At 69.6% G+C, this 113,176-nt stretch carries 101 protein-coding genes, 2 tRNA genes and 3 pseudogenes (1 of these 106 only partly in view); 43 read left to right on the top strand and 63 right to left on the bottom strand.

Annotated elements, in window-relative coordinates:
• Window positions 1–1,283, top strand: partial view of a phosphatase PAP2 family protein gene (locus tag DP107_RS05915; protein ID WP_185977188.1) — the 3' portion only. Its footprint begins 514 nt before the window's first position; only the last 1,283 of its 1,797 coding nucleotides appear in the window; its start codon lies beyond the left edge, outside the window; it ends in the stop codon at window positions 1,281–1,283.
• 1,025 nt (window positions 1,284–2,308) lie between these two features.
• On the opposite strand, the gene DP107_RS05910 is transcribed toward DP107_RS05915, so the two are convergent.
• Together DP107_RS05910 and DP107_RS05905 are read right to left on the bottom strand one after the other, a co-directional pair.
• Window positions 2,309–2,956 (bottom strand): vWA domain-containing protein, encoded by a 648-nt coding sequence (locus DP107_RS05910; RefSeq protein ID WP_144261215.1) that lies wholly within the window; start codon window positions 2,954–2,956, stop codon window positions 2,309–2,311.
• Window positions 2,957–3,020: 64 nt separating this feature from the next.
• Entirely contained in the window at window positions 3,021–4,802 is a 1,782-nt protein-coding gene (locus DP107_RS05905) for a HEAT repeat domain-containing protein (protein WP_144261214.1), read from the bottom strand.
• Window positions 4,803–5,222: 420 nt separating this feature from the next.
• Between DP107_RS05905 and DP107_RS05900 the strand changes: the two genes are divergently transcribed.
• The 4 genes from DP107_RS05900 (at window position 5,223) to DP107_RS05885 (ending at window position 12,749) form a co-directional block, all read left to right on the top strand.
• Window positions 5,223–6,785, top strand: a complete 1,563-nt coding sequence (locus DP107_RS05900) for an ATP-binding protein (protein ID WP_144261213.1) — start codon at window positions 5,223–5,225, stop codon at window positions 6,783–6,785.
• A gap of 262 nt (window positions 6,786–7,047) precedes the next feature.
• A complete protein-coding gene (locus tag DP107_RS05895; RefSeq protein ID WP_185977187.1) occupies window positions 7,048–9,927 on the top strand; it encodes a PAS domain S-box protein in 2,880 nt (959 codons plus the stop codon).
• Between the two features lie 654 nt (window positions 9,928–10,581).
• Window positions 10,582–10,857 (top strand): hypothetical protein, encoded by a 276-nt coding sequence (locus tag DP107_RS05890; protein ID WP_144261211.1) that lies wholly within the window; start codon window positions 10,582–10,584, stop codon window positions 10,855–10,857.
• An 824-nt stretch (window positions 10,858–11,681) separates the two neighbouring features.
• Window positions 11,682–12,749: a zinc-dependent alcohol dehydrogenase family protein gene (locus DP107_RS05885; RefSeq protein WP_144261273.1), complete on the top strand. Its 1,068-nt coding sequence runs from the start codon at window positions 11,682–11,684 to the stop codon at window positions 12,747–12,749.
• A gap of 660 nt (window positions 12,750–13,409) precedes the next feature.
• Here DP107_RS05885 and DP107_RS05880 read toward each other — a convergent pair.
• The 3 genes from DP107_RS05880 to DP107_RS05870 form a co-directional block, all read right to left on the bottom strand.
• Window positions 13,410–13,483: transfer RNA gene (locus DP107_RS05880), tRNA-Thr, on the bottom strand.
• A gap of 33 nt (window positions 13,484–13,516) precedes the next feature.
• Window positions 13,517–14,044: a GNAT family N-acetyltransferase gene (locus tag DP107_RS05875; protein WP_144261210.1), complete on the bottom strand. Its 528-nt coding sequence runs from the start codon at window positions 14,042–14,044 to the stop codon at window positions 13,517–13,519.
• On the bottom strand, window positions 14,041–15,240 hold the full coding sequence (locus DP107_RS05870; RefSeq protein WP_144261209.1) for a phosphoglycerate kinase: 1,200 nt from the start codon (window positions 15,238–15,240) through the stop codon (window positions 14,041–14,043). Before DP107_RS05870 ends, DP107_RS05875 begins: the two co-directional genes overlap by 4 nt.
• Before the next feature lie 196 nt (window positions 15,241–15,436).
• On the opposite strand from DP107_RS05870, the gene DP107_RS05865 reads away from it, so the two are divergent.
• From DP107_RS05865 to DP107_RS05850, 4 genes are read left to right on the top strand one after another with little or no spacing between them, the layout of a single operon-like run.
• On the top strand, window positions 15,437–16,555 hold the full coding sequence (locus tag DP107_RS05865) for a branched-chain amino acid ABC transporter permease (protein ID WP_144261208.1): 1,119 nt from the start codon (window positions 15,437–15,439) through the stop codon (window positions 16,553–16,555).
• Window positions 16,552–17,952 carry a branched-chain amino acid ABC transporter permease gene (locus tag DP107_RS05860; RefSeq protein ID WP_144261207.1) on the top strand — a complete coding sequence of 467 codons (1,401 nt, stop codon included), beginning with the start codon at window positions 16,552–16,554 and terminating at the stop codon, window positions 17,950–17,952. The genes DP107_RS05865 and DP107_RS05860 overlap by 4 nt, the downstream gene beginning before the upstream one ends.
• Window positions 17,945–18,829: an ABC transporter ATP-binding protein gene (locus tag DP107_RS05855; RefSeq protein ID WP_144261206.1), complete on the top strand. Its 885-nt coding sequence runs from the start codon at window positions 17,945–17,947 to the stop codon at window positions 18,827–18,829. The genes DP107_RS05860 and DP107_RS05855 overlap by 8 nt, the downstream gene beginning before the upstream one ends.
• Window positions 18,829–19,614, top strand: coding sequence for an ABC transporter ATP-binding protein (locus DP107_RS05850; protein ID WP_144261205.1), 786 nt, complete (start codon window positions 18,829–18,831; stop codon window positions 19,612–19,614). Before DP107_RS05855 ends, DP107_RS05850 begins: the two co-directional genes overlap by 1 nt.
• Window positions 19,615–19,750: 136 nt before the next feature.
• On the opposite strand, the gene DP107_RS05845 is transcribed toward DP107_RS05850, so the two are convergent.
• The 5 genes from DP107_RS05845 to DP107_RS05825 all read right to left on the bottom strand — a co-directional run bounded on the left by DP107_RS05845 (window position 19,751) and on the right by DP107_RS05825 (window position 23,460).
• Window positions 19,751–21,139 carry an ABC transporter substrate-binding protein gene (locus DP107_RS05845; RefSeq protein ID WP_144261204.1) on the bottom strand — a complete coding sequence of 463 codons (1,389 nt, stop codon included), beginning with the start codon at window positions 21,137–21,139 and terminating at the stop codon, window positions 19,751–19,753.
• Between the two features lies 1 nt (window position 21,140).
• A complete protein-coding gene (locus tag DP107_RS05840) occupies window positions 21,141–21,323 on the bottom strand; it encodes a hypothetical protein (RefSeq protein ID WP_144261203.1) in 183 nt (60 codons plus the stop codon).
• A gap of 45 nt (window positions 21,324–21,368) precedes the next feature.
• Window positions 21,369–22,178 (bottom strand): DUF3179 domain-containing (seleno)protein, encoded by an 810-nt coding sequence (locus DP107_RS05835; RefSeq protein ID WP_144261202.1) that lies wholly within the window; start codon window positions 22,176–22,178, stop codon window positions 21,369–21,371.
• A gap of 84 nt (window positions 22,179–22,262) precedes the next feature.
• On the bottom strand, window positions 22,263–23,036 hold the full coding sequence (locus DP107_RS05830; RefSeq protein ID WP_144261201.1) for a GTP cyclohydrolase III: 774 nt from the start codon (window positions 23,034–23,036) through the stop codon (window positions 22,263–22,265).
• Window positions 23,037–23,151: 115 nt separating this feature from the next.
• Window positions 23,152–23,460, bottom strand: coding sequence for a DUF5785 family protein (locus DP107_RS05825; RefSeq protein WP_144261200.1), 309 nt, complete (start codon window positions 23,458–23,460; stop codon window positions 23,152–23,154).
• A gap of 360 nt (window positions 23,461–23,820) precedes the next feature.
• Here DP107_RS05825 and DP107_RS05820 point away from each other — a divergent pair, with 360 nt between their 5' ends.
• Window positions 23,821–24,471, top strand: coding sequence for a helix-turn-helix domain-containing protein (locus DP107_RS05820; RefSeq protein ID WP_144261199.1), 651 nt, complete (start codon window positions 23,821–23,823; stop codon window positions 24,469–24,471).
• Between the two features lie 256 nt (window positions 24,472–24,727).
• On the opposite strand, the gene DP107_RS05815 is transcribed toward DP107_RS05820, so the two are convergent.
• Complete coding sequence (locus DP107_RS05815) at window positions 24,728–26,083, bottom strand: hypothetical protein (protein WP_202877345.1); 1,356 nt, start codon at window positions 26,081–26,083, stop codon at window positions 24,728–24,730.
• Window positions 26,080–27,273: a DNA primase small subunit PriS gene (gene priS / locus DP107_RS05810; protein ID WP_144261198.1), complete on the bottom strand. Its 1,194-nt coding sequence runs from the start codon at window positions 27,271–27,273 to the stop codon at window positions 26,080–26,082. Before priS ends, DP107_RS05815 begins: the two co-directional genes overlap by 4 nt.
• A gap of 239 nt (window positions 27,274–27,512) precedes the next feature.
• Between priS and hisF the strand changes: the two genes are divergently transcribed.
• Window positions 27,513–28,328, top strand: a complete 816-nt coding sequence (gene hisF / locus DP107_RS05805; protein ID WP_144261197.1) for an imidazole glycerol phosphate synthase subunit HisF — start codon at window positions 27,513–27,515, stop codon at window positions 28,326–28,328.
• A 182-nt stretch (window positions 28,329–28,510) separates the two neighbouring features.
• On the opposite strand, the gene DP107_RS05800 is transcribed toward hisF, so the two are convergent.
• Together DP107_RS05800 and DP107_RS05795 are read right to left on the bottom strand one after the other, a co-directional pair.
• Window positions 28,511–28,795 carry a DNA-directed RNA polymerase subunit L gene (locus DP107_RS05800; protein WP_144261196.1) on the bottom strand — a complete coding sequence of 95 codons (285 nt, stop codon included), beginning with the start codon at window positions 28,793–28,795 and terminating at the stop codon, window positions 28,511–28,513.
• Between the two features lie 78 nt (window positions 28,796–28,873).
• Window positions 28,874–29,275 (bottom strand): OsmC family protein, encoded by a 402-nt coding sequence (locus DP107_RS05795; protein WP_144261195.1) that lies wholly within the window; start codon window positions 29,273–29,275, stop codon window positions 28,874–28,876.
• Between the two features lie 99 nt (window positions 29,276–29,374).
• On the opposite strand from DP107_RS05795, the gene DP107_RS05790 reads away from it, so the two are divergent.
• From DP107_RS05790 to DP107_RS05780, 3 genes are all read left to right on the top strand, one after another.
• Window positions 29,375–29,785, top strand: coding sequence for a hypothetical protein (locus tag DP107_RS05790; protein WP_144261194.1), 411 nt, complete (start codon window positions 29,375–29,377; stop codon window positions 29,783–29,785).
• 67 nt (window positions 29,786–29,852) lie between these two features.
• Window positions 29,853–30,653: a translation initiation factor IF-2 subunit alpha gene (locus tag DP107_RS05785; protein WP_144261193.1), complete on the top strand. Its 801-nt coding sequence runs from the start codon at window positions 29,853–29,855 to the stop codon at window positions 30,651–30,653.
• Window positions 30,654–30,719: 66 nt separating this feature from the next.
• Window positions 30,720–30,917 carry an RNA-protein complex protein Nop10 gene (locus tag DP107_RS05780; protein ID WP_144261192.1) on the top strand — a complete coding sequence of 66 codons (198 nt, stop codon included), beginning with the start codon at window positions 30,720–30,722 and terminating at the stop codon, window positions 30,915–30,917.
• A gap of 216 nt (window positions 30,918–31,133) precedes the next feature.
• On the opposite strand, the gene DP107_RS05775 is transcribed toward DP107_RS05780, so the two are convergent.
• The gene (locus tag DP107_RS05775; RefSeq protein WP_144261191.1) at window positions 31,134–32,108 is read right to left on the bottom strand and encodes an HhH-GPD family protein; all 975 of its coding nucleotides are present in this window, start codon (window positions 32,106–32,108) and stop codon (window positions 31,134–31,136) included.
• 265 nt (window positions 32,109–32,373) lie between these two features.
• Between DP107_RS05775 and tenA the strand changes: the two genes are divergently transcribed.
• Genes tenA through DP107_RS05760 form a run of 3 tightly spaced genes read left to right on the top strand, consistent with a single transcriptional unit; the run spans window position 32,374 to window position 34,142 of the window.
• Window positions 32,374–33,039 (top strand): thiaminase II, encoded by a 666-nt coding sequence (gene tenA, locus DP107_RS05770; RefSeq protein ID WP_144261190.1) that lies wholly within the window; start codon window positions 32,374–32,376, stop codon window positions 33,037–33,039.
• On the top strand, window positions 33,036–33,767 hold the full coding sequence (locus tag DP107_RS05765; RefSeq protein WP_144261189.1) for a TenA family protein: 732 nt from the start codon (window positions 33,036–33,038) through the stop codon (window positions 33,765–33,767). The genes tenA and DP107_RS05765 overlap by 4 nt, the downstream gene beginning before the upstream one ends.
• Window positions 33,768–33,818: 51 nt before the next feature.
• Window positions 33,819–34,142 (top strand): hypothetical protein, encoded by a 324-nt coding sequence (locus tag DP107_RS05760; protein WP_144261188.1) that lies wholly within the window; start codon window positions 33,819–33,821, stop codon window positions 34,140–34,142.
• Window positions 34,143–34,169: 27 nt separating this feature from the next.
• Here DP107_RS05760 and tbsP read toward each other — a convergent pair whose 3' ends face one another.
• Both tbsP and DP107_RS05750 read right to left on the bottom strand, forming a co-directional pair.
• A complete protein-coding gene (gene tbsP / locus DP107_RS05755; RefSeq protein ID WP_144261187.1) occupies window positions 34,170–34,982 on the bottom strand; it encodes a transcriptional regulator TbsP in 813 nt (270 codons plus the stop codon).
• A gap of 213 nt (window positions 34,983–35,195) precedes the next feature.
• Window positions 35,196–37,148 carry a hypothetical protein gene (locus DP107_RS05750; RefSeq protein WP_144261186.1) on the bottom strand — a complete coding sequence of 651 codons (1,953 nt, stop codon included), beginning with the start codon at window positions 37,146–37,148 and terminating at the stop codon, window positions 35,196–35,198.
• A gap of 382 nt (window positions 37,149–37,530) precedes the next feature.
• On the opposite strand from DP107_RS05750, the gene glyA reads away from it, so the two are divergent.
• The 3 genes from glyA to DP107_RS05735 all read left to right on the top strand — a co-directional run bounded on the left by glyA (window position 37,531) and on the right by DP107_RS05735 (window position 40,680).
• Window positions 37,531–38,781, top strand: coding sequence for a serine hydroxymethyltransferase (glyA, locus tag DP107_RS05745; RefSeq protein WP_144261185.1), 1,251 nt, complete (start codon window positions 37,531–37,533; stop codon window positions 38,779–38,781).
• A 161-nt stretch (window positions 38,782–38,942) separates the two neighbouring features.
• Entirely contained in the window at window positions 38,943–40,070 is a 1,128-nt protein-coding gene (locus tag DP107_RS05740) for an acyl-CoA dehydrogenase family protein (RefSeq protein WP_144261184.1), read from the top strand.
• A 46-nt stretch (window positions 40,071–40,116) separates the two neighbouring features.
• Window positions 40,117–40,680 (top strand): HAD family hydrolase, encoded by a 564-nt coding sequence (locus tag DP107_RS05735; RefSeq protein WP_144261183.1) that lies wholly within the window; start codon window positions 40,117–40,119, stop codon window positions 40,678–40,680.
• Here DP107_RS05735 and DP107_RS05730 read toward each other — a convergent pair.
• The gene (locus tag DP107_RS05730) at window positions 40,677–40,964 is read right to left on the bottom strand and encodes a DUF5822 domain-containing protein (RefSeq protein WP_144261182.1); all 288 of its coding nucleotides are present in this window, start codon (window positions 40,962–40,964) and stop codon (window positions 40,677–40,679) included. The two genes, DP107_RS05735 and DP107_RS05730, sit on opposite strands and share 4 nt — an antisense overlap.
• A 94-nt stretch (window positions 40,965–41,058) precedes the next feature.
• A complete protein-coding gene (locus DP107_RS05725) occupies window positions 41,059–42,210 on the bottom strand; it encodes a thiolase family protein (protein ID WP_144261181.1) in 1,152 nt (383 codons plus the stop codon).
• A gap of 268 nt (window positions 42,211–42,478) precedes the next feature.
• Here DP107_RS05725 and DP107_RS19880 point away from each other — a divergent pair, with 268 nt between their 5' ends.
• Window positions 42,479–42,649 carry a DUF7838 family putative zinc beta-ribbon protein gene (locus DP107_RS19880; protein ID WP_185977185.1) on the top strand — a complete coding sequence of 57 codons (171 nt, stop codon included), beginning with the start codon at window positions 42,479–42,481 and terminating at the stop codon, window positions 42,647–42,649.
• Window positions 42,650–42,728: 79 nt separating this feature from the next.
• The gene (locus tag DP107_RS05720) at window positions 42,729–43,745 is read left to right on the top strand and encodes an alcohol dehydrogenase (RefSeq protein ID WP_238330783.1); all 1,017 of its coding nucleotides are present in this window, start codon (window positions 42,729–42,731) and stop codon (window positions 43,743–43,745) included.
• A 267-nt stretch (window positions 43,746–44,012) separates the two neighbouring features.
• Here the strand turns inward: DP107_RS05720 and gcvPB are convergent, their stop codons facing one another.
• From gcvPB to gcvT, 4 genes are all read right to left on the bottom strand, one after another.
• On the bottom strand, window positions 44,013–45,467 hold the full coding sequence (gcvPB, locus tag DP107_RS05715; RefSeq protein WP_144261180.1) for an aminomethyl-transferring glycine dehydrogenase subunit GcvPB: 1,455 nt from the start codon (window positions 45,465–45,467) through the stop codon (window positions 44,013–44,015).
• Entirely contained in the window at window positions 45,464–46,801 is a 1,338-nt protein-coding gene (gcvPA, locus tag DP107_RS05710; RefSeq protein ID WP_144261179.1) for an aminomethyl-transferring glycine dehydrogenase subunit GcvPA, read from the bottom strand. The genes gcvPB and gcvPA overlap by 4 nt, the downstream gene beginning before the upstream one ends.
• A 114-nt stretch (window positions 46,802–46,915) precedes the next feature.
• Window positions 46,916–47,293: a glycine cleavage system protein GcvH gene (gcvH, locus tag DP107_RS05705; protein ID WP_144261178.1), complete on the bottom strand. Its 378-nt coding sequence runs from the start codon at window positions 47,291–47,293 to the stop codon at window positions 46,916–46,918.
• A 366-nt stretch (window positions 47,294–47,659) separates the two neighbouring features.
• On the bottom strand, window positions 47,660–48,802 hold the full coding sequence (gene gcvT, locus DP107_RS05700; RefSeq protein ID WP_144261177.1) for a glycine cleavage system aminomethyltransferase GcvT: 1,143 nt from the start codon (window positions 48,800–48,802) through the stop codon (window positions 47,660–47,662).
• Between the two features lie 163 nt (window positions 48,803–48,965).
• On the opposite strand from gcvT, the gene DP107_RS05695 reads away from it, so the two are divergent.
• The 6 genes from DP107_RS05695 (at window position 48,966) to DP107_RS05670 (ending at window position 55,177) form a co-directional block, all read left to right on the top strand.
• The gene (locus tag DP107_RS05695) at window positions 48,966–49,784 is read left to right on the top strand and encodes an SDR family NAD(P)-dependent oxidoreductase (RefSeq protein ID WP_185977184.1); all 819 of its coding nucleotides are present in this window, start codon (window positions 48,966–48,968) and stop codon (window positions 49,782–49,784) included.
• Window positions 49,785–49,838: 54 nt separating this feature from the next.
• Window positions 49,839–50,285 carry an NYN domain-containing protein gene (locus DP107_RS05690; protein ID WP_144261175.1) on the top strand — a complete coding sequence of 149 codons (447 nt, stop codon included), beginning with the start codon at window positions 49,839–49,841 and terminating at the stop codon, window positions 50,283–50,285.
• A 334-nt stretch (window positions 50,286–50,619) separates the two neighbouring features.
• A complete protein-coding gene (locus DP107_RS05685) occupies window positions 50,620–50,976 on the top strand; it encodes an Hsp20/alpha crystallin family protein (RefSeq protein WP_144261174.1) in 357 nt (118 codons plus the stop codon).
• Window positions 50,977–50,983: 7 nt separating this feature from the next.
• On the top strand, window positions 50,984–52,672 hold the full coding sequence (locus DP107_RS05680; protein ID WP_144261270.1) for an ABC1 kinase family protein: 1,689 nt from the start codon (window positions 50,984–50,986) through the stop codon (window positions 52,670–52,672).
• 50 nt (window positions 52,673–52,722) lie between these two features.
• The gene (locus tag DP107_RS05675) at window positions 52,723–53,799 is read left to right on the top strand and encodes an aminotransferase class I/II-fold pyridoxal phosphate-dependent enzyme (RefSeq protein WP_144261173.1); all 1,077 of its coding nucleotides are present in this window, start codon (window positions 52,723–52,725) and stop codon (window positions 53,797–53,799) included.
• 430 nt (window positions 53,800–54,229) lie between these two features.
• Window positions 54,230–55,177 carry a phytoene/squalene synthase family protein gene (locus DP107_RS05670; RefSeq protein WP_144261172.1) on the top strand — a complete coding sequence of 316 codons (948 nt, stop codon included), beginning with the start codon at window positions 54,230–54,232 and terminating at the stop codon, window positions 55,175–55,177.
• 125 nt (window positions 55,178–55,302) lie between these two features.
• Here DP107_RS05670 and cruF read toward each other — a convergent pair whose 3' ends face one another.
• The 3 genes from cruF to DP107_RS05655 all read right to left on the bottom strand — a co-directional run bounded on the left by cruF (window position 55,303) and on the right by DP107_RS05655 (window position 57,687).
• A complete protein-coding gene (gene cruF / locus DP107_RS05665) occupies window positions 55,303–56,157 on the bottom strand; it encodes a bisanhydrobacterioruberin hydratase (protein ID WP_238330782.1) in 855 nt (284 codons plus the stop codon).
• A 201-nt stretch (window positions 56,158–56,358) separates the two neighbouring features.
• Window positions 56,359–57,126 (bottom strand): Nif3-like dinuclear metal center hexameric protein, encoded by a 768-nt coding sequence (locus DP107_RS05660; protein WP_185977196.1) that lies wholly within the window; start codon window positions 57,124–57,126, stop codon window positions 56,359–56,361.
• A 78-nt stretch (window positions 57,127–57,204) separates the two neighbouring features.
• On the bottom strand, window positions 57,205–57,687 hold the full coding sequence (locus DP107_RS05655) for a cupin domain-containing protein (RefSeq protein ID WP_144261170.1): 483 nt from the start codon (window positions 57,685–57,687) through the stop codon (window positions 57,205–57,207).
• Window positions 57,688–57,830: 143 nt separating this feature from the next.
• Here DP107_RS05655 and DP107_RS05650 point away from each other — a divergent pair, with 143 nt between their 5' ends.
• Window positions 57,831–58,514, top strand: a complete 684-nt coding sequence (locus DP107_RS05650; protein ID WP_144261169.1) for a helix-turn-helix domain-containing protein — start codon at window positions 57,831–57,833, stop codon at window positions 58,512–58,514.
• A gap of 2 nt (window positions 58,515–58,516) precedes the next feature.
• Here DP107_RS05650 and DP107_RS05645 read toward each other — a convergent pair whose 3' ends face one another.
• The 6 genes from DP107_RS05645 to DP107_RS05625 all read right to left on the bottom strand — a co-directional run bounded on the left by DP107_RS05645 (window position 58,517) and on the right by DP107_RS05625 (window position 63,693).
• Entirely contained in the window at window positions 58,517–59,617 is a 1,101-nt protein-coding gene (locus DP107_RS05645) for a PGF-CTERM sorting domain-containing protein (protein ID WP_144261168.1), read from the bottom strand.
• A 127-nt stretch (window positions 59,618–59,744) separates the two neighbouring features.
• A complete protein-coding gene (locus DP107_RS05640) occupies window positions 59,745–60,959 on the bottom strand; it encodes an MFS transporter (protein WP_144261268.1) in 1,215 nt (404 codons plus the stop codon).
• Between the two features lie 105 nt (window positions 60,960–61,064).
• The gene (locus tag DP107_RS19875; RefSeq protein WP_185977183.1) at window positions 61,065–61,211 is read right to left on the bottom strand and encodes a hypothetical protein; all 147 of its coding nucleotides are present in this window, start codon (window positions 61,209–61,211) and stop codon (window positions 61,065–61,067) included.
• 68 nt (window positions 61,212–61,279) lie between these two features.
• The gene (locus DP107_RS05635) at window positions 61,280–62,191 is read right to left on the bottom strand and encodes an SDR family NAD(P)-dependent oxidoreductase (RefSeq protein ID WP_144261167.1); all 912 of its coding nucleotides are present in this window, start codon (window positions 62,189–62,191) and stop codon (window positions 61,280–61,282) included.
• A 68-nt stretch (window positions 62,192–62,259) separates the two neighbouring features.
• Window positions 62,260–62,820 (bottom strand): nucleoside-triphosphatase, encoded by a 561-nt coding sequence (locus DP107_RS05630; protein WP_144261166.1) that lies wholly within the window; start codon window positions 62,818–62,820, stop codon window positions 62,260–62,262.
• A gap of 156 nt (window positions 62,821–62,976) precedes the next feature.
• Complete coding sequence (locus tag DP107_RS05625) at window positions 62,977–63,693, bottom strand: NAD(P)-binding oxidoreductase (protein WP_144261165.1); 717 nt, start codon at window positions 63,691–63,693, stop codon at window positions 62,977–62,979.
• Between the two features lie 80 nt (window positions 63,694–63,773).
• On the opposite strand from DP107_RS05625, the gene DP107_RS05620 reads away from it, so the two are divergent.
• A complete protein-coding gene (locus DP107_RS05620) occupies window positions 63,774–64,502 on the top strand; it encodes a YqjF family protein (protein WP_144261164.1) in 729 nt (242 codons plus the stop codon).
• On the opposite strand, the gene DP107_RS05615 is transcribed toward DP107_RS05620, so the two are convergent.
• Window positions 64,499–64,678: a hypothetical protein gene (locus DP107_RS05615; RefSeq protein ID WP_144261163.1), complete on the bottom strand. Its 180-nt coding sequence runs from the start codon at window positions 64,676–64,678 to the stop codon at window positions 64,499–64,501. The two genes, DP107_RS05620 and DP107_RS05615, sit on opposite strands and share 4 nt — an antisense overlap.
• Before the next feature lie 122 nt (window positions 64,679–64,800).
• Here DP107_RS05615 and DP107_RS05610 point away from each other — a divergent pair, with 122 nt between their 5' ends.
• Window positions 64,801–66,516, top strand: coding sequence for a hypothetical protein (locus DP107_RS05610; RefSeq protein WP_144261162.1), 1,716 nt, complete (start codon window positions 64,801–64,803; stop codon window positions 66,514–66,516).
• A 10-nt stretch (window positions 66,517–66,526) separates the two neighbouring features.
• Here DP107_RS05610 and DP107_RS05605 read toward each other — a convergent pair.
• The 10 genes and pseudogenes from DP107_RS05605 to DP107_RS05560 form a co-directional block, all read right to left on the bottom strand.
• Window positions 66,527–67,737 (bottom strand): annotated as a pseudogene (locus DP107_RS05605) (alanyl-tRNA editing protein).
• A 70-nt stretch (window positions 67,738–67,807) separates the two neighbouring features.
• On the bottom strand, window positions 67,808–68,311 hold the full coding sequence (locus DP107_RS05600; protein ID WP_144261161.1) for a redoxin domain-containing protein: 504 nt from the start codon (window positions 68,309–68,311) through the stop codon (window positions 67,808–67,810).
• A gap of 45 nt (window positions 68,312–68,356) precedes the next feature.
• Entirely contained in the window at window positions 68,357–69,091 is a 735-nt protein-coding gene (locus tag DP107_RS05595) for an SDR family NAD(P)-dependent oxidoreductase (protein ID WP_144261160.1), read from the bottom strand.
• 325 nt (window positions 69,092–69,416) lie between these two features.
• Complete coding sequence (locus DP107_RS05590) at window positions 69,417–71,048, bottom strand: potassium channel family protein (RefSeq protein ID WP_144261159.1); 1,632 nt, start codon at window positions 71,046–71,048, stop codon at window positions 69,417–69,419.
• Window positions 71,049–71,169: 121 nt separating this feature from the next.
• Window positions 71,170–72,540, bottom strand: coding sequence for an APC family permease (locus DP107_RS05585; protein ID WP_144261158.1), 1,371 nt, complete (start codon window positions 72,538–72,540; stop codon window positions 71,170–71,172).
• A gap of 85 nt (window positions 72,541–72,625) precedes the next feature.
• The gene (locus DP107_RS05580) at window positions 72,626–73,342 is read right to left on the bottom strand and encodes a universal stress protein (protein WP_144261157.1); all 717 of its coding nucleotides are present in this window, start codon (window positions 73,340–73,342) and stop codon (window positions 72,626–72,628) included.
• A 427-nt stretch (window positions 73,343–73,769) separates the two neighbouring features.
• Window positions 73,770–73,952, bottom strand: a complete 183-nt coding sequence (locus tag DP107_RS05575) for a hypothetical protein (RefSeq protein WP_144261156.1) — start codon at window positions 73,950–73,952, stop codon at window positions 73,770–73,772.
• A 52-nt stretch (window positions 73,953–74,004) separates the two neighbouring features.
• Window positions 74,005–74,078, bottom strand: a tRNA-Thr gene (locus DP107_RS05570).
• 241 nt (window positions 74,079–74,319) lie between these two features.
• Window positions 74,320–75,318, bottom strand: coding sequence for a class I SAM-dependent methyltransferase (locus tag DP107_RS05565; RefSeq protein ID WP_144261155.1), 999 nt, complete (start codon window positions 75,316–75,318; stop codon window positions 74,320–74,322).
• 76 nt (window positions 75,319–75,394) lie between these two features.
• Complete coding sequence (locus tag DP107_RS05560; RefSeq protein WP_144261154.1) at window positions 75,395–76,690, bottom strand: tRNA(Ile)(2)-agmatinylcytidine synthase; 1,296 nt, start codon at window positions 76,688–76,690, stop codon at window positions 75,395–75,397.
• 212 nt (window positions 76,691–76,902) lie between these two features.
• On the opposite strand from DP107_RS05560, the gene DP107_RS05555 reads away from it, so the two are divergent.
• Window positions 76,903–77,877 carry a transcriptional regulator gene (locus DP107_RS05555; RefSeq protein ID WP_144261153.1) on the top strand — a complete coding sequence of 325 codons (975 nt, stop codon included), beginning with the start codon at window positions 76,903–76,905 and terminating at the stop codon, window positions 77,875–77,877.
• A gap of 18 nt (window positions 77,878–77,895) precedes the next feature.
• On the opposite strand, the gene DP107_RS05550 is transcribed toward DP107_RS05555, so the two are convergent.
• Entirely contained in the window at window positions 77,896–78,597 is a 702-nt protein-coding gene (locus DP107_RS05550; RefSeq protein WP_144261152.1) for a 5-formyltetrahydrofolate cyclo-ligase, read from the bottom strand.
• A gap of 139 nt (window positions 78,598–78,736) precedes the next feature.
• Here DP107_RS05550 and rtcA point away from each other — a divergent pair, with 139 nt between their 5' ends.
• Window positions 78,737–79,801 (top strand): RNA 3'-terminal phosphate cyclase, encoded by a 1,065-nt coding sequence (gene rtcA / locus DP107_RS05545; protein WP_144261151.1) that lies wholly within the window; start codon window positions 78,737–78,739, stop codon window positions 79,799–79,801.
• Window positions 79,802–79,807: 6 nt separating this feature from the next.
• On the opposite strand, the gene DP107_RS05540 is transcribed toward rtcA, so the two are convergent.
• A complete protein-coding gene (locus tag DP107_RS05540) occupies window positions 79,808–80,368 on the bottom strand; it encodes a MogA/MoaB family molybdenum cofactor biosynthesis protein (RefSeq protein ID WP_144261150.1) in 561 nt (186 codons plus the stop codon).
• Between the two features lie 419 nt (window positions 80,369–80,787).
• Here DP107_RS05540 and DP107_RS05535 point away from each other — a divergent pair, with 419 nt between their 5' ends.
• On the top strand, window positions 80,788–81,918 hold the full coding sequence (locus DP107_RS05535) for a thiamine pyrophosphate-dependent enzyme (RefSeq protein WP_144261149.1): 1,131 nt from the start codon (window positions 80,788–80,790) through the stop codon (window positions 81,916–81,918).
• A 75-nt stretch (window positions 81,919–81,993) separates the two neighbouring features.
• Window positions 81,994–83,334, top strand: coding sequence for a HEAT repeat domain-containing protein (locus DP107_RS05530; RefSeq protein ID WP_144261148.1), 1,341 nt, complete (start codon window positions 81,994–81,996; stop codon window positions 83,332–83,334).
• 4 nt (window positions 83,335–83,338) lie between these two features.
• On the opposite strand, the gene DP107_RS05525 is transcribed toward DP107_RS05530, so the two are convergent.
• Together DP107_RS05525 and DP107_RS05520 are read right to left on the bottom strand one after the other, a co-directional pair.
• The gene (locus tag DP107_RS05525) at window positions 83,339–84,847 is read right to left on the bottom strand and encodes a winged helix-turn-helix transcriptional regulator (RefSeq protein ID WP_144261147.1); all 1,509 of its coding nucleotides are present in this window, start codon (window positions 84,845–84,847) and stop codon (window positions 83,339–83,341) included.
• Window positions 84,848–85,136: 289 nt separating this feature from the next.
• On the bottom strand, window positions 85,137–85,649 hold the full coding sequence (locus DP107_RS05520; protein ID WP_144261146.1) for a deoxyuridine 5'-triphosphate nucleotidohydrolase: 513 nt from the start codon (window positions 85,647–85,649) through the stop codon (window positions 85,137–85,139).
• 528 nt (window positions 85,650–86,177) lie between these two features.
• Here DP107_RS05520 and DP107_RS05515 point away from each other — a divergent pair.
• Genes DP107_RS05515 through DP107_RS05505 form a run of 3 tightly spaced genes read left to right on the top strand, consistent with a single transcriptional unit; the run spans window position 86,178 to window position 89,558 of the window.
• Window positions 86,178–87,308, top strand: a complete 1,131-nt coding sequence (locus tag DP107_RS05515) for a tRNA (guanine(26)-N(2))-dimethyltransferase (RefSeq protein ID WP_144261145.1) — start codon at window positions 86,178–86,180, stop codon at window positions 87,306–87,308.
• Between the two features lie 58 nt (window positions 87,309–87,366).
• Window positions 87,367–88,650 carry a YihY/virulence factor BrkB family protein gene (locus DP107_RS05510; protein WP_144261144.1) on the top strand — a complete coding sequence of 428 codons (1,284 nt, stop codon included), beginning with the start codon at window positions 87,367–87,369 and terminating at the stop codon, window positions 88,648–88,650.
• Window positions 88,650–89,558 carry a phosphatase PAP2 family protein gene (locus tag DP107_RS05505; RefSeq protein ID WP_144261143.1) on the top strand — a complete coding sequence of 303 codons (909 nt, stop codon included), beginning with the start codon at window positions 88,650–88,652 and terminating at the stop codon, window positions 89,556–89,558. The genes DP107_RS05510 and DP107_RS05505 overlap by 1 nt, the downstream gene beginning before the upstream one ends.
• A 368-nt stretch (window positions 89,559–89,926) precedes the next feature.
• Here DP107_RS05505 and lrp read toward each other — a convergent pair whose 3' ends face one another.
• A complete protein-coding gene (gene lrp / locus DP107_RS05500) occupies window positions 89,927–90,379 on the bottom strand; it encodes an HTH-type transcriptional regulator Lrp (protein WP_144261142.1) in 453 nt (150 codons plus the stop codon).
• A gap of 248 nt (window positions 90,380–90,627) precedes the next feature.
• On the opposite strand from lrp, the gene glnA reads away from it, so the two are divergent.
• Window positions 90,628–91,980 (top strand): type I glutamate--ammonia ligase, encoded by a 1,353-nt coding sequence (glnA, locus tag DP107_RS05495; protein WP_144261141.1) that lies wholly within the window; start codon window positions 90,628–90,630, stop codon window positions 91,978–91,980.
• A 160-nt stretch (window positions 91,981–92,140) separates the two neighbouring features.
• Here glnA and DP107_RS05490 read toward each other — a convergent pair whose 3' ends face one another.
• From DP107_RS05490 to ahaH, 12 genes are all read right to left on the bottom strand, one after another.
• Window positions 92,141–92,551, bottom strand: a complete 411-nt coding sequence (locus tag DP107_RS05490; protein WP_144261140.1) for a DUF6276 family protein — start codon at window positions 92,549–92,551, stop codon at window positions 92,141–92,143.
• A 288-nt stretch (window positions 92,552–92,839) separates the two neighbouring features.
• Entirely contained in the window at window positions 92,840–93,544 is a 705-nt protein-coding gene (locus DP107_RS05485) for a V-type ATP synthase subunit D (RefSeq protein WP_144261139.1), read from the bottom strand.
• 26 nt (window positions 93,545–93,570) lie between these two features.
• Window positions 93,571–94,209, bottom strand: a complete 639-nt coding sequence (locus DP107_RS05480; RefSeq protein WP_144261138.1) for a DUF7504 family protein — start codon at window positions 94,207–94,209, stop codon at window positions 93,571–93,573.
• Between the two features lie 61 nt (window positions 94,210–94,270).
• Window positions 94,271–95,677, bottom strand: coding sequence for a wax ester/triacylglycerol synthase family O-acyltransferase (locus tag DP107_RS05475; protein WP_144261137.1), 1,407 nt, complete (start codon window positions 95,675–95,677; stop codon window positions 94,271–94,273).
• Window positions 95,678–95,885: 208 nt separating this feature from the next.
• Complete coding sequence (locus DP107_RS05470) at window positions 95,886–97,304, bottom strand: ATP synthase subunit B (protein ID WP_144261136.1); 1,419 nt, start codon at window positions 97,302–97,304, stop codon at window positions 95,886–95,888.
• Window positions 97,305–97,306: 2 nt separating this feature from the next.
• Window positions 97,307–99,079: an ATP synthase subunit A gene (locus DP107_RS05465; protein WP_144261135.1), complete on the bottom strand. Its 1,773-nt coding sequence runs from the start codon at window positions 99,077–99,079 to the stop codon at window positions 97,307–97,309.
• 1 nt (window position 99,080) lies between these two features.
• Complete coding sequence (locus DP107_RS05460; RefSeq protein ID WP_144261134.1) at window positions 99,081–99,401, bottom strand: V-type ATP synthase subunit F; 321 nt, start codon at window positions 99,399–99,401, stop codon at window positions 99,081–99,083.
• Window positions 99,398–100,456, bottom strand: coding sequence for a V-type ATP synthase subunit C (locus tag DP107_RS05455; RefSeq protein ID WP_144261133.1), 1,059 nt, complete (start codon window positions 100,454–100,456; stop codon window positions 99,398–99,400). The genes DP107_RS05460 and DP107_RS05455 overlap by 4 nt, the downstream gene beginning before the upstream one ends.
• Window positions 100,453–101,037, bottom strand: coding sequence for a V-type ATP synthase subunit E (locus tag DP107_RS05450; RefSeq protein ID WP_144261132.1), 585 nt, complete (start codon window positions 101,035–101,037; stop codon window positions 100,453–100,455). Before DP107_RS05450 ends, DP107_RS05455 begins: the two co-directional genes overlap by 4 nt.
• Window positions 101,038–101,060: 23 nt before the next feature.
• Window positions 101,061–101,297, bottom strand: coding sequence for a hypothetical protein (locus DP107_RS05445; protein WP_238330791.1), 237 nt, complete (start codon window positions 101,295–101,297; stop codon window positions 101,061–101,063).
• A gap of 389 nt (window positions 101,298–101,686) precedes the next feature.
• Window positions 101,687–104,005 (bottom strand): V-type ATP synthase subunit I, encoded by a 2,319-nt coding sequence (locus DP107_RS05440; RefSeq protein WP_144261130.1) that lies wholly within the window; start codon window positions 104,003–104,005, stop codon window positions 101,687–101,689.
• Window positions 103,992–104,324, bottom strand: coding sequence for an ATP synthase archaeal subunit H (gene ahaH / locus DP107_RS05435; protein WP_144261129.1), 333 nt, complete (start codon window positions 104,322–104,324; stop codon window positions 103,992–103,994). Before ahaH ends, DP107_RS05440 begins: the two co-directional genes overlap by 14 nt.
• 231 nt (window positions 104,325–104,555) lie before the next feature.
• On the opposite strand from ahaH, the gene DP107_RS05430 reads away from it, so the two are divergent.
• Both DP107_RS05430 and DP107_RS05425 read left to right on the top strand, forming a co-directional pair.
• Complete coding sequence (locus DP107_RS05430) at window positions 104,556–106,010, top strand: ATPase domain-containing protein (RefSeq protein ID WP_144261128.1); 1,455 nt, start codon at window positions 104,556–104,558, stop codon at window positions 106,008–106,010.
• Between the two features lie 5 nt (window positions 106,011–106,015).
• A complete protein-coding gene (locus DP107_RS05425; protein WP_144261127.1) occupies window positions 106,016–107,839 on the top strand; it encodes a sensor histidine kinase in 1,824 nt (607 codons plus the stop codon).
• Between the two features lie 232 nt (window positions 107,840–108,071).
• On the opposite strand, the pseudogene uvrA reads toward DP107_RS05425, so the two are convergent.
• Both uvrA and DP107_RS05415 read right to left on the bottom strand, forming a co-directional pair.
• Window positions 108,072–110,993 (bottom strand): annotated as a pseudogene (gene uvrA / locus DP107_RS05420) (excinuclease ABC subunit UvrA); the annotation flags it as partial.
• 66 nt (window positions 110,994–111,059) lie between these two features.
• A complete protein-coding gene (locus DP107_RS05415) occupies window positions 111,060–111,524 on the bottom strand; it encodes a MaoC family dehydratase (protein WP_144261125.1) in 465 nt (154 codons plus the stop codon).
• A 94-nt stretch (window positions 111,525–111,618) separates the two neighbouring features.
• Here DP107_RS05415 and DP107_RS05410 point away from each other — a divergent pair, with 94 nt between their 5' ends.
• Window positions 111,619–112,224 (top strand): LURP-one-related/scramblase family protein, encoded by a 606-nt coding sequence (locus DP107_RS05410; RefSeq protein WP_144261124.1) that lies wholly within the window; start codon window positions 111,619–111,621, stop codon window positions 112,222–112,224.
• Window positions 112,225–112,272: 48 nt separating this feature from the next.
• Here DP107_RS05410 and DP107_RS19870 read toward each other — a convergent pair whose 3' ends face one another.
• On the bottom strand, window positions 112,273–112,419 hold the full coding sequence (locus tag DP107_RS19870; RefSeq protein ID WP_185977182.1) for a hypothetical protein: 147 nt from the start codon (window positions 112,417–112,419) through the stop codon (window positions 112,273–112,275).
• A gap of 365 nt (window positions 112,420–112,784) precedes the next feature.
• On the opposite strand from DP107_RS19870, the pseudogene DP107_RS19865 reads away from it, so the two are divergent.
• Window positions 112,785–113,176 (top strand): annotated as a pseudogene (locus DP107_RS19865) (hypothetical protein); the annotation flags it as partial.

The following is a 113,176-nucleotide window of genomic DNA, read 5'->3' as shown; positions in this document are numbered from 1 at the left end:
GACCCGACGACGGGGACACGACGACCAGTGAGCGGTTCGATGAGGTGCACGGTCCGCTAGCGACCGATCTCGACAGGATCGCTGACGAGGACGGCATCGAAGATGACTGGTGGTACGGCAAGGACCGTCTGTTCGTCGAGGCTGATGTCGGCGCGGCCGGCTGGTGGGGGCCGTACATCTCCCAGTTCCTGCTACACGATGTGGACCTGTGGTCGCTGCCGACCGAGCAGCGCTACCTCCGGTATCAGGAGATCGACTACAACAAGTCCCGGGACCGTTGGCTGGAACTGCTCGAGGGGATCGCCCCGACGGACGACGAGGGGGACCTGATCTCGGCGGAACTGAATCCGAACCCCCCGTCCGGCGGGCGCGGCTACATCGAGACCCCACGGCACTTAGCAACCATCGTCAATGCCGAACCGCCGTACCAGGAGTATCTGATTGCCGCGCTGTACCTGCTGGGCCGAGATTGGCTCGACTACGACGAGGGGCTCGCGTACGTCACCCGCGAGGAGGGGCCGGTGTTCAATTACACCGACAACGGTCCGGTCGGACTGCTGGACCTGCTCGCGCGTGCAGGCCGGGAGGCGTTACTGGCGGCGTTCTATCAGAAGTATTACGCCCACTTCCGGTGTCGGCCGGAGACCTATGCCGGTCGGATTCACGGACAGGAGTTCACCGCCGACTCACCGACTGATTTCGAGATCGACAGTCTGGTCACGGACGCGAAGGTTCTCGAGCGCCAGCGCCAGCTCCGGGCGGGCGGCGATGGGGATCCGGGGCTCCTGTCCACGGTCTACATCGAGGGGTCGCCGGTGCACCCAGCCTATCCCAGCGGCCACTCGGTGATCGCCGGTGCGTGCGGCACGATACTGAAAGCGTGGTTCAAGAACGCCGACTGGAACGATGAGGCGGACTACTATCTGCCGGTTGACCGGGGGGAAGACAGTTACCCGCCGACGATGGACGTCCCCGAGGGGCATCGGGGGATTCATCAGGAGATTGATAAACTGATGTCGAACGTCGGGCTGGCGCGGATGTTCGCCGGCGTCCACTACTACAGCGACCACTACGAGGGGGTGAAACTCGGCGAGCAGGTGGCGGTCGGCCTGCTGACGGACGTATTCGGCCGTGCATTCGACGGCCGGGAGGCGATCGCTCCGACGTTCACCCCGTATATGGAATACGGCGCTGACGCAGAGCTGGCTATCACCGAATACCCACGGACACTTAGAAAACTACGGTACGACGCCGACCGGGACAGGCCCCGGCTCCCCTCATGAACCGGTGTACAGGCCATCACGACGCGAAACGTCCGCCTCCGATACGCAGGAGTTGATGTCGCTTGATCGCAAGCAGTCCCTCGCAGGGGTACGCGACCTGGGTGACGGATACGGTACGCACGGCGATGCAGCCACAGTGCAACCGGCCGCAACACCGGCATCCGTCGGAGGTCGGCCATCGGTTGACGGCCGGGGATATTCCGGTAGACTCCAGGTTACAGGACCGATTCCTCAGGACAGCCGACCGTTCGCGCAACTCCTCGTCCTCGGGGACCACTCCCGTGGGTGTACCCTATCCGTAGCGTCCGTACCCGCGGCCCCAACTCCTCCCCACTGGAACTACCTTCCCAGATGTACCCTCTTCGGCGGGATCTGTTCGATACGCAGCACGACCGATACGGCCCCGTATTCGGCGAGAGTCGGACCACTTCCGCAACAGTTGTCATGCTGGGCGTGCTGAATCCGGTATATCGATACGGGAGATGTGAGGGCGGTAGGCCACCCGGTCCGTCCTGAGCGTACTCAGTACGGCGAACTCCCGTCGGGCAGGTGAGTCGAGACCAGTCCCGCCTCGTCACGAAGGGCCACAAGGCTCCGTTCCAACCGGCGTATGTGCTGTCTAGCGTCATAGAGTTCCTTCCGTAGCTCCCTGGTCTCGTCCTGTTAGGATCGTCTGCGAGCTCCTCGGCCGGCGAGTTCGTTCCGGGGATGAGCGTGCGCTTCCCGGGATACGCTCTCGGATTGGCGGATACACGACTTCAGCCCCTGTCAACCCGGAGTCCTGATCCGGTTCTTCCACCCTATCTGCTGGTAGTATGCACTCGACTGTCACCGGTGGAGGGCTTCGGCAGGGCCGGATCGAATCATCAGCTCGTAGTAGTGCTTCGGGTCCCCGGTTGTGGTGCTGTCAGCTGTCGCATCTCTCTCGGACCCGTCGGCCGGATTCCCTGCTGTGTCAGTTACGGTCTTTCCATCGGGAAGGGGAAACGTGTTCACCGAGCAGCGGCGCAACGGATCGGGCTGGTTCAGGCTCCGTCTGCCTCGTCCTGCCGCTGCCGGTCCTCGTCGGTGTATCCACCAGCAGACCCGGTCTGCCGAGCCTCGCTGATGTTCCGCGAGGTCGACTCGTAGGCCGCTTGGGTCCCTTCACCGCTGTGGGCCATGTCCAGGGATTTCTCGGCTTCGATACCCATTCTCGTCGCGGTCAGCACGGCGTCCTGATTGGCTCCGATGAACAGGAACTCCCAGTCGTGGTCCTGACGGTACTGCTCGACGAGTTCACGGACCCGGTCCCGAGGCGTCTCGGAGGCGTTCTCCTTCCCGTCGGTCAGCACCACCACGACGACCGTATCGGGCTGTACCGCGGCCGGCTGCTTCTCGATGTGGCCGTCCGTCTCGGTGACGGCGGTCGTGATGGCGTCGTGCAGGGCGGTTCGTCCGCCCGGCGTGTACGTCTCTTCGTCCAGGTCCGGGGCGTCGCCCAGCGGTTTACCGTGGTAGACCCGCGAGACGCTATCGCTGAACTCGTATAGCGTCACCGCCGCTCGCCCGGGTTCGTCGCGCTGGTCCGTGAGGAACGTGTTGAAGCCGCCGATGGTGTCCTCGCGGATCTTCGACATCGAACCGGACGAGTCCAGGACGAACGTGATCTGTGTGGTCGTATCGGATGGCATGAGTCGTATGGTTCGAGTATCGCAACCGCATCGGTCGAATGTCGGTGCGTCGTAGCCGGCGGAATCACGCCGGTGGCCCCTCGATCTGCGAGACGGCCCACCGGGCTCGCTTTCGGACCGTCTCATGATCGTCCTCGGTACTGGCTGCTCGAAGCGCACTGAGCGACGCCGCATCTCCCGGGTGACCGAGCGCTTTGCAGACGTTGGCTCGTGCCTGACACTGCTCGTCGGCCAGCAGCGGTCGCACCTGTTCGACGTATTCCGTCACCGCGTCGGGCCGGTCCTTGGCGATTCGGGCCGAGACAGTCGACGCATTCTCCCGCGTCAGGTCATCATCCGCCGACAGCAGTTCTGCGATGGTGCCGACATGGGCCGTGACACGGTCAGCATGGAGCCGAGCAATCTCACACAGCAACCCGGTCGCACTGCTCCGGAGTTCGGGATGCTCCGTCTCCAGGAGGGTCGCCACCTCGTCCACGAGGCCGGTCGCAACTGTCGGGTACTGGGTGGCGACTCGACCGAAGGCGACTGTTGCATTCAGCCGAGTCCCGTCGTTCAACGCTTCATCGGCCAGTGTGTCCGCGAGCACCGGTGTCGCCACCTTCGCCGCTTCCGGGTCCGCCTCGGCAATCAGTGCCAAGTCGTGGGCGGCGTGATGCGCCGCCGCCCGGTCATCGAGTAACGCCGTCAGGCCAGGGACGGTATCGACCGTGTCCGCCTCTGTGAGTTCGGTGATGCACCCTGCTGCCTGTCGCCGTGTGCGCGGGTCAGCGACCGACAGATAGGTCGTAACGACCTCGGCGAGCGGGGCGATATCAGCGGGTGCCACACCACCAACGGACCGGACCACCGACGGCGCGGGTGCTGGCGCGACACGGTCCTCCTCGAGCAGCGACCCGATGGTCGGTAGCGCCGGTGTGCAGGCTGCTGGCCGCGTCGTTGCGACTCGACGGAGTGCACCGAGGGCGGCGGCCCGTGCCGTGTCACTGTCTCGCTCAAGCGGCGCCAGCACCCGCGAGACGTCGACGGCGAACGGACTGTCCGCTGCGAGGTCGGCGAGCGCGGCTGCTCGCTCGGCCGGGCCGTCCGTCGCAGGGAGATACGCCGCCATCGGCGGGTCGGCGACGTGGACCATCTCGATGGCGGCGATTTCGACGTCGAACGGATCCGCTCCCGGGGCCGATGGGAGGCACCGGAAGGTCGGTTCGACGGCCCGGCTCAGCGTCCTTCGGGTGGCCGAGACATCCCGACGGAGTCCGGTCCGATTCGTTCCGTCTACCGTGTGTTCGATCCCGAACCCCGGGGCGTCCCGCCGGTCATCGAGCCACGAACCGAGGTGGTCCGCATCGACCGGCACGATGCCGGCAGCCGCCGGGGAGCCGCCGTCGGGCATCGGGTCGCCATCGGTAGTGGTTGTCTCGTCCACGAACGGGAGATCCGGATGGACGTCGCCCCGCTTGACAGCGGGGACGAACTCCCAGGCGTGGTAGTGGTCCCACCCCTCGACATCGCTCAGGTCGATATCGTCGACAGCGACGTAGCCATCCGCGTTCGGATGGAGGTCCGCGATGAGGGCCAGGCGCTCACGCCGGGTGGGGAACCGCTCGTAGCGGCCATCGGGCCGCTTCCCTCCGAGCCACCGATTCCAGTCGTCCGGGTGCATCCCCACGATGTCCACCACGCCTGGAACGGCCGCCTCCTCGGCGAGGTCCTGATTGCCGATCGCGTAGACCGCGTGTCGGGTTCCGTGCGCGAGCTCTCGCACCCACTCGAGCGGCACCGCTTGCCGACCCGGATGCGGGTTCACGTCGACGGTCCAGTCGCGGTCGAAGGCGAAGACCAGCATCAGGCGACCACCCCCGCACCGGCGATCGGGCGCCGGGTGGTGGTCGCTGCTGACCGTTGCCGAGTCCCCTCCCCACGGAGCGTGTGTGTGCGCATGTGTCCTCGTGTCGGGTTTCCCTACCCCGTGACACCCAACGGGTGGTCACCGCCCACTCCCCCCTCGCGTTAGTCCCGGATCCGACATCGCGAAGTGCCTTCCGGACACCTCGCATACGTTCGTATGCATCTTGTCGTAATAACTCCTTTGAATGTATACTCCACGTTGTCATACTTCTCGACTTAAACTACAATACAGTGTCTTTTCTGCTGCACCCATCGCCGCGGTACCGATATCGTGTCCGTGTTTCATCAAAGGAGCACCGAAGGACAGAATCAGCAGCCAAAACGCCCATTACGGTGCCTATCGTGGCATCAGCAGTACATGCCGTTCGATGCTGGCGGGGACGCGCTCCTCCGCACGCTCGCCGAACACAATCCCTGGTGGGAGGCAGAGACACACGAGTTCGACCTGCCACGCCGGCACAAGAGCGATTTCTATCACCTCGCCCGCCCCGACCGGTCAGATAGTCAGTTCGAGGATCAGCGATTGCTCGGCCTCGTCGGGCGTCGTGGCGTCGGAAAGACCACGCTCATCAAACAGTTCATCACCCACCGCATCGATCGGGGCGCGGCTCCCGAGCGGTTCTGTTACGTCCCGTTCGGTGCAGACCCGCTCTATCAGCTTCGGTCAGACGATGGCCTCCGGCAGGCGATCCGCTACTACGAGAGCCGTGTTCTCGGTCGGGTTGCAGACCCGACGCCACAGTTCGTCTTCCTCGACGATGTCCACCTCATCGAGCATCCAAGCAAGCCGAACGTCGAGGGGTGGGGCAAACCGGTCGCCGACATGCTCGCGGACGCACCGGAGCGTCACGTCGTCGTGACAGCCAATGCCGGCGTCCAGATCGACCGCGAGTGCGACCGCGTCGACCTGCCCAGCGAGAGCTACAGCACCCAACCCATCCTCGCCGAGAAGTTCCGTGACTACCTCTACACGCTCTACCCGGACCTCGAAGAGGGGGACACACGCGTCAGCCCGACGCCGATTCGCGAGGGTGAGGGGAGTCTTCCCGACGCGCTCGCACGCGGCGACCTAGCGGCCTTGGCGGAGACACTTCGCGATCAGTACAGCCGAGTCGCCGACACGACCCGTCAGATCCAGTCACAGGTCGTCCACTATCTCGCGATGGGGGGCATAATCAGCTACGCGCTCGACGGGCCGGTCGAATCTGCCGGTGAACTCAACAGCGAGGCATACACCGATCTCAGGGACGATGTCCGGGACGCGCTCTACCAGGACGTCCCCGGCTTCGAATCCGTCCGGACCATCGCTGATCTCGAGCGGCTCTGTGCACTGGCCGCCCGCAACCGGGGCGCCGAGCCAGTCCGCTACCAGCGGTTGGCCGACCTGTTCGACATCGATCGGCGCACGCTCACGGACAGCTACCTCCCGGCACTCGGGCAACTGTACCTGTTAGACGGAGTCACCGAGTACGACAACAGCCGGCCGCGCTCGGTGCGACTCTATCTTCGGGATACCGGGCTCATCACCGCGCTCACCGACGGCGACGCCGAGCGCGTCCTCTCGGACTTCGACCGTGAGACTGCGCTTGCGCGTGTGGCCGCGTTCGATCACACGATGCGATTCGCCTACGGTATCAACGCCGCACAAGGGGTCGATATCGACCCAGATATCCGGTTCTGGCAGGGCCGCCAGGGCGAGGTCGATTTCGTGTTCCAGGTCGACGGTACGCCTGTTCCGGTGGGATTCGCCTATCGACCACCGGTGGAGGATGCCGTGAGGCCGGTCCGGGAGTTCGTCGACACGTACGATGCCCCGTTCGGGCTGATTCTCACCGGCGATACCGTCCGGAGTTCACAGCCGATCAGTGTCGAACAGGGGTTGATTCAACTACCGTACTGGTTCTATCTGCTGTGTTGCTGACCCCTTTACCGAAGCAGAGAACTGAGAACGTTGACCGGGGTGCTGCCGGTGAATACGGTCGATCGGAAAACGAGGACCTATTGAAGCCCTCAGAACCCGGTAGATTCGCCCGGGCGTGCTGAATACAGAGGGTAAACTCAGCACCGGAGCAGTGCTCAGTTCGAATGCCAACTTCGAACTGATTTCCTGACATTCACAGGATCGAGTTCGGTTCCGACTCCGCTGCAGTACATTTTTACTTATGATTACTCATAGCTCCGTTATGCAGCGCGGCTCTCAAGAGGAGATTCGAATCCTCCACGTCGATGATGACTCCTCCATCACGGACCTGACAGGGACGTTTCTCGAACGTGAGGACGACCGGTTCACCATCGAGACAGCGACCAGCGCCGACGAGGGGCTGGAGAGAATCAACGACCGCCCGCCCGATTGTATCGTCTCGGATTACAATATGCCCGGCACGGATGGGATCGAATTCCTGCAGACCGTCCGGGCAGAGCACCCTGATCTGCCGTTCATTCTGTTTACCGGGAAAGGTAGTGAGGAGGTTGCCAGTGATGCCCTCACAGCAGGTGCAACCGGTTACATTCGAAAGCAGTCCGGATCAGAACAGTACGAGTTGCTCGCTAATCGCATCGGCAACGCTGTCGGGCAGTACCGATCAGAAAGGCGACTCAGCGAAACACGCAGAGAGTACGCAACCATCTTCGAGAACGCACGGAATGCCCTTCTTCTGATAGACGTTGAGGAGGGTGGGTTCCGGTACCAGCGGTGTAATCCGCGGGCGGTCGAGCTCATCGGACGAAATCGGAGTAAAATCGTCGGAGCGCGCCCGCGTGAGGCCCTCGGACCGGAGAACGGCATGAAGGTTGTCGGAGCCTACCGCAAATGCGTCCAACAGCGCGAACCCGTCAGATATACTGTTACACTCGACCTTCCAGTAGGCCAGGTTATCCGGGAGAGTGAAGTTACTCCCGTCTCGTCGGACGGTGAAATCGAGAGGTTAGTCGCCGAGTTCCGGGATGTCACTGAACAGCATCAGCGCCAGCGTGACCTCGAAAAGATCGAAACGCTATTTCAGCACGCGCAGGACTCGCTATTCCTGATTAATGCCTCCAGTGAGTTCATCGTTGAACGGGTGAATCCGGCCTACGAGGACGAGACAGGGGTGTCAGCATCTGAGATGCAAGATCAGACACTAGAACAGTTACTCGGCGAGGAGCAAGCCAGAGCGGTCGAAGCTCAGTATACCGAGTGTGTCGACCGTCGAGAACCGCTTCAGTACACCGAAGAGTTACAGTTCGGGTCGGAGCCGAGCTACTGGGAGACCAGAATCGCACCGGTCGTGCTCGACGGGTCCGTCGAGTACATCGCCGGGGCGACCCGTAACGTAACCGAGCACAAGGAGCGCGAACGGGAACTCAGGGAGGAACGGCGGTTCATCGAACAGGCACTTGATGCACTGGACGGCTTGTTCTACGTGCTTGACACGGACGGCACCCTCCGACGGTGGAACGACCGGGTCCCCGAACTCACCGGCTACACTGACGACGACCTGGCCGGTATGCAGGCGGTCGAACTGTTCCCTGAAGACGAACGTGAGGCCATCGCCGACAGCGTCGCAACGACGCTGGCCGACGGAGAGGCCACAGTCGACGCTGACCTGCGCACTGCCGGCGGCGGGCGTCTCCCCTGTGAATTCACCGGCGCACAGCTGACCGATGAGGAGGGGAACGTGGCCGGTCTGGTCGGAGTCGGTCGGGACCTGACCGAACGTCGACAGCGCGAACGCCGATTTCAGGCGCTCGTTGAGGAGTCCAAAGACAACGTCTCTATCATCGATGCCGATGGTGTTTTTCAGTATCAGAGTCCCGCGATTGAGCGCATTCTCGGGTACGAACCTGAGGAAACCATCGGTGACACAGCGTGGGAGTATGTCCACCCCGACGACCGCGAGCGCCTCAAAAACACTTTTGGGGAGTGGGTGACCACCCCTGAGCCGACGGGGACTGTCGAATACCGCGCTCGCCATGCCGACGGCTCCTGGCGCTGGATGGAAGCCAACGGCAACAACCAACTCGACAACCCGGCGATTGAGGGATATATCGTCAATAGCCGAGATATTACCGAGCGCAAAGAGAATGAACGCAAAGTGAAGAGTATTACCACTCAGTACAAGGCTCTAGTTGAGAACTTCCCCGGTGGCGGAGTTTTCCTACTCGATCAACAGATGCGTTTCGTCCGTGCCGGTGGTAACGGGCTGGAGAGAATGGGCCTCACCAGTGCCGACTTCGAAGGGAACACACCGCACGATCTGTACCCGGGTGACGTTGCCGACGAACAGGTTCGGTATCTCGAAAGGACGTTCGATGGCGAGAACTACACGTACAGACAGGAGTTCCGGGGGAAGCACTACGAACTCCGGACGATGCCAGTTCGAGATGACACGGGCGAGGTCGTCTACGCGATGGCTGTCTCGCGCGACATCACTCAGCAGGTCAAACAGAAGCACGAGGTTCAACGCCAGAACGAGCGCCTGGAGGAGTTTGCCAGTATCGTCAGCCACGATCTGCGGAATCCGCTCCGGGTGGCCGAGGGATGGCTGGAACTGATTCGAGAGGAGTGCAACAGTGATCATATCGACGACGTCGCACAGGCACTCGACCGGATGGACGCGCTCATTGAGGACGTACTGACACTGGCACGGGAAGGCGACCAAGTCGATGAGACCGACCCGATCGTGCTTGCGAACATGGCCACGGACAGTTGGCAAACCGTGAATACGGAGCAGGCAACGCTCGAAACCGGCACAACGCGGACTATCCGGGCGGATCAGGGCCGACTTCAGCAACTGTTCGAGAACCTCTACCGGAACGCCATCGAGCACGGCGGTGACGAGGTGACAGTGTCCGTCGGTGCGATGGACGACGGCTTCTACGTGGCAGATACCGGCTCCGGCATCCCCGAGTCTGGCCGTGAGGAGGTATTCGAGGCAGGATATTCGACGAATGAGGACGGCACCGGGTTCGGCTTGCGGATCGTCAGGCAGGTTGCCGACGCGCACGGGTGGAAGGTCGCCATCGCCGAGAGCGAGGAGGGCGGGGCCCGGTTCGAAATCACCGGTGTCGAGAAACTCGAGTGATCAACACGCGCCCTGTATGCAGCAACTACTGGGCCTTTGTCAGCAGCGGCCTGAGCGATACAGAGGATGGGTTCAGCACGGTGACAGCGTCTGTTCCACTCTCGCTCTACCGAACCAACCGACTGTTCATCATGCGATTCTCATGGGATACCGTTCCTAGCAAGCTCGGATTAGCGGGAAGAACGAATACGGGACGAAGAGGACAGAAACGCCGACAAGATACCGAGCTGCGCTATCATTTCCCGATAGGGGTGCAGCCATTACTGCAGACGGAATCGAGACGATAGCTGACTGAATCCACTTCAGATAGTGTTTTGGAAATTCCGCTGCCGGTATCAGACATACTCCGTAGTCTTGCCGTCACCCCATACGACTTTTGCGAGAGTTGGGCGTCGCCCCTCTCAGTAAGATTTCATCTGGGCGAGTTCTGACCGAATTACGACCCGTGTTCCCGTCCACTTCGGCTGACCGACTCGCGCTATTCGTTTTCGAACTATCATCGGCTGTCAGTACCGGGGTGACCGATTCAGAAGGTGATCTCAGCAACTGAACTGTGTTCAATTCGCCCCTACTCGTCTAGATACGTCGTTAGAACTGCGCTACGTACTCAGCACTCGAGTAACACTAATGACGAGCGAAATCAAGCATGGATGTATGCCCTCCACGAAGGCAGTCGGTATCGCACCGCTGGTGACAGGAATGGTTCTCACGAGTCAATCGCTTGGACAGTTACTCGAATCTGGTCCTTCGCTGTGGACTGGCATTAGTTTAGTCGGCGGGGTAGCTGCGATACTCGTCGGTGCTGGAATCCTCTCACGGTGGAGGGGATTTGAGGCCAAGTCAGAAGGAGCCACTGACTTTTCGGGGACGGTCCTCTCTGTAATCGCACTGGCCAGCTTTGTTATTGGGGCTGTTGTGGCCGTCGTATAGTTAGTTTCCCACCCGATGGATCCTCTGCATCTAACGGTTCCAGTTGTCTTGGTATCGACCACTTCGAATGGCCGATTCACGCTCTGTATCCCGCACGGCGTCAGAGGAGTTCCCCGAAGTTGGCAGTTGCATACCGGCGACGAGAACGCACAGCTTCGGGCTTGAGGCTACACTCAGGCACGGAATGCAGGTCGGTCTCTCGGGTCCCGTGCTCACGTCACGCTCCAGGGAGGGCAGCGTTTCCATCGAGTCAGCACGGCCCCTGTGGAGTCTACTGATTGAACATCTCAACTGACCCAGACAGTCTCCGCGGATCGGGGGGGCAAAGTCGACCACCCGAACCGGAGAAAGCGCCCCGGAGTGGTTCTCGCAGGCGTCGGCGAGAGGATACCTACTCCCGTCACCGTGCTTGAGCGGCCGGGTATCCATCGACTCGCCCCCCGGTCAGGTGGTGCTTCCAGCGCAGTCCCGAGGTGATTGTGAACACGAGTGAATCGCCAACCGTGGAGACGGCGAGCGCGACCTCGGCGCCGATGTTCGCGTCCGTCGAGTGAGGTTCGGAGCGAACGCGAAGCGTGCCCCGCTCGACCATCGCCGGGGGGACCCCACCGGCGTTGATACCGTTCGACTCTCTTACCCCGGAAGCCTGAGCCACCACTTCGGCGCCACGGTCCTCGAGTGCAGTGCCGGAGACGCCTCGGATGTCGGTGGACGCCGTACGCCTCCCGAGGCAGCTGGAGCCGGTTGGAGGAGTTCAGCAGCACCTCTCGGTCGGCCGCCCCGCCGAAAGAGGTAAGTCGTATTGCTCCGTGTTAGCGCGTGCCATGCGAGCAGTGACACTGCAGGAATTCCAGGAACCGCTCGAAGTTACCGACGTGGAAAAGCCCGACGTGACCCCATCGGGGGCAGTCATCGAGATGGACGGTTGTGGGGTTTGCCGGAGCGATTGGCACGCCTGGCAGGGGGACTGGGACTGGTTGGGGCTGAGTCCCACCCCGCCACACGTCCTCGGCCACGAGCCGGTCGGCCACGTCGTTGCTGTCGGCGACGAGGTCGAGAACCTGAACGAAGGTGACCACGTCGGAATCCCATTCAACTTCGCGTGCGGGAAGTGCAGCCAGTGTCGGAACGGGCGGGAGAACATCTGTGAGAATCTCGTCATCCCGGGGTTCGTCGACGAGCACCCGGGTGCACTCGCCGAGGAGCTGCACGTCCCCAACGCCGACATCAACTGTATCCCGCTTCCCGATGGGGTCGACAGCACGGACGTGGCAGGACTGGGCTGTCGGTTCATGACCGCCTACCACGGGCTTGCACACCGCGGTAGAGTTGGTCGCGGTGAGGACGTCGTTATCCACGGGCTCGGGGGCGTCGGCCTCTCCGGGGTCCAGGTAGCCGACGCACTCGGGGCCAACGTCATCGGCGTCGACCTGATGGACGAAAAACTCGAGAAGGCAGAGCAACTCGGCGCCGTCGACACGATCAACGCTCGCGACGTGGACGACCCCGCCGCTGAGGCGCAAGCCATCACGGACGGGGGGGCGGACGTCTCCGTAGACGCCCTCGGCGTCGCGGAAACGTGCCAGAACGCCGTGATGTCCCTCGGCGGTAACGGGCGCCACATCCAGATCGGGCTGACGACACAGGAGGAGGGGGGCATGGTCTCGCTCCCGACTGACCTAATCGTCTCTCAAGAGATCGACTTCCTCGGGTCGTTAGGCCTCCAGCCGTCCCGTTACGGAGAGATTCTCGACATGATGGAGACGGGTAAACTCGACCCAGGTGCGATCGTGAGCGAGGAGATCGGGATCGACGAGGTGCCCGCCAAAATCGAGGACATGTCCGAGTTCGAGACGGTCGGCATCCCAGTGTGTAGCGACTTCACGGGGTAGCTCGACCGAGGACGAGCCACGGGCCATCGAGGACACCCACCGGACGGCCTACCGTCCCGGGGGATAGTATCAGGTTGCGAGATGCAGCGATGACTGTTCACCGGCTCGAGCTGTGGCACGGCTGGGTCGTGGCACAGCTCCGTCAGCGGCTTCCCGCGGCGGTGGTCGTTCGACAGCCGGAGCGCGGTCTCGGCGTCGGGCGAGAGCCCACACGATGGGCAGCCGGACTGGCACAGTGCGCGAGCGGCAGGAGCCATGCGGAAGATGCGGGACAGCACTCCGGACACCGATGCCGGTCTCAGACGTCGTCGCGAATGATGACCGCTGGCGCGAGGGGAGCGCCACACCGGCAGTCGATCATCGGGCATCCGCTCCCTGGAGGAACTGGTCAGCCCGACAGTGGTGACACTCCGTCACGTCGTGCAGGAGGAGACGGCCACACCGCCCGCATTCGAGGGCCTGCCGGAACGTCATCGGACGGCCACCTCCGTGTCGGTCGCGACGCGAGCCGTCGCACCCACAGATGGCCGGGCACGACACTGTCCGCGTGCACCCCTCCGGGCGACCACGCCAGGGGCATCGCTACTCAACTAACTGGCTCGCCAAGAGGTGAACGAGGACAGGGGGGATGTCGTGGCCGGCTTTGAGCGTTCAGATACGAGCCACGGGTGGGATTTGAACCCACGAACTCTCGATTACAAGTCGAGTGCTTGTACCACCCAAGCTCCCGTGGCACGGGTGATGGTACTCCCGGACGCCACGAAACCTTATCGGTCGTCCACGGGCGATTCCAGCTCGACCCGGTGTGGCTCGTACCCGTGTCGGTCGTAGAACCGTCGTGCGGCGTCGTTCGTCGCCATCACCTCGAGCGACACCCTGTCGGCCCCCAGCTCCGCGAGATGCGCCTCCGCGGCGGCGAGGAGCGCCGTGCCGACCCCGCGGCCGCGGGCCGGCGGCCGGACGTAGATGTTCCGGACGACGCCCCGGTCGATGTCCGTCCGGAAGTCACCGCTCGCGGGGCTGGCAGTGACGAAACCGACGAGGTCGCCCGCGCCGAGCGGCGCGTCCGCGACCGCCTCCCCGTCGGCGAGTCGTGCGACGAACAGGCCGCCGGTGACGGCGTGGCGCGCCGCGGCCTCGCGGGCCGGCGGCCGGTTCTCGTCGGCGAGGAGGTGCGAGCCGTGGTCGCGCTGGCCCTCGGCGAGGGCGACCCACATCTCCGCGACCGCGTCCACGTCGCCCGTGTCGCCGGGTTCGACCGTCACGCCGGCCGGTGCGGCGTCGGTGTCGGTCATGCCGAGTGCCGGTTCGCGCGGAGCACCTCGACCGCCGGGAGCGGCTCCCCGGTCAGCATCCGGAGCGCCGCGCCCCCGCCGGTTGAGACGTGGTCGAAGCCCTCGACGCCGAGCCGCCGCAGCGCCGCGGCCGTGTCCCCGCCGCCGACGATGCTGTAGCCCGAGTGGGTCGCGGCCTCGTACAGCTCCCGCGTCCCGGTGGCGAACCGCTCGTCCTCGAACACCCCCGCCGGACCGTTGCAGATGGCCGTCCCGGCCTCGTCCAGGAACTCGCCGTATGCGGCGATGGTCTTCGCGCCGATATCCATCGCGGCGTTCTGCGAGGGGAGCGCCCCCAGGTCCAGTTCGACCCGCTCGCCGTCGCGCTCGACGGCCACATCACGGGGGAGGTGGATGCGGCTGCCGAACTCGTCGAGCAGGTCGCCGGCGCGCTTGACCGCCCTGTCTGACCGCTCGTTGACGACGTGGGCGCTGGCCGCCCCGAGCTGGACGCCGTCGGCCAGGAGGAAGGCGTTGCCCACGATGCCGGAGACGATGACGTGGTCGGCGAAGCCACGTTCGAGCACCGAACGGGCCACGTCCAGCGAGTCGACGATCTTCGCCCCGCCGAGCGCGTAGACGCGGGGCGTCGTCGTCGACTCGATGCTCCCGAGTACCTCTAACTCCTGCTCCATCACACGGCCAGCGTAGCCCGGCACCCGGACGGGAAAGCCGACGAGCGATGGCTGTGAACGGTGGGCAGCGGCGAACGCGTCGTTGACGAAGGCGTCGAGCGCCGGCGCCAGCTCCCGGACGAGGAACGTGTCCGCGGCCGTCTCCGGGTCGAACTCCATGTACTCCTCGGAGTAGAAGCGGGTGTTCTCCAACACGACGCACTCGCCGTTCTCGAGCGCGTCGACCCGCTCGCGAGCGGCCGCGGTGAAAGTGGCGTCGCAGTAGTCGACCGGCGCGTCGAGCAGTTCGTCCAGCCGGGCGGCGTGGGAGGCGAGCGTCGCGAACTCGTCACCCCCCGGTCGGCCCTGGTGTGCGAGTACCGCCACCCGTGCCCCCCGGTCGAGGAGCTCCGAGAGCGTCTCCAGATGGGCACGGACCCGCGAGTCGTCCGCCAGCTCGCCATCCTCGAGGGGGCTGTTGATATCCACACGTACCCCGAGTGTGGTCCCGGCAGCGCTGAGGTCCGCCAGCGTCTGGAACATACCGTAGCGATAGACAGGTCCTCACGAAAGGCTTGCGCAACGACGTTCAGAGGGCACTCGGTGACGATGGCGGTTCTCCATCCGGCACGTTCTCGCCGGCAGAGCGGCCGGTTATCAGCCATAGAACTGCGGGAGTCGGTTATTGAGCCGAAGAGTACATTACGGTGTACTCCGGTTGTACCTGTAGAAGCACACTATGGGCGTAAACGACACGTACAGCCGGGGGCGGGAACTACTTATCGCCGACCCGGTTCGAGCCGCACTCGTACTGGCACTCGTGGTGTTGCTGCTAGATCTCGTTCGACAGTTGGTGTTCGGGCAGGTGCCCGTCTCCCAGTTCGTCGTGCTCCTGAAGGACGGGCTGATGCGGGGCCTGTTCTTCGGGCTGGCGGGCATCGGGCTCTCGATGACATACAGTATCCTGAACTTCGCTAACTTCGCACACGGTGATTTCATCACCAGCGGCGCCTTCTCCGGGATGATCGTCACCTACATCATTGCGGGCGGGTTCGGAGCCGAGGCCGACATCGGTTCGCTCGCGCTCGTCGGTGCTGGCGGCTCGGTGTTCGGCGCCCAGCTCGGTATCGGCGTCGCCTCGACGCCACTCGCCGTGCTCGGGGGCGTCATCGCTGCCGCCCTGTTCACCATACTGCTCTCGCTGTTCATCGACCGGACCGTCTTCGAACCCATCCGGGACCGCTCGGGCATCACCCTGCTCATCACGAGCATCGGCGTGGCGTTCGTCCTCCGGTACCTGATCGCCTTCATCTTCGACCCGAGCCGGCGTGGCGTGACGGACTCGAACGCCGTCCCCAGCACCGATATCCTGGTGTACGACGGGTTCGTCAGCGTGGACCTCCATGAGGTGTCGCTGCTGGTGGTCTCGGTGTTGCTGATGCTCGGGCTCCACCTCCTGCTCCAGCGAACCAAGCTGGGGAAGGCAATGCGCGCGATGTCGGACAACGAGGACCTCGCCCGGATCACCGGCATCCCGACCGAGCGCGTGATTCGGTACACCTGGATCATCGGAGCCGGCCTCACAGGTGTCGCCGGCTACATGTTCGTCATCTGGAACGGCACCCTCCACTGGTTCCAGGGCTGGATCCTGCTGCTGCCGATCTTCGCGGCAGTCATCCTCGGTGGGATCGGCTCGGTCTACGGTGCCATCGTGGGCGGGCTCGTCATCGGCCTGACGATGTCCGTGTCGATCGTCTGGGTCCCGACTGGGCTCGCGCGGGCGTCCGCGTTCCTCGTGATGATCCTCATGTTGCTGGTCCGACCGTCGGGGATCTTCTCCGGGGGGTCGACAGCATGAGCGGGACGAACGACGACGCTGACGGGAAGGACGACCCCGTCGGAGGGGTCCGGGCGGCCGCCGAGCAGCTCTGGGAGGAGGACGCGGTCAAGCTCCTGGGGCTCATACTCGGCATCTTCGCGCTCTACCTCGTCGGGGGCGCGCTACTGGACTTCGGCGCCCGCCAGCAGGTGAACCTGCTGGCCAACCTCTTCTTCTACATCGGCGTGTTCGCGATGCTCGCGCTCGCACTCAACCTCCACTGGGGGTACACCGGCCTCTTCAATATCGGCGTCATCGGGTTCATGGCGATCGGCATCTACACGACCGCCGTCCTCGCCAAGGAACCGGCGCTTACCGAGCCCGCGGCCGGTTCCATCGGTGGCTTCGGGCTCCCGCTCTGGCTGGCCATAATCGGTGGCGTGCTCGCCGCCGCCGCCTTCGGGGGGCTGGTCGCGCTTCCCGCCCTGCGCCTGCGCGCGGACTACTTCGCCATCGTCACTGTTGGCGTCAGCGAGATCGTCCGGTTCACGGTGCTCGAGAGCGACTTCCAGAAGATGCAGATCGCGGGGTACTTCGTCGGACTTGGCGGCGGCTCCGGCCTCATCCTCGATTTCGACCCGACGGACGACCTGCTCGAGGCGCTCGGGCTGCTGGAACCGTACACGGCGTTCACCGAATCCGCCGGAGCGGCGCTCTCGCTCGGATCGAATCCCAAGCCGGTGTTCGATAGCCTGCTCTACGGGTTGATTCTGCTGGTGTTCCTGATCGGCTTCTACGTGCTGCTCAGACGGGTCGGTAACTCACCGTTCGGTCGCGTCCTCAAGGCCATACGCGAGGACGAGGAGGCGACCCAGTCGCTGGGCAAGAACACGCGGCGGTTCAAGATCACGGCGTTCATGTTCGGCTGTGCGCTGATGGGGCTGGGCGGCATCCTCTTCTTCGCGGTCCAGGGCGCTATCACGCCCAGCGCCTTCCGCCCCCGGCTCACCTTCTTCGTTTGGATCGCACTCATCATCGGCGGCGCCGGCTCGACGACCGGCAGCGTCATGGGAGGGGCCATCTTTGCGGCGTTCCTGTTCCGTGGCCCGCTGTTCATCAAGAACGTCGTCCAGCAGAACGTAGATTCGGATGCAGTCGACACGTTCGGACAGGCGGTGTCACCGCTCATCTCCGGGCTCGACCCGTTCCCGATGCTGCTGTTCATCACCGACAACCTACAGCAGCTCCAGCTCGTCATCATGGGGCTCGTGCTGATCTACCTGATGCACAACCGTCCGGAGGGGATGCTGGGCCACCGGAAGGAAGAGGCCTCCACGATCTCGCTGAACCGGCCCGAGCGGTCCACCGACAGTCCGGGGGCAACGCCCGCGACCGACGGTGGCGAACCCGTCGATGGAGGTGATACCGATGAGTGACACGGGCGCGGGGGTCGAGACGAACGCACCCGACGCGGACGTCGAAATCGACGAGGCCGAGGCCCACGACTCCGAAGTCGAGGAGGCCGCCAAACACACGCCGAGGGGCGTCCCGCTCCGGGTCGAGGGACTACGCAAGGAGTTCGGCGGAATCGTCGCCGTCGACGGCGCCGACTTCGCCGTCGAGGAGGGGAGTCTCACGGGCCTCATCGGCCCGAACGGCGCCGGCAAGTCCACGACGTTCAACTGCATCACTGGCGTTCACGAGCCGACCGACGGAGCGGTCCACTTCCGGGGCGAGGAGATCAGCGGGATGTCACCGGACTCGGTCGCCAACCGCGGACTCGTCCGCACGTTCCAGATTGCCCGCGAACTGGAGGAGATGACCGTCCTCGAGAACATGATGCTGGCGCCGAAGGGCCAGACCGGCGAGTCGCTGTGGCGCTCGGTCCTGCCCGGGCTCCGCAGTGGCATCATGGGCGAGGAGCGGAAGATCCTCGAGGACTGCTGGGAGATGCTCGACTTCTTCGAGATTGACCACCTCGCCCACGAGTACGCGGGCAACCTCTCGGGCGGGCAGCGGAAGCTGCTCGAGTTGGCGCGGGCGCTGATGACCGACCCGACGATGCTGTTGCTCGACGAGCCGTTTGCCGGCGTCAACCCGTCGCTGGAGGAGCGGCTGCTGGAACACGTCCACGAACTCCGCGAGGAGGGCTACACGTTTCTGATCGTCGAGCACGATATGGACCTGATCATGGAGAACTGTGAACACGTCATCGTGATGCACCAGGGGAGGATGCTCACCGAGGGGACCCCCGAGGAGGTACAGTCGAACGAACAGGTAATCGAGGCGTACCTGGGGGGCGAGGTCGAGTAATGAGCGAGACGGCCGAACCCGACGAGGCGAGCGGCGCCAGCGAAACCGCCGGTGCCAAGCAGGGCACCCGCCGGTTCGACGACAGCCTGCTGTCGGTCCGGAACCTGGACGCCGGCTACGGCGACCTGCAGATCCTGACCGATATCGACCTCGACGTGCGTGACGGCGAGTACGTCACTATCGTCGGCCCGAACGGGGCCGGCAAGTCGACGGCCATGAAGTCCGTGTTCGGGCTCACGAACCGGATGGCCGGCACCGTCACGTTCGACGGGACCGAAATCACCACCACCGAGCCCGAGGACGTGATCCACCTGGGGCTCGGCTACGTCCCGCAGAACGGCAACATCTTCACCTCGCTGTCGGTCCAGGAGAACCTGGAGATGGGGGCGTACATCCTCGACGACGTCCCCGAGGGCGCACTGGAGGCGGTGTACGACCGGTTCCCGATCCTCCGGGAGCGGATGGAGCAGGAGGCGGGGAAGATGTCCGGCGGCCAGCGGCAGATGCTGGCGATGGGCCGGGCGCTGATGCTGGACCCGGATCTACTGCTGCTCGACGAGCCCTCCGCGGGACTGGCCCCGGACCTCGTCGACGACATGTTCGACCGGATCGACGCCATCAACGACGACGGCACCGCCGTCCTGATGGTCGAGCAGAACGCCAAGGAGGCGCTCCGGCGTTGTGACCGGGGGTACGTCCTCGTCGACGGGCAGAACCGCTACGAGGACGCTGGCGAAGCCCTTCTCAACGACGAGCAGGTCCGCCGGGACTTCCTGGGCGGCTGACCGCCCGGGCCCGAGCGCTCACTCCTCAGCGGCCGTCTCCACCGCCAGTCGCCGGCCTCGTGGAGATACCGGTGCGGACCGCCGGCTGGCGCTCCCAGTGGTGCACGTCGAAAGAATCGAGTGGGTGTCGCCGACCTCAGTTGCCGGCGCTGTTGAGGGCCTCCTGGATGACGGAGGTGTAGGAGTCCTCGTTCTGGTTGTAGGCGACCTGCGCCGAGATCGTGCCGCCGAAGTCCTCCTCGAAGACGCTGCTGAACTGCTCGGAGAGCTGCTGACCGTAGTCGTTGTTGACGTACAGGGTGGCAGCCGTGGACGCGCCGAGACGCTCGGAGGCGACCTGTGCCATCACCCGACCCTGGAGCAGGTCCGAGGGCGCGGTCCGGAAGATGTAGTCGTCGTCCTCGAGGTTCGAGACGGACAGCGCCGTCGAGGACGGCGAGCAGCCGACGACCTGGTTGGGGATGAACTCCTGCTTGGAGACAGGGACGTTGACCCCGGAGGAGGCCGTGCCACAGACGAACGGGACGCCGGCGTTGACCAGCGAGCCGGCGGCCTGGACACCGGTGTTCGGGTTGGTGTTGGTGTCCTCGAGCTGGGTGTTGACCTCGAGGTCGAGGTCCGAGTTGTTGACCTGCTGCGCCGGGATCTCGGCGGCGTTGATCATCCCCTCGCCGACCGACGCGAGGTTGCCGGTTTCCGGCAGGAGGATGCCGACCTCGACCGTGCGACCGAGGCCGCCGGGGATGGAGTCCGCCGAGGGACCGGCGCCGTCGGGGCTGGCCCCCTCGAAGCTCAGCGTCTCCGTCGCGGTCGTGCCGCCCTCGCCGTCGAACTCCCAGACGTCGTACGCCGCGTTGGCCGGGTCGCCGGCCTCGTTGAAGTTCGTGTTGGAGGAGGCGCCCTGGTAGTTGACGTCCTCGCCGTTAGCGGCCGCCTCGACGCCCTCGACGAAGTTGTCCGGCGTGACCTCCATCCCGCCGGGGTTGGCGATGTTCCGCATCTGGTCGCGGACGCCGCTCCCGCTGTTCTCGCCGGCGGCCGCGTTCGCGAGGATGCCGATCGCGACGGAGTCGTACGACTGGGAGGTGAACACGCCCGGCGACTCACCGTACTCGTCCATGTAGAGGGTGCTGAACGCCTCCTGGGACGGGCCACCCGCCGCGGGTGCCGTTCCGATGACGTTGTCCATCGGGTTGCCGACCTGCTGTTGCATCTCCCCGTCGCGGAGGCCGTCCGGGACGATGATGTCCTCGCTCCCGTCACTCAGCCCGTAGTAGTCCCGGAACAGGGTGTTCCCGTCCTCGGGGTAGCCGATGACGTTCAGGAGGTCGACAGTGCCACCGTCCGTGCCGCCATCGCCGCCGTCACCGCCATCGCCGCCGTCACCGCCATCGCCGCCGTCACCGCCATCGCCGCCGTCGCCGCCGCCGTCACCACCGTCGTTGGTACACCCGGCGAGACCAGCGACGATCCCGAGTCCGGCAGTGGTCTTCACAACATCACGACGTCGGTATGTTCGTGTCATGTCAGAAGCTTTGTTCTATTGGGTAGTATATAAAACTGACCAAGGGTGCAAACCAGATTTCACCATACAACGGCGCGTTCGTCCCGCTCCAGTCGGTTCTTTCCAGCAGTTTCCCGCGATTGAGGTCCTGGAAACCGACCAGACGGTCGACCGGGGCGATGGGAATCGCTTCGTTCCCCTGCATACGGGGTCGGTCGCGGCCCGTTCGACGCCGTCGCCCATGGGCTGCTCACCCCGGGCCGTCACCGACCGGTGGGAGCACCTGCTCGGATCGGGGCGGCGGGAGCAGTACCTCGGTCTCCGGGTGCGCGTCCTGCCAGTCGCCGAACCCGGTAATCGTGGCGGGCCGGAGCGACAGCCGGGTTCCACGCTGCGGGCCGCAGATGGCCTGCGAGAGCATCTGCGACCAGTACGACCCCGTCGCCGCGTCGTACATCACCAGGTTCCCGCCGTTCCCGACCCCCTCCGGCCGGTCGGAGAACACCCGGTCGTCGGCCTCGGCGGCGGCGGTGTTGATGCGAGGCGGCTTCCATAGCAGTCCGGAGGCGTCGAACACCGTCGGTTCGCCGTCGACCCGCCGGGTCGCGACCATCCCGCTCCGGCAGATCGGACAGTAGGTCACGATGAGGGGGACCCCGTCAACCGCTGGCGTCCCCCCGTCCCCGCTGGACCCGCCCGGCAGCGTGTCGTTGACGATCTCGTGGACGTTCAGCACCGTCAGCGGGTATGCGCGGGCGATCCCGTCCCCGGCGAGCCCGATGACCGTCGCGTCGTCGGTCAGGGGTCGGTAACCCGCCACGTCGGCGGGGTACTCGTCGGGGGAGCCGAACGCCGGATCACTGATGGCCCGGATCCCCTCTGGCCGGAGGCGCTCCTCGCAGATCGTCGGCGGCACCCCCTGCTGGGCCAGCGGGAGGGTATCGTACTTCGTGTCGCCGGTAGCCGTCCCCGGCGGACCCCGGTCGGTGCCCGTGTAGCCGGTTACACAGCCGGCGGTCCCAGCGCCAGCGAGGACAGTTAGCACCTCACGTCGTCGCACGACTGCCTCGTGTCGCTGAGTAGACTTAACCCTCATTCGGTCGTGCGTCCCAGTCCCCACCGCGTCGGGGCCCCGGATGTCCGGTCAGTAGTGGCTGCCGTCGCCGAATTCGACGGCCGTCCCCTCGTGGCGGCACTCCTCCAGCGCGTGCTTGGCGCGCATACCGGCATCCTGTGCGGTCCGGGCCCGGCCGACCCCGACCTGCAGGTCCACGTCGACCTCGCCGGCGACGTGGTCGATTGCGTCCCGGTAGGCCGCCGGCGTCAGCTCCGGGCAGACCGCGATGACGTTGTCCCCGCCGACGAAGAAGGAGAGCGAGTCGTGGGCCCGCCGCATGTGGCGCATCAACTCGGCGTACCCCTGCTCGATGCGGATGAACGAGTCGAACGCGTTCAGCTTGTCCGTGTACTTCCCCGTGGCGTCGATGACATCGAAATGGGCGATCTGGACGTCCGCGTCGGTCCGGTCGGCCCCGGCCAGGAACCCGCCGCCGAGGATCTGCGTGCGGTCCTCGTCCTGGGCGCTGCCGGCCGCCTGTAGCTGATTCGTGGCATCGCCGAGCGCCGCTGCCGGCGAGGGGTCCGTGGCGACACCGAGGGAGACGGTCACGGGGTAGCGGTTCGCGACCGACTCCTGGATGAGCGCGTGGGCCTCGCGGTCCAGCCCGTTCGTCACCGCGATCATGTTGTCGAAGCGGGTGAAGAAGACGTACCCCTCGCGGTTGCCGAACAGCTGCGAGAGGTCGGCGTACAGCCGGGACTGGAGCGTCTGGAGGTCGACCTCGCGACGCGGCTCGGGCGTCACCGTCCACGGCCCGTAGTTGTCGACCTGGACCAGGGTGACCTGCGTGTTCGTCACTACCGGGTGGTGTGCGGCTCGCAGTAGAGCCGTTACCGTTCACGGTTCCGGGACGGGCGCCATGTCGACCGCTCGGCGGCACAGGGCGTGGTTACCGTGTGGCCTCGACCGTCGTCTACCGACCGATCTCCTCGGGCGTGATCTCCCACATCCCGTTCTCGCGCATCGCCCGGCCGACCGCCTGGTGGAAGTCGATGATCTCCTCGAACGACTCCTCCTCGACCTCGCTCATGACGTCCGCGACGCTGACCACGCGCTCGTGGTTGAGTCGAACCGGATGGTCACCGTACGCCTCGACGAACGTCGACTTCTCCAGCGGGAAGTCCGCCTCGTCGTCGAGCTTCTTCGCGAGGATGGCCTGTCCGTACTTGCGCATCCCCTCGCTCCCCTTCTCGCCGTCAGGGTCGTGCGGCCAGTCGCTCATACCCCGACGGGGGGGCGGCCGGCGCATAGTCGTTGTGCTCTGCATCGCTCGGGGGCCGTCTGCCGGAAACCGGCGGTCGCCCCGACGGTCGCTATCCGTGGGACCGGAACACCCGTCCCGGTTCCGGGTGGCGAGGCTGCCGGTACGGTGGGGTGGAACGACCCCCTCGACCCGGGCGGGGACATCTAAACCCCCGGCCGGTGTTGTCCCGGCTGTTCAAATACCCCCGGAACGCCGCTCGAAGCCCCGAACCGGCCGTAGAGGCCCGTTATCGAACTTTTGGACGCTGTTGTCACTTTCTATTTACACCCGAACTCTCCATGTTGGGGTACACCGGGAGCAACCGGGGCACGTCAACCAATGCAGTATCTCAAACTCACCCTGTCACCGACGCATCGCGCCATCCACCCAGTCGACCGGTTCATCGAGGGGCACCGGAGCGTCACGCGGGAGGAGGTCCTCCACGTCGACGCCCGAGCGGACGGGACGACCGTCCTGCTCTACCGCCTGCTGGGCGACCGCGAGTCGTTCGAGACCGCTCTCTCCCAGCGCGCCAGCGTCCACGACCACGACGTCGTCGAGGTCGAGGAGGACGGGTTCCACGCCTTCGTCCAGGCCGAGTCGCCCGAGGACGGGAGCGCGCTGCTGGAGATCGCCCACGAGAACGCCCTCATCATCGACACGCCGCTGGAGTTCACCGAGGCCGGCCTGAAGGCCACGCTCGTCGGGACGCACGGCAACCTGCGCGATGCGCTGGGCCTGCTGCCCGACGCGCTCGACTTCAGCGTCGAGAACGCGGGACCGTACGTCCCCGGCGGCGAGGACCTGCTCTCGCCGCTGACGGACCGCCAGCTGGAGGTCTTCGAGACCGCCGTCGAGGAGGGCTACTACGACGTGCCCCGTCGCGCGACGCACAAGGACATCGCCGACAACCTCGGCTGTGCCCCCTCGACCGTCGACGAGCACCTCCGCAAGGCCGAGTCACGCGTCGTCTCCGGCCTGGTCCAGTAACGCGGCCGACCCCGGTTGCCGGGGCCGCACGGACGGCCGAACGGAACGGAGCGAGGAACGGGAGCCCCGCGACGCCGTGGTGGGCGGCCGCGGGACGGGAGCCACCTGAGGGTGGTGGGCGTACCGAACGACGCCGGGACACGTGCTCCGCCGTCCGAGCAGCTCGACGCCTCTGCCGACGTCCTCTCGCTGTTGCTCATCGTCCTCCTGTCGGCACTCCCGTCGGCTCGAACCGGGAGCACATCCACGGCTGGTATCAGGACCGGGTCGAGGACCTGCCGCCGGAGAACGGGACTGCCGACTGAAGCCGCTCGGCCGCGCCGTCCTCGATCAGCACCGTCGCGTTGTCCGGCGGGAGCACCGTCACGTCGCCCGCCGACAGGTCGTACGACCGACCGTCGACGCCGAATATCTCGCCCACGTCCGTCGTCACGCGGACGAGGACGCCGGTCCCGGCGTCGCTCCCGGCGGGGGCCGCGGCTGCGGGTTCGGCCCCGTCCGACCCCGAGGTCGGACCGTCACCCGTCCCCGACGACTCGGCGGCGGGCGTGCTCGTCCCGGCGGTCGACGCCGTCCCGCTCGAGTGGTCGTCGGTTCCGGACGTTCCCGCGGTCGTGCTCCCGGACCCGGGCTCCGGTGTCGGGTCGCTCCCCTGCGGGCCGTCGGCCGGCGGCACCGGTTGCCGGCCATCCTCGACCCCCGCATCGTCGGTGACGACTTCGGTCGCGCTCGTGGCCGTCGTGTCGTCGGCGGTCGGAGGGGCCGACGCGTCCGCCTCGGCGGCCGACACACCGGACTCGGGCGGGGCCTTCGGCACGCCGCCGGGAACCGCCTCGGAGCGACCCGTCGAGTCCCCGCCCATCGCCGACGCTGCATCCATCGCGTCGCTCGGCGCGTCACCGGGACCGCCGGCCGGTTGCGCGTCGACATCGTCGGTCTCCGGGCCGGCCGCCGCGCCCCCCTCCGGCGTCGGCGCGCGGTCCGCCGCCTGGTCCGTGGACGACGCCTCGTCGGCCGTCGACACCGGCCCGTCCGCGGCCGGTCCGTTGCCGATGTGGACCGGTTCGTCCGGCGCCGGGGCCTCCCCGTGGGGCGGAGCGTCGCCCCCTGTCTGGTCCGACGCGCCGGCGCGCTCGGCCCCGGCCTCGTCCGGGATACCGGGCGTGCTCCCCGCGGCGGCCGTCCCGGACGACCCCTCGGCCGCCGACCCGCCGCCCTTGCCCGCGAGCGCGTCGAGGACGCGCGACCGGTTCGCCTCGATGTCGCCGACCAACTGAGCGAACAGGTCCGACTCCTCTGCGGTGAGACCGTCGGCGTCGACGGCCATCCCGGCCGCGTCGAAGGAGGCCATCTTGACCACCTTCCCGACGCGGCGCTCGTACAGCGACTCGACGACCTCCTCGGCGGTCCCGATCTCGTCGGTGAGCCGCTTGACCTCCGGGTCGTCGTAGGGGAAGTCGTAGGCGGAGCTTTCGGCGGCGCGCTCGCGCTCCGTGCGCAGGCCCCGGATGAAGCTGGCCGCCTCCTCGTAGAAGCCGTCGCGCAGGTGCTGGAGCTGGGAGGCCTGTCGTTCCCGGCTCTGTGCGCTTCTGAGCTCGTCCAGATCCATCATTCGGGTGCCTTCTCGGCGCGCCCCCTCGTCATGAGGAACACGCCCCGCGCCTCTGTCACTCGGTGCTCACCCGCCTCCATACTAAACGTATCGCCGAGCAGCTCCACCACCCCCGGCTCGGTCACCTCGACGGCGATGTCGTTGTGGCGGAAGGTGTCCGGGACGGCGTCGTCGAGCGGGTCGAAGTCGGCCAGTTCGTCGCGGTCGAGCGGCGTGACCGCGAGCCCGCTCCCGCCGTGGAGGCTCCCCGGCAGGCGGATGAGCCGGTTGATGTCCGTCGTCACCGGCTCGTCGATGGGCGCGCCCGCCTCGGCCAGCGCCTCGGTCAGCAGCGTCCGCGTCACGCTGAGGAAGGCCGGGTGGACGTCGACGTTGCCGGCGGCGATGGCCTCGCGGTTCTCCCGCATGGCGCGCAGCGCGCCCGCCGCCTTCTTCTCGCCGACGTTGTCGAACGCCCGCAGGCGTTCGAGCGCCGCGTCCTCGTCCATCGCCACGAGCTCGTCCACGAACGCCTCCAGGCGCTCGTGAAGCCGGCCGCTCCAGCCGCCCTCGGGCGGCAGCGTCCGCTTCTCGGCCGGGCTCGTCCGCCCGGCCGCCCCGCCGACCGCCTCCGTGCGGACGAGGTCCTCGAACTCGACCTCGGAACCGCGGACGTAGGTCGCGATCTCGCCACGGGCGCTCCGGTCCAGCGACTGGACGTCCGCGCGCCGGACGTGGACGTGGTACCCCCGGCCGCCGGAGAAGACGACGTCGGTATCGGTGAAGCCGAAGTCCCCCGCCAGGATGTCGAGCAGCCGCAACAGCGCCTCCTTGCAGGTCGCCAGCATCTCCGCGTACGTCGCCGCTTCGGGGTCGACCCCCGGCAGGTGGTCGGCGTCGAGGTCGAAGACGAGGTCCGACCCGCGCCACCCCTTCCGCCCCATCGAGTTCGCCCCGGGGTCGTCGTAGCTCCCGGCCGAGTAGTAGACGTGCTGGGGCCGCACGGAGTCGTCGGCCAGCGCGTCCGCGAGGTCGTCGGCGCCGCCGACGAGGTCGATCCACGCCCGGTGGCGGACCATCCGCGTCCCGCCCTCGGAGAAGGGGATGTAGCCCCACTCGCGCTCGTTGGCGCGCGGCGGCGGCTCGATGGAGACCTGCCGGTAGTGGTCGCCGAACCGGCCCCGGAGATACTCGCGCGTCCGTTCGTTCATGTCGTGTTCGTGTAGCCGCCGTCGCGGACGGCCTCGTCGGTCGCGGACCCGCCCCGACGGCCCGAGGGCACGGGCCCGCTCGCCCTGAAGGGGTGATGCGTGTCCCCGGTAAATGAGTGTTCCTTCGCCCCCCGGCGAGGGGTGCTCGGTCGGGGGCCGGCGGGGCACGCGAACCCGCGACGACACCGATAACCGTCACCGTCAAACCCGGCCGCCGCCACCGGTGAGGTAGAACTCGGATGACCCTCACCAAGCGAATCATCCCCTGTATCGACGTCGACCTGGACGAGAACGGCGACGCGAAGGTGTACACGGGGGTCAACTTCGAGGACCTGCAGTACACCGGCGACCCGGTGGAGATGGCTCGCGCGTACAACCGCGCCGGCGCCGACGAGTTCGTCTTCCTCGACATCACCGCCTCGGCCGACGGCCGCGAGACGATGCTCGATACCGTCTCGGCCGTCGCCGACGAGGTCTTCATCCCGCTGACCGTCGGCGGCGGCATCCGGACGAAGGCCGACATCGTGGAGACGCTTCGTGCCGGCGCGGACAAGGTCTCCATCAACACGGGCGCGCTCCAGCGACCGGGGCTCATCACGGAGGGGGCCGAGTCCGTCGGTAGCCAGGCCATCGTCATCAGCGTCGACGCCCGCCGCCGCTACGACGAGGGGGGCGAGCACTACGAGCAGGTCGACGGGGAGTCCTGCTGGTTCGAGTGCACCGTCAAGGGCGGCCGCGAGGGGACCGGCACGGACGTGGTCGCGTGGAGCGCGGAGGCCGAGGAGCGCGGCGCCGGCGAACTGTTCGTCAACTCCATCGACGCCGACGGCACCAAGGACGGCTACGACATCCCGCTGACCCGCGCGGTCTGCGATGCCGTCTCCACGCCCGTCATCGCCTCCTCGGGCTGTGGCGGGCCCGAAGACGCCTACGAGGTGTTCACCGAGGCCGGCGCCGACGCCGCGCTCGCGGCGAGCATCTTCCACTTCGACGAGCACTCCATCGACGAGGTCAAGCGCTACCTCGACGAGCGGGGTGTCCCCGTCCGGCGCTGAGCCGACGCCCGGCCGGTGAGGGCGGGCCGTCGTTCCGGCGCCGGGGACGCGGCAGGGGGCAGCCCGGAGCCGTCCGTCGGGAGGCAGTCGGGCGGAATCGTCCCGGGGTCCAGCCCCACAGCGCGCTGCGCTCACCGCACGGTTGCGGGGCTCGCGGGGTCAGGAGCAGAGGGGGACGGGACTCAGGCGGCGGCCTCGAACGCGGTGCGGAAGCTGTCGGTCTTGTCACGGACGTTCCGTGCCGCCGTTTCCAGCGCGTCCAGCGGGGCCGTGTCCTCCTCGGTCTTGATTGTGAGGATGGGGTCGGTCTGACCACCGGACTGTTCGGGGTTCATGTCGTAGGTGGCCGCGCCGACGCCCTCGGTCTCCAGCAGCGCCTCCTTCAGCACGTTCATGAAGGTGTGGTCCTCGCCGGCGATTTCGATGGAGAGTTCCGCCTCCTCGCTCTCGATGACACGCAGGTCCATGGTCGAACGTAGCTAGCAGCCGGCAATAGACCTTGCGGAGGACGTTCGGCCGGGACCGCGCGGCGAACGGCGGGCCGGTTACAGGTCGGCGCCGGGGTGGATGTTCACGTCGGCGTAGAGGTGCTCCTTCAGTGCGGCGTGGACGTGGCAGATGTCGTCGGCCAACTCCTTGAGCTCCGCCTGCTCCTCCTCGTCGAGGTCGGCCTCGACGTGCATCTCGAAGCTGATGGACTCGAGGTCGTCGTCGTCGTCGACATCGGCGGAGGCGTCCGTCTGGATCCTGCCGAGTTCGTCGTAGTCGTTTCGCTGGGCGCCGGCCCGGAAGGCGAAGGTGTAGCAGGAGGCGTAGTCCGCGACCAGGACCTCGTTCGGGGAGGGCCCATCCTCGGTGGTGGCATCGATACTCAGCTCGAAATCGCCGACGCGGCTCAGGGCGTGAAAGCCCGGGTCGTTCGTCGTTGTGGACTCGATATCCGCCATGACGCGTGCAACGACTCGCGACTCTGACGTAAACGTTGTCCCCGGTCGGCGCGGGCGGGTGCCACAACGGTTTTTCCCCCTCCACCAGAAGCCCGGGACATGGACGAGTCGCCACACGGGGACAGCGACGGGGGGCCCGGGGCGACCGACGCCGACGTGGAGGCGGCCGTCACCGGTGTGGAGGGGGAGACAGGTCAGAGGCGCGCCGACGATGCCCCGGCGGACGACCCGGAGGACCTGCCGGACGGCGTCCTCAACGCGCCCACGAGCGCCGAGGAGGCCGGCCACACGCTGCTGGAGGACCACGAGCGCGAGACCCGGTCACCCTGGCGGAACCGCCTCCGGCTGGGGGCGTTCTGGGCGGGCGCGACCACGGTCGCCCTGGCGGTGACGCTGACCGCCATCGTCTCGCTCCGACGGAGCGGGTTCTCCGACGGCCTTGCCTTCGTCCTCGGGAGCGTCGGGATGGCGGTCGTCGTCGGGTTCGTCTTCCTCTCGGTCCGTCGGTAGCGGGCGTCGAGGCGCCCCGGTCGCGGCTCTCGGTGGGTTTATCCCCGTCTGCTGGCAACAGCCGGGTATGAAGTTCAGCGGCTATCCCGAGCCCGGGGAGCTCGTCGTCGGCCGGGTCGACGAGATCGAGGACTTCGGCGTGTTCGTCGACCTCGAGGAGTACGAGGACAAGCGCGGACTCGTCCACGTCAGCGAGGTCGCCTCCGGCTGGATCAAGAACGTCCGCGACCACGTCGGCGTCGACGAGCGCGTCGTCTGCAAGGTGCTGGAGATCGACGAGGACGCCCAGCAGATCGACCTCTCCATCAAGGACGTCAACGACCACCAGCGGAGCGACAAGATCCAGGAGTGGAAGTCCGAGCAGAAGGCCGAGAAGTGGATGGAGCTGGCCTTCGGCGAGGACATGAGCGACGAGCAGTACAGCACCGTCGCGAACGCGCTGTTCGGCGCCTTTGGCTCGCTGTACGACGGCTTCGAGCAGGCCGCCATCCACGGCGCGGAGGCGCTCGAGGACACCGACCTCTCCGACGAGGACGTCGAGGCCATCGTCGGGACCGCCCGTGAGAACGTCTCGGTGCCGTACGTCCAGGTGTCGGGTTACGTCGACCTGCGCGCACCCGGCCCGGGCGGCGTCGAGGACGTGCGCGAGGCGCTGACCGTGGCCGGGGGCAACGGCGAGGTGCCCGATGAGGTCGACCTGGAGGTCACCTACGTCGGCGCACCGGAGTACCGCATCCGGGTGCAGGCGCCAAGCTACAAGACCGCCGAATCGGAGCTCGAGGCCGCTGCCGGCCGCGCCCGCGAGACCATCGAGTCGGTCGGGGGCACCGGCGAGTTCCACCGCGACCGCCGCACCGAGGAGGAGTAGACGGCGGCCATCCATGCCGGATATCCGACGGGAGCACCGGAGTATCGACGAACGGAGTGGTTTCGAATGAAATCCGACATCCACGTCTGTTCCGACTGGCGCGCGGTCCACGACCGGCCGGTCTACACGCTCGGCGACGAGTGCCCGGAGTGTGGCGCCGACGCGGTCAACAGCGCCCCCGCGCCGTTCAGCCCCGAGGACCCGAACGGGGAGTACCGGCGGCGCGCGAAGCGGCGGCGGGGCACGTTACCGTCCGTCGACTGAGCGACCAGGGAACGGTCGGCCGGTGTGCTCGGTCACCGGACTCGGGCGGGCCGTCCACTGCGACGCGGTCCCGGAACGTGAGGAGCGCGCGGGAGACGCCCTGCTCGATATCGGGGTCGTCGGGTCGGACGACCGGGCGACAGCGGGTGTGGAGCCGGCAGCCCGACGGCGGGTTCGCCGGACCCGACACCGCCCCCGTAGGGCCGGTCGCCCGCCTCAGCGCCGGAGGCGGGCGACGGTGTCGCCCTCACGGTCCTCCAGCTCGACCAGCCCGTCGTCGGCGAGGTCGGAGAGGAGGTCACGGAGCCACGCCCGGCCGTACTCGCCGTCCGGGGTGTAGTCGACCCGGACCTTCGGGCCCAGCCGGTCGAGCGCCAGTTCGTCGGCCTCCTGCAGGGTGCGGACGACCCGGCCGCGCATCTGCCGGCGTGACCCCTCGAACTCGGGCTGGGTCGGGACGTCCGGCGCGGTGAAGTCGTTCGTGGCATAGGCATGGCACCACTCGCGCCACGGGCAGCCGGCCTCGTCGCAGCGGGGCGCCTTCCCGCAGGCGACCCCACCGAGTTCCATGATGGCGTTGTTCCAGACCCGCGACTCGCCGGCGGGCATGAGCGCCGCGGCGACGCGCTCGAACGCCGCGTCGTCGTCGGGGGTGTCGAACGCCCGGTGGAGCACGCGCTTGACGTTCGTGTCCACGACCGCGTCACCCTCGTTGAACGCGAAGGAGGCGACCGCGTTAGCCGTGTACGGTCCGACACCCATCAGTTCCTGCAGTCCCTCCGGAGTGCGGGGGAACGCGCCCGCCTCGACGCCCTCGACGGCGCCGTCGACGACCTGTCCCGCGGCCTCGTGGAGGTACTTGGCGCGGTTGTTGTAGCCCAGCGAGTGACTCGTCCAGAAACCGACGACGTCGGCGCGGTCGGCCGCCGCCAGGTCCGCAACGGTCGGCCACTCATCGAGGAAGTCGTGCCAGGCCTCGACGACGCGGTCCAACTGTGTCTGCTGGCTCATCACCTCGGAGACGAGGATCTCGTACGGGTCCTCGGTCTCGCGCCAGGGGAACGACCGGTGGTCGGCCTCGTACCAGTCGACGAGCGCCTCGCGGACCGCCTCGACCGCCGCGGGGTCGTCCGGGAGCGCGGGCGCGTCGTCCTCCTCGGGTTCGTCGGGCGTGGCCCCGGCCTCCGTCATCACCTGGAGTGGGGACGGGCGCTACTTTCCGGTGACGGTTCGGGCACTGCGACGGGTCCGTCGGGAGCGGTACGGTGCTGCCCGAGAATCGGGTAGATATCACATGTGCATCCCATACAGCCGTGTTCTCTCCCCGTCAGATGTCTTATGCACCGCGTATCTACCGTGTAGGGGTAGAACGGGCTGCGATAGCGGATATCCGGCGCCCCCGGTATAAGCTACTGATACCACCAACTGATAAGTCGCGTCGGCCCCGACGGCCGGCATGGTGTTCACGGACGAACTGGCACCGTTGCACGACGAGGTCGTGTCGGGTATCGTCGACCATCCGATGGTCGCGGGCATCGGCGACGGGACGCTCGACCCCGAGCCGTTCCGGCGCTGGGTGAAGCAGGACTACGTCTACCTGGTGGAGTACAACCGCGTCTTCGCGCTGGGCGCGGCGAAGGCCCCCGACGTGGGCCGGATGGGCACCTTCGCCGAACTGCTCCACGAGACGCTCCACACGGAGATGGACCTCCACCGGTCGTACGCCGCCGAGTTCGGCATCCCCGAGACGGAGCTGGAGGCGACCGAACCCTCCCCCACTACGCGCGGGTACACGGACTTCCTCGTCCGTGTCGCCGCGCTCGGGAGCTTCGGCGACCTCGTGGCGGCGCTGCTGCCGTGTATGTGGGGGTTCAACGAGACGGCCGAGCGGCTGGCGGCCGACGGGCTGCCCGACGAGGAGCGGTACGCACAGTGGATCGAGACGTACACGGGCGAGGAGTTCGCCGAGCTGGCCGACTGGTGCCGGGCGCTACTGGACGACGTCGCCGCGGATGCGCCCGAACGGACGCGCGACCGCTACCGGGAGCTGTTCCACACGTCGGCGCGCTACGAGTACCGGTTCTGGGACGCGGCCTACCGCGACGAAGGGTGGGGCGTATGAGCCGGGAGCGCGGCGCCGACCGCGGGACCCCCGCGAGCGATGTTCCGGTCCGCTTCGCCGAGCACGACGGCGACCGCTACACCGGCTGGCTCCGCGACCGGACCGGCGGGGACTGGGCCGCCGCGACCGAGCACCGGTTCGTCCACGAGCTGGGTGCCGACGAGCTGGACGACGCGGTCTTCCGTCGCTACCTCGTCCAGGACTACGCCTTCGTCGACGCGCTCACGTCGCTGTTCGGGCACGCGGCGGGGGACGCGCCGACGGTCGAGGCGCGGGTCGAACTCGCGTCCTTCCTGGAGACGGTCGGTACCGACGAGGACGACTACTTCCGGCGCTCGTTCGACGCGCTGGACGTGCCCGAGGCCGACCGGACGAACCCGGAGCTCCGGCCGGTCACCCGCGGCTTCCGGGACCTCATCGGGCACGCCGCGGGCGCGGGATACGCCGAGGCGCTGGCCGTCCTCGTCCCGGCCGAGTGGGTCTACCTGGAGTGGGCCACCGCGGCGGCCGAGGGACCGCGCCCGGACCGGTTCCACCTCGACGAGTGGATCGACCTCCACGCGGTGCCAGCCTTCCGGGAGTTCGTCGGGTGGCTCCGCGGACAGCTCGACGCCGTCGGCCCGACGCTGTCGCCACGTCGCGAACGCCGCGTGGACCGGCTGTTCCGCCGGACGGTGGAGCTGGAAGTGGCCTTCTTCGACGCTGCGTACTCCGACGGCACGGAGTGACGGGTCGGCGAGAGCGCAGGCCTCAAGCCCGTCGGCGGCGTCGCCTCGGGCATGAGCCTCGAGGAGCTTGTCGCGGACATCGAGCACACGTACGGCGAGATGGGCGAGTCGGCCGCCGTCTCGCTGGACCGGGAGACCCGCAACGAACTGGCGCTGCTGGCGGCCGCCTACGAGCCCGACGAGCTGGACGAACTGGTCCGCCGGGGGGCCCACATGCTGTTCCAGACCGCGGTGGAGACGGGCAACCTCGACTTCCACCTCCGGTCGGCCTACGACGTGACCTACGACGAGTACCTCTCGGGAATGACCTACGACGAGATGGCCGGCGGCGGTGGCCCGCCGGACCGCGACGACACCCGCCGCTACCAGTTCTGAACCCACCCCCAGTCGGCGAAACCCTGTTCAGGCGGTCAGCGCCGAGTTCGCGGCGCTGATGAGCTCCTGCTCGCTGGCGTCCTCCAGTCCCTCCTTGTCGAGCAGGAGGCGGAGTCGCGGGCGCCCGACGTCGATGGGCACTTTCTCGGTGTCGATGAGGCCGGCCTCCTCCAGCCGGGTCTTCGTCCGTGAGAACGTGGCCTTCGAGGCGATACCGATGTCCTCGCCCCACTTGCTGATGTCGTAGAGCAGTTCGCGGTTCTTGGCGGCGACCAGCAGGCTGATAGTCACCTCGTCGAGGCCGTCACCGTCGCCACGGGCCGTGCCCAGTGTCGCCAGCATGGCGTCGAAGTCGTCGGCCGAATCCGGCCCCAGCGACTCGCGCAGCGTCTCGCGGACCCGCGAGATGGCGGGCGTCCGGAGGTCGTACGTCTCGGCGGCGTCCCAGGCGTCGCTGTACGCCGCGTGGGTCCCCTCGATGAACGACTCGTCGGTCGTCGTGAGCGCGGCCACCTGGCCCCCTGCGGCGACCAGCGCGGCGACCGAATCCTCGGTCACGAGCAGCGTGTTGTCACCGTTCGCGTAGGTGCGGAACTCGAGCTGGTCGGCCTCGACCAGGTCGGCGGCGCGGCTGGCGACGATGAAGTCATCCATGACGTCCTTCAGCACGGCCTCGTCCGCCAGCAGCCGGACCGTCGCGTCGTCGTCGGTCGACAGCACCTCCACCAGCTCGTCGACGGTCCCGGGCGCCGGGTTCACGACGAACACCGTCTCGTCGACGCCGGTGAGCGCCTCCGAGAGCACCGCTGTGATACTGTCCTCGAGTAGGTTAGCGTCCATGTTTGCTAACTGTAACTATGACACTGAGTACATATTAATTTATTGGACTATTGATGGTAACCCATCGGTAACCATCGAAGAAAACTACCCGGATTGCCGTAACCAGACCGTGAATACCGCCTCGCGTGATATGACGGTTCGGCGATAGCCTATATAAATCGACCGATATTTCCGGGTGCCCGCGGCCCGGAGGCAAATATCAGCGTACGTATATCAGTCGCCGGAGTCCGGGTCGGGCCGCAGTGTCGCGGCGAGGTCCGTGGACCGGCGGAGCCGGCCGTCGTAGACCACGGGCACCGTGCGGTCCGCAAGCAGGTCGCGGAGGGTCCCGCGCCCGACTGTCACCGGCGAGACGCGCCCGTCGAGTCGGTCCTCGCCCGTGACCGGCGACGCGTAACTCCGTCCGGGGTCGCCGCCCGACAGCAGCTCGGTCGCCACCTCGTAGCCATCGGCGACGGGCGTGACGTGGAGCACCGTCGCGTCCCGTGCCGGGGCAAGCGCGTCCGTGCCGTCGCCGACGACGGCGTAATCGCTCCCCATCAGTATCTCCTGACGGGCGAGCGAGAGCGCGCGCTCGAAGCCCGCCCCGTGGATGAGCAGGCGGGCGAACGCGGTCCCGACGGTCACGGCCTGCCGGTTCAGCACCGTCGTCAGGGTGACCGCGCCCGCGACGCTGCCGGCCGACACCAGCCGCTTTCCCTGCTGGTACGAGCCGCAGGCGTTCAGGAAGAACGTCCGCGCCCGAACGGTGTCCACGTCCGCGACGTCGAGGAACCCGTCGCGACACTGGAGCCCGTCCCCCTCGCAGTGGCCGATGTAGTGGACGAAGTCGTGGGGTGTCGCCAGCAGGTCGGCCAACTCCCCCCGGGCGAGCGACCCCGTGACGGTCACGTCGACCGGGAGTCCGGCGGCCCCCTCGCGGTAGATGTCGGCGACGGCCCGCTCGTCGCTCATCTCCGGGTCGTTGCAGACCACGGCGATGTCGAGCGTCGCGTCGCGCTCCGGGGCGGCGAGCCGGTTCCGGTACGCCTCGGGGGTGGAGGTGAACGCCTCGACCGGCGTCCCGTCGGCGAGCCAGCCGTGGACCCGCGCGTCCCGGAGCTCCGGCATCAGCCTGTCGGCGGTCACCACGTCCTCGGTACGTCGCATGGACGAGGGGTCGGGGGCCGGGCGCACCGTTCGCCCCACCCCGTCCTCGTCCCCGTCCGGTGACGGTCCGCGGTAGAACTCGTCCAGCGCCCGGCAGAGCAGCGAATCGCCGTCGATAGCCGAGGCCGCAGCCGGATGGATCAGGCTCAGGCGGTCGAGCAGATGCGGCAGGCACCGGGCCGTTCGGATGCCGCCGTCCACGTAGGTCGCCAGCGGCCAGTCCGGCAGGTCGTCGAGGCGGTCGAGCGGCGCCGCGAGGTGGGCCGTCAGCCGCTCGGCGGGCGACAGCGACCGGAGCCGAGCCGCGTCGAGCCCGAGGCGGTCCAGGACCTCGCGGCCGGCCAGTCGCTCGCCGGGGCGGTCGCGGGTCAGGCAGTCGAGCAGGAACACCCGGCGTAGTAGCCCGGAAACAGCGTCGGCGAACGCCGCGTCCGCGGCGGGGAACACCCGCCGGAGCCCGGTCGCCGGGACCCGGAGGACCGGCGCCGATCGGTCCTCGGCCCGGACGGTCGCGCCGAGGTAGAACGCCAGCGGCGCGGCGAGCGAACACGTCGACAGGTCGGCCGGGAGGCGGAGCTCGATACCCGTCTCCGGCGTGGCCCGCGCCACCGCCGCCGGCACGTCCCGGTCGCCGAACGCGACCAGCGGGGGGTGCGACCGCCGGCTCGGATGCGACCGCTCGGGGCCGAGCGTCCCCAGCGCGGCACTCGCGTGCGTGATCGCCGTCGCGACCCCCGTCGGGGTAGCGGGGACCGTCACCGTCGGCGGGTCCGGCGCCCGCTCGCGGAACCCGACCGCGACCGGCGCCGTCCCCTCGAACGCGACCGTCGTCCCGCCCGGGCCGGTCGCGGCGCGGGTCGCTCCGCCGCCACCGTCCGCGAGCGCCGGCGGGTCGACGTGGGCGGGCGTCTCGAACCGGACCACCGTCTCCAGGGCCCCGTCGCCCGCCACCAGCACCTCGTCGGGGGCGAGCGAGAGTCGGTCCCGTGGCGGCCGCTCCCCGTCGGGACCGACCACCCGGACCCCTCCAGCAGGGAGCGTCAGCTCACGGGCACGCCCCGCGACGGAAGCATCGACCGAAGCGGGAAGGACGGGCCCACCGGACCCCGACAGCCGGTTCCAACCCCGTGTCCCCACGCGGGCAGCACCCCGGTACCCTCGGGCTCGTACGACTCCCCCCGTCGTCGCACACCACACCATCTACGATACCGTTGTTCGCCCGTCCGTACAAAGTGTTGGGGGGAGGAATCGACGGTGGTTTTTCAGCCTTGCCACGGGCCGCCGGTGGACGGCGAGCCGCTCGGGAGGGGGCCTGCGGCCGCCGCCCCGGGCCCGGGAATCGCGGTCCGGCTTGCCGCAGAGAGGAAGGTACTTCCCGACTCCGGTCCCACATGTGAGTATGTACGACCGCGTCCGCGAAGCCGACCCGGCTGTGGCCGATTCCCTCGACGACGAGGTGGGCCGCCAGCGCGAGACCCTCGCGATGATCGCCTCCGAGAACCACGTCTCCCCCGCCGTGCTCGAGGCGCAGGGCTCGGCGCTCACCAACAAGTACGCCGAGGGCTACCCGGGCGAGCGCTACTACGCCGGCTGCGAGTACGCCGACGAGGTCGAGCAGCTCGCCATCGACCGCGCGAAGGAGCTCTGGGGGGCCGACCACGTCAACGTCCAGCCCCACTCGGGGACGCAGGCGAACATGGGCGTCTACCTCGCCTTCCTCGACCCCGGCGACCGCATCCTCTCGCTGGACCTGAACCACGGCGGCCACCTGAGCCACGGCCATCCGGCCAACTTCACCGGCCAGACCTACGAGGTCGAACAGTACGAGGTCGACCCGGAGACGGGCTACATCGACTACGAGGGGCTACACCAGCTGGCCGAGGAGTTCCAGCCCGACATCGTCGTCTCGGGCTTCTCCGCGTACCCACGCGAGGTCGAGTTCGAGCGCGTCCAGGCCGCGGCCGACGCCGCCGGCGCCTACCACCTCGCGGATATCGCCCACATCACCGGGCTCGTCGCCGCCGGTGAGCACCAGTCCCCCGTCGGCGTCGCGGACTTCGTCACCGGCTCGACGCACAAGACCATCCGCGCCGGCCGCGGCGGCATCATCATGACCAACGAGGAGCACGCGAGCGAGATCGACCCCGCCGTCTTCCCCGGCGGCCAGGGTGGCCCCCTGATGCACAACATCGCCGGCAAGGCGGTCGGCTTCGAGGAGGCGCTCCAGCCCGAGTTCGAGGAGTACGCCGCACAGGTCGTCGACAACGCCCGGGCGATGGCCGAGGTGTTCCGCGATCAGGGCCTCCACGTCGTCTCCGGGGGCACGGACACGCACCTCGTGCTCATCGACCTGCGGGACTCACACCCCGAGCTCTCCGGCGGCACTGCCGAGGAGGCGATGGAGGACTGTGATCTCGTCCTGAACGCCAACACCGTTCCGGACGAGTCCCGCTCCCCGTTCGACCCCTCCGGCATCCGTGTCGGCACGCCCGCGATGACCACCCGCGGCATGGACGAGGCGGCCGTGAGCGAGGTCGCACACCTCATCTGCGACGTACTCGACGACCACGACGACCCCGCCGTCCGCGAGGAGGTCGGCGAGCGCGTCGCCGCGCTCTGTGCGGATTACCCGCTGTACGAGGACCTCTGACCAGCAGCCACGGAGGTTCCCGCGTAATCCGGACGACTCGTTCGTTCCTCGCCACGTCCCTCGGATGTTCGCCGTCCACGGCCCCCCGAGCCGTCACCCGGCCGTAGCCGCCGCCACCGTCCGTCGGGGAACTTTTGATGCGACGCCCCCCAATCGGGGGTATGGACCTGACGTCCGAGCAGGAGGCCGTCCGGAACACCGTCCGGGAGTTCGCTCTGGAGGAGATCCGGCCGGTCGCCCGCGAGGCCGACGAGCACGAGGAGTTCCCCGAGGGGGTGTGGGAGGGGCTCGCCGAACTGGACCTGACGAGCCTCACCGTCCCCGCGGAGTACGGCGGCTACGACGCCGACGGCCTGACCTACGCGCTGGTGAACGAGGAGGTCGCCTACGGCACCCTGGCGGTGGCGACCGCCCTCTCCGTCCACTGTCTGGCCACCTCCTGCATCGCGACGTTCGGCACCGAGCGCCAGCAGGAGCAGTGGCTCCCGGAGATGCGCGACGGCTACCCCGTCGGCGCGTTCGCCCTCTCGGAGCCGGACGCCGGCTCTAACCCCGCGGAGATGTCCACCGTCGCGCGCCGCGAGGGCGACGAGTACGTCATCGACGGCGACAAACAGTGGATCACCAACGGCGAGCGCGCGGGCGTCGTCATCCTGTTCGCCAAGACCGACCCGGCGGACCCGGGCAGCGTCACGCAGTTCCTCGTCCCCATGGACGTCGACGGCCTGACCGTCGGCAAGAGGGAGGAGAAGCTGGGGCTCCGGGCCAGCGACACCACCTCGCTCACCTTCGACGGGGCGCGCATCCCGGCGGAGAACCGGCTCACCGAGGAGGGTCGCGGGCTCTCGGCCGCCCTGGAGATACTCACCGGCGGACGCGTCGGCATCGCCGCCCAGTCGGTCGGGCTCGCCCAGTCCGCGCTGGACCTCGCCGAGGAGTACGCCACCGACCGCGAGCAGTTCGACCAGCCCATCAGCGACTTCCAGGCCATCCGGCACAAGCTGGCGGACATGCACGCCGACACGCAGGCCGCGCGCCTGCTGACCTACGACGCCGCGCGCGAACTCGACTCGGGGGCGCCGCCGGCGGAGGCCGCCTCGATGGCGAAGCTGAAGGCCAGCGAGACGGCGATGGACGTGACCAACGAGGCCGTCCAGATCCACGGCGGCTACGGTTACACCACCGACTTCCCGGTCGAGCGGCTCTACCGGGACGCCAAGATCACCACCATCTACGAGGGGACCAGCGAGATCCAGCGGACCATCATCGCCCGCGAACTGCTGGACTGACGGCGGGGCACAAGCCGTTTGAGCCACGCCACCGAAGCCAGTGGGGATGGCAGACCTCGATGCGGACCCCGCAGTGGAGTACGACGCGGTCGTCTACGACCTCGACGGGACGCTGGCGGAGCTCGCCGTCGACTGGGCGGCCGTCCGCCGCGACGTGGGGCGGACGTTCGAGACCCACGGCGTCGACCCCGGGGACCGCGACCTCTGGCGGTTGCTGGAGCGGTCCCGAAAGGAGCCGGCGCTGGCGGAGGCCGTCGAGGCGACCATCGCAGAACACGAGCGGGAGGGCGCCCGGACCTCGGCGCGGCTGGCATCCGCGGACCGCCTGCTGGCGCACCCGGCCGACCTCCCGGTCGGCGTCTGCTCGCTCAACTGCGAGGCGGCCTGCCGGCTGGCGCTGGAGCGCCACGAGCTCGACGGGCGGGTCCGGGCGGTCGTCGGCCGGGACACGGTAGAGACGGAGAAGCCCGACCCCGAGCCGCTGCTGGCGACGCTGCGCGACCTCGGGGTCTCCCCGGAGCGGGCGGTGTTCGTCGGCGACGGCGAGCGCGACGAGGTGACCGCCGAGCGCGCCGGCACCGACTTCCGCTACGCCGAGGACTGGGGCTAATCGTTCCCCGTGGCCGACGGCTCCGGGTCCTCCTCGCCGTCCTCGTCCGCCGGGTCCCGCACGCGGCGGGCGTAGAGGAACACGGCGACCGCGGTACAGAACCAGACGAACGCCCCGACCCGGACCGCGAACGTGGCCTTGTCCGTCCAGGTCGGGAGCGTCGTCGTCGTCGAGGCGAGCGCGACCACCGGCGCACCGGCGAGGATGGTGACGACGAAGGTGGTCTGCATCACCCACCCGAAGTCGACGCCGTCCGGGTCGGTGCTCTCGACGCGCTCGGGCATTACTCGGCAGTACGGCCGTTCGGAGTAAGCGGTTACGGTCGGCGGTCGCATCGCTACGCGGATAGAGGACGAGTGGGTCGGGGGGGCGCCCGGTTCAGACCCGCTCGATGATGGTCGCGATGCCCTGTCCGAAGCCGATACACATCGTGCAGAGGCCGTACTGGTCGTCGTCCGCCTCCAGCTGGTAGGCCAGCTTCGACATGAGCGCGGCACCAGTGGCGCCCAGCGGGTGCCCGTGAGCGATGGCGCCGCCCCAGACGTTGGTCCTCTCCCAGTCGGCACCGGTCTCCTCCAGCCACGCCGTGATGACGGAGGCGAACGCCTCGTTGACCTCGAACTTGTCGATGTCGTCGACGGTCATGTCGTTCTGCTCCAGCAGTTCGTTGGTGGCCGGGATGGGTCCGGTCAGCATCGTGAGCGGGTCGACGCCGACGACGTGGGTGTCGACGATGCGGGCCATCGGCTCCCAGTCGTGCTCCTCGACCGCGTCGCCGGACGCGAGCAGCAGCGCCGAGGACCCGTCGACGATGCCCGAGGAGTTGCCGGCATGGATGACGCCGTCACCCTCCTCACGGAAGACGAGCGGGAGGCCCGCGAGCGTCCCCTCGTCGGTGCCCGGACGCGGGTGCTCGTCCTCCTCGACGGTGACCGTCTCGTCGTCGAGCTCGATTTCGACGGGCTCGACGTGCGAGTCGTACTTGCCGGCCTCGGCGGCCTCGGCCCAGCGGTCCTGGGAGTCGACGGCGATGGAGTCGACGTCGTCCCGGGTGAAGCCCCACTGCTCGGCGATGCGCTCGGCCCCCTCGCCCTGCGTGGTCAGCTCCTCGAACTCCTCGAAGTAGGTGTCCGTGATGGAGCTGCCGGCCGACCCCATCGGGACGCGGCTCATGTGCTCGATGCCGCCCCCGATGACGACGTCGTGCGCGCCGGACTGGATCTGGGCGGCGGCGAAGTTGACGGCCTGCTGGCCGGAGCCACACATCCGGTCCAGCTGGACGCCGGGCACGTCGTCCCCCCAGCCGGCCACCATCGGCGCGAGCCGCGCGATGTTGTTGGCCTGCTCGTCGGTCGGCGTGACACAGCCGTAGATGACGTCCTCGATGTCCTCGCTGCCCTCGAAGCCGTTGCGTTCCTCCAGCATCCGGAGCGGCATCGCGGCCAGGTCCTGCGGGTGCGTATCCCGGAACGACCCTCCCTGCTTCCCGAACGGTGTGCGGACGGCGTCTACGATGTATGCTTCTCGCATCGTGGACTTTACGTTGGTAAGCTACGGCTTGTATGTTGTGGTGTGACGAGGCGCACGCGGGCAGCTGCCCGGGTTCGCGCCATGAACCGTGGGCGCCGACACCCCACCCGGAGTGGATCTCGCCGGTGCACGGGCCGCGTTCGCCGCCGTACTACGGCCACCTGGTCGGCGGCCGGCGGCGAATCGATATCGTGGCATCTGGTTCATCGCCCCGAGTGGTGCCGCTGGGACCAGTAGGTTCAACAGCGACGCCACCGGAGTCCGACGTATGAGCCTGGAAACCGAGCGGTACTGCCCCGAGTGTGGCGAGGCGCGGACGTTCTGGCGCGTGGCGAGCACGGAACTTCATCTGGGCCGGAAGGTGAAGTGGCGCTGCGGGGAGTGCGACTACGGCTTCGTCCGGATCGGCGAGAGCGTCGATACCGGGGTCGACGCCTGAGCGGTATTCTCCTTTCGGTCACCCCCGCGGGTCGCCGGGATGCGAGCCCCGACACGTCGGGCGGTCGCAGCCTCGAGCGATGACCGACACCATGCGTGCGGTCGAGGTCCCCGAAGCGGGTGCCGAGTTCGAGCTGGTCGAGCGCGAGTTGCCGGACCCCGGCCCGGAAGCGGTCCGGGTGGCGGTCGATGCCTGTGGCATCTGCCACAGCGACGCGTTCGTGAAAGAGGGCAGCTATCCGGGTGTCTCCTACCCCCGGGTCCCGGGCCACGAGGTGGCCGGACGCGTCGACGCGGTCGGCGATCGCGTCGAGGGCTGGAGCGAGGGCGACCGCGTCGGCGCCGGCTGGCACGGCGGCCACTGCTTCGAGTGCGAACCGTGCCGTCGCGGCGACTTCCAGGGCTGTGAGAACGCCGGCATCACGGGCCTCACCTTCGACGGCGGCTATGCCGAGTACGCCACTATCCCGGCAGCGGCCCTGGCTGCGATACCCGAGTCGCTCGACGCCGTCGACGCCGCGCCGCTGCTCTGTGCCGGCATCACGACGTTCAACGCGCTCCGGAACACGGGCGCCGGCCCGGGCGACCTCGTCGCGGTCCAGGGTATCGGCGGGCTGGGCCATCTCGGCGTCCAGTACGCCCACCGGATGGGGTTCGAGACGGTCGCCGTCTCCCGGTCGAGCGACAAGCGCGACCTCGCGAAGGAACTCGGCGCCGACCACTTCCTCGACGCGAGCGAGACGGACCCCGCCGAGCGACTCCAGGAGCTCGGCGGCGCCCGCGTCGTCCTGGGGACCGCACCCTCTGCCCCCGCCATCGAGGCCGTCGCCGGGGGTCTCGGCCGGGATGGCGAACTCGTCGCCGTCGGCGTCCCGGGCCGGGAGGTGAGTGTCGACGTGCAGGGCCTGGTCGGCAATCGCGCGTCCGTCGGCGGCTGGGGCTCGGGCCACGCCCGGGACTCTCAGGACACGATGGAGTTCTCCGCGCTCCGGGACGTGACCCCCGAGGTCGAGACCTACGACCTCGCCGACGCCGGCGAGGCGTACGACCGGATGATGGCCAACGAGGCGCGGTTCCGGGCCGTTCTGGAGCCGTAGCGGAGCGATTTCCGTGAATCAGCCGAGGTGACGGTCCGAGTACCAGAACCCCCAGCCCGAGCTGGGGACTCGATGCTCCCAACCGCCCGACGTCCGCCCGTTTCGTGGTCGATTTCCCCGTCTGTCCGGCCGGCACCCGGCTCGTCTCCCTGACTCGTAAACCGATAGCCGCGATACGAAATCGACCACCGTCGTGACCGACGGCGGCATGGCCGGTAGGGTCTCAAAGCGCCTCGTGGAGGAATCGCGGGACCCGGGGGGGAGGAGTTACTCGTCCAGTTCGTGCCAGGAGAGCCGCGGTTCGCGTGCGGCCCGCACCTGGTCGATACGGCGGGCGGCGGTCCGCTCTGGGGCGCGCTCGAGCGTCTCGTCGTCCTCGTCGCCGACGGCGTTGAACGCGGCGGCGAGCTGGTCCAGCGTCCGCCGGCTCTCGACCTCCGTCGGCTCGGTCATCAGCGCCTCACTGACGATCTCCGGCCACTTCGTCGTCGGCGGGTGGACGCCGTAGTCGAGCATCCGCTTTGCGGCGTCGGCCGCGTCCTGCTCGCCGGCGCTCGCGACGAACTCGTGGTGGAGCGGGCCGAAGGGAACCTCGTAGTCGACCTTCGACGCGAGGTAGTTCGCGTTCAGCACGGCCTTCGCGCTGGCGTCTGCGAGCCCGGGGTCGCCCAGACGGGCGATGTAGGCGTACGCCTTCATCAGCACGAGCCAGTTGCCGGCGTAGCCGTGGACCTTCCCGACCGACCGCTCGGGGGTGTAGGTCCGGAACCGGGCCGCGTCGTCGGCGTCGGGCACCGGCTCACCCTCGTCATCGACCGCGCGGACGTGGGGGTCCGGGAGGAATTCGGCGAGTTCGTCGACGACGCCGACGGGACCGGCGCCCGGGCCGCCGCCGCCGTGGGGCGTCGCGAACGTCTTGTGGACGTTGTAGTGCATCACGTCGAACCCCATGTCGCCCGGGCGGGCGCGCCCGAGCAGCGCGTTCAGGTTCGCGCCATCGTAGTAGAGCAGGCCGCCGACGTCGTGGACCATCTCGGCGACGCGCTCGATGTCGCGCTCGAACAGGCCCAGGGTGTTCGGGTTCGTCAGCATGAGCGCCGCGGTCTCCTCGGAGAGCGCCGCCGCCAGCGCTTCCAGGTCGACCCGGCCGTCGTCGCCGGAGGGCAGCGACACCACGTCGTAGCCCGCCATCGCCGCACTCGCGAAGTTGGTGCCGTGGGCCGACTCCGGGACGATGACCTCGCTGCGCTCGTCGTTCCGGGACTCGTGGTACGCCTTCGTGACGAGGATACCGGTGAACTCGCCGGCGGCGCCCGCGGGTGGCTGGAGCGTGACCGCGTCCATCCCGCCGATACGACCCAGCCAGTCCTGCAGCCGGTGCTGGAGTTCGAGCACCCCTTGGACGGACTCGTCAGACCGGTCCGGATGGACGTGGCCCGCCGGGTCGGCGGCCACGTCCTCGGTGAAGCTGGGGTTGTACTTCATCGTGCAGGAGCCGAGCGGGAAGGGCCCGCTCTCGACGCCGTAGTTCATCTCCGAGAGCCGGGTGTAGTGCCGGGCCAGTTCGGGTTCGGAGGCGTCGGGGAGCTCCAGCGAGTCACGCGTCAGGTCCTCCGGCAGCGGGTCGTCCGCGTCGCGCTCGACCTCCCGGGAGCGCTTCTCCGAGAGCAGCGGCTCGTAGCGCTCCTCACCGTCGGTCCAGCGCGCCTGGTCGTACGTCATCGGGCCACCTCCTCGAAGGCCGCGACGAGGGCGTCCGTCTCGTCGGTGTTGGCGTCGGTCACGCAGACCTGAAGCAGGTGGTCGTCCAGTTCGTGGACCGCGAAGCCGTGCTCGCGGAGGTCGGCGGCGACCCGCGGGGCGGGCCGGTCCGTCCGTATCGGGAACTCCCGCATGTGGTGGCGGTCGTGAACCGGCGCCTGCACGCCCGGCAGTTCGTCCAGTTCGGCCGACAGGTCGCGGGCGTAGCGGACGCAGTCGTTCGCGAGGTCACGGAGCCCATCGGGGCCAAGCGACGCGACGTGCATCGCCGCCCGGAGCGCCACCCACGCCTGGTTGGTGCAGATGTTGGAGGTCGCGCGCTCCCGACGGATATGCTGTTCGCGGGTCTGGAGCGTGAGCGTGTACGCCCGACGGCCGGTCTCGTCCTCGCCCGCGCCGACGAGTCGCCCGGGAACCTGCCGGAGGAACGACTCCCGGCAGGCGAACAGCCCCAGTCCCATCCCGTAGGCCGTCGGCAGGCCGAGCGAGCAGTCCCCGACCACGACGTCGGCGCCGACGCTCGCCGGCTCCTCCAGCACGGAGAGGGCGACCGGGTCCGAACCGAGCGTGAACAGCGCCTCGTGGTCGGCGGCGAGGTCGCCGATCGCGGCCAGTGACTCCTCGATACAGCCCCGGACGGTCGGGGTCTCGGCGTAGATCATGACCGTCCCGTCGTCCACCTGCTCGGCCAGCCGGTCGATGTCGGCGTTCCCGTCGGCCATCGGATAGGACTCGACGGTCAGCTCCCCGCCGGCGACGTAGTTGGCCAGGACCTCGCGCCGGCCCTCGTGGAGGTGTTCGGGGACGAGCACGCGCGTACCGGTGGTCGCGCGGACCCGCCGCGCGAGCGAGGCGGCCTCGCCCAGCGCCGTCGCCGCGTCGTACATCGAGCAGTTGGCGACGGGCAGCCCCGTCAGCTCCACCAGCATCGACTGGTACTCGAACAGCGCCTGGAGGAAGCCCTGGGCCACCTCCGGCTGGTACTGGGTGTAGCTCGTGAGGAACTCCGAGCGGTCGGAGAGATGTGCGACCGGCGACGGTACGTAGTGGTCGTAGTGGCCGCGCCCGAGGAACTCGGTGAGCGACTCGTTGGTCGCGAGCAGGTCGCCCACCTCCTCGCGGATGTCGCGCTCGGACCGCGGGTCGATACCGAAGCTCCCGTCGAACCGGACGGACGCGGGCACGTCGAACAGTGCCTCCTCGTCCGCGACGCCGACGGCGTCGAGCATCGCCGCGGTCTCGGCGGCCGTGTGTGGCGCGAACGGGGTGCCCCGCTCACGGTCGTTACTGCTCATCCGTCAGCTCCTGTCCGCGAGTCGGTTGGCGGCGTGAACATCGGGTTGTATGCCCTTTGTGGCCCCCCGATAACAACCCCTTCGGTTCCGTCGGTCGGGGGGGACGGACGGTAGCTACTCGATCTGGTCGCGGTACGCCTCGTGGGAGAGCAGACCCTCGAGGTCGTCCTCCACGACGGCGTCGAACTCCAGCATCCAGCCCTCGCCGAACGGGTCCTCGTTGACCAGCTCCGGCTCGTCGATGAGCCGCTCGTTGACCGTCGCAACGGTCCCGGAGAGCGGCGCGTACAGGTCCGAAACGGCCTTGATCGACTCGATGACGCCGAACTCCGCCTCACCCTCCAACGTCTCCCCCTCGCCCGGCAGCTCGACGAACACCACGTCGCCGAGCTCGTCCTGCGCGAAGTCGGTGATACCGACCCGTCCGTCCGCGGGCCGGACCCACTCGTGGGTCTCCAGATACCGGCAGTCCTCGGGTACCTCGAAGCTCATACACGCAGGTCGGCCGGTCGGGACATGTAGGCTGTGGTTCGTGGAACAGGGGGTGAGACGCATCACCCCATCGACGCCGACGGGGCCGTCCTCGTGCCCGCACGCCCTCGCACGGTGCCGGCCACGACGGAACCGTCTCCGGAGCCCTCGCGCCGGCCCGGCGGCTTGCCCTCGGCAGGGCCGCCGTGACCGTGCACGTTCGACGTCCCGGTGGGATCGGACGGCGAGGGCTTCGGGGGAGTCGCCACCGCCGTCGGTAGGGGGAAGAAACGACACAATCGGTGTTTCCGACACATATGCGCATTGTATGTCATATGTCCGCGCTACATCTCGGGAAATGGGCGATCGCGGTAACCAGTCCGACCCTTATTCCTCGAGGAACGGGAGTGGTTGGACCCGCGCCTTCTTCTGCTGGCCGCGAATGACCACGCGGACGGTGGTCCCGGGGTCGGCGTAGTCGACGGGGACGTAGCCCATCCCGACTGGCTCGTCCAGCGTGGGGCTCATCGTCCCCGAGGTGACGGTGCCGATGACCTTCCCGTCCGTGTTGGTGATGTCGTAGCCGTGTCGCGGAACGCCCCGCTCGACGAGCCGGAAGCCGACGAACCGCTCGTCGACCCCCTCGGCCTCGACCGCCGCGAGCGCGTCCCGGCCGACGAACTCGCGCTCCAGGTCGACGGCGAAGCCGATGCCGGTCTCGTACGGGTTGCGCGGTTCGTCCGCCGGGTCGAAGTCCTGGCCCGAGAGGAGGAAGCCGGCCTCGATACGGAGCGTGTCGCGAGCGCCGAGGCCACAGGGCTGGACCCCGACGTCGGGGTCGTCGCCCGTGGCCGGTCCGGTGAGCGCGGTCCAGACGGTCTCGGCGTCGGCCCACGGGACGAGCAGTTCGGCGCCGTCCTCCCCGGTGTAGCCGGTACGTGCGACCAGACAGTCCACCCCGGCGACGCGGCGGCCGGCCATCTCGAACCGCGCCAGGTCGGGCGTCGCCGCAGTCCGTGCGGCGAGGTGGTCGAGCGCCGCCGGGCCCTGCAGCGCGAACATCGCCCACTCGTCGGTGGCGTTCTCGACGGTGGCCTCGAGCCCCCACTCGTCGCGGTGGTCGCACCACCGGGCGTGGGCCCACTCGTCGTGGCCGGCGTTCGGGACGAACAGGTAGGCCGGCGCGTCCCCGGTCGCCCGGTCGAGTTCGTCGGCGGGGAGCCGGTAGACGACCGTGTCGTCGTGCATCACGCCGTCGGTGTCGGCGATGGCGGCGTAGCGGGCCTCGCCGGCGTCGAGCGTGGCCACGTCGTTGGTGACGAGCCGGTCCGTGAGCGCCGTCGCGTCGGGGCCGCTGACGATGATCTCGCCCATGTGCGAGACGTCGAAGAGGCCGGCGGCCTCGCGAACGGCGGTGTGCTCGGTCGTGATGGAGTCGAACTCGACGGGCATATCCCACCCGCCGAACTCGGTGAACTTCGCGCCCCGGCTCGCGTGCCGGTCACGGAGGGGCGGCGTTCGAAGCGGCATACCGTCGGGGTCGCCGCCCGCGGGGAAATCGGTTCCGCTCGACATCGGCCGACGGCCCGGATGGCCCGCGTCCGCCCCCGGCGGTCGACAGCCCACCGACCCACGTGGCTGGCCCCCGAATCCGGGGGCGAACCGATTTCACCCATGGTCCCGACGCCCACCCATGGAACGAGACGACGTTCCGGCGGCGGCAGGGGTACTGGAATCGTTCTCGCTCGACGGCGACGCGGTGCTCGTCACGGGCGGCGCCGGCGGCATCGGGGCGGCCTACGCCGAGGCCTGTGCCGAGGCCGGGGGCGACGTGATGCTCGCGGACATCGACGCCGACGGCGCCGAGTCGACGGCGGCCGAGCTGGCCGAGGCGGCGGGCGCCGACGTGCGCGCGGTCGCCTGCGACGTGACCGACGAGGACGACGTCCGCGACGCCGTCGACGCGACCGTCGACGCGTTCGGCGGGCTCGACGTGACCTTCGCCAACGCCGGCATCGGGCGGCTGTTCGACCCGGTCCACAGCCAGGACCTCGAGCACTGGCGGGAGGTCATGGCGGTCAACCTCGACGGCGTCTTCCTCACGACCCGGGAGTCGGCCGCGGCGATGCGGGCGGACGAGGGGGGCCGCATCGTCACCACGGCGTCCGTGCTGGGGCTCGTCGGCACCGAGACGCCGGGCCTCTCCGCGTACGTCGCCTCCAAGGGCGGCGTCGTCCAGTTCACCAGGCAGGCGGCCGTCGAGCTCGGGCCCGACATCCGGGTCAACGCCATCGCGCCGGGCTGGGTCCACACGGGCATCGGCGGCGGGATGATGCGCGAGGACGCCCCCGGGATGGAGCCGGTACAGGAGCAGATGCGGCAGGAGACCGCGCTCGGGCGGCTCGGCTACCCGGCGGACCTGAAGGGCCTGGCCCTGTTCCTGGCCTCCCCGGCGTCGGCATACTGCACGGGCGCGGTCTACCGCAACGACGGCGGCTACACCACGACGTAGGGGCGACCGGGGGACCGCCAGCGCTATGCCCGTACCACGCCGAGCGAGTGACGGATGGGTCTCCTCGAACGACTGGTCGGCGACGAGCCGGACCGTGTCGCGCTGTTCGTCGACGGGCCGAACGTGCTCCGCAGCGAGTTCGACACGGACCTGGACGAGGTCCGGGCGGCCGCCGCGGCGATGGGTCGGCCGACCATCACCCGGGTGTACCTGGACGAGAAGGCCTCGCCCGGCCTCATCCAGGCTGCGGAGGCCCGTGGCTACGAGGTCGTCGTCACCAGCGGCGACGTGGACGTGCGGCTCGCCGTCGACGCGGCCGCCCTCGTCGCGGACGGGGACTGCGACGTGCTCGCGGTCGCCTCCCGGGACACCGATTTCAAGCCGGTGCTGGAGCTGGCGGCCCGCCGCGGCATCCGGACGCTGGCCATCGCGCCGGGGACACACGGCCGGTCGGACGCGCTGCGGAACGCCGCCCACGAGGCCGTGACGCTCGGCGAGTAGTCGATCGATTCCGCGCCTCCGGTCCCCACGCTCGACTCCCGAGCCGCATGGGAGACGTTCCGGTCCTGTTCACCGAGTACCCCGGTCACTCCGGCGGGGCGGGAACGCTCCCGGCCCGGAGCGGGAGCGGCGGCGCCGCGGCCGTCGCCGGGTCGAACGGGAGAAGCGGAGGCGTCCTCGGCGTGGGTCGCGGCGACGACGGTCCCGTCGGCGCGGGGGTCCGGACGGAGCCCGGGCCGGGGGCCGGAGCACCGTCGCACGGCCGGCTGTGGCCCGTTACCGTGGCGGTTCCGTCTCCGGGGCCTTTTTCGCCCCCGACGCCGTACTGTAGAGTATGAACGCGCTTCGCGACGCCCTACGCGAACTGCCGGAGACGGTGTTCGCGGACCTGCTCGAGAGCGACGACGCGCACCGCGTCGTGATGGACCTGCCGGGGGCTACGGGTGACACGGTCGACGTCTCCGTCGACGAGGGCCGCCTGCGGGTCGAGGCTCGCCGGGAGAAGTCGTTCCCGCCGGAGTTCTCGTACGTGGCGGAGGAGCGGTCGCTGTTCCTTGACGCCGAACTCCCGCTCCCGCCGAACGCCACCGGCGAGGGCGCGACCGCGACGATGGAGCGGGGCGTCCTGACGGTGACGCTCCCAACGCGGACCGCCGCAGGGGCGACCCGGGTCCCGGTCGAGGACGCGTAGGCGCGTGGTGAACCTCCGCGCGTACCGCCGGTTCCCAGTCGTCGTCTACCAGTTCCTCCCGATCCTGCTGGCGTACGCCCGGGACCGGAATCGGTTCCTGCTGTTCGGCCGAGCCCGACAGGTGGACGAGGCCACGCGCCGTCGCCGGGCCCGGAAGCTGTTGGACTCGCTGCTGACGCTCGGCCCGACGTTCATCAAACTGGGCCAGATCCTCTCGACGCGGCCGGACATCCTCCCACCGGAGTACATCGAGGAGTTCGAGCAGCTCCAGGACCGCGTCCCGCCGGCCGACTGGGCCGATGTCCGGCCCGTCGTCGAGGGGGAGCTGGGCCCGGTCTCGGAGGCGTTCGAGTCGTTCGACACCGACCCCATCAGCGGCGCCTCGCTGGGACAGGTCTACACCGCGACGGTGCCCGACCCGGTGCCGGGGAGCCCGGACGGCCGCCGCGAGGTGGCGGTGAAGGTCCGCCGGCCGGGCATCGAGTCGCTCGTCGAGGCCGACCTCCGCATCATCAAGTTCTCACTGCCGGTCCTGATGCGGTTCGTCGACCAGGCGCGGTCGTTCTCGATGCAGACCCTGGCCGACGAGTTCTCGAAGACCATCCGGGAGGAGATGGACTACGAGCGTGAGCGCGAGATGCTGGAGGAGATCCGCGGGGAGTTCAGCGACGAGCCGGGCGTCCGCATCCCCGCCGTCGACGGCGGCCGCTCGACCGGCCGGGTGCTGACGATGGAGTACGTCCCCGGGACGAAGATCTCGGACGTCGACGAGCTCGACGACCGCGGGTTCGACCGGACGGGGCTGGCGGAGACGCTCCAGCGTGCCTACCTGAAGATGCTCGTCTCCGACGGTACCTTCCACGCCGACCCCCATCCCGGCAACCTCGCGGTCCAGGACGACGGCCGGCTGGTCTTCTACGACTTCGGGATGTCCGGCCGCGTCGACGCCTTCGTCCAGGACAAGATCGTCGACTTCTACGTGGCCGTCGCCGACCAGAACATCGACGCCATCCTCGACGTGCTCATCGAGCTGGGGACGCTCTCCCCGGAGGCCGACCGCGAGGTGATGGCGAACGTCATGGAGCTGGCGATCGCGGACGCGCGCGGTGAGGACATCGAGCAGTACCGCGTCCAGCAGATCGTCGAGCAGGTCGAGGACACCATCTACGAGTTCCCGCTGCGGCTGCCCCCGAACCTGGCGCTGGTCCTCCGGGTCGCAACCGTCGTCGAGGGGGTCTGTGTCACGCTCGACCCGGAGTTCGACTTCATCGACGTCGCCACGGACTACCTCCGTGAGGAGGGGTACGTGGAGGCCAGCATCCGGGAGTTCCTCACCGACCGGGCGGACGAGGTGAACGACGCGGCCCGGTCGGCGCTGCGGACGCCCCCGAAGCTGGAGGACACGCTCGACCGCATCAACCGGGGCGACCTGGAGGTCGAGGCGACGGTGGCCGACGAGGAGTCCGTCTTCGACCAGCTCGCGGTTCGGCTGGTGCTCGGGCTGCTGTTGACGGGCACGGTCCTCGCGGCGGCCATCCTCTACGCCTTCGCGACGCCCATCTCGGCGGTCGCGCCCGCCGCCGGGGCCGCGCTCCTGCTGGGGCTGCTCTACCGCTCCTTCCGCGAGCAGAGCGGCATCAGCGCCACCCCGCAGTTCACCCGACAGGAGATGCGCAAGCGCCAGGAGGAGCCGTAGGCGTCGCCGGAACCACGCCGGTTTTGCGGCCGGCTCCCGCAGCGGAGGGCATGGAGATCACGCCGTTCGCTCTCGAGCGCTGGTTCGCCGAGCACGAGGCGGACAACCTGATGCTCGCCGAGTCCGGGATCCGGCCGCTCGCCCCCGGCCGTTTCGATCTCGTCCCCGAGGGCATGGGCTACGTCATCCCGACCAACGGGAGCCCGGAGCTCCGTGACCGCATCGGGGAGCGGTACGGCCGCGGCGCCGACGAGGTGCTGTTGACCTGCGGCACACAGGAGGCCAACTTCGTGACCCTCGCGGCGCTGATGGGCGAGCACGCGGTCGTCGTCACACCGACCTATCAGTCGCTCCACGCGCTCCCGGAAGCGTTCGGGTCGGTGACGCGGGTCGAACTCGACGCCGCGGACGGCTGGGGACTCGACCCGGACGCCGTGGCCGAGGCGGTCCGCCCGGAGACGGCCGTCGTCGTCGTCAACAACCCCAACAACCCGACCGGGCGGGTCCACGGCGCCGCGACGGTCGAGGCGGTCTACGAGATCGCCGCCGACGCCGGCGCCTATCTCCTCTGCGACGAGGTGTACCGACCGCTGGCCGACGCCGGGACGGCCCCGCCGCCGGCCGCGAGCCTCGGCCCCTACGGCGTCTCGACCTGCGGGCTGTCGAAGGGGTACGGGCTGGCGGGGCTGCGCTTGGGCTGGCTGGCGGGCCCGCCGGAGGTGGTCGAGGCCGCCTGGCAGTGGAAGGACTACACCACCATCTCGCCGCCGGCGGTCTCCCACCGGGTCGCCGAGCAGGTCCTCGACCCGGAGACGGAGGCGACGGTGCTGGCCGAGAACCGTGCCCTCGCCGCCGAGAACCGCGAGCGCGTCGACGAGTTCGTCACCGAGCACGGACTGGACTGGTCCGACCCGCCGGCCGGCGTCAACGCGTTCGTCGAGGCACCGGAGGGGTTCTACGGCGGCCGGTCGTTCTGCGAGCGCGCCGTCGCGGAGGCCGACGTGGTGCTGGCGCCGGGCGAGGCGTTCGACCAGCCCGAGCAGTTCCGGCTCGGCTTCGGCTCCGAACCGGCCCACCTCGAGGAGGGACTGTCACGGCTCGACGCCTTCCTCGACCGGCACGCGTAACCGGGTCGTCGGGGACGTCCGAGCCCACGCGCACCCTCCGCCGACGGCCGGGTCCCCGACGTCGGGAACTCCCGCTTCCTCCTCCGCTTGCTGGACGCCACGCCCATCGGCGACCGTGGCAGGTCCACCGGGAGGGCCGCGGCATCCGCTGCTCCGTCGCGTCCGATACGCCCGACGGGCGTTCCGGAGAGGGGTCCGCATCGAGAGCGCCGAGCGCGCCGACGAGGGCGACGACCCATGCGAGCCCGGGGTCCGTCTCGAGTGCGACGTCCACGGTCGCGGGAGGCCGGCCGCCGACACCAGCGACCGTTTCCGGCGAAGAGGGCCTTTCCTGCCCTTAGGTTCGAGTTTACACTCGCCCGTTCGGGTCCCCACCGGTTCCCGATTGCACTACCTATAAGAAGCCAGCGACCCTTAGTTCAGCTATTGAATGGTCGACGACGAGCAGCTCTCACGGAGCAGGGCCATCCACCGTCGGACCGGGCGGACGTTCTACTACGCGACACGACTCCTCCCGGAGCGGGTGCGGCACGCGACCTACGTGCTGTACGCGTTCTTCCGGGTCGCCGACGAGGTTGTCGACGACGCCGAGGGGGTCGACCCAGAGGAGCAGCGCCGGCAGCTCGAGGAGATCCGTCGGGCGGCGCTGACCGGTGACACCGACGACCCCGTGCTGTCCGCGTTCGCCGAGCTCCGTGCGGAGTACGACATCCCCGACGAGGAGGTCGACGTCTTCATCGACGCGATGGGCACGGACATCGAGAAGTCACGCTACCGGACCTACAGCGAGGTCGAGGCCTACATGCGCGGCTCCGCGGCTGCCGTCGGCGTCATGATGACCTACGTGATGCGACCCGACGACCCCGAGGAGGCCATCCCGGCGGCGCGGCGGCTCGGCGAGGCGTTCCAGATGTCCAACTTCATCCGGGACGTCCGCGAGGACATCGTCGAGCGCGACCGGATCTACCTCCCGCTGGAGACGCTCGAATCCCGCGGCGTCACGGCCGAACAGGTCGAGCGGCTGGAGTACGACGAGGCCTTCGCCGCAGCCATCCGCGACGAACTCCAGCGGACGGAGGCCCTCTACCGGGAGGGCGTCGCCGGCATCAACCTCCTGCCGCGGGACTGCCAGCTTCCCGTCCTCACCGCGGCCGTCCTGTACGCCGATCACCACCGGCTCATTCGCGAGCGGGACTGCGACGTCCTCGCCGAGACCCCGTCGCTGTCGACGCTCCGGAAGATCCGGCTCGTCATCGAGACACGCTGGCGCTGGTTCTGGACCAAGGACCCCGAGGCCGTCTTCGCGACGGTCAGCGACGTTCCCTCGAGCGCGGCCACCAGCCACGACCGCCCGGGCGAACCGATGCCCGCGAGGTAGGCGGCATAGCCGAGCAGTTCCGGAGCTATCGGCGACGTTTCCGAATCATGACGCCCGTTCGCCGATAATGCGTAACTCGCTCGGAGAACGGCCAGCGTCCACCGGGCCACCCACCGTCGCCGCCGTCACCCGCCGAGCGAGGGGAGCGACGGCCGCACATCGAAGTCGAAGCGGTCGGTGGCGAGCAGGGCGATACCGAGGCCGCCCGCCAGAACGACGGGAATCCAGTTCCCGAAGTAGGCGTTGATGAGCCCCCAGAGGACGACGAAGGAGACGAGATCGTCGAGCATGAACTCGCAGCGGGCGAGGCGGTCGCGCAGGCCGGTCCGGTCGAGGGTGGTGTCCAGCGTGACGACCGCGACGGTCGCAGAGAGGACCCAGCCCGCGTAGTTCGACCACGGGACCCCGTAGTACGGTCCGGCAGGGTCGTACGCCCAGAACGTGAGCGCCACGGCCCCCGGGTCGAGAGCGAGGTCCATCAGCAGGACCACACCGATGACACTGGCGAGCCGGGTGCCCGTCGACTCCGCGCGGGGGCCCAGCAGGAGGAGGCAGAGCAGGTAGGCGTTGACGACGAGCGGGAAGAAGAAGACGGGGAGACCCAGCGGAACGGTGTCCAGCAGCATCGGCCCCAACTCGACGCCGTAGTCGAAGCTCCCGTAGGGGACCCCAGTCAGGACGCCGACGTACTCGATGCCGTAGGCGTAGCCGGTCAGCAGCAGGAGGCCCGCGGCGGCCCGGCGGTCGATCACCGGAGCGAGGCCGGCGACCAGCGGGAGCCGCATCACGAGCGTGCCGAGGATGATGAGGTACGGGTTGAAGTTCAGCGACGCCGGGAGCAGCGACTCGGCCGACGCGACCAGCAGGACTGCGCCGAACAGCGGGAAGACGACGGCGATGGTGAACCGGTTCTCCCGGACCAGGTCGTCCAGGCCGGCCTCCACCCGGGCCCGCGCCGGCGGGCTGACGTCCGTGCTCACGATGCGAACCCTGGACCGGGCCGAGCAAAGGGGTTCGGATGTGTGCGCGAGCCGACCCGGGGCGTGGCCGGTGGTGGGGCGCCATGGACCCTCCACCGGCGGCTCGGACGGGCAGCTCGTGGTCATCGCCGAGGCCGGCGCGTCGCTCATGTCGGGCGTCTCGCCACCTGCCGGCCGAAGGGTGGCGTCCGCCGCCCGGGCTCACAGCCCCGTCGGATGCTCGATGTACGTCGTCTCGACCCCGGCGTCCCAGCCGGCGACGCGGTCGGCCAGCGCACGGACGCCGAACGTCTCGGTGGCGTAGTGCCCGGCCAGGAGGACGTGGATGCCGGCCTCGCGAGCCTCGTGGTACGCCGGCTGCTTCCCCTCGCCGGTGACCAGCGCGTCGACGCCGGCCCCGCGGGCCTCGTCCAGCCAGTCGGTGCCGCTGCCCGTCAGGACGGCCACGTCCTCGATCGTCTCGGGCCCGAAGTCGAGCACCTGCACGGGCTGGTCGCCGGTCGCCAGCGTCGCGAGCGACTCGCGGAGGTCCTCGACCGTTCGCGGCTCGGGGGCACGGGCGCGCTGGCCGACGTGGGCGCCGCCGAACTCGCCGAACGGCCCGACCACGTCGAGGTCGAGGTGGTCGGCCAGGAGCGCCGCGTTGCCGACCTCGTCGTGGCCGTCCAGCGGCGTGTGGACGGCGTACAGCGCGAGGTCGTTCTCGACCAGGGCGGCGACGCGCTCGTACTCCTTCCCGGTGACAGCGTCGATGCCGCCCCACGAGATGCCGTGGTGGACGACGATGACGTCGGCATCGCGGGCGGCGGCCGTCTCGAACGTCGCCCGGACGCCGTCGACGGCGAAGGCGGCGGTGTCGACGCTGGCGTCCTCGGGGCCGACCTGGAGCCCCTGCACTGCGGCGTCGGCGGCGTACGCCTCGACGTCCAACAGGTCGTTCAGCCGGTCGACGAACTCGGGAAGCGGGATGGCCATAGCTCATCCCTGGTCGGGCTGGTGTTTCAGCGTTGCCGCTCGTGGCCGCGCCGCCGAGCGGGGCGCCCGGGCCTACATCTCGAAGGACGTGCCGCAGTCGTTGCAGGTCATCTCGAAGCGGCCGTTCTCGTTGATGCGGGTCGCGTGGGGCGTCTCCTCGCCGCACTCCCGGCAGTCGACGACGGACTCCAGCTCGTCCCAGTCGTGCTGGGCGCCGGGGGCGCCGAGCGCCCAGCCCGTGGCGGGCTCGTCGGCGCGGTTCCAGCCGGTCTGGTACTCGCCGGGCTCGAACCGGACCAGCTCGCCGGCCGCGACCGTCGTCCCCTCGCGGTCCATCCCGACCTCGAACTCGACCTCGCCGGCCATCACGTAGAACACCTCCTCCTGGTCGTGATGGGTGTGGAGCCCACCGGAGAACGACTCCCCGGGCTGGAGTTCGAAGTAGTTCATCGCGAAGTGCTCCGTCCCGAGCGCCGTCGAGACCGGCTTCCGCAGGCTGTGCACGCCGAGAGGGCTGTTCTCCGTCGGGACGTCGTCGATGGCGACCTTCTCCATGGCGGTCGCGTGGGCGCGGCGAGTATAAACGGCCGGGGTCGCGAGTGGACGCGTCGGCGGACCGCCCGACCCCGCGCCGGAACCGTTATGCGGGAGACGGGAGTGAATCCGTTAGTAGGGCCCGTCACGGGCCCGGTAGGACGATGCGCTACTTCGACCTCGTACTGGCATCGGGCGGCGACAGCCTGCATCCGATAGACGGTCGACTGGCAGCTGCCTCCGGGATCACGCGCGAGCTGCTCCACCACGTCGACGGCTACGGGGACGGGACGGGCGCGCTGCTCTACCGGCTCCGGGGTGACCCGGAGGCCGCGGCCGTGGCGGTACAGGGCGACGGACTGCTGGACTACGACGTGACCGACCCCGATGCCGACGGCGGGTTCTACTGCTACGTCCGCCTCATCCCCGCCGACCCGACCGGCACGCTGCTCGCGCTCTGTTACGAGCACGCGCTCATCATCGAGACGCCGGTCACGTTCCGGGAGGATGGGAGCCTCCGGGTTCGCATCGTGGGGCAGCACGAGACGCTCCGCGAGGCACTCACCACCGTCTCGGACGGCGTCCAGGTGACCGTCGAGGAGGTGGGCCACTACACGCCGGGCCGGGAGGACGCCCGGTCGCTCCTGACGGAGCGCCAGCGGGATATCTTCGAAACCGCCGTCGACCGGGGCTACTACCGTATCCCGCGGGGCATCACACAGACGGAGCTCGCGGACGAGCTCGAGCTGGCGCCCTCCACCGTCGACGAGCACCTGCGGAAGGCCGAGTCGACGATGCTCTCCTCCATCCTTGAGCAGCATCAGGCACAGGGAAGCGAGCGCGCGTAGCCCTATCGCCGCCGGAGGGTGAGCAGCGCGACCGTCAGCAGCCCGACGAGCGCCGCCACTGCGCCGAAGCCCGGTCCCTCGGCGATGGTCGGCGTCGCCGCGCCGCCGCCCTGCTGGTTCCGCCGTGGTTGGGCCCCCTGCCCGCCGTCGTCGCCGCTGGCGGCGGCCGTCCCGGTGGCCGTCGCGGCCGTCCCGTCACCGCCACCACCGCTATCGGCATCGTCGCCATCGTCGGCGTCCGGCTCCCCGGTGGCGGTATCGGCCCGTGTCGAGGTGGCGGTGTCGGTCCGCGTCTCGGTCGCCGTCTCGGTCGCCGTGGCGGTCCCGGCGGCCGTCGCCGTCGACGGATCGCCGCGCTCCGGCGTCGCGGTGTCGGTGGCCGTCGCCGTCGCCGTGCTGTCGTCGGTCAACCCCGAGCCGGTGTCGGACCCGCTGTGCGGCCTCGGGCCGAGCCGCTCCTCGGCCTCGGAGTCGCAGTCACAGATGTAGAAGTACTCGGTGTATATCAGCACCTCCTGGTAGTTCCCCGCGTAGTTGGTGCCGTTCACGTAGCCCTTGAACTGGTACCAGCCCGGCTCCGACGGCGTGACGACGCAGTTGGCGAGCTGGGCGACCGTCTCGTCCGTGTCGTTGAGGAAGGTCGGGGCCCCGCCGAGGTCCGAATCGTCGTAGATCTCGACCGCGATGACCCGGCCGTCGACGGAGTAGCTCTTCATATGCCGGAGCAGCGGCTCGTCCGTCCCCGTGCCGGGGTCGTCGTTGTTGCGGTCGATACCGAACGCCCGGGCGTCGTCGGGCGAGCAGTCCTGGAACCGGGTGTCCTGGGTCGTGATCTTGTAGTTGTCTATCTCCTGGAGCCCCCTGCTCCCGTCCCAGGGTCCGGCCCCTCGGGCGAGCATCGTGTAGGTGGTCCCGGTGTCCGGGCGCGGGTCATCGGGCCGGACGATGAAGTCGGCTCCGTCGGTCGGCGGTCGGTTCTCCTGGTCGGGGGCCGGCGGGCCGCTCTCCTGGGCGACGAGGCCCCCGGCTGCCGGGCTGGCGAGCAGCGCCGATACGACGACGAGCGCCGTCAGGGCGACGGCATGTGTGCGTTGCAGTTGCATGCGGGTTCACTCGAAACTGGAGTGATACGGACGTCCCCACCACTCCGTGCGGTCACGTCGGACGATGGGAGGATTAGCGGACTGCCGGTTATCTCCGGTCGCCGATAACTCCCGGAGAGCAGTGGTGTCAGTCGCCGGGGGCCGCGCTCGCGGCGCTCCGACGGCGACGGTGCTGTCGGCCGATGATACCGGCGGCGACGAGCAGACACCCCGCCAGGCCGGCGAAGGCGACGCCGTAGCCGAGCGTCGACGCGGTGACGCCGACGTAGGCCGGGCCGAGGCTGCCGACCCCGAGGAACAGGGCCCGGGCGGCGCCGAGGTCCCCACCCATGTTCGCCTCGGGCGCGGCGTCCAGCAGGATGGCGTCGACGATGGGGAACTGGGTCTTGTATCCCAGCGCGAGCGCGACCACGCAGACCGCCAGCACGGGGACCGACGACGCGAGGACCACCCCCGCGAGCGCCGCCGTCGCGAGCAGCAGTCCCGTCACGGAGACAGCCCGTCGGGGGAACCGGTCGGAGAGCCAGCCCGCGGCGGGTTTCGTACAGATGCCGGTGAGAAAGACCAGCGCGAACCCCGCCGACGCGAGCGACTCGGGCGCCCCCTTCGCGGTCGCGAGATACGTCGGGAGGAAGTTGATCCAGCCGCCAACCATGAAGTAGAACAGCGCGTAGGCGGCCAGCACCTCGCGCTGCTCGCGGGTGGTCGCGAGCCGCCGGACGGTCGTCCCCAACTCCAGCGACGCCGGCCCCCGCCGGAACGGCTCGCGGTTCCAGGCGGCGTACAGCAGCGCCGCCAGCGCCAGCAGCCCGGCGATGGGGAGGAACGGGGACCGCCAGCCGGCCGCCTCCAGCGCGGCGTGCCAGCCGGCGGGCAGCCCCACGAGCGGGAGCGATGCCGCCAGCACGAGCGCGGCCAGACCCGCCGCCGCCAGCCCCCCGACGTCCGTCCCGGCGGTGTAGACCCCCAGCGCGCGCCCCCGGCGCTCGACGAACAGGTCCGAGAGCAGCGCCCGCGAGGGGACCACGTAGACCCCCTTCCCGAGCCCGAGGAGGACGGCCCCACCGACGAAGGCGAGATAGGTCGGCGCCGCGCCGATGGCGACGAACGCGACGACGAGGACGCCCAGGCCGGGGAGCAGGAGCGTCGCGCGCGACCACTCGTCGGAGAGCCGGCCGCTGGGGTACTGGGTGACGGCGTAGACGGCCTGGAACGCGGTCAGGGCCAGGCCGGCGGTGGCGGCGGTCAGCGAGAGGTCGTCGATGATGGCCGGCAGCAGCGGGCTGAGGATGAACCGGCCACACTGGAGGACGGCCCACCCCAGGAGGAGGGTGCCGAGCATCCGGCCGGCGTAGTCGCCGTCCGCGTCGGTCACGGTACGCGCGATGGGACGGATGGCTGCCGGCACGGGGTGCCAGCGGCAGTGCGGGACATCGGGGGGCCGCGCTCAGGCCGCACTCCCACCGGTGGGGGGCTCCTCGTCCTCCTCGTCCTCGCCGAGGGTCTTGTCGGTCATCCACCAGCCGGCCGCGCCGACCGCGAACACGGCCAGGATGCAGGTGGCGATGATGATGTAGGCGACCGTGGCGCTCATGGCCGACGCTTCTCGTCCTCGCTGAAGTAACTGTCTACTCCTCGCCGGGGGGACCGGCGCGGGTCGGCTCAGTCCGCCGCCGCGTCCCCGGCGAGCGGTTCCGCGATGTTCAGCAGGTCCGCGCTCCGGGTCCAGAGGCGCTCGGCCATCTCGGTGTCACGGGCCGGGCCGCTCGGCGTCCGGGGCTCGCAGTCGGCGAAGTAGCGCCCGGAGACCCCGTCGACCCGGGACGAGGCCGCGAGGAAGACGACCGTCTCGGCCCCCTCGGCCACGCTCGTGACGAACGGGAGCCCGTCGAGCGCCTTCATCACCCGCGGGAGCGGTCCCGGCAGGAACCGGGAGAACCCCGACCCCGGGATCGCGCCCGGATGGAGGCTGTTCGCCGTCCGGTCGCCCCCGTGGTGCCGCAGTCGGCGCGCGAGTTCGGCCGTGAACAGCACGTTCGCCAGCTTCGACCGCTGGTAGGCCCGGAACCCGCCACCCGGCTCGGTGACGGTGTCCGGGTCCAGCCCGACGCCACGGTGGGCGTCGGAGGCCGTCGTGACGACCCGCGCCTCCGGCGCGAGACAGTCCAGCAGCTCCGTCGTCAGCAGATACGGCGCCAGGTGGTTGACGTGGAACGTCCGTTCGACGCCCAGCGCCGTGCGGTCGCCGTCCTGGAACAGGCCCCCGGCGTTGTTCACCAGGATATCCAGGTCGTCGGTCCAGTCGCGGACGGCCGCGGCGAGGTCGCGAACGGCGTCGACGTCGGCGAAGTCCGCCGCCTCGAACCGGGCATCGACGTCCAGCCGCTCCAGTTCGTCGGTCACCTGGCGCCCGGCCTCGCGGTCGCGCCCGTGGACGAGGACGTCCGCGCCCAGGCGGCCGAGCGCGAGCGCCGCCTCGCGCCCGATGCCGCTCGTCGAGCCCGTCACGAGAGCCGTCCGCCCCTGCAAGTCGACGTCGGCCACGCCGGCGCCGACTTCCGGTCGTTCGGTCATCACCGGACCCAGGGGCGGCGGCTTGATATGGGGCCCGCTCGCGGCGACCGGGGCGGCCGCGACCGGGCCTAGTCGCCCCCGCAGCGGGCCGCGACGGCCGCCGCCAGTCGCTCCGGCAGCGCGTCCCGTTCCGCCGGCGTCACGGTGACCCGGAGTCCGTCGTCGCGGTCGTGGACCGCCTCGATGAAGTCCGTCGGGTCACGGTCGCCGTCCGGTCGCGAGTCGGCCTTCACCGTCGCCAGCACCGGCGTCTCGGCGTCGAGCGCCGCGCGGACCCGACGGACGAACGTGTCACTGCGGACCTGCATCGGTCCGATCTCGTCCAGCAGCAGGTAGTCGACGCCGGCGGTGTCCAGCGCGTCCGCGACCAGCCGGTCGACCGCGCGGACATCGACCCGGTACTTCCCGACGCCCGGCCCGGCGTCGCGGTCGATTCGGGCCATCGCCGCCCGCCGACCGGTCCGGAGCGAGACGATGTCGAACCCGACCCGCTCGCCGCCCTCCCGGACCTCGGGGGCGCGGACGCCGGCCGCGACGTGACCGCGGTCGGCCAGCCGCTCACGGGCCCGCTCGACGGCGGTCGTCTTCCCGCTTCCCGGCGGTCCCGTCACGAAGACGTTGGCAGGCACGACCGGTCGGAGGGCCGCCACGTGCCTATGGCTGTCGGGAGCGCCGGGTCGGGTATCCGAGCCGGGAGCGCCGGTTTCGCATCGAGAACCCTATTTTTCGTTCTACGATCGAGATTCTTCGCTACTGTCCGATATAGAGCTATTATCCCCACGACATCACGGGAACAGCCAGTCGATGGGGTCGGCACGGCGCTTCAGCAGCGGGTTGGAGACGACCTCCAGCGTGCGGTCGGCCGCGGCGGGGGTGAACGGGGCGGCCGCAAGCAGGTGGGCCACGTCCGCCCGGGTGACGGCACCCCAGAGGCGGGCGCCGGGGTCGGCCACCTGCACCAGCCCGGTCCGGGGGCCGCCGGTCAGCACGCCCGGACGGAGGACAGTGTGTCGGAGCGGCGAGTCCCGGAGGGCGGCCTCGGCCTCGGCCTTCGCGCGCTGGACCGGGCCGATGAACAGGTCGAACGCGGCGGCAAGCGGGCTGGCCGGCTCGTCGCCGACGCCCAGGGCCGACTCCATGACGAACGCCGTCGCGCCGGCCGCGGTCGCGGCCTCGACGAGATTGCGGGTTCCGGCGCCGTCGACGAACTCGTCGGCCGTGAGCACCGTCCGGACCCCGGAGCCGACCGCGCTGAGGACGACATCGACATCCGCGACCGCCGTGCGGGCGTCGTCGGGGTCGAGCAGGTCGCCGACGACCACCTCGTCGGCCCCGAGTCGGGTCAGCGGGTCGCGGTTGTCCGCCGAGCGCGTGAGCGCCCGGACGGTCGGCGGGCGGCCCTCGAGCGCCCGGAGCACACACTGCCCGGTGTCGCCGCTGGCCCCCGCGACGAGGATACGCGTCTCCGCCGGGTCGGGCGTCGTCCGGTCGTCCGTGTCCATACGGTCGCTGGGGGCGCCAGCGACAAAACCCCCCGCCAGCGTCGGTACTTAGTCGTGGCCGACCGTAGCACGGGGCGTCGATGCCCCCGCTGCTCACCGTCACCGGTCGCGACGTCCTGTTCGCTCACTGGCCGCTGGACCCCGCGGCCGTCGAGCCGCTGGTCCCGGACCCACTGTCGGTGGCGGCGTACGACGGCCGGGCGCGGGTGAGCGCGCTGGCCCTGGAGAACGTCGCGGTCGCGCCGGGGGCGCTGTCGGTCCCACGGGGGCTCCGTCGCGGGTTCGCCCAGCTCAACCTCCGGACCTACGTCGAGCACGGGGACGAGTCCGGCGTCTACTTCCTCTCGCTGGACAGCGGCAGTCGGCTGGGCGCGGCGGTCGGCCAGCGCGCGTTCGGCCTCCCGTTCCGCCCCGCGCAGGCCCGCATCCGACGGGCCGGCGACACCGTCCGGTTCACCAGCCGTCGCCGGACCGACGCCGGGGACGCGGCCGTCTTCGCGGCGCGCTACCGGCCGGACGGCGAGGCCTACGCCGCCGAGCCCGACAGCATCGAGGCGTTCTGCATCGAGCGGGTCCGCTACCTGTTCCCGGCACGGGAGGCGACCGCGGCGCTCCCGGGCGACGGCAGCGACGGCGTCGTGGTCGGGCGCATCGAGCGCGACCCCTGGGAGCTGCGGCCGGTCGACGCGACGGTCAGGACGAACACGCTGCTCGCGGCCGCCGGGCTCCCGGAGCCCGACGCGGCACCCGAACTGCGCTACAGCCCCGGCTTCCGGATGGGCGTGCTCCCGCCCGAGACACGGGATTAGTCCGGCACGAGTTCCTCGGCGACGACCGAGAGCGCACCGGCCAGCGCGGCGAACGCCAGCCAGCGGCCGGCCGCGCGGAACTCGCGCCGCCGGGCCGCGACCAGCGCGGCCGTCGTGAAACCCCCGGCACAGGCGCCAGCCGTGTAAGCGACGGTTCGGCGTGGATGTAGCGACATACGTCCGTGTTCGGGCGGCCCGGTGCTGAATCCCCCGGACGCGAGTCACCCGCGGGACTGCCGGACAGTCCGCCCACGGACCGGACAAGATACTCGGCGGCCACGCCGTATCGTGGGAACGTATGGGAACGACGATGCGTGCGGCCGCGACGGCACTCCTGCTGGTGGTGGCTGCCGTCGGGTCCGGGGCCGCACCGGCCACGGGCCAGGAGACGGAACCGATCGAGATCGACGACTGGCGGGACCTCTCGGTGATGCGGGCGAACCCGGACGCCGATTACGTCCTCACGGGCGACCTCACGGCGGCGAGCCCGGGATACGCCACGGTCGCCGGCCCGGACGCGAACGGTGGGGAGGGTTTCCGTCCCATCGGGACCGACGACGCCCCGTTCACCGGCACCTTCGACGGCAACGGCCACGTCATCGCCGACGTCAGCATCGAACGGGCCGAGGGGCAGGGGGTCGGCCTGTTCGGGACCGTCGGCCGGGACGGGGTGGTCCGGAACGTGGCACTCGTCAACGCGAACGTCGACGGGAGCGACGCCGTCACCCGTGGCGTCGGGGGGCTCGTAGGGGTGAACCGCGGCACCGTGCGCGACGCCTCGGTCCTGGGGACGGTCGAGGGGGTCCTGGCGAGCGGACTGCTCGCGGGGGTGAACCGGGGCACCGTCCAGGACGTCTCGACCGCCGGCACCGTGCGAGGCGTCAATACGACCCGTGACGGGCGTACGGTCATCAGCAAGGCCCCCGGCGGCGTCGTCGGTTTCAACCGTGGGACTCTCACGAACGCCACCGCGGCCGCGACCGTGACCAGCGCGTTCAGAGGCGCTGGCGGTCTGGTCGGCGAGAACGGCGGCACCGTCGCGGACGCCGTCGCGACGGGGCCGGTGACCGGCGTCGCGCTCGTCGGCGGCCTGGTCGGGGCGAACCGTGGGAGCATCACCGGGTCGGCCGCCACGGGGCGGGTAACCGGCGTTCGGGAGGTCGGTGGCCTCGTCGGCGGGAACGGCGGGGACGTCACCCTGGAGAACGGGGAGATAGTCAGCGCAGGAGGCGGCGGCGGTGCTCGCGTCACGGAGTCACTGGCGACCGGGAACGTGACCGGACAGAGCTACGTCGGCGGGCTCGTCGGGGTCAACGTCGGGAGCACCGTCGGTCGGGCCTACGCGCTCGGCGCCGTCACCGGACGGAACGGCACCGGAGGACTGGTCGGGACGAACGCCGGCGCCTTCGGCACGGCCAGCGTCACCGACTCGTACGCGGCGGGGTCCGTGACCGGCACCCCGGAGACCACCGGCGGCGCTGTCGGGCTGAACCTCCGCTCCGGCCGCGACGAGGCCCGTGTCACGGCGGTCGCGTGGGACCGCACGGCGACCGGCCAGCGCGAGTCCGCCGGCGCCGACGATGGCGGGGTCGGAACCGCCGAACTGCGGGGCCGGACCGCGGGGACGGCGACCGACCTGACCTTCGACGGCCCGTGGGTGCCGGTCGTCGCCGGCCAGCCGCCAGCACCGGTGCCATCGGGCGACGGCTACCCGGTGCTCCGTGGGGTGGACAGGCGCACGCAGCTGGCCGCCCAGGGGCTCGCCGATGCCGGCCGTCCCGATGGCCCGCCCCGCCTCGTCACGGGTGTCCCCTACGACCGGCTGACAACCACTCTCGCGGTCGGCGATACCCGGAGACGGGTCACGGTCGTCGACCGCGATGCCGACGGGACGGGGGAGCTGACACTACTCGACCGCGACGGCGACGGACGCCTCGAATACCGGCGGGCGACCTTCGAGTCGCTCTATCCGGAGTTGCGCTGGTCGGCCTGGCGGTCCCTCGTGGCCGGCTGAGGACGCCTGCTCAGGCGGACCCGCGCAGGAACGCGACGACGGCATCCGGGTCGGCGTCGATGCCGCCGGCCTGCGCGACGGTCGGGGAGCCGCCGCCGCCGCCGAACCGGCCGGTCACGTCGGCCGCGACGTCGCCGGCGTCGACGCTGCCGTCCGTGGCGACCACGAGCGAGGCGTCGTCGGTCACGAGCGCGACCACCGCGGCGTCGTCGCCGGCGACCGCTTCGGCACGGTCGGCCAGCGCGTTGACGTCGACCCCCGCGATGACGCCGACGAGCCATCGCCGACCGTCGCGCTCGACCGCGGTCCCGCGCAGCGCGGCGACACGAGCGTCGACGTACCGCTCGCGCAGCGCCGACAGCTCCGACTCCAGGTCGTCGCGGCCCTGCCGGAGCCGGGCCACCGCGTCGGGCAGGTCCGCGACGCCGACGCCGAGCGTCCGCGCCGCGGCGAGCGCCGCCCGGTGGTCGTTCGCCCGGCGGTCGATGGCGCGCGGCCCGACGGCGAACTCGACGCGGGTCCGTCCCTCGCCGGGGTTCGACCGGTCGAGGACCGTCATCGGGCCGATCTCGCGTGTGTTCGCGACGTGCGTGCCGCCGCAGGCCGCCACGTCCCAGCCGTCGATCTCGATGAGGCGGACGGTATCGCCGGTGATCCCCTCCTCCGTCTTCCTGTTGAACGCCACGTCCTCGCGGGCCAGCGCCTCGTCGGCGTCGACCCGCCGCCAGGAGACCTCGCGGGAGTCCCAGACGGCACGGTTGGTCAGCCGCTCCAAGGCGACGAGGTCGTCGTCGTCCACACCGTCGGGCGTCCGGAGGTCGACGCGGACCTTGCCGCCGTCGTCCTCGGGCGGCCGGATGCCGAACCCGGCGTAGCCGAGCTCGTCGAACAGCCGTCGCCCGGCGCCGTACAGGACGTGACTGGCCGTGTGTGCCCGCCGGCAGTAGGTTCGGAACCCGGCGTCGACGGCACACGTGACCGTATCACCTCGTCCGCCGGGAGCGGTTCGGCCAGCCGGTGGAGGACCCGGCCGTCGACGGACTGGACGTCGGTGACGTCGACACCGGCGACGGTGCCGCGGTCGGCCGGCTGGCCGCCCCCCTCGGGGTAGAAGTACGTCTCCGCGAGGCCGACCGCGGGCGGGTCGTCGCGGCGCTCCGTCACGGTCGCGTCGAAGGCGGTGCGGGCGGGGTCGTCGGGCGCGAGCGAACGGGTCGTCATGTGGGTCGTCACGGCAGGGCACGGCTAACCACTGACGGTGGCGGCGACACGGTCGCCCGGCCGGGGCGGCTCAGACCGCCGCCAGCGCCTCCCGCACCGTCGTCAGGTCCGGGAGGTCGCGGAGGTCGTCGCCCACCCAGCGGTACCGGGCCGTCCGGTTCGTGTCGATGACGAGGACCCCGCGCCGCGCGAGCCCGGCCAGCGGACCCTCCGTCAGTGACATCCCGTAGTCGGCGATCACGGTGTTGTTGAACCCCGAGAGCAGCGGGTAGTCGAGGCCGTACTCCTCGATGAACGCCAGCAGCGACCACGGGGTGTCCGCGCTCACGCCGTACACCCGGGCGTCGAGGGCGGCGAGTTCGGCCCGCCAGTCACGGACCTGGCACAGTTCCGTCGTACAGGTCCGGCTGAACGCGCCGGGGAAGAAGGCGAGCACGACGGGACCGTCGGCGAGCGCCGTGGAGAGACTGAACGACGCGATGTCCGCTGCGGTGTACTCGCCCTGTCCGGCGGCGTTCTCCGGCGTCGCCATCGGCGCGGTGAAGTCGGGTACCGTGTCACCCGGTTCGATCATACCGGGTTCGGGGCTGGCGGCAACAAGACGGTTCGGGTCGCGACCTCAGCGCTCGGGGAGCCGGCCGCCGTCGACGGCGACGTTCTCGCCGCTGATGTAGTCGGCCGCCGCCGAGCAGAAGAACAGCACCGGCGCGGCGACGTCGTCGAACGAGGCCGCCCGCCCCCGCGGGAACCCGGAGACGTCGGAGACCGTGTTCTCGACCGCGAACGGGGAGACGGCGTTGACGGTGACGCCGTCGTCCTGGGTGTCGCCTGCGAGCATCCGCGTGAACATCAGGACGCCCGTCTTCGCGACGAAGTACGGGAAGTTGACCGGGTGGGCGTGCATCCGGTCGCTGTCGGCGAAGCCGACGTTGACGATACGGCCCCATCCCTGCTCGCGCATTCCCGGGAGCGCCCGCCGCGAGCAGAGCACGGTGCCGTAGAAGGTGCTCTCGACGACGTTGCGCCAGGCCTCCCACTCGATCTCCGTCCAGTGCCGGGCGTCGAAGTCGCCGACGTTGTTGACGAGCACGTCGACGGGGCCCAGTTCCGCCTCGGCGGCGTCGAACATGGCGTCCACGGAGTCGGGGTCGGTCACGTCCCCCTGGACGGTCGTCGCTTCTACCCCCCGGTCGCGGGCCTCGTCGGCGGTCGCCGTGGCCGCGGCATCGCTCTCGCGGTAGTGGACCGCCACGTCGGCGCCGTGGTCGGCCAGGCGCAACAGCAGCTCCCGGCCCACCCGCTTCGCACTCCCGGTCACCAGTGCCGTCCGTCCGCTCAGGTCGGGCTCGTGCACGTCACCCCGTGGGGGCGGCAGCGACTTGAATCCGCCCGACAGGGGTCGGCTCGACGGCTGGTCCGTCGGACATCGGAAGGAGTCGTACAGGCGGGAGCGGGACGCGAGTCGGCGTGTAACGGCCGAGTCGGCCAGGATATACGGCCGGTCGGGGGAACCGTGGCTCCCGGCGGCCGGATCGGGGGCTCTCAGCGAACGTGTTCGCGGGGCGAGGGAGTCGCCGGCGTTGACACGGCCGGCTGCGCGAGTCCCCCGACGAACCCGCGCTGCCGCAGTCCGAACACACCATCGCCGGGTCGCGACTCCGGCGACCGACACTCCTCCCTCAACCGTAGAGCTCGGTGAACCGTTGGACCCCGTCGTCGGTTCCGGCGATAATGAGTTCGTCGCCGTCCTCGACGCGAACCGCCGGGCCGATGTCCGAGAGCACGTCTCCGTTGCGCTCGATCCCGACGACGGTACAGCCGGATTCCGACCGCACGCGTGCCTCCCCGAGCGTTCGTCCGACGAGTTCGGATGCGGGTGTGCGGACGACCTCCACCTGCTGGTCCAGCGAGAGAACGTCCTCGTCCTCGAGTATCCGCGACGCCAGCATTCGACCGGTCACGGTCGCGAGTGCCAGCACGTAGTCCGCACCCGCCTGGTACATCTTCGAGATACTCCGTGACTCCTCGACGCGGGCGATGATCTCCACGTCAGCGCTCGAATCCCGGACCACGAGGGCGGTGAACTCGGCCGTCGTGTCGTCGGGGAGTGCCAAGATGACCGTACTGGCGTCACCGATGCCCGCCTCTCTGAGCGTCTCGGGTTCGCTCGCGTCCCCGACCACGTCGACACCCTCGAAGTCCGTCCGGTCGACGACCGTATACGGAAGTCCGGCATCGGCGAGCGCGTCAGTGACGGTTCGACCGACCTCCCCGTATCCGACGACGATCGTATCCCCCCGATCTATCGGTCGCATCCCCGATTGGGTGAGGTCTCGTAACCGTTCGAGCTGCGCCTCGCGACCGGTCGCCAGCAACACCGTGCTGTTGGTCAGTGTCGTCTCGGGGTCGGGTGGCGTCTCGAACTCGCCGCGGAACCATGCCCCGATGACGTTGACACCGGCCTGTTCGCGGATGCCGCTCTCCGCGAGCGTCTTCCCGACGAGCTGGCTCCCGCGGTGGATCGGAAATTCGGCGATCTCGAACTCGTCGGTGATCTCCACGACATCGTCCAGTGCGCTCGTGACCGACGTCGTCACCTTCGAGGCGAGACTCTGACCCAGCAGCGGGCGCGGGGAGAGCACCTCGTCGGCCCCCGCGAGGCGGTGGTACGCTGCCCGGTCGGGCTCCTCGACGACGCTGAGTGTCAGGACATCGTCGGCGAGCTCCCGGGCGGTGAGGACGATGCTCGCGTCGACCTGATCCGACACGTCGGCGACGAGCGCCCTCGCAGCGGCCAGATTCGCCCCCTCGAGCCCGGACGTCGACTCCGGGTCCGCCCGGATGATACGGTAGCCGTCCTCGTACAGACGGGTCGCCCGGTCACGGTCCGGCTCCACGATGACGTAGTCGACATCCCGTGACTCCAGCTCGTCGATGAGGATGTCGGCACGGGGCGTGTACGTGCAGATCACCACGTGGTCGTCGAGGTCGTCGACGGCTGTGGGGACGGTCGTCGAGAGGATGTCCTCGAGCAGCGGGAACGCGAGGACGGGAAACGCCATGAAGATGAGCACCGTCCCGAAGAGGTCCATGACGATCACGAGCACGTTCATCTGCGGGCTGGTCCAGGGGGAGTCCGAGCCGAACCCCGTCGTCGTGAACGTCTCGACGACGATCTGCACGGAGTGGAGGAACGTCCTCGGCCTTCCCTCGTAGATCCGCATCCCGTTCTGATAGAGCACCGCGAACACGAGCATCGAGCCGGTCAGGAGGACCACATAGTAGACGGTTCGACGCTGCCACTTGTCCATGTGTACGGGGATTAGCCTCGGGTCGGTAAACCATCTCGGTACGGTCGTCGCCGCCTGTGACAGTGCCAGGGCCTCGTCGAGCGCCCGCGTGGACTTGCCGGGCCCGGGCGGACGGATCGATTCAGTCGGAGGTCACCGGCTCCTCGTCGCGTCGTCGGGCGAGGATGACCCCCAGCGCACCCTCGCGATCCGTCCGGGAGCGGCCGTAGAGCAGGTACCACGCGACCCCACCGACGATGATGCCGGCCGCGCCGAGGATCGGGAGCGTCCCCATCTGCGTGAGTAGCGCGAAGCCGCCGACCACGCCGACGATCTGGACGAACGGGTAGCCCGGCGACCGGAACGACGGCTGATACGATTCGACGCCGCTGGTCCGGAAGACGATCAGGGCGATGTTGACGATCGAGAACACGAGGATCTGGAACGCGCTGGCCAGCTTCGCCAGTTCGACCACCGGGACGAACGCGATCAGCGCGAGCAGGAGCCCGCCGGTCACGAGGATCGCGTTCCGGGGGGTCTGGAACCGCTCGCTGACCCGGGCGAGTCCCCCGGGCGCCAGCGAGTCGCGGCTCATCGCCAGCGGGAACCGCGAGGAGGCCAGCACCCCGGCGTTGGCCATACTGGTCAGCGCCAGGATCGCCACCACCGAGATGACGGCGACGCCGACTCCCCCGAGGAGTTGGCCGGCACCGTCGGCCATCGGGGTCAACGACGGGCTGTCACCGGCTCCGGGTCCAGTGCTCGTCAGCGTCTTCGCGTCGTTCAGGCCGACGACGGCTGCGACGACGAGGGTGTACAGGAGCATCATCACGCCCATCGAGATGAGGATGCCCAGTGGGAGGTTCCGGTCGGGGTCCTCGATCTCCTCGGCCACACTGGCGATCTTGGTCACGCCCGCATAGGAGACGAAGACGAACGCGGCCGCGGTGACGACGCCACCGGTGCCCTTGTCGGCGAACCCCTGGAACCGGGCCGTATCGACCGCAACGCCGGCGTTGAGCACGTACGCCGCCAGCGCCACCACGACGGCGGTGACGATGATCGACTGGGCCGTCCCGCTCTGCTCGGTCCCGACGATGTTGAGGACGACGATCAGCGCCGCCAGCCCCAGCGCGACGGCCTTCACCAACCCGCCCGACAGCGGGACCAGAAGGAGCAGATACGCCCCCAGTCCGACCAGGGCGAAGGAACTCTTGAACACCAGCGAGAACCACGCGCCGATCCCCGCGACCGTGCCGGCAAGCGGGCCCATCGCCCGGTCGATGTAGATGTACGTCCCGCCGGACTCGGGCATCGCGGTCGCCATCTCCGCCTTCGACAGCGCCGCCGGCAGCACGACCAGTCCGGCGAGGACGTACGCGACGATGACCGCCGGGCCGGCCTTCTTGAACCCCAGCGCCGGGAGAACGAAGATCCCGCTCCCGATCATCGCCCCCATGCTGATGGTGACGGTCGCGTAGAGACCGAGATCGCGTTCGAGATCGTTTTTCATTCGCCGAGCACCGCCGCATCGTTCGGGAGCGCGATCGGCCTCGGCCTCCCCGTCCGGCATGAGTCCCACGGCGTCGGTCGAGCGATCATGATTGCTCGGCGTTTCGAACGACGAAGGCAGGGTCGTCCGTGTCGGCGGTCACCTGTGCCGGGCGAGTCCCGAAGATCCGATCACGGAGCGAGGGTTCCGTTTCGCCAAGCACGAGTAGGTCGAACGTGTCTCCGAGATCGACGATGCTCCGTCCGACATCGTCCTCCGTCGACGACTGTCGGCTGATGCGATCGGGGTCGATGCCGGCCGATACGAGGCGGTCGGTCGCATCCGCGAGGATCTCCTCGCCCGGGAGCCGGTCGGACTCCTCGTCCGCATGGAACAGTGTGACGGACGCCTCGGTCGCGGTCAGTAACTCCCCGACGAACGAGAGGATCCGGTCGAAGTTCGCCTCACCGCGGAGCGGCACGAGCACCCGTGTGATCGCGTCGGCGCGACCGGGCGTCAGGATCACGTCGCAGTCCTCCTCTATTGCGACGCGATCGATGCTCTTCTCGCGGGCTTTCCCGAACACGAGTCGGGTGGTCGTCGAGACTCCTGCCGCCTCGAACCGCCGGGCGATGTCCTCGAGTTCCGCTTGTGCGTCGTCCTCGAACTGGTCGCGTCCCGCAGAGGTGGGCGTCTGCTCCGGTAGTTGGTAGTGGCCGAGCAGGACCACCTCCATCGTCGAGAGCGTGTCGATCAACACTCGTGGAACCTCCTCCGCGTCCGGTAGTTCGAACGGGACGAGGACCCCGTGTGTCGAGTTCATGTACGGTAATGAGTATCAGGGCCTAAAGGTTGGTCGGAACCCGCAACGCGCCGCGTCGTTTCGACGTAATGAGTCGTTTTTGGAATCAATATGGTGAATATTTCCGTATAGTGGAAAGTATACGATATATCCACACATACCGCCCCGTAATCGAGTTATCGCGGGATATCCACCGATATCCGGGCACGAGCCAGCCGATCGACGGGTACCACGGCGCCGCTCGATACGAGGGCGGTCGGATCGCATCGTTCCGTCGAACCCGACGACGCGGGGACGGCCGTTCGAGGTCGCAGGTCGCGGCGGTCGACACGAACTCGCGGAACTCGCGGGACGCGCGAGGAACGACGGTGGGGCGGAACCGATGCTCGGTTAGCGAACGGACGGGCGCGGTCGTCCGGCGTTCGCCGTATGACGTGCTGACCGGTCGTCAGACGTGCACTGCAGGCTCCGAGGGGTCGGCGGCGCAGTAGGGGCCGGAGGGCCTCCCACGGCAGTCCGTGGTGATGACCCTCATCACCGGCGCCCGGGGCCGGCCGTTCGTTTCGCGCTGGCGCTGGAACACGCAGGCAACGACGTCGGTGCCCCGGTCGGTCTCGACCTCGTTCGCCATCGTAACCTCGAGGGGAACCCGGGAGTGGTGGGAGGACGAGCGAACGGGCTCAAGCCGGTGGAGGGATTTGAACCCCCGGCCTATTCCTTACGAAGGAATCGCTCTGCCAGTCTGAGCTACACCGGCGCTACACGACCGAAGCCGGGTGCGGAGTAAAAGGATTCCGAAGGTCGGTCGTCGGTGGAACGGGCAGGTCGACGGCCTCGACGGCGCCGAACGTGGGCGGTCCCACTCGTCGCCGGGGAGGCCCTCGAACCGCTCGCCGCGCACGTCGTGGTCGTGGTCGCACGCCCCGTCCGATACGGTACCGACCGCGGCCTCGCCCATGCAGTCCCGGGTGCGGTCCGTCGAGAACCCGGGGACGGGGTCAGCGCGACAGCCGCACGTCCAGACAGACGTTGAGTTCGTGGGGGGCGTACGACCGGACCTCCCGGCGGGCCTCGACGGTCACGTCGTAGCCGGCGGCGGCCTCGCGGATGGCCCGTTCGCCGGGGCCGAACGGGTCCGAGTCGTGCTGGATGTCGTAGTAGTGCAGCACGCAGTCGTCGCCGGCGAGGGCGACGGCGGTATCGAGGAACGCATCGGCCGAGTGGGGGAGATTCATCACGATCCGCGAGGCCCAGCCGGCGTAGTCGGTCGCGACCTCCCTGACGTCGCCGGCATGGGCCGTGACGCGGTCGGCGACGCCGTTCCGACGGGCGTTCTCGCGGAGGTAGTCCACCGCCTCGGGGTTGATGTCCGCGCCGACGCAGGTCGCCCCCCGCTTCGCGGCCGGAATCACGAACGGGCCGACGCCGGCGAACATATCGAACACGCGGTCGTCGGGGGAGACCTGCTCGACGACGCGGTGGCGCTCGGTCGCGAGCCGGGGGGAGAAGTAGACCGTCGCGATGTCGACCAGGAACTCGCAGCCGTACTCCCGGTGGACGGTCTCTGTCCCGTCACCGGCGAGCACGTCCCAGTCCCGCACCCGGGTCTCGCCCTTCACCTTCGAGGCACGGTTGACCACCGTCCCGGCCGGGATGGACGACGCCATCACGGCATCGGCCGCCGCCTGCGCCCGCTCCGGGTCGTCCTCGTCGAGGATGACGATATCGCCCAGTCGTCCGTACGTCGGCGACCAGCCGAGGACGTCGACGGGCAGCGTCTGGCCCTCGCGGACGGGCGCCTCGTGGGTCACCACGTCGTACGCCTCGGGGACGGCGGCCGGGTCCGTGACGGGGATACGGAGGACGCCGTCGGCGACCGTGATCTCGTGGTCGGCGTCCACGAGGTCGCGGTCCGCGAGATCGGCCCGCGCCGCCTCGCCCTCCTCCCGGGGGACCCGGACGCAGGGGGTCGGCTCCGTTCGGCGGTCGTCGCTCACACCCTCCGGTCGGCGGGCGCCTCGCGTAAGGCTGCCGTTCTGCTCGGGTGGTCGGCGGGCGAGGGGCCGCGGGGGCTCACCGCTCCGGGTGCGTCGGCGCGTCGAACCCGTCGCGGACCAGCGGCTTCGCGATGTGTCGGCGGGCACACGGCGGGACCTCGTACCAGCCCGGCTCCAGCGCCCGCTCGATGGCCCGTTCGACCTTCCCGGGAGCACTGGTGCCACAGTCCCGACAGCGGTACCCCTGGTCCCGACCGGCGGAGGACATCGACCGACCGCAGTCGGGGCAGTCCGGGGTGACCCGCTCGGTCCGGGCGAGTTCGCGGACGGCGAACTTCTCCAGCTTCAGCGTCCCGTCGCTCACCTCGCCACAGACGGTGAGCCGGTCGCCGACCCGGAGCGCGCGGACGTGGTCGCGGAAGCGCTTGGTGGGCTCGAACGCCGCGCATGACAGCACGGGCGCGTCACCCCCGCCGTGTGGGGCCCGCAGCGAGAGAAAGACGTGGCCGCCACGTCGCGTCTCGGGGGCCGTTGCGACGACGCCGTCGAGCCGGTAGGCTCGACCGTCGCGGGTCTCCACGAGCGTCCCGTCGCGGAGATGGGCGTCGGTGCCCTGGTTGGTGTGGACGGTCAGGGTCCGCTCGGCCGGTTCGGCGTCGATGGCTGCGGCGACCCGGCGGCAGGCCGCGGGGTCGTCCCCTCGGATGCCGTACAGCACCGGGCCCGGGGTGTGGGGCACGCAGACCGCCTCGTCCTCCCCGCGGTCCACGGTGTCCCAGACGGTCGGGGAGGCCCGGTCGGCGGCGGTGAAGACGCTCTCGTGGTCGACCTCGCGCTCGGTCCCCCACCGCTCGCGGGGTCGGTAGACGATCTGCTCGTAGGTCGGGTCAAGTCCCCCCTCGCGCCACGCGCGCCAGGCGCCGACCGCCGCGAGGGCGCCGACCAGACCGCGACCGTCGCCCCACGTCTCGCGGCGGGCACCGACCGCCTCGCAGTGTGCACGGGCGGTCTCGCGGTCGAGCAGGTCCCGGACGGCGCGGTCGGCGAAGGTCCTCAGGCGCGGGGGGACCCCCGTTGCCGGGCCGTCGAGCGCGACCACACCGGGGTTCGTCCGGGGGTCGTCGACAACGGCGTGCTCGGCGACCACCTCGCGGGCGGCCGCGAACGCCGCGTCGGCGGGCAGGTCCGTGTGGACCGCGAGCGCGGCGTTGCCGCGGGTCTTGTGCTCGACGGCGGGGTTCAGCCGGACCAGACAGCACCGCTCGATGACCCCCCCGTGCTCGCGCAGTCGCTCGGCGGTCAGTGCGGCCGCGTACGTGGTGCACATGCCCGCCTCGCGCGAATCCGTGTCGTCGATACCCACGACCGTCACACCGTGGCTTGTGGAGGCGAGTACGAACGGGTTTCGCTCGGGCGCGCGAGCCGGGGACCGGCCGGTCACGGCCGCTTGGGTCGGCCTCGCGGCCGGCTGGCCCGCGAGTCAACCGCCTGTATCAGTCTATCCCCGCGAGCGCGCCGAACCGCCGGACTGGGAGGGGAGAGGGGTCACAACACCTATACTCCTCGAGTCGGCTATACATCCCTATGTCCCGGTCCGCACTGGTCGAGAACGTGACCGCGATGCTCGAGGACGCTGGCTTCCTCGTTAGCGACCGGTGTGCGATCCGCCCCAAGAGCTTCGACGTGGCGGCGCGCCGCAGCAAGGACACCGTCCTCCTGAAGATGCTGGTGAACATCGACGCCTTCGACGGCCCCACCGGCGCGGAGATGCGCCGGCTGGGGACGTACCTCGGCGCTACCCCGCTGGTGGTCGGGCTCCGTACCCGCGACGAGGAGCTCAAGCCGGGCGTCGTCTACTTCCGGCACGGCGTCCCCGTGCTCTCGCCGGACACCGCGATGGACCTGTTCCTGGAGGAGGTGCCGCCGCTCATCTACGCGGCCCCCGGCGGCCTCTACGTCAACATCGACAGCCAGGTGCTGGTCGACGCCCGCGAGGACCGCGACTGGTCGCTCGGCCGGCTCGCCCAGGAGCTCGGCGTCTCCCGCCGGACCGTCTCCAAGTACGAGGACGGGATGAACGCGAGCGTCGAGGTCGCGGCCGAGCTGGAGGACGTGTTCGACGCCCCGCTGACCTCCCCCGTAGAGGTGCTCGACGGCGCCGGCGAGGTCCGCGAGGGCGACCCCACTCCCGAGGACCCCGCGGCCGACCCGGACGACGAGCCCGTCATCGCGGTGCTCACCAGGGTCGGCTACGACGTCCACCCGACCGACCGCGCCCCGTTCAAGGCCGTCGGCGAGGCCGAGCGCACCAACACCGCCTCCATGCTGACCGGCCACTCCTCGTTCGACCGGACCGCCGAGAAGCGCGCCCGGATCATGTCCTCCGTCGGGGCGGTCACCCGCACCCGCTCGGTCTACGTCGTCGACCGCGCCACCCGCGACAACGTCGAAGGGACCGCCCTCGTCGAGCGCGAGGAGATAGCACGCGTCGAGGACGCCGACGACCTGCGCGACCTCATCCAGGACCGCGTCGACACCGACGTCGAGGAGCCGGCATAGGGAGCCGCACCGCGGGCCTCACTCCTCGAACCGCTCCAGTACGGGCATCTCCGCCACGTCCCCGGCCGAGAGCCGCGACCAGTCGATACCGGCCGGTTTGCCCGCCGCACCGGTCTCGACCGTCCGCTCGGGGGTGACGACGAGATCGAGCGGGACGTCGTGGGCGTCGGGCGTCCACGCCTCCGCCCGGACCTGCAGTTCGTGCACCGTCGTCGCGACGGGCGTCGAGCCGTCCACGAGGGCCAGCTCCCGGAGGACGGCCCACTCCAGGTCGCTGAACCCCTCACCCTTCCCGACCCGGGCGCCGGCCTCGTCGACGGCGACGCTGCCGGAGACGACGAGGTCGATGGCGGGCATCGCGTCGGGGCCGACCTGCCGGCCGTACTCCCCGATGCCGCTCACGGTGGTCGCGGCGTCGTAGTCGTCGATGGCGTCGGGGTCGAGTTCGAGGAACGGGCGCTCGTCGCGCAGGCGCGGGACGGCCATGTAGACGGTCTTGCCGGCCCGGAGCGCGGCCCGGCGGACCGGCAGCTGCGGGGCGTCGGGGTTCGCCTTCACCGTCCCGGCGGCCCGCCACGCGGTCGTGTCCGTCAGGCGGTCGGCCGCCACGTCGGCACCCGCGAAGTTGGGGATGCGACCGGTCGGCGGGAACGGGAACCGGGCCTCGCCGGCCTCGTCGAGTTCGTCCCAGACGCGCTCGCGAAGCGACTGCTCGTCCATGGCCGTCGGGAGCGGCGGGGGACACATAGCTCCCCCGTCACGGGGAACCGTCCGGACCCCCGCCTGGCGGGAACTGGAGGGGCGGACCGAGTCGGTCGGGGACCGCTAGCTTCAGGCCACGCCGGCCCGACCGCTCGCCATGCTCGAACTCGACGGGGGCGCCGGGGGTGGGCAGCTCCTCCGGACGGCCCTGTCCCTCTCGGCGGTGACCGGCGACCCGTTCGAGATGACCGGAATCCGCGGGGACCGCCCGGAACCCGGGCTGAAGCCACAGCATCTCGCCGCGGTCGAGGCGGTCGCCGACGCCTGCGGCGCGACGGTCGAGGACGCCGACCACGGCTCCGAACGCCTCCGGTTCGAGCCCGGAACGGTGACCCCCGGCGAGTACGACGTCGACATCGACACCGCCGGGAGCGTCCTGCTCGTGTTCGACGCAGTGCTCCCGCTGGCGGCGGCCCTGGACGCGGGGGAGCGGCTCGTGCTCCGCGCGACCGGCGGGACCGACGTGAGATGGGCCCCGACGGTCGACCACTACCGGCGCGTGAAGCTCCCGCTGGTCCGCCGGGTGGGGCTCGACGGCCGGGTCGCCGTCTCGCGGCGCGGGTTCTACCCCGCCGGCGGCGGCGAAGCCACGCTCCGGCTTCGCGGCACGGACGGGCTCGATCGCTTCGAGGCGACGGCCCCTGGCACCCTGGAGCGGGTGGCCGTCAGCGCCGTCGCCTCGACCGGACTCGCGGATGCCGAGGTCGCCGAGCGCGGGGCGCGGGCGGCCCGCCGGGCGCTGCGCGAGGTGGCCGACAGACCGGTCGAGACGGACGCGACGTACGTCGAGAGCGACTGTCACGGTGGGGTCCTCACCGTCCGGGCCGCATACGCGAACGCAGCCGCCGGCTTCGACGCCCTGGGCGAGCGCGGGACGCCGATGGAGGAAGTAGCCGCGGAGGCGGTCGACGCCTTCGCCGCCTTCCGCGAGACACGGCGGTCGGCGGCCGGGACCGGGCGGGTCCCCGCCGTCGACGTGCACACCGCCGACCAGCTCGCAACGCCGCTGGCGCTCGCCGGGGGCAGCGTGACCACGACGCGGGCGACCGACCACCTGCGGACCAACGCCGCCATACTGTCGCGGTTCGGCGGCGACCTCTGGCTCGACGAGTGTGGCTCGGGCGCCACCGTCAGGTGCGAGCGACCCCTGCGCGACCGGTGACGCGGGTCACGCGTCGTCGTCGGCCTCGCGCCGGGCCAGCCCAGCCAGGTGCGGCGCCTCCGCGACGACGATCTCCTCGGCTCCCAGCCGGGCGGCGTTCTCGCTGCCCGGAAGGCAGAAGACGGGCACGCCGCGCGTGATGCCCCCGACCGCCCGCGTCCCGACGACCCGGGTCCCGACCTCGTCGTATGAGAGCCGCCGGAACAGTTCGCCAAAGCCCGGGAGCTCCGTCCCGAGCAGCGGCCGGACGGCCTCGATGGTCACGTCGTCGGGCGTGACCCCGGTGCCGCCGGTGGTGACGACGACCTCCACGTCGTCGCGTCCGACCAGCCGGTCCACCGTCGACTGGATGCCGTCGAGGTCGTCGTTGACCACCTCCCGGACCGCCACGTCGTGGCCCGCGGCCTCGAACGCCGCCACGATGGCGTCGCCGGCGGGGTCCTCGTCGACCCCCCGCGAGGAGGAGACGGTGACCACCGCCGCCCCGAGCGCGTCCAGATCGTGCGCGTGGTGGTCGTGCGAGTGGTCGTGGTCGTCGTCGGAGTGGTCGTGCGAGTGGTCTGACATGGTTCCCGGTTCGAGGCGGTGATAGGTTAGTCTGCGGGACGGCGACGGTCGATTCGGGCGGCGCGTCCTCGGTGTTCCCGTTCGCTCTCACGACGGTTGCGACGAGCCACCTCCGAGGCTCGCTCCCGGCCGGTGAATCGTTCGAGCGGCCGGTTCCACCGTCGGGAAGCGCGCGACCGCGGGGAGGTGTAGGGACCTGCTCCGCTGGAACCGCCACGCGGAACACGCGACCGAACTCGGCGAGCGAGGGCTTCGGGGACGGCCCCGTCGCGGAGCCGGGGGTCCGAGCGCGATGGATTGTATATCCGATACGGTTCTTTTTCGTATATTATGCCGAGTTCTTGTCGATTATACTCGATACTATCCGATAACTCGGGGGCACCACAACGGCTAACGGGACACCAGCACAGGCTCCGGGTATGGAGCGCGTCATCGGGGAGCGGTCGCTGGCGGGGACGGGGCTCGGCGGCGACGACGTGGTCGCCATCCTCCGGGACGTGGTCCGCGCTCGGGTCTTCGACGACCGGGCGCTGGCGCTCCAGCGGCGCGGCTGGATGTCCGGTTACCCGCCGTTCCGCGGGCAGGAGGGCTCGCAGGTCGCGGCCGCCCACGCCATGCGCGAGGCGGACTGGCTGTTCCCGACCTACCGGACGAACGCGATGGCGCTGGCCCGCGGCGTCCCGATGGCCGACGTGTTGCTGTTCCGCCGCGGGTTCCCGGAGTTCGTCTCCGACCACGAGGTCCGGGTCTTCCCGCAGGCCGTCCCCATCGCGACGCAGCTGCCCCACGCCGTCGGGTTCGGGATGGCGGTCAACTACCGGAACGCCGTAGCGCCGAGCGGGCCGCCCGGGGACCCGCCCGAATCAGGCGCGGTCGCGTCGGGGCTGGTCGAGCCGACGGGCGGGCCGACGGACGAGGCCGTCGTGGCCTACCTCGGCGACGGCGCGACCTCGGAGGGTGACTCCCACGAGGCGATGAACGTCGCGGGCGTGTTCGACGCGCCCGTCGTCTTCCTGTGCGAGAACAACGGCTGGGCCATCTCGACGCCGCGGGAGCGACAGACCGCGGCCGACAGCATCGCCGCCCGCGCGACCGCCTACGGGTTCGAGGGCGTCCAGGTCGACGGTACGGACCCGCTGGCCGTCCACGAGACGGTCGCGTCGGCGCTCGCGACCGCGCGCGACGGGGAGCCGGTGCTGGTGGAGTCGGTGGTCCACCGGCACGGCCCACACACTACCAGCGACGACCCGTCCCGCTACGAGGACCGCGCCTCGGTCCCGGAGTGGCGCAGACGGGACCCGCTGGACCGGTTGGCCGACTTCGCCCGCGAGGCCGGGGTCGTCGAGGAGGGGTTCGTGGCCGCGGCCCGGGACGAGGCCGAGCGGGAGGCCGACGCGGCCGTCGCGACCGCCGAGGCGACGGCACCGCCCGCGGTCGCTGACCTGTTCGACCACTCGTACGCTGACCTCCCGCCGCGGGTGCGCAGCCAGCGCGAGTGGCTCCACGACCGGGCGGACGGTAACGACTCCGGTGGGCCGGCCTGGGAGTAGGACACGGCGGGAATCGCGGGGGCCCGCCTCGCAGCACCGACAGTTACAGGTTCTCCGCAGTCGTACCGTGCCACGATGTCGACGCCGACGGACCTGGTGACGCGGCTGCTCGAGGGCGACGTCGGCGAGCGGCGCGAAGCGGCGAGCGACCTCGTCGAGCGCGCGACCTCGAACCCGGGCGTCTTCGCCCCCGCGCTGGACCGGGTCGTCGGCGCGCTGGACGACCCGGACGACCGCGTCCGCACCGCGGCCGCACGGGTCTGCTTCGAGGTCGGCACGTACGAGCCGGGCATCGTCGAACCCGTCCTCGAGGACCTGTCGAGCGCGCTCGACGACCCCGTGGCCGGCGTCCGGGCGAACGCGGCCCGGCCAGTGGCCGAGGTCATCGCCGAGGACCCCGAGGCAGGACGGGCCGCCGCACCCGCGCTCAGAAGCCGTCTCGACGACCCCTCCGAGAGCGTCCGCCACAGCGCGGCCTGGGGGCTGGAGTGGCTCGCCACCCGGCATCCAGAGGTCGTCTCCCCGGGCCGGCTGACCGGTCTGCTCAACGACGAGCACCCGCCGGTCCGCAAGCACGCGGCGCGCACCTGCGCGCTCCTGCCGGACCGGAGCGAACGGCGCCGGGAGCGCCTGCTCGACCTGCTGCGCGACGACGCCGTGCCCGTCCGCCAGGCCGCGTGTCTGGCGCTCGGAGCGACCGGCACGAGCGCCGACCGCGGCGCGCTCGCACAGGTGGCCCGCGCCGACCTGAACGACGACGTCCGGACGGCCGCGCGCCGAGGGCTCCGCAGGGCAGCCTACGCGGCGACCGTCCTGCCGGGCGGGCCGACGGGCGGCACGGCGGCCCGGGCCGAGACGGACGACGGTGAGGGCGAGACGCTGGCCTCGACGCTGGTCGCCGGCGACCGCGCGGTCGGCCGCTGGCTCCGCGTTGACGCGCCCGACGTGATGGTCAGGGGCGGCCGCTTCCGGGGCCGCGTCGAGGCCGTCGACCCGCTCGAGGGGACCCTCGACGTCCGGAACCGGGCGGTCGGCTACCGGCTTAGCCTTCGCCGGACGCGCGACGGCTGGACGGGGACCTACGACGGCGAGGAGCGCAGCGGGCGGCTCGACGTCCAGCCGACGGTGGCGGCGCGACTCGACACCGAACGGACGCCGCTGCGCTACGCCGTCGAGGGGGACCGGCTCGGCTTCGAGGTGGAGGGGACGCCACACGCCATCGAGGTGACCGACCGAGACGTCGGGACCGGCCGCCTTCGCGGCGAGAACTGGATGCAGGGCTACGCCGTCGAGTTCCGGCCGGACACGCCGGGGCCGCTCCGGGTCCTGTTCGAGCGCGGGCGGACGTTCGAGGCGAGCGACGTGTCGCTGCTGGTCGAGGGAAGCGAACGGACAGGGACGGACGGGCCGGAGTAGGTCCTCAGTCGGAGGCCACGGCCTCGCCGGTGGCCGCCCCTTCGGGACGGGCCTCCTCCGGCTCCAGCATCGTGCGGGCGGCCGTCGACAGCTTGTTCATGACGGCACGGCCGTCGCGCTCGCGGACGACCACCTCGTCCTCCTCCAGCCGCTGGACGTGGTGGGTGACCGTGCTCGGGTCCTTGTCGAGCTCGTCCGCGAGGTCGCTGACCGAGGACGCACCGAGCCGCGCGAGCGCGTCGATGACCGACGCGGTGGACTCGTCGTTCATCGCGGCGGCCAGCTCGACGCCGTCGGTGTACGCGGGATAGAACCGACGCTTGCCGCGGACCTTCGCCCCGCTGACCAGGCCCTCGCGCTCCAGCACGCGGATGTGGTGGCGGGCCGTCGAGAGGGGGAGCTCCGCGCGGTCGGCGATCTCCGAGAGGTAGGTCCCCGGCGAGTTCTCCACGACGTCGAACATGGCGTCGCGGGCCTCGTGCTCCAGGGGATCCGAGTCGTCGTAGCGCGAGTAGCGGAACGGTGCCAGCATCCGGACGAGACGGTCGAGGTAGCTCGACCCCGGGGCCGCGGCCGCGGCGGTCCGGGCGGTCGTGCCCAGGTTGCCGCTCATCCCGGCGAAGACGCCGGACTGGCGACCGACCACGGCCGCGACGGTGCCAAGGAGACCGACCACCGCGCCGGCTCCGACCGGCTCCTCGGGCAGGTCGCCCGGCGCGGAGAGGCCGATGGCGTTGCGGGGGGCCGTCGTGTCGTCGCTGGATTCGGCCTCGGACGTTCGTGGCTCGACCGGCGCCGTGTCGGCGTCGACGGACGGCGGGGGATCGTCGACGGACCCGACCGACCCGGTCCGTGCCGTGTCAGCCGAAGCGTCGAGTGACTCGCTGGTGCCCGCGCCGAACTCGTCGACAGTGGCGTCGACGGTGTCGGCGACCGTCGTGACGGTCGTCATCGTCTCGGTGCCGGCGGTCAGCTCCAGCACCGCGTCCTCGGAGGTGCTCAGGTCGAGCAGCTCGAACTGATACGAGTCGTCCGTCGTCGGGGAGATGGTCACCAGCTCCGCCCCCTCGATGGTCTCGCCGTCGATGACGCCCCCCGTGCCCTCGGGAGTGGACAGCGAGTCGGTCGTCGAACGGTCGAGTTCGGCGAGCGTCCCGTCGTCCGGGTCGTCGTCGGCCCCGGACGGACCGTCCCCGTCGTCGCCCGAGTCCGCATCACCGGAGTCCGAGAGGAAGCCGTCGTCGCCGGAGTCGGAGCTGGAATCGGAGGAGTCGGACGTCTCGCCCGAGTCCCCGCTCGAGTCCGACTCGGCGGCGGTGGAGTCGTCGGAGTCGCTGGTCGTATCGCTACTCGAGGAGTCGGTGAGGCCCCCGTCCAGAATCCCATCACCGGTCGTGTCGTCGTCTCCTGTGGTCGTCGTGTACGGACCGGCGGCCGCCGGGCCCACGAGGGAGACCCCGAGGAGGAGAACCACGACGAGTACCAGCCCACGGCGTAGACGTGTCCTGTTCATTACACCACCATGACCTCTGGCAGTTACCAGTGATAGCCATGGTTCGAGCATAGGTATTTGGCTGGGTATGTACGGGAGTTTATGCGGGGCCCGCCGTCGCCCCGTACGGCGGCCCACGTGACCCCGTTGCCATCTGTGCGTCGAGCCCCGAAGGCGTGTGGAGAACCACCTGCAGGAGCCCCGAAGCGGGGGAACCGCTCGGTTATGCGTGGTGTGGCACCGGATAGCACGGGCTGCGGGCCGGGTGCCCCGGTCGGCCGCTGGCTCGATGCTGACCGGAGTGGCTCGCTCAGACGTTCTCGCCCTGATAATCGCCGTCGTACTCGCCGGTGTGTCCGGCCTCGGCGAGCACGAGCTGGGCGACGCGTGCGCCGGCCTCAATCTCGATATCGTAGCCGACCTGCAGCAGTCCCTCGCCCTTCCCCTCGTAGCCGGCGTCCCAGACGGCCGTGTTGAGCATGCAGGAGTTGCGAAGCAGCGACGACCGCGGGTAGAGGAAGCCGACGTGGTCCGCCGGGATGGAGACGACCTCGGCGTACCGCACGACGTAGTTGCCGGGGGCGAGACGGTGCCCCTCGCGGTCCGGGTCCGTCTCGTAGCCGGGCTCACCCCCGTCGGAGTCGACCAGCGACCCGGCCTCGCGTCGGTGGCGGGCGCCGATGGACTTGCCGTCGGCGGTGATACGGCCGGGCTCGCGCTGGCGGAACACCGCCTCGAGCGTCAGGTCGACCCCGTTGGGCTGGACCTGGTCCTCACCGACGGGCGTCACGTGCTCGGCCACGAAGGCCCCACTGCGGAACATACCGGAGCCGCTCGTGGCGTGGTCATATGGGTTCGGGTCGCGTCCAGCGCTCTTTCCGGTGGCGTACCCGTGTTCTCCGGGGGCTCCGCGCTCGTGCAGAACGACGACGGGACCGGTTCCGACGCCCTCGCGCCCTTCGATTCCACCGGATCGTAGCCCGTCGAGGCGCGCTGTGGCCCTGCCCTTCCCGGGGGCGCGGGGCCTCGGCGCGGGATCTCGACCACACGTTCCCGACCCGATAGGTGTCCGTCGGTCGGCTCCACCTTCGGGACACGAGGAGCGGGGCGAGGGGGAGTTTCCACCGCCGTTCATGACGGAGGGCCTCCCGAGGGAGCAGCGAGCGGTTCCCGGTGGCGTACGGTACCCCCCGATAGGGCAGGGTTTCGGATCTTCCGATGTACGAGGGGTTTCCAGTTGCCACATGGACTGGCTATACACGACTCCCGACCGGTACTCCCGACTGTGGGGGGAACCGACGCGGCATCACGAACGGAGCCCCTTTATTGCCGCCGCTACTCCGCGTCTGGCATGGACGTCTCGGAGGGTCGCGTGACCGTCTCGGTCCCCGAACAGCCGGAACAGGGGGCCGGCGACGCCGTCTTCTACAACCCGGAGCAGGAGCTCAACCGCGACCTGACGGTGGCGGCGCTCCGGGCCTACCGCGACCGGGCCGCGGCCGGGGAGGTCGACGGGCCGCCGCCGCGGTCGTACCTCGACGCGACGGCGGCCTCCGGCATCCGCGGGATACGCGCGGCCGCGGCGGGGTTCGACGCGACCTGCTGTGACGTGGACCCGGACGCCGTCGAACTGGCCCGCGAGAACTTCGCGCACAACGAGCTGGAGGGGACCGCCGTCCACCGGGACGCGAACGCCCTGATGCACGAGGAGCGGTACGACGTGGTCGACCTGGACCCGTTCGGAACGCCGGTTCCGTTCGTCGACGCGGCCTGCAACGCCGCGCGGAGCCTGCTGTGCGTGACGGCGACCGACACCGCGCCGCTGTGTGGCGCCCACTTCCAGTCCGGCGTCCGGTCGTACGGCGCCGTCCCGCGGAACACGGAGTTCCACGCCGAGATGGGGCTCCGGGTGCTGCTCTCGGCGCTCGTCCGGACCGCCGCCCGCTACGATGTCGCCGCCGAACCGGTCCTCAGCCACTCGGCACCCCACTACGCCCGGACGTACCTCGAGCTCACCTCCGGCGCGCGGGCGGCCGACGCGCTGCTGGAGGAACTCGGCTACGTCGACTGGTGTCCGGACTGCTACTGGCGGACCACCCGCCACGGCCTCGTCCACGACCCCACGACCGACTGCGGGAACTGCGGCCGGACGACGAAGCCCGCCGGGCCCCTGTGGCTCGGGCGGACCCACGAGGACGCCTTTCTCGCGCGCACACGCGAGCACGTGAAGGGACTATACGACGAACTCGGCGTGGCCCGGGCGGTCGGGCGCACCTTGGACCGGCTCGACGGGGAGCTGGCCGAGCCGACCCACTACGACCAGCACAAGCTGTTCGGCAACTGGGGCGAGCCGGCCATCGGGATGGACGGGTTCATCCAGCGGCTCCGGGAGGTCGGCCACGAGGCCTCGCGGACCCATTACGGCGGGACGACGTTCAAGACCACCGCCGACGTGGGCGCGCTGGCCGAGTTGTTCGCCTGAGCCGCGCGCCGGCCGGCGTTCCACCCGATTTATGTAACCGTCTGCCGAACGCGGGGCCATGAACCGGCGGGCATCGAGAGCGGCCGACGTGACCCGGACGACGGTCCGGGCGGTCCAGTCGGACCAGATCACGTTCATCGCGGCCAGCCTCTCGTACTACGCGTTCATCTCCCTGCTGCCGCTGTTGCTGCTGTCGCTGGTCGCGGCCAGCGTCTTCGGCGGCGAGCAGCTCGCCGCGGCCCTCGCCGACCGGGCGGCCGCCGCCTTCGGCGACCAGGCCGGCGAGGCGGTCCGGGCGTCGCTCACGTCGGCCGCCGGGCAGGGCGGGGCGACCGTCGTCGGCCTCGCGGTGCTGCTCTGGTCGGCGCTGAAGCTGTTCCGTGGCCTGGATGTCGCCTTCTCGACCGTCTACGGCGCCCCCCTGCCGGAGGGCATCGTCGAGCAGGTCCGGGACGGGGTCGTTACCCTGCTCGCGGTCGGGCTCGGCGTCGCCGTGACGGTGGCCCTGGGAGTCGCCATCGCCCGGGTGGACGTAACGGTAGCCGGCATCGACGTCGCGAGCGTGCTCGGGACGTCGCTGCTCGTGGGCGGCCTCGCGGCCGCGTTCTTCCCGCTCTACTACCTCCTCCCGGCCCGGAACGTCACCGTCCGGGAGGCGATTCCGGGCACGCTGTTCGCGGCGGTCGGCTGGACCGCCCTCCAGACCGGCTTCCGGGTGTACGCGAGCCAGGCCGGCACCAGCGCTTACGGCGCCCTGGGGGCGGCGCTCCTGCTGGTGACGTTCCTCTACTTCGGCGGCCTCGTCCTGCTTATCGGCGTGGTGCTGAACGCCGCCATCGCCGGCCGACTCGACGAGGCAGACATCGGCGACGAGATGCGGGGCATCGACTCCGAGCAACGGGACGACACAGCCATGACCGGACGAGACACGGACGGCGACGGGGAACTGGACCTCGACATCGACGCTGACGGGATCGACGACGAGGAACTCAGACACGCGATCGAGGAGCTGCAGGGCGACCTCGCGGACTTCGAGGAGCGCCTGGACGACCGGACGGTCCACCGCGAGGAGATCAACGCGGAGCTGAAGCGGTACGTCCGCGGTCGCGTTCGCAGGGGGAAGGCCCGCGGCTGGGGTCCGTACCTCGTGCTCCTGTTCGGGACCGCGATGACCCTGGGGGCGTTCTACTTCCTCGGCGACGCGGCGGCCATCGTCGCCATGCTGTTCGTCTGGGTCTTCACGCTCGGCCTCTACACCCTGATGCTGCTCATCGGGGCCGGCATCGGGGCCGCCCGGGCGCCGGGCCGCGTCAAGGACCGTATCGACGAGTTCCGCTCCTGATGTGCCCTCTCTGGCCACTCGTGGCCCGAGCGACCGAACTGGACGCCGCCCTCGCGGGGCTGCCGCTGGCGGTCGTCGTGCTGGCGGCGCTGGTCACGCAGTTGGGTGGCACCGGTTTCTACTTCGGTGTGCTCTCCCCGGCGTACTGGTTCGGCGACGCCATCGTCGACGGGGTCGACCGCGAGCGGGCGGCGTTCCTGCTCGGCTGCGGTATCTGTGCCCTGGCCCTGACGACCACGTTGAAGGGTATCTTCGCCATCCCGCGGCCGCCGGGCGCCGAGACGGCCGAGCGGGCGGGCGCGCTTCCGGAACTGCTCCGGCCCCTCTACAGGACGCTCGTCACCTCCGACGGGTACGGCTTTCCCTCCGGTCACGCCACCGGGGCGGCGCTCGTCTGGGGCGGCGCGGCAGCTGCGCTCGAGGCCGGTCGGCGGCGGGCACGGCTCGCCGTCGGGGCCGTCGCCATCGCCGCCATCGGCCTCTCGCGGGTCGTGCTGGGCGTCCACTACCTCGTGGACGTCCTCGCCGGGTTCGCCGTCGGCGGCGCCGCGCTGGCACTCCTGCTCCGGATCGGTGCCGACCGCAAGCCGGGGCGGGCGTTCTCGCTAGCGCTCCTCTTCGGCCTGGTCGGGACGGTCAACGGGTTCACGTTCGACACGATGGCCGTCCTCGGGGCGACACTCGGCGCCCGCATCGCCTGGGGCGCAATCGGCGGGGACGCCCTCCACGTCCCGTCGAGCCGCCGCGACGGGACGCTGCTGACGGCCGTCGGCGTCCCGGCGCTCGGCGTCCCCTTCGCCCTCGTCCTCGCACTCGAACCCGGTCCGGTCCTCGCGTTCGCCGTGACCGCGCTCGTCGTCGCCAGCGTGCTGGCGTTGCCGACGGTGCTGGACGTGGTGAAGAACTGAGATATCCCCGCAGTTCGTGACAAGCTGGCCCGCTATCCAGCATACTCCAGTCTGGGTGATAATGCGTCCTATCGGGCGGTTCCGCCGTCCGGATATCAGTCCGCTCCGTACCACACTGGCAGGACGCCGTCCCACTTACCGTCGGGCGTAGGCTGGCGACAAGGGGAGCGCGGGTTCGGTTCGGGACGGCACCGCCGCCACGACAGTCCGAGGAACGTCCGTCCGCTCGTGGCCCGCGAAGCGTCGGTTCGCTCACTCCCAAGGTTTCAGACGGTCGGAGACGTCGGCACGAGGACACCACAGACACTCTCGTGCCGCGCAGCTCGCGGGCGGAGCCCGGGAGGGCGGGAAGGCTCGAGCGAGCGCGTCTAGTAGTCCAGCTGGAACTGCTCGTTCTCGGTAACGGTGTTGAGCACGACGCTGGTGTTGGACTCCTTGATATCGGGGTCGATGAGGAGCTCCTTGATCCCCTCGTTCATGTGGTCCGTGTCGGTGAACTTGCCGATGGCGATGATGTCGTGGTCGCCGGTCACCTCGTAGACGGAGACCATCTGCCGGTGGTCCTGCAGCCGCTCGGTGATGTCGGGCAGGGCGTCCCCCTCGACCTTGAGCTGGATGATGGCGGTCACGTCGTAGCCGAGTTCGCCGTAGTCGACGATGGGCGTGTAGCCGCGGATGATGTCGCGGTCCTCCAGGTCGGAGAGGTGGTTGGAGACGGTCGTGACGGAAACGTCGAGGTCCTCGGCCAGGCTACGCAGTGACGCGCGGCCGTCCACGAGGAGTTCGTTGATGAGCCGCTCGTCGAGGTTCTCGTAGGTCATACTCTACCTAACAGGACCGGGGGTTTAGAAGTTTATGAACACTCACTTTTTCGCAAAAACCCCGAACGCCCCGCCGCGTACCCCCGCGATACCCCGGATTGAATCCGGGCAGTTCACCCCGTCTCAGCGAGCAATTTTCGACTGAGTGTATGATTATAGCAGTTATTGCCTCTTGTTCGGCGGAGTGATACTCGCGCAGAGCGCCAGTATTTTATCCAAGGGGGTTGTGAGAGTTGCTGACGACAAAAATGACGAACGATAACCTCTCAGCGGAGGCAGAGCGGGTGCTAGACGAGATCGAGGAAAAGAACGTGGACTTCCTGCGGCTTCAGTTCACGGACATCCTGGGGACCGTGAAGAACGTCTCCGTCCCGGCCGACCAGGCGGAGAAGGCGTTCAGCGAGGGTATCTACTTCGATGGCTCCTCCATCGAGGGCTTCGTGCGGATCCAGGAGTCGGACATGCGGCTCAAGCCCGACCCGGAGACGTTCGCCACCCTACCGTGGCGAAGCGGCGAGGACAGGGCGTCCGCGCGGCTCATCTGCGACGTCATCAACACGTCGACCGGCGAGCCGTTCGAGGGCGACCCGCGCTACGTGCTGAAGCAGGCCATCGAGCGAGCCGAGGAACTGGGTTACGAGGTCAACGTCGCGCCCGAGCCGGAGTTCTTCCTCTTCGAGGAGGACGAGGACGGCCGCGCGACGACGAAGACCGGCGACGCCGGCGGCTACTTCGACCTCGCGCCGAAGGACCTCGCCTCCGACGTCCGCCGTGACATCATCTACGGCCTGGAGGAGATGGGCTTCGAGATCGAGGCCTCGCACCACGAGGTCGCCCAGGGACAGCACGAGATCAACTTCGAGTACGACGACGTCCTCTCGACGGCTGACAACGTCGCTACCTTCCGGACGGTCGTCCGGGCCATCGCCGCCCAGCACGACCTCCACGCGACGTTCATGCCAAAGCCCATCCCGCGCATCAACGGCTCCGGGATGCACACCCACATGTCCCTGTTCGAGGACGGGGAGAACGCGTTCCACGATGAGGACGACGAGTTCGACCTCAGCGGGACGGCCCACTCGTTCCTCGCCGGCATCCTCGAGCACGCCGAGGCGCTGGCCGCGGTCACGAACCCGACCGTCAACAGCTACAAGCGGCTCGTCCCCGGCTACGAGGCCCCCGTCTACGTGGCGTGGTCCGACCGGAACCGCTCGGCACTCATCCGCAAGCCCGCCGCGCGTGTCCCGGGCGCCAGCCGCATCGAAGCCCGCTTCCCCGACCCGTCGTGTAATCCGTACCTCGCGTTCGCGGTGCTCCTGAACGCCGGGCTCGACGGCATCGAGCGCGACCTCGACGCCCCCGACCCGGTCCGGGAGAACATCTACGAGTTCGACGAGCAGAAGCGCCAGGAGTACGGCATCGAGACCCTGCCGACGAACCTCGGCGAGGCCGTCGACGCGCTCGAGGCCGACGAGGAGATCCTCTCCGCGCTCGGCCCGCATATCGGCGAGAAGTTCGTCGAAGCGAAGACCGCCGAGTTCCAGGACTACCTGGTCGACGTCTCCGAGTGGGAGATCGACCGGTATCTGGAGACGTTCTAACGCACCGCTCTCCGGTTTCGGGTCCGGCGGCGGAGCCGCCGAACCACTCACCGGAGGAGTCCACAGCTGAAGACCCAGTACCCGTGTGCCGCATGCCCTCGCACCAGTGAGACGGGCCCTTGCAGTGCGCGTGTACGGCAGGTGACCTCTCGATGCGGGCTTACGCCGCCTCCTCCTCGCTGTTCGCGTTGATGAGCTGCTGGAGCTGCTCCATCCGCCGGTTCAGGTCCACCGCGGGGTCCGTCGATCCCTGCGTCTGGAGTCGGTCGACGGTGAGGATGGGGTCGACGCCGGCCTCGATGACCACGTCCAGCAGTTCCTCGATATTCTGACGGTTCAGTGCGAGCGAATCCAGCAGGCCGATGGCGATGGCCATCGGGACCGCGACGTCAGGATCCTGCGGGAACTCCTCGCCGAGTTGCTCGAAGTCGCCATCGCCCTCGTCGGCGGGGTGGAGACGAAGGCAGCGCGAGCAGAGGCCGGCGTGCTCTGTCTCGGCGGGGAGGTGGCCGCGGTACTCCTCGGGCACGTCGAACGGCACAACGGCCGCATTGCAGACGGGACAACGCATACTCCCCCTACTGTGGGAAGGGTAAAAACCCGTGTGGGTACGCAGGTGGGGGATGCGGATCGGTGACCCGTGGAGGCGGCTGGCCGGACTGGTCGCTCCTCCGATACGTACCGCCTCACGGGCGCGGTTTCGATTCCGTCGGAGCCCGCTCCGACGACGTTCGGGCTGTCGGCCGCACCGATGCGAGGGCCCTGCCGGAGCTTCGCTCCGGCCGATCGACGGCATCTTGATCCGTTGCGGCGAGCGGTTCGGCGGGGCCACCGAACCCGAGCCGGGGGGAAGCTCCTGCTAGTCGTCCGCCGTGACCGGCTCTTCGGCCTCCTCGTCCTCGGCCTCCTCCTCGGCTTCGGCGCGCGCGGCGGACTCCTCCTCCTCCTTTTTCGCCTTGATCTTCTTCATGCGGAAGATCTCCTCGCGCTCCTGCTCCTCGAGCTTCTGCTCGATATACTCCTGGTTCTCGTAGAGCTGCGGGAGCAGCGTGAACTCGAGAGCGTTGACGCGGCGCTTGGTCGTCTCGATCTCGGTCAGCATCTTCTTCATCGCGGTCTCGACCTCCGCCGCGAGGATGATGGTCTCTAGCAGCTCCTCGTAGGCCTCGGCGGCCTCGTCGATGCGCGCGGAGGTGCCGACGACGCCGTAGCCACGCTCGTCGAGGGACTTCTTCACCTTCGAGGACTCGATCTGCGGGACGACCACGCCCATGATGTTCTTCGACTGGGTGGTGATCTCCGGGTGCTCCTTCAGCGCCGCGGCCGCGCCCCGCACCGAGACGTCACCCTCCATGGCGCGCGCCATGTTGATGGCGCGCTGGGCCCGTTCGTAGCGGTCGTCCATCTGGTCGCGGACGTCCTGGGCCTGGTCAAGGATGTCCATGAACTCCATGATGAGGCCGTCGCGCTTCTTCTCGAGCGTGTCGTGGCCCCGCTCGGAGAGCTCGATGCGATCCTCGATCGCCATGAGGTTCTTCCGCGTGGGCTTGACGTCCTTTGCCATTACCAGGCGATTCCGCCCGCAGCGGCTTAACGCTTTACGAAGCCCGACTTCTCAGCCCGTGCGGTCGTCCGGACCGACGCCGCTCGCGGTCCGGACCGGACGGTGTCCCCGGTGAGCGTGACCTCGGCGTCGAAGACGCCCGCGAGCGTGGCGAGCGTCTCCGGCTCGTGGGCCGCGGGGTCGACGTGGAAGTGGCCGACCACCCGGTCGGCGTGGAGCCGTTCGACGAGCGGGTGGAGCAGCCGGTAGGCCTCCTCGACGTCGGCGTACTGCAGGAGGGCGGTCAGCGAGTCGAGGCAGAGCGTCGCGTGGCCGTCGGGCAGCGCGCTCAGCCCCTCGCCGACCGCGATCTCCACGCCGGTCAGGTCGTCCGGGGTCTCCACTCGCAGGACGGTGGGGCCCGAGACGTCGTCGCCCTCGACGGCGGCGCCGACGGTCACGACGCGGATGGCGTCCAGGGTGGCGCGGTGGCCCGCCATCCGGGTCAGCCACTCCTCGGCCGTCCCGCAGTAGGTGACAGCCACGGTGCTGGTCGGGGTGCCGGCCAGCGACAGCGTGGGACAGAGCCCCTCCCGCCGGCCGTGGAGCCCGGGGGCGCGGACGAGCACCGCGGCAGCCCCGGAGAGCGCGGACGGAACGTCGGCGAGGTGGGCGAACTCGGGCATTCGAATCCTCGGTACTATCCGAGCGGCGGGTATCAATCCCGTGGCCGCTCCGGGGGGCCGGTCAGTCGTCCGCCGGGATGGGGTCGACCCCCACCTCCTCGGCGATGGCCTCGAACTCGTCGACGAACGCCTCGGTCAGTTCGGTCGGGTCGTCGACCAGGCCGGCGTCCGAGGAGACGCCCACTCGGACGTCGCCGTCGTAGCTGAAGATGCTGATGCCGAGTCCGATACCCTGCGAGGTCGGCACCCAGAACATCATGTCGCTGACCTCGCGTCCCGCGAACTGAAACGATGACGTCGGACCGGGGACGTTCGTGATGACCGACCCCGCACGGTCCCGGAAGCGCGACATCGCCAGCTCCTGGAACGGCATCGGGAGGTTGCCGACGGTCCGGAGCAGCGTGAGCATCAGGTACGCCTGGGTCCCCTGCCGCAGCGCGCCGGTCCGCTCGCCGATGGTGTCGATGCGGCCCTGAACGCTGTCGATGCCGACCGGGAGCTGGAGGAAGCCCAACCCGAAGTAGTTGCCGAGCTGCTCGGTACGCTGGTCCAGCGGCTTCAGGTTGACCGGAATCGCCGCGCGGTGTTCCAGATCCGGGGGGACGTCGTCGCCCGTTGCCTCCATGTAGCGGTGGAGCGCGCCCGCCGTGGTCGCCAGCAGGACGTCGTTGATAGTGCCGTCGAACTCGCGGCCGATGCGCTTCGCCCGGTCGACGTCGATGGGGGTGGTCCAGGCGGCCCGCTTCTTCAGCCCGAGTTCGCCGGTCACCGCGGTGTCGGGCTCCTCGGGGAGCGTCACCGAGTCGAGACCGATCTTCGCCGCGCGGGCACCGCGGACGAGCGCGCTCGGCGCCGCCGAGAGCGCGCCCAGCACGTCCGGCCCATCGTCGGTCAGGCTCCCTGCCGGGGGTCCGGGCGTGGTGGCGTCCGCATCGACCGCGTGGTCCGGCGGCTCCGGGGCCCCGCCGACCGGCAGCTCGATCTCCGAGGGATCGTCGGCCAGCCCCAGCAGCACGTACAGCATCGCGAACCCGTCGCCGAGCGCGTGGTGGATGCGCATCACCAGCGCGTTCCCCGTGTCGCCGGCCCCCTCGACCAGGTAGGCGTGCCACAGCGGCTTGTCGTGGTCCACCGGCTGGCTCATCAGGTCGCCGACGAACCGCTGGAAGGCGGTCTTGTCCTGTGGCTCCGGGAGCGCCACGTGATGCAGGTGACAGTCGATGTCGAACCCCTCGTCGACGACCCAGGCGGGTCGGCGGAACGGCGTGGCCTCGTCGACGACCCGCTGGCGGAACCGCTTGAACGGGAGCAGCCGCTCCTGGAACCGCGTGCGCAGGTCCTCGTAGGACACGGGCTCGTCGAAGTCGAGGTAGCCGGTGATGATCATCAGGTTGGTCCGGTCGCCGATGCGGAGCCAACTGTTGTCCGGCCCCGACAGGGGCTCCCGGTCCGGCGAGTCCCCGCTCATGGCGGGCGTACCCCCTCGCGTGTCGTGTCGAGTCCCGTCGCGGTCATGTGCTCCCGAACGATGCGGTGGGAGGTAAAGAAACCTACCGATGGCGGGAGCTAACGCGGACGATAAGCCGGTTACGTCGTACTCGTCCCGAATATTCCGGTTATTGTTGATTTATGACGGTTATACATCGAGGACAGGGCGTACAGCCTGGAAACCGTCGTCAGTCGGCAGCGACCTCTTCCTCGCCCTCGGCCTCGACGTCCTCGTGGTAGTACTTCTCGATGAGCTCCTCGTCGATCCGGTTGAGCTCGGGCTTGGGGAACATCGAGAGGAGCTCCCAGCCGAGATCGAGCGTCTCGTCGATGGCGCGGTCAGTGCGGAACCCCTGCTCGACGAACTCCTCCTCGAAGCGGTCCGCGAAGTCGAGGTAGAGGTTGTCCCGCTCGGAGAGGGCCTCGCGACCGACGATGTTGACGAGGTCGCGCAGGTCCTCACCCTCGGCGTAGGCGGCGTACATCTGGTCGGAGACGTCGGCGTGATCCTCGCGGGTGAGGCCCTCGCCGATCCCGTCGTCCATCAGCCGCGAGAGGCTGGGCAGCACGTCCACCGGGGGCTGGATGCCCTGGCTGTTGAGGTCGCGGTCGACGTAGATCTGCCCCTCCGTGATGTAGCCGGTCAAGTCCGGGATGGGGTGGGTGTCGTCGTCGCCGGGCATCGTCAGGATGGGAATCTGGGTGACCGACCCCTCGATACCCTCCAGGCGGCCGGCGCGCTCGTACAGCGTCGCGAGGTCGGTGTACATATACCCGGGGTAGCCACGGCGGCCGGGCACCTCCTCGCGGGCGGCCCCGATCTCGCGGAGCGCCTCGCAGTAGTTCGTCATGTCCGTCAGGATGACCAGGACGTGGTACCCCTTGTCGAAGGCGAGGTACTCGGCGGTGGTCAGGGCCAGTCGCGGCGTGACCGTCCGCTCGACGGCGGGGTCGTCCGCGAGGTTCATGAAGACGACCGACCGCTCCAGCGCGCCGGTGCGCTCGAAGTCGTCCATGAACTCGTTGGCCTCCTCCTGGGTGATGCCCATCGCGCCGAAGATGACGGCGAACTCGGAGTCCTCGTCGCCCTCGTCCTCCGGGACGGTCGCCTGGCGGGCGACCTGGAGCGCGAGGTCGTTGTGGGGGAGTCCCGACGCCGAGAAGATGGGGAGCTTCTGCCCCCGGACGAGCGTGTTCATCCCGTCGATGGCGGAGACGCCGGTCTGGATGAACTCCTCCGGATACTCCCGGGCCGTGGGGTTGATTGCCGCGCCGACGATCTCCCGTCGCTCCTCCGGTTCGATGGCGGGGCCGTCGTCGATGGGCTCGCCGGAGCCGCTCAGAACGCGCCCGAGCAGGTCCTCCGTGAGCGGCATCTGCAGCGTCTCCCCCAGGAACCGCACCGAGGAGTTCCGGTCGATACCGTCGGTCCCCTCGAACACCTGGATGGCGACGAACTCGCTGGTCGACTCCAGCACCTGGCCCCGCCGGATATCGCCGTTCGGCGTCTCGATCTCGACGATCTCGTCGTAGCCGACGGGCTCGTCGACCTCGGCGAACACCAGCGGACCGCTGATCTCCGTGATTGTCTTGTACTCCTTCTGCATTGTCAGTATAGCTCCCCGAGTTCGGTCTCGATCTGTGCCTCGAGCTCGTCGATGAACTCGTCGTAGTCCTCGGCGACGCCCATCCGGTTCAGGCGCGGCGCGGCGTCGATGTCGATGATCTCCTCGACCGGGACGCCGGCGTCGAGCGCGTCGAACGCCTCGTCGTTGAACGTCTTGATGGCGCCGAGCATCCGGAACGTCTTCTCTGGTTCGCAGTAGGTGTCGACGTCGTGGAAGGCGTTCTGCTGGAGGTAGGCCTCACGCAGGTAGCGTGCGACCTCCAGCGTGAGCTGCTGGTCCTCCGGCAGCGCGTCCTTCCCGACGAGCTGGACGATCTCCTGCAGTTCGTCCTCCTCGTCGAGCGTGTCGACGGCCCACTGGCGGCGGCTGGGCCAGTCCTCGTCCACGTTCTCGGTGAACCAGGGGTCCAGCTGCTCCCGGTAGAGCGAGTAGGACTCGTTCCAGTTGATGGAGGGGAAATGCCGACGCTCCGCCAGGTCGGCGTCCAGCGCCCAGAACGCCTTCACGATACGCAGGGTGTTCTGGGTGACCGGCTCGGAGAAGTCGCCGCCGGGCGGCGAGACCGCGCCGATGACCGAGATGGACCCCTCCGTGTCGTTCAGGTTCTGGAACTTGCCGGCCCGCTCGTAGAACTCGCTGAGGCGGGCGGCCAGGTAGGCCGGATACCCCTCCTCGCCGGGCATCTCCTCCAGCCGCGAGGAGATCTCCCGCATGGCCTCGGCCCACCGTGAGGTGGAGTCGGCCATCAGCGCCACGTCGTACCCCATGTCGCGGTAGTACTCCGCGATGGTGATGCCGGTGTAGACACAGGACTCGCGGGCCGCGACCGGCATGTTCGAGGTGTTCGCGATGAGGCAGGTCCGGGACATGAGCGGGTTGCCCGTCACCGGGTCCTCCAGCTCGGGGAAGTCCTCGATGACCTCCGTCATCTCGTTGCCGCGCTCCCCGCAGCCGACGTAGACGACGATGTCCGCGTCGGCCCACTTCGCGAGCTGGTGCTGGGTGACGGTCTTCCCGGAGCCGAACGGGCCCGGGATGGCCGCCGTCCCACCCTTCGCGATGGGGAACAGGCCGTCGAGGATGCGCTGGCCGGAGACCAGCGGCGTCGTCGGCGTCTCCTTCTCCCGGGCCGGCCGGGGCTCCCGGACGGGCCACTCCTGGTGCATCGAGATCTCGGCGCCGGTGTCGAGCTCGACGACCGTCTCCTGGACGTCGTGCTCCCCGGACTCGACGGCCGTGATCTCGCCGTGGTGGTCGTCGTCGGCCCCGCGCTCCGGCGGGACGAGCACCTTGTGCTCGATCTGGACCGTCTCCTGGACCGTCCCCAGCACGTCGCCGGGCTCGACCGCGTCGCCGACCTCGACGGTCGGCTCGAAGGTCCAGGTCTCCTCCATGTCGATGCCGGGGGCGTCGACGCCGCGGTCGAGGAACGCGCCCATGCGCTCCTCCAGAACGTCGAGCGGGCGCTGGACGCCGTCGTAGATGGAGTCCAGCATCCCGGGCCCCAGGTCCACGGTGAGCGGCTCGCCGGTGTTCTCGACCGGCTCGCCGGGGGAGACCGCGGAGGTCTCCTCGTACACCTGAACGGTGGTCCGGTTCCCCTCGATCTCGATGACCTCGCCCATCAGGCCCTCGTCGCCCACGTAGACGACGTCGTTCATCCGCGCGTCCAGGTCCGTCGCCACGACGACCGGACCACTTACGCTGTCGATGACCCCCTCGCTCTCGGGGGTCGTGTCTGTCGCTTGACTCATATCATTCGTCCATCAGGTCGATGCCGATCGCGCGCTTGATCTGCTCGCGGAGGGCTCCGCCGCCGGAGTCCCCGCCGAGCGTCACGAGCACGGGTTCGACACTCGTTTCGACGTCGCGTCGGACTGTGCGTGAGAGATGGTCGAGGTCGTCGTCGTGCATCACCACGATGCCGATGCCGTCGTCCTCGAACATCTCGGTGACCGCCTCGTCGAGGCGGTCCGGCTTCTCCTCCTCCGGTACGTTCGCGAACTGCCGGACGCCGGCGAGCCGGAATCCCGTCGTGAAGTCCGGGCTCCCGACGACACCGATCTCCTGGCTCATAGTATCACCAGCTCCTCGCTGATCTCGTCCTCGCCCAGTCCGGCCTCCCGGCCGCGCGCGACGGCGCGGATGTTATCGACCTCGCGCTCCTTCGCGAGCACGTAGCCGAGCACCGGGCAGACCGAGAGCGGGTACCGGTTTGACAGTTGGTCCGAGTACTCCAAAAGGGCAGCGTCGAGCGCGTTCTCGAAGCCAACGAGGCCCTCGGCGCGCTCGAGCCCGTCCAGCGCCGCGTCCAGGTCCTCGCCGTACGGCGAATCCCGGACACGGGCGGCCAGCTCGTCGGGGTTGCTGGCCAGCTGCCGGAGGTCACCCTCGTCGAACAGGCGCCCCCCGTCGATGTAGTAGTCGGCAGGGTCGATGTCGGCGCCGGAGTACGCGAGTCGGAACGCGTTGCGCAGGTTCCGGAAGTCGATCTCCGCGCGGAGGAACTCGATATACAGCTCCGTCGCGCGGTCGGGTTCCTCGGGGAGCCCCTCGAGCAGGCGGCCGTAGAACCCGCGGTCGACTGCGTTCTCCAGCGGCACCAGCTCGCCGTGCTCCTCGTAGATCTCCAGCGCCGCCGTGAGCGGCCCGTGGAACATCGTCCCGCGGAGCGCCTCGATGGCCTCCTCCATCGAGGCCGCGTCGAGCAGCCGGTTCAGCCGTGCCTCACCCAACTCGCCGGCGCGGATGAAGTCGTCCTCGACCTCACCCCGCTCGGCGTCGGAGTAGATACCACGCAGGGTGGTCTTCACGTTCCAGGCGTCGAACTTCCGGAGATAGCGGGCGGTGTAGTCGTACAGGCGCCCGTCGGCCCACCGGAGCAGGTCCTCGAAGTTCGCCGCCAGGTTCCGGTTCAGCGCGTACTCGATGAGGTCGCCGCCGCTGTGGCGCGACCCCAGCGCGTTCATCTCCGTCTCGTACTCGGACTCCTCCATGAAGCGGGCGATCTCGCCCGTCCCCATCCGCGTCAGCTTGCGGTAGTCGTCCTCGTCGAACAGTCGCGCGCGGCGGGACCGTACCCGTGCAGTCACGTACTCGTAGTTCGAGCCGCCCTGATTCTGGATGCTCATCGCTCCTCGAACAGGCGCTCGGAGATCTCCCGGAGGTTGTCCTCCCAGACCTCCTCGAGCACCGAATCGAAGGTGTTGTTCACACGGACGCGCGAGCCCTCGCTCTCGACCACGACGCCGCCGAGGCAGTCGACCGGCTCGCCGACCTCGAAGCCGTCGTGGTCCTCGCAGATCATCTCGAGCAGGTCGGCATCCTCCTCGCGGCCCCGGACGCGAGCGCTGTCCGCGCCCTCGAACTCGGGGGCCGCGGCCGACAACAGCGTGCGGGTGAGCGCCTCGCGACGCTCGCCCTCCAGGGCTGCTATCTCCGACTCGACGTCGTCGTAGACGTCCTGCAGCAGCTCGCGCCGCGCCTCCAGGCGCGCCTGCTTGGCCTCCAGTTTGGCGCTGGAGAGGGCCTGCTCGCGCTCCTGTTCGATCGTCCGCTCGACCTCGGCCTCGGCGTCGGCCTCGACCTCCTCGGCGTCGGCCTCCGCCTCCTCGATGATCTGCTCGGCTCGCTGCTCGCCCTCCGCGCGGATCTCCTCCGCACGCGTTCGCGCTTCGTCTCGAATGTCCTCTACGACCGTATCAAGACTCATTGATCGAAAAGTGGTGGAAGTGTTCAGACGACGAAGATGACGACCAGCGCGAGAATCACGAGCGTCTCCGGCAGCACCGTGAGGATGAGCCCACGACCGAACATGTCGTCGTCCTCGGCGATGGCACCGACGGCCGCGGCGCCGATACCGCGCTCCGCGTAGCCCGCGCCGAAGGCGGCCAGCCCGACGGCGAGGGCGGCGGCGGCCGTCGGCGGGATGGCCGGCTCTGAGCTCTGCAGTACGAACGTCGCGAACGTCATGATGAGTTCCAGCATTGGTTTTGAGATTCCTCCGTGATTGTCGCTTCCGAGCACTCGACCCTGCGGGTAGCCGGCCAATAAAACTTCTCAAACCCTTTCATGCTGCCCCCCGTGATACCGTGGCGCACAGCCCCAGCAGTGGGAACTCCCCCCGGTCAGGTGTATGCAATAATCCTAACATTTCGTCGCTGCCCCGGCGGCACCCCGCCGCCCTCCTCGGTTTTTGGGCCCGACACCGCTGGGGGATAGTCGAAGAGTTCGGGCGCCCGTTATCGGGCAGCATCGCTCGGCTCCGTCGGGAACCTCGGATACGTGAGCGCCGTCCAAGTGACGGGTACTGTCCCGAACGTCCGTGGAGAACGAACGGGAGAGGACGGGGACGGGCCGAGTCAGTCGTCGCCAGCGAACCGCGTCTCGTAGCCGAACGGCTCGTACTCGTCGCCGCCACCCTCGTAGAACTTCTGGAAGAACTCGACGTACTCGAGTCGCACCGCCTGCAGGCCGGCACTGGTGATGCCGAGCACCAGCACCAGCAGATGCCCGACGACCAGCACGACGAAGCCCAGCACGACCGCGGCGACGCCGGAGTGGATCAGGCCGGGGAACATGATCGTCGCATCCGGGTGGGCGGCCAGCGCCTCCTGTGGCCCCTCGGTGAGGAGGAAGTGGAACTCGCCCTTGTCCCGGTAGGCACCGAAGAAGAGCAGATTGACGACGAACGCCATCCCTGCCTTCGCCAGCAGGACCGCGGCGATGCGGGCGTACGAGAGGACGTTCACGAGGACGTTCAGGCTCTCGAGGAAGGCGATGCCGCCCTCCGCGGCCACCAGCAGGACGAAGCCGACGGCGGCGACGCCCAGGGCGGCCAGGCCGACGACCTCCGGTAGTCCCGCGAAGCCGAACTCGTAGGCCACCTGTGTCTCCGTCGCCGCTTCGGACAGGTCGAGGAAGGCCGGGGTCGCCCCGACCTCGTTGAACGCCAGGTAGAGGAAGTCGGGCTTGGCGGCCGCCAGGTGCCGGCTGAACACCCAGACCCAGACCCCGAACATCAGCAGCGCCCAGGAGGCGTGCTCCAGCACGGCCTCCTTGAGGCTATGGCCCGCCTCCTCGATGAAGCCGAACACGTAGCCGAGCCCGACGTGGAGCACGCCCAGGGTGAGGACGAGCATCATCCACGCCTGTGCGTACCCCAGGTCGGCCGGCTGGAGCCCCTTGTGCATGGGAGCACTCTTCAGCCCGACGACCCCCTCCCAGAGCACCGTCGAGACGGTGTGGAGCCCGAATATCTCGCCGTAGAAGATACCGAACAGCGCGGTGAACCCGCCGGCCCACAGCGCGACGCCGCCGAGGCTCTTCAGCACCTCGCCTTCCACCTGCGTGTACAGCACCCCTCCGATTGCCATGTACAGCAGACCGTAGCCGAGGTCGCCGATCATGAACCCGAAGAACGCCGGGAACGTCAGGAAGACGATGACCGTCGGGTCGAACTCGTCGTACTTGGGGAGGTTGATGACGTTCGTCAGCGCCTCGAACGGCCGCACCGGCGCCGGGTTGTTCTGGATGACCGGCGGGCCGGTGGCGCCCATCGCCACGTCCGCGCCCGCGCCGTCGGCCACGTCCGCGCCCGCGCCGTCGGTTACGACCTCGGAGGCGGGCGCACTGCCGCCGTCCGCGGCCACCTCGTCGCCGCCGTCCGCGGCGGCCGTCGGGTCGCCGACCCCGCCGGCGCCGCCGGCGATCTCCTCGGAGTCGGTCGGGCGACCGTCCTCGTCGTACTCCGCCACCTCGACCAGGTCCACGTCGACGTGGTCACCGACGGCCTCCTGGAGCCCCTCGGCCAGGTCCACGTACTCGTCGTACGGGAGCCAGCCCTCGGCGACGAAGGCGTTCTCCGTCGTCGCGAAGGAGAGAGGCGCCTCGGCCTTCTGGACCTGCACCGCCAGCCGCTCCTCGGCCGCCAGCAGGAAGCCGCCGACCTCCACGCGGAGGTCCTCCAGCCGGTCCTCGACCGTCTCGAGCTTCGAGGTCAGCTCGCGTCGGCGCTGCTCCAGCCGATCGACGTAGCCCTCGGGACTGACGTCCTCGCCCGCCGTGCCGGGCTCCGGCACCTCGTAGGCGGTGAACTGCGCGCCGACCAGCGCGTCGCTGATGTCGACGGCGGGATAGGCGAAGACGGCGAGTGTCTCGCCGTCGTCGACGGCGAACGTCTCGTGGCTATCGACGCCCGGCTGTTCGACCATCGCCTCGCGGACCGCCGCCTCGTCGCCCTCGCCGACGGCGACCGAGAGGTTCTCGTAGCCGCCCAGCAGGTCGAGGTCGATGCCGAGCTCGACGAACGGGCGGATGGTCTCCAGCTCCTCCTCGACGCCGCGGAGTTCGTCGTCCAGCTCGTCGCGGCGGTCGTCCAGCTCGTTGACCTGCGTGCGGACCTCCTCGATCTCGGCATGCAGGTCGTCCGGCAGCACGGGACGACTCTCGGCGTCCGTCTCGTCGACGCCGAGGATGGACTGGAGCGAGCGGACGGTCACCAGCGCGTCCGAGGCGCTGTCGGCGCCCTCCTGCGGGCTCCCCGGCTCGAACCCCTCCCAGCCGCCGTCGTAGTCGCTCAGGTGGAGGAGGTTGAGGTCGTGGGCCGTCTCGACGACGTCGTTCAGTACCGCCTTGGATCCCGTCACCGAGACCCGGCCCATCTTCTCAGGTCTGAGCATCGACCGCCTCCTCGAACAGGTCCACCACGCGTTCGACCGCCGGTTCCATCCGCTCACGGGCGCGGGCCTGCAACTTCTCGCGATCGGCCTCCCCCTCCGCGATGATGGCCTCGCGCTCCGCCTCGATCTCCTCGCGCGCCTCGGCGAGGCGTTCATCCCGCAGTTCCTCGGCCGTCGCGCGGGCCTCCTCGCGGATCTCCTCGGCTCGCTCGCGGGCCTCGGCGATCCGTGCCTCGCGGTCGGCTTCGGCCTCTTCGATGATCTCGTCGGCCTCGCGTTCCGCCTCCTTGACTCGGTCGAGAACTTCCGGCCTGGCCATGTTTATCGGTGGGGCATTCGGAACTTGTGTATTTGGTAGTTGCGAAAGCTCCGGTCCACGCACGACCGCCAGGCGGACCCCTCTCCGGGGCTGGACCGCGACCGGCGCGACGGGAGCCGTGCCGCGTGACGGCGACGCATAGGTTTTTGTTCCTGCTCGGCCTGTTCTACTACAATACGTTATGTATCGTCGAGCAGTTCCGAATCACCCTCGGCAGGGAGAGCAGTGAGGATGGCTGACGAGCGCTTCGACCGCGCCGGGACCGGGGTTCCGGGCCTCGACGAACTCCTCGGCGGGGGCCTCCCGACGGGGCGTGCCTACGTCCTCCGTGGCCCGCCGGGGACCGGCAAGACGATTCTCGGGCTCCACTTCCTGACTGCCAGGGCCGAGACCGGGGAGCGCCCGCTGTTCGTCGGGTTCGAGGAGCCGGTCGAGGACATCGAGCGGAACGCGGCGAGTCTAGGGTTCGACCTGGACGGCGTCGAAATCCTGGATCTGAGCCCGACCGCGGACCGGTTCGTCGAGGACCGGAGCTACAGCGCGTTCGAGCCCGCCGAGGTCGAGGGGCGGGAGCCCGCCGAGCAGATCGTCGAGGCGGTCCGGGAGCGCGACCCCGAGCGGGTCGTCATCGACCCGCTGACGCAGTTCCGACAGCTCGCCCCCGACGACTACCAGTTCCGCCAGGAGATGGCGTCGCTCACCGCGTTCCTCAAGGACCGCGATGTCACGGCGCTGTACACCACGCAGCCGACGGCCAGCCGGCCGGACGACGACCTCCAGTTCCTCGGGGACGGTATCATCACGCTCTCACGGGGGCAGACCGGCCGCCGGATAGCGGTCGAGAAGCTCCGCGGGTCGACGTTCCGCGGCGGCTCGCACGCGATGCGCATCGGCGGCGACGGTCTCACCGTCTACCCGTCGCTGGTCCCCGGGGACTACGACCGCGAGTTCACCAGCGAGACGCTCTCCTCGGGTGTCGACGAGCTGGACTCGCTGCTCGGCGGCGGCATCGAGCGCGGCACCGTCGCCCTCATCACGGGGCCGTCGGGGGTCGGGAAGACCACCACCGGGAGCCACTTCCTGCGGCAGTCCGCCGCCCGCGGGGAGCGCGCGACGGTCTACCTGTTCGAGGAGCCGGCCAAGCAGTTCCGCCACCGGTCGGCGTCGCTCGGCATCCCACTCGACGAGCCCATCGAGGACGGGCTGCTCGGCATCGACCCGGTCGAGCCGATGAACCTCTCGGCCGACGAGTTCGCCCACCGCGTCCGGACGGACGTCGAGGCCAACGACACCGAACTGGTGATGATCGACGGGACCGCGGGCTACCGCCTCTCGCTCCGCGACGACGACGGCCTGACCGAACACCTCCACGCGCTCTGTCGCTACCTCCGCAACGTCGGTGTCACCGTCGTCCTCGTCGAGGAGCAACAGCGCATCACGGGGGAGTTCAGCACCACCCAGGAGAACATCAGCTACCTGGCCGACTCCGTCCTGTTCCTCCGATACCTGGAGCTTTCGGGCGAGATACGGAAGTCGGTCGGCGTCCTGAAGAAGCGACTGAGCGGCTTCGAACCGACGCTCCGGGAGCTCTCCATCGACAGTGACGGTCTCGAAATCGGCGAGCCGATGACCGGGCTCCGGGGGATCCTCACGGGGACCCCCGAACGGGTCGAACGGGACAGCTGAGTCGGATGGCACTCACGAACAGGGAGGACGTGGCCGCACCGGGCGAGCAGCTCCGGCTCCTGCTGCTCGTCGCCCGGGACCGCGACCGCGAGCTGTTCGCCGAGCGGCTGCGCGAGGAGTACGAGGTGCTGACGGCGGCGCCGGACGAGGAGTGGCCCGAGTTCGACCTCTGTCTCGTCGACTCGGCGTGGCACCGGCGGACGGCAGCGGCGCTGCGCGAGCGCCGGGGCGACGCCGAACCGGTCCAGCTCCCCGTCCTGCTGTTGCTGCGCGGGCAGCCGGCCGACACCCCGTGGCTGGGGGAGGCGCTCGGCGAGGTCGTCGACGGCGTGGTCGAACTCCCGGCCGACGGGATGGAACTGGACGCGCGCGTCGACTCGCTCGCCCGCACCCGGTCGATGTCCCGGGCGCTCGCCAGCCAACGCGACCGGCTCCGGCTGTTCCGCCGGGCCATCGACGAGGCCGCCGTCGGTGTCACCATCAGCGACTACACCCGGCCGGACAACCCCCTCATCTACGGGAACGGCCGGTTCACCGACATCACCGGCTACGAGCCCGAGGAGTACGTTGGTCGGAACCACCGGTTCCTCCAGGGCTCGGAGACGGACCCGGAGCCGGTCGCGAAGCTGCGGCAGGCGATCGACGCTGGCGAATCGATCCGCGTCCGACTGCGGAACTACCGGAAGGACGGCACCGTCTTCTGGAGCCGGGTGACGGTCGCTCCCGTCTGGGACGGCTCCGGGGCCATCACCCACTACGTCGGCTTCCAGGAGGACGTGACCGAGGAGGTCGAGCGCGAGCGGCAGGTCGAAGCGTTGCTGCAGGCCGCGGCCGACCCCATCTACGAGCTCGACGCGGACGGCCACTTCACCCTCGTCAACGACGCGATGGTGTCGGCGCTCGGCTACGACCGGAGCACGCTGCTCGGGTCCCATATCTCGCTCATCGTCCCCGAGGGGAGCGTCGTCGAGTCGGCGGAGCTGGTCGAGGAGCTGCGGACGACGGGCCGCGAGCGCGCGACCCACGAGACCACCGTCACGGCCGCGGACGGCGAGCGGCTGACCTACCAGATCAGCCTCTCGCTCCGCCGGGAGGGCGGGACGTTCGGCGGGGTCGTCGGCGTCTGCCGGGACGTGACGGAACTGCGGCACAGCGAGCGCCGCCTCTCCGTCTTCGACCGCGTGCTCCGGCACAACCTCCGCAACAAGATGAACGTCGTGCTCGCGCGCGCCCAGCGCATCGCCGAGGGCGCCGGCGACCCGGCCGAGCAGGCCGCGACCATCGAGGCGGCCGGTGAGGAGCTGCTGGCGCTCAGCGACCGGACCCGGAAGTTCCACGACAGCATCGAGCCCGGGGGCGAGGCCGGGCCGGTCGACATCGCCGGGCTCGTCCGCCGGGTCGCCGCGGACAACGCGGAGCGGCACCCGGACGCCTCGTTCGATGTCGAGGCGCCGGGCGTCGCCTGGGGTCGCGCCAGCGACACCATAGAGCAGGCGCTCAACGAACTGGTGGGGAACGCCGTCAGCCACACCGACCGGGAGAGCCCGGCCGTCGAACTCCGGGTCGGGCCGACGGAGGACGCGGTCGTCATCGAGGTCGCCGACGACGGCCCCGGTATCGGCGACCTCGAACGGGAGGCGCTGGAGCGGGGCCACGAGACGCCGCTCGACCACGCCCGCGGGCTAGGCCTCTGGTTCGTCCGCTGGACCGTCACCAACGCCGGCGGCGACATCGCCATCGAGGCCAACGAGCCACGCGGGAGCGTCGTCCGGCTGTCGCTGCCGCGGGCGGAGCCGCCGCCGGAGGTCGAGCACGACGGTATCGACTGACAACCGAGCAATCGGCCGTGTCCGCTTCGAATAGTATTTCTTTGATCTCTCGTATAAACCGGCAGAATCATCAATTATCGCGTTACGTCTGCTCGGACCTGGCCCCGGCGGCAGCGGGGCCCGTCCCGGCTCAGTCGTCCCCGGCCGCCGCCTCGGGGTCGGCGTCGCCCTCCCCTCGCAGTTCGGCCACGCGCTCGTTGGCGCGCTCCCGGAGCCCGTCCCGCTCGCGTTCGCGTTCGGCGCGGGGCCCGGGCAGGTCCACGTCGAGCTGGTCGCGGAGGTACCGGCCCGTGTGTGACTCGTCCTGCCGGGCGACGTGCTCGGGCGTGCCCTGGGCGACGACGCGGCCGCCGCCCTCGCCGCCCTCCGGCCCGAGGTCAATAATGTTGTCGGCGTTCTTTACGAGGTCGAGCTCGTGCTCGACGACGACGACGGTGTTGCCGGCGTCGGTCAGCCGGTGGAGCACCTCGATGAGCTTGCGTTCGTCGGCACTGTGGAGCCCCGTCGTCGGCTCGTCCAGCAGGTAGCACGCCTGGCCCCGGTCCTTCTTCCCCAGCTCCTCGGCGAGCTTCACCCGCTGGGCCTCCCCGCCCGAGAGCGTGGTGGAAGGCTGACCCAGCCGCATGTAGTCCAGCCCGACATCCATCAGGAGTTCGAGCCGGCGCCGGATGCCGCTGTGGCCCTCGAAGAACTCGTAGGCCTCCCCGACGCTCATGTCCAGCACGTCCGCGATGGTGGCGTCCTTGTACGTGACGTCCAGCGTCTCGTCGTTGTAGCGGGCGCCGTCGCAGTCCTCGCAGGGGACGTAGACGTCGGAGAGGAAGTTCATATCGATCTTGACGGTGCCCTGGCCGCCACAGCCCTCGCAGCGGCCGCCCTTGACGTTGAACGAGAAGCGGCCCTTCGCGTAGCCGCGCTGCTTGGCGAGGTTGGTCTCGGCGAACAGCTCCCGGATGTGATCGAAGACGCTGGTGTACGTGGCGGGGTTCGAACGCGGGGTGCGACCGATGGGCGACTGGTCGATGAGCCGGACCGTCTCGACCCCCTCGTAGTCGATGTCGTCGTGCTCGCCCGGATAGACGTCCGTGTCGTTCATCCGGCGGACCAGCCCCTTGTAGAGGATCTCGTGGAGTAGCGTCGACTTGCCGGAGCCCGACACCCCGGTGATGGCCGTGAAGTTGCCGAGTGGCACGTCGATATCGAGGTCCTTCAGGTTGTGCTGGCGGGCGCCCTGGATGTGGATGTGGCCGTCCGGCTCCCGACGCTCCTCAGGGACCGGGATGGCCTGCCGGCCGGCGAGGTAGTCACCGGTGACCGAGCGGGGCTCGCTCATGACGTCCTCCACGTCGCCGTTGACGACGACCTCGCCGCCGCGTTTGCCCGGGCCGGGCCCCATGTCGATGACGTTGTCCGCGCGCCACATCGTCTCCTCGTCGTGCTCGACGACGACGAGCGTGTTGCCGAGGTCGCGCAGCCCCTCCAGCGTGTCCAACAGCTTGTCGTTATCGCGCTGGTGGAGCCCGATGGAGGGCTCGTCGAGGACGTAGAGCACGCCGACCAGGCCGGAGCCGACCTGCGTCGCCAGCCGGATGCGCTGGCTCTCGCCACCCGACAGCGTCGAGGCCTCGCGGTCGAGGGTGAGGTACTCCAGCCCGACCTCGTCCATGAACCCCAACCGGGCGCGGATCTCCTTGAGGATCTCCTCGGCGATGGTCCGCTCGCGCTCGGTCAGTTCGTCCTCCAGCCCCTCGAAGTGGGCCAGCGCGTCGCCGATCGAGAGGCGGTTCACCTCGGCCAGCGACGTACCCGCCACCAGCACCGCCCGGGATTCGGGCTTCAGCCGCGACCCCTCGCAGGCCGGGCAGGTCGTGGTGGCCATGTAGTTCTCGATGTGGTCGCGGGTCCCGTCCGAATCCGTCTCCACGTAGCGCCGCGAGAGGTTCGGGATGACGCCCTCGAACGGCTTCCGCTTGCGCCGGGTCCCGTTCTTGGTCCGGCGCTTGAACACGACCTCCTGGCTCGTCCCGTAGAGGAAGGCGTCCTGCACCGCGGGGTCGAGCGCCTCGAACGGCGTGTCAAGCGGCACCTCGAAGTGCTCGGCCACCGCGTCCAGCCGCGTCCGGTAGTACGACCGCGAGTAGCTCCACGGCTCGAACACGTCCCGGAGCGGCTTGGAGGGGTCCCGGATGACGAGCTCCGGGTCGACCTCCTTCGTCTCGCCGATACCCTCGCACTCCGGGCAGGCACCGTGGGGGGAATTGAACGAGAACGACCGCGTCTCGATCTCCGGCAGGTCGATGCCGCAGTGCGTACAGGCGAGCTCCTCAGAGAACGAGACCACGAGGCGGTCGTCGGCCGTGTCCTCGCCCTCGTCGCCCGCGAGGTCGCCCGTCGACCGCGTCTCGCTGCCGAGGCCCGCGTCCGCCGGCGGGTCCGGGAGCACCAGCTTCAGCACGCCGTCGGCCTCGTCCAGCGCCGTCTCGACGGAGTCCGTGATGCGCGAGCGGGCCTCCAGCGACACCTTCACGCGGTCGACCACCACGTCGACGGTGTGGTTGTAGTTCTCGTCGAGGTCCGGTTTCTCCACGGCGAGGTCGTACGCCTCGCCGTCGACCTCGACGCGGGAGTAGCCCTCCGCGACGAGTTCGTCGAACAGGTCGGCGAAGGCCCCCTTCTGGTCGCGGACGACCGGCGCACACAGTTTGGCGCGGGTCCCCTCCGGCAGTTCGAGGATGCGGTCGACCATGTTCGAGGCGGACTGCTCGCCGACCTCGCGGCCACACTCCGGGCAGTGCGGGGTCCCGACGCGGGCGTACAGCAGCCGGAGGTAGTCGTGGAGCTCGGTGACCGTCCCGACCGTCGAGCGGGGGTTGTTGGCGGCGTTCTTCTGGTCGATGCTGATCGCGGGCGAGAGCCCCTCCACGGTCTCGACCTGCGGCTTGTCCATCTGGCCCAGGAAGTTCCGGGCGTAGGCGGACAGCGATTCGATGTAGCGGCGCTGGCCCTCGGCGTAGACCGTCTCGAAGGCGAGCGAGGACTTGCCCGACCCCGAGAGGCCGGTCACGACCGTGAACTCCTCGCGGGGGATTCGCACGTCGAGGTCCTTGAGGTTGTGCTCCTCGGCGCCGCGGACCTCGATGGACTCCTTGCTCATTGGTGAAGGGCTGGAGTGGCGCCCGAAAACCTCTGTCGGTCGCGCCCTCGCGAGCGGCGTGGGAGCCTACTCCCCTGGGGCCTCGTCCAGCGGCTCGCGCCGCTGCACCATCCCCAGGCCGACCCACGAGATGACCGCCTCGCCGTCCTGGTTGATCCCGGTCATCCGGGAGTTCACGCGGCCACGGGTCGGGTCCGTGGGGTGGGGTTCCTTCTCGATGGTCTCGACGCGGACGGTGAGCTCGTCGCCCGGGTAGACCGGCTGCTTCCACCGCAGTTCGTCGACGCCGGCGGCCCCGAGCGACGCCTGGTCCTCCAGCACGCCGTCGACGAGCAGCCGCATACAGGCGCTGGCGGTGTGCCAGCCGGAGGCCGCCAGCGAGCCGAAGATGGACTCCTCCGCGGCCTCCTCGTCGGTGTGGAACGGCTGCGGGTCGTACTGCTCGGCGAACTCGATGATCTCCTCCTTCGTCATCTCGTAGGTGCCGTGCTCGGTCACGTCGCCGACCGCCATGTCCTCGTAGTAGCGCATGTGGCCGAGCGGTCGCACCCGGCGGTCAAGTATCCCCCGACGCGGGCGGCCCCCGGCGGGAAGACCTATGCCGGGGGACGTCCGACTGCCGGGCATGACCGACGAGGAGGTCGCGACCACGGCGGCCGCTGAGGCGGACGACGTCATCGGCGACATCGACCTCTCGGGTGACTCGTACGTCGTCTCGCAGGCCCTGATCCGCTCGAAGTACACGGTCGAGGACGCGGACGGACGGGTCGTCCTCCGGGGCAGGAAGAAGCGGCTCCGGATGAAGGAGGACTTCCCGTTCAGCGCGCCTGACGGCGACGTGGCGTTCCGGGTGAAGGCCCAGAACATCATGGACGTCGCCGGGGACTACAACCTCGTCGACGAGGCCTCCGGCGAGACGTTCGCCGTCATCGAGAAGGAGTTCACCCTGTTCAAGCACGTCTACCGCATCCGGTCGCCCGGCGGCGAGCTGTGGGCCACCATCGAGTCCGAGTCCGCGGCGGTGATGGCGCTGAAGGAGTTCGTCGGGGTTCTGAGTATCCTTCCGCACTCGTACAGCATCACCGGCGCCTCGGGCCGCGAGATGGGCACCATCGAGGAGCGGTTCTCGCTCCGGGACCGCTACGACGTCCGTCTGAGCGACACGGGCGACGTCCCGCGGGAGGCCATCATGGCGGCGGCCGTCGCCATCGACGCGCTGGAGGAGAACTGAGCCGAGGGGTCGGGGCTTCGGGGGGATCGCGCGGCGGAACGGTCGGCCTCAGTCGGCCTGGTCGTCGCACTCTACGTCCGCGGCGACGGTGTACTGCAGCGCCTGTCGGAGATGGTAGCGGGCCCGGGCGTTCGATACCTCGCCGAGCGCGCGCCGGAGGACCTCCGTTTCGTCGGTGCGTGGAGATGGTTGCATACGCTATCTAGTGGATGCGGACGTATATACACGGCCGGGGGTTTTCGCGTCGGGAGAACGGCCGCGCGCGGCTGATCTGCTCCCGTCGCCGTCGCTCGAACGGCGGCCATGACGCCGGGGACGGGCCGGGGGCACGGGGCGCCGATGCCGGACCTGACGCGGAGACCCGCTTCGGGACCGTCGGCGTGTTCGTCCCCGTCGCCGCGTCGCTACTGTTCGTCCGTTTCGGGGGCGGGAGCGACGCGTCCGAGGAGACCGTCGAGGTCGACGGTGGCTCCCCGAGCGGGTGGGACCCGCGACGGCGGCCGGTAGCGTGCCGGCCCACGACCACAACGGATAGAACGGGGGCGCACCTCCGACCGACGATGCGACGGCGCGCCTTCCTGCGGCGGTCCGGGGCGCTCGCCGGGTTAGGTGCCCTCCCGGCCCGGCCAGCAGCCGGTGCGGCCGACGCCCAGGGGACATCGACCCCGACGTTCACGCCCCGGCAGACGACGCCGACGGCCGAAGGGACGGAGGTCCTGGCACGGCTCCCAGTCGAGCGCCTGAAGGAGGCCGTCACCGCGCCGGACGGGGCGACCGCCTACTGCGCCACGACCGACGGGTTCGCGGTGGTCGACATCTCGGACCCGGCGGACCCGTCGCTGCTGGTCGACGAGCGGGACCCACTGGCGGACCGCGACCCGACGCTGTTCGACGTGTACGACGTGAAGCTGGACCACGAGAACGACCTGCTCGCGGTGGTCGGGCCCGCGAA

This window comes from Haloglomus irregulare, from assembly GCF_007421925.1.
Classification (GTDB): domain Archaea; phylum Halobacteriota; class Halobacteria; order Halobacteriales; family Haloarculaceae; genus Haloglomus; species Haloglomus irregulare.
This window is presented reverse-complemented; position numbering and strand designations above follow the sequence as displayed.

Bases quoted from the DNA above. Each gene is read 5' to 3' on its own strand.
- DP107_RS05465 (WP_144261135.1), bottom strand. From the start codon at position 99,079: ATGAGTCAAGCGACAGACACGACCCCCGAGAGCGAGGGGGTCATCGAC.
- DP107_RS05890 (WP_144261211.1), top strand. From the start codon at position 10,582: ATGCCCTCCACGAAGGCAGTCGGTATCGCACCGCTGGTGACAGGAATG.
- DP107_RS05730 (WP_144261182.1), bottom strand. From the start codon at position 40,964: ATGCCCGAGCGCGTCGAGAGCACCGACCCGGACGGCGTCGACTTCGGG.
- DP107_RS05635 (WP_144261167.1), bottom strand. From the start codon at position 62,191: ATGACCGAACGACCGGAAGTCGGCGCCGGCGTGGCCGACGTCGACTTG.
- DP107_RS05910 (WP_144261215.1), bottom strand. From the start codon at position 2,956: ATGCCATCCGATACGACCACACAGATCACGTTCGTCCTGGACTCGTCC.
- DP107_RS05885 (WP_144261273.1), top strand. From the start codon at position 11,682: ATGCGAGCAGTGACACTGCAGGAATTCCAGGAACCGCTCGAAGTTACC.
- DP107_RS05645 (WP_144261168.1), bottom strand. From the start codon at position 59,617: ATGCAACTGCAACGCACACATGCCGTCGCCCTGACGGCGCTCGTCGTC.
- gcvPB (WP_144261180.1), bottom strand. From the start codon at position 45,467: ATGACGTACGACCAGGCGCGCTGGACCGACGGTGAGGAGCGCTACGAG.
- DP107_RS05450 (WP_144261132.1), bottom strand. From the start codon at position 101,037: ATGAGTCTTGATACGGTCGTAGAGGACATTCGAGACGAAGCGCGAACG.
- DP107_RS05600 (WP_144261161.1), bottom strand. From the start codon at position 68,311: ATGATCGAACCGGGTGACACGGTACCCGACTTCACCGCGCCGATGGCG.
- DP107_RS05895 (WP_185977187.1), top strand. From the start codon at position 7,048: ATGCAGCGCGGCTCTCAAGAGGAGATTCGAATCCTCCACGTCGATGAT.
- DP107_RS05460 (WP_144261134.1), bottom strand. From the start codon at position 99,401: ATGAGCCAGGAGATCGGTGTCGTCGGGAGCCCGGACTTCACGACGGGA.
- DP107_RS05505 (WP_144261143.1), top strand. From the start codon at position 88,650: ATGTGCCCTCTCTGGCCACTCGTGGCCCGAGCGACCGAACTGGACGCC.
- DP107_RS05580 (WP_144261157.1), bottom strand. From the start codon at position 73,342: ATGAACTCGACACACGGGGTCCTCGTCCCGTTCGAACTACCGGACGCG.
- tbsP (WP_144261187.1), bottom strand. From the start codon at position 34,982: ATGGACGCTAACCTACTCGAGGACAGTATCACAGCGGTGCTCTCGGAG.
- DP107_RS19880 (WP_185977185.1), top strand. From the start codon at position 42,479: ATGAGCCTGGAAACCGAGCGGTACTGCCCCGAGTGTGGCGAGGCGCGG.
- DP107_RS05840 (WP_144261203.1), bottom strand. From the start codon at position 21,323: ATGCAGGGGAACGAAGCGATTCCCATCGCCCCGGTCGACCGTCTGGTC.
- DP107_RS05520 (WP_144261146.1), bottom strand. From the start codon at position 85,649: ATGTTCCGCAGTGGGGCCTTCGTGGCCGAGCACGTGACGCCCGTCGGT.
- DP107_RS05780 (WP_144261192.1), top strand. From the start codon at position 30,720: ATGAAATCCGACATCCACGTCTGTTCCGACTGGCGCGCGGTCCACGAC.
- DP107_RS05735 (WP_144261183.1), top strand. From the start codon at position 40,117: ATGGCAGACCTCGATGCGGACCCCGCAGTGGAGTACGACGCGGTCGTC.
- DP107_RS05550 (WP_144261152.1), bottom strand. From the start codon at position 78,597: ATGGACGAGCAGTCGCTTCGCGAGCGCGTCTGGGACGAACTCGACGAG.
- DP107_RS05425 (WP_144261127.1), top strand. From the start codon at position 106,016: ATGGCACTCACGAACAGGGAGGACGTGGCCGCACCGGGCGAGCAGCTC.
- DP107_RS05525 (WP_144261147.1), bottom strand. From the start codon at position 84,847: ATGAACAGGACACGTCTACGCCGTGGGCTGGTACTCGTCGTGGTTCTC.
- gcvT (WP_144261177.1), bottom strand. From the start codon at position 48,802: ATGCCGCTTCGAACGCCGCCCCTCCGTGACCGGCACGCGAGCCGGGGC.
- glnA (WP_144261141.1), top strand. From the start codon at position 90,628: ATGACGAACGATAACCTCTCAGCGGAGGCAGAGCGGGTGCTAGACGAG.
- tenA (WP_144261190.1), top strand. From the start codon at position 32,374: ATGGTGTTCACGGACGAACTGGCACCGTTGCACGACGAGGTCGTGTCG.
- lrp (WP_144261142.1), bottom strand. From the start codon at position 90,379: ATGACCTACGAGAACCTCGACGAGCGGCTCATCAACGAACTCCTCGTG.
- DP107_RS05410 (WP_144261124.1), top strand. From the start codon at position 111,619: ATGACCGACGAGGAGGTCGCGACCACGGCGGCCGCTGAGGCGGACGAC.
- glyA (WP_144261185.1), top strand. From the start codon at position 37,531: ATGTACGACCGCGTCCGCGAAGCCGACCCGGCTGTGGCCGATTCCCTC.
- rtcA (WP_144261151.1), top strand. From the start codon at position 78,737: ATGCTCGAACTCGACGGGGGCGCCGGGGGTGGGCAGCTCCTCCGGACG.
- ahaH (WP_144261129.1), bottom strand. From the start codon at position 104,324: ATGGCCAGGCCGGAAGTTCTCGACCGAGTCAAGGAGGCGGAACGCGAG.
- DP107_RS05475 (WP_144261137.1), bottom strand. From the start codon at position 95,677: ATGAGCGGGGACTCGCCGGACCGGGAGCCCCTGTCGGGGCCGGACAAC.
- DP107_RS05440 (WP_144261130.1), bottom strand. From the start codon at position 104,005: ATGCTCAGACCTGAGAAGATGGGCCGGGTCTCGGTGACGGGATCCAAG.
- DP107_RS05740 (WP_144261184.1), top strand. From the start codon at position 38,943: ATGGACCTGACGTCCGAGCAGGAGGCCGTCCGGAACACCGTCCGGGAG.
- DP107_RS19870 (WP_185977182.1), bottom strand. From the start codon at position 112,419: ATGCAACCATCTCCACGCACCGACGAAACGGAGGTCCTCCGGCGCGCG.
- DP107_RS05725 (WP_144261181.1), bottom strand. From the start codon at position 42,210: ATGCGAGAAGCATACATCGTAGACGCCGTCCGCACACCGTTCGGGAAG.
- DP107_RS05775 (WP_144261191.1), bottom strand. From the start codon at position 32,108: ATGACGGAGGCCGGGGCCACGCCCGACGAACCCGAGGAGGACGACGCG.
- DP107_RS05615 (WP_144261163.1), bottom strand. From the start codon at position 64,678: ATGTCGCTACATCCACGCCGAACCGTCGCTTACACGGCTGGCGCCTGT.
- hisF (WP_144261197.1), top strand. From the start codon at position 27,513: ATGACCCTCACCAAGCGAATCATCCCCTGTATCGACGTCGACCTGGAC.
- DP107_RS05575 (WP_144261156.1), bottom strand. From the start codon at position 73,952: ATGGCGAACGAGGTCGAGACCGACCGGGGCACCGACGTCGTTGCCTGC.
- DP107_RS05815 (WP_202877345.1), bottom strand. From the start codon at position 26,083: ATGATGGATCTGGACGAGCTCAGAAGCGCACAGAGCCGGGAACGACAG.
- DP107_RS05625 (WP_144261165.1), bottom strand. From the start codon at position 63,693: ATGGACACGGACGACCGGACGACGCCCGACCCGGCGGAGACGCGTATC.
- DP107_RS05800 (WP_144261196.1), bottom strand. From the start codon at position 28,795: ATGGACCTGCGTGTCATCGAGAGCGAGGAGGCGGAACTCTCCATCGAA.
- DP107_RS05790 (WP_144261194.1), top strand. From the start codon at position 29,375: ATGGACGAGTCGCCACACGGGGACAGCGACGGGGGGCCCGGGGCGACC.
- DP107_RS05905 (WP_144261214.1), bottom strand. From the start codon at position 4,802: ATGCTGGTCTTCGCCTTCGACCGCGACTGGACCGTCGACGTGAACCCG.
- DP107_RS05620 (WP_144261164.1), top strand. From the start codon at position 63,774: ATGCCCCCGCTGCTCACCGTCACCGGTCGCGACGTCCTGTTCGCTCAC.
- DP107_RS05820 (WP_144261199.1), top strand. From the start codon at position 23,821: ATGCAGTATCTCAAACTCACCCTGTCACCGACGCATCGCGCCATCCAC.
- DP107_RS05900 (WP_144261213.1), top strand. From the start codon at position 5,223: ATGCCGTTCGATGCTGGCGGGGACGCGCTCCTCCGCACGCTCGCCGAA.
- DP107_RS05825 (WP_144261200.1), bottom strand. From the start codon at position 23,460: ATGAGCGACTGGCCGCACGACCCTGACGGCGAGAAGGGGAGCGAGGGG.
- priS (WP_144261198.1), bottom strand. From the start codon at position 27,273: ATGAACGAACGGACGCGCGAGTATCTCCGGGGCCGGTTCGGCGACCAC.
- DP107_RS05860 (WP_144261207.1), top strand. From the start codon at position 16,552: ATGAGCGGGACGAACGACGACGCTGACGGGAAGGACGACCCCGTCGGA.
- DP107_RS05485 (WP_144261139.1), bottom strand. From the start codon at position 93,544: ATGGCAAAGGACGTCAAGCCCACGCGGAAGAACCTCATGGCGATCGAG.
- DP107_RS05690 (WP_144261175.1), top strand. From the start codon at position 49,839: ATGGGTCTCCTCGAACGACTGGTCGGCGACGAGCCGGACCGTGTCGCG.
- DP107_RS05675 (WP_144261173.1), top strand. From the start codon at position 52,723: ATGGAGATCACGCCGTTCGCTCTCGAGCGCTGGTTCGCCGAGCACGAG.
- DP107_RS05515 (WP_144261145.1), top strand. From the start codon at position 86,178: ATGGACGTCTCGGAGGGTCGCGTGACCGTCTCGGTCCCCGAACAGCCG.
- DP107_RS05510 (WP_144261144.1), top strand. From the start codon at position 87,367: ATGAACCGGCGGGCATCGAGAGCGGCCGACGTGACCCGGACGACGGTC.
- DP107_RS05590 (WP_144261159.1), bottom strand. From the start codon at position 71,048: ATGGACAAGTGGCAGCGTCGAACCGTCTACTATGTGGTCCTCCTGACC.
- DP107_RS05870 (WP_144261209.1), bottom strand. From the start codon at position 15,240: ATGTTCCAGACGCTGGCGGACCTCAGCGCTGCCGGGACCACACTCGGG.
- DP107_RS05855 (WP_144261206.1), top strand. From the start codon at position 17,945: ATGAGTGACACGGGCGCGGGGGTCGAGACGAACGCACCCGACGCGGAC.
- DP107_RS05875 (WP_144261210.1), bottom strand. From the start codon at position 14,044: ATGACCGACACCGACGCCGCACCGGCCGGCGTGACGGTCGAACCCGGC.
- DP107_RS05760 (WP_144261188.1), top strand. From the start codon at position 33,819: ATGAGCCTCGAGGAGCTTGTCGCGGACATCGAGCACACGTACGGCGAG.
- DP107_RS05555 (WP_144261153.1), top strand. From the start codon at position 76,903: ATGTCCCGGTCCGCACTGGTCGAGAACGTGACCGCGATGCTCGAGGAC.
- DP107_RS05415 (WP_144261125.1), bottom strand. From the start codon at position 111,524: ATGCGCTACTACGAGGACATGGCGGTCGGCGACGTGACCGAGCACGGC.
- DP107_RS05765 (WP_144261189.1), top strand. From the start codon at position 33,036: ATGAGCCGGGAGCGCGGCGCCGACCGCGGGACCCCCGCGAGCGATGTT.
- DP107_RS05530 (WP_144261148.1), top strand. From the start codon at position 81,994: ATGTCGACGCCGACGGACCTGGTGACGCGGCTGCTCGAGGGCGACGTC.
- DP107_RS05610 (WP_144261162.1), top strand. From the start codon at position 64,801: ATGGGAACGACGATGCGTGCGGCCGCGACGGCACTCCTGCTGGTGGTG.
- DP107_RS05670 (WP_144261172.1), top strand. From the start codon at position 54,230: ATGGTCGACGACGAGCAGCTCTCACGGAGCAGGGCCATCCACCGTCGG.
- gcvH (WP_144261178.1), bottom strand. From the start codon at position 47,293: ATGAGCTTCGAGGTACCCGAGGACTGCCGGTATCTGGAGACCCACGAG.
- DP107_RS05490 (WP_144261140.1), bottom strand. From the start codon at position 92,551: ATGCGTTGTCCCGTCTGCAATGCGGCCGTTGTGCCGTTCGACGTGCCC.
- DP107_RS05585 (WP_144261158.1), bottom strand. From the start codon at position 72,540: ATGAAAAACGATCTCGAACGCGATCTCGGTCTCTACGCGACCGTCACC.
- DP107_RS05650 (WP_144261169.1), top strand. From the start codon at position 57,831: ATGCGCTACTTCGACCTCGTACTGGCATCGGGCGGCGACAGCCTGCAT.
- DP107_RS19875 (WP_185977183.1), bottom strand. From the start codon at position 61,211: ATGAGCGCCACGGTCGCCTACATCATCATCGCCACCTGCATCCTGGCC.
- DP107_RS05655 (WP_144261170.1), bottom strand. From the start codon at position 57,687: ATGGAGAAGGTCGCCATCGACGACGTCCCGACGGAGAACAGCCCTCTC.
- DP107_RS05845 (WP_144261204.1), bottom strand. From the start codon at position 21,139: ATGACACGAACATACCGACGTCGTGATGTTGTGAAGACCACTGCCGGA.
- DP107_RS05430 (WP_144261128.1), top strand. From the start codon at position 104,556: ATGGCTGACGAGCGCTTCGACCGCGCCGGGACCGGGGTTCCGGGCCTC.
- DP107_RS05445 (WP_238330791.1), bottom strand. From the start codon at position 101,297: ATGACGTTCGCGACGTTCGTACTGCAGAGCTCAGAGCCGGCCATCCCG.
- DP107_RS05470 (WP_144261136.1), bottom strand. From the start codon at position 97,304: ATGCAGAAGGAGTACAAGACAATCACGGAGATCAGCGGTCCGCTGGTG.
- DP107_RS05795 (WP_144261195.1), bottom strand. From the start codon at position 29,275: ATGGCGGATATCGAGTCCACAACGACGAACGACCCGGGCTTTCACGCC.
- DP107_RS05695 (WP_185977184.1), top strand. From the start codon at position 48,966: ATGGAACGAGACGACGTTCCGGCGGCGGCAGGGGTACTGGAATCGTTC.
- gcvPA (WP_144261179.1), bottom strand. From the start codon at position 46,801: ATGAGCAGTAACGACCGTGAGCGGGGCACCCCGTTCGCGCCACACACG.
- DP107_RS05455 (WP_144261133.1), bottom strand. From the start codon at position 100,456: ATGAGCATCCAGAATCAGGGCGGCTCGAACTACGAGTACGTGACTGCA.
- DP107_RS05865 (WP_144261208.1), top strand. From the start codon at position 15,437: ATGGGCGTAAACGACACGTACAGCCGGGGGCGGGAACTACTTATCGCC.
- DP107_RS05480 (WP_144261138.1), bottom strand. From the start codon at position 94,209: ATGCCCGAGTTCGCCCACCTCGCCGACGTTCCGTCCGCGCTCTCCGGG.
- DP107_RS05850 (WP_144261205.1), top strand. From the start codon at position 18,829: ATGAGCGAGACGGCCGAACCCGACGAGGCGAGCGGCGCCAGCGAAACC.
- DP107_RS05535 (WP_144261149.1), top strand. From the start codon at position 80,788: ATGGAGCGCGTCATCGGGGAGCGGTCGCTGGCGGGGACGGGGCTCGGC.
- DP107_RS05785 (WP_144261193.1), top strand. From the start codon at position 29,853: ATGAAGTTCAGCGGCTATCCCGAGCCCGGGGAGCTCGTCGTCGGCCGG.
- DP107_RS05540 (WP_144261150.1), bottom strand. From the start codon at position 80,368: ATGTCAGACCACTCGCACGACCACTCCGACGACGACCACGACCACTCG.
- DP107_RS05685 (WP_144261174.1), top strand. From the start codon at position 50,620: ATGAACGCGCTTCGCGACGCCCTACGCGAACTGCCGGAGACGGTGTTC.
- DP107_RS05720 (WP_238330783.1), top strand. From the start codon at position 42,729: ATGACCGACACCATGCGTGCGGTCGAGGTCCCCGAAGCGGGTGCCGAG.
- DP107_RS05640 (WP_144261268.1), bottom strand. From the start codon at position 60,959: ATGCTCGGCACCCTCCTCCTGGGGTGGGCCGTCCTCCAGTGTGGCCGG.